122 protein-coding genes, 1 tRNA gene, 1 other RNA gene, 2 pseudogenes and 1 riboswitch (2 of these 127 running past the window's edge) are annotated in these 112,994 nt (G+C 49.0%); of the genes and pseudogenes, 23 read left to right on the top strand and 103 right to left on the bottom strand.

Translation table 11 applies throughout. The annotated features are described in order from the left end of the window. Positions 1–194: the end of an ECF transporter S component gene (locus tag MKY22_RS12375; RefSeq protein ID WP_029342415.1), read on the top strand. 373 nt of this gene lie to the left of the window's left edge; only the last 194 of its 567 coding nucleotides appear in the window; the start codon falls outside the window, past its left edge; the stop codon is at positions 192–194. Positions 195–270: 76 nt separating this feature from the next. On the opposite strand, the gene MKY22_RS12380 is transcribed toward MKY22_RS12375, so the two are convergent. Further along, positions 271–504, bottom strand: a complete 234-nt coding sequence (locus tag MKY22_RS12380) for a YuzB family protein (protein ID WP_023469141.1) — start codon at positions 502–504, stop codon at positions 271–273. 92 nt (positions 505–596) lie between these two features. Between MKY22_RS12380 and MKY22_RS12385 the strand changes: the two genes are divergently transcribed. Next, entirely contained in the window at positions 597–1,649 is a 1,053-nt protein-coding gene (locus MKY22_RS12385; protein ID WP_341088974.1) for an NAD(P)/FAD-dependent oxidoreductase, read from the top strand. A gap of 41 nt (positions 1,650–1,690) precedes the next feature. Here the strand turns inward: MKY22_RS12385 and MKY22_RS12390 are convergent, their stop codons facing one another. Continuing rightward, a complete protein-coding gene (locus MKY22_RS12390; RefSeq protein ID WP_290779061.1) occupies positions 1,691–1,987 on the bottom strand; it encodes a DUF1462 family protein in 297 nt (98 codons plus the stop codon). Positions 1,988–2,096: 109 nt separating this feature from the next. On the opposite strand from MKY22_RS12390, the gene MKY22_RS12395 reads away from it, so the two are divergent. After that, a complete protein-coding gene (locus tag MKY22_RS12395) occupies positions 2,097–2,324 on the top strand; it encodes a NifU family protein (protein ID WP_012371190.1) in 228 nt (75 codons plus the stop codon). 42 nt (positions 2,325–2,366) lie between these two features. On the opposite strand, the gene MKY22_RS12400 is transcribed toward MKY22_RS12395, so the two are convergent. After that, a complete protein-coding gene (locus MKY22_RS12400; protein ID WP_023469144.1) occupies positions 2,367–3,131 on the bottom strand; it encodes a TIGR01457 family HAD-type hydrolase in 765 nt (254 codons plus the stop codon). A gap of 6 nt (positions 3,132–3,137) precedes the next feature. Continuing rightward, on the bottom strand, positions 3,138–3,581 hold the full coding sequence (locus MKY22_RS12405; RefSeq protein ID WP_023469145.1) for a DUF86 domain-containing protein: 444 nt from the start codon (positions 3,579–3,581) through the stop codon (positions 3,138–3,140). Positions 3,582–3,732: 151 nt separating this feature from the next. Here MKY22_RS12405 and glpX point away from each other — a divergent pair, with 151 nt between their 5' ends. Then, complete coding sequence (glpX, locus tag MKY22_RS12410) at positions 3,733–4,713, top strand: class II fructose-bisphosphatase (RefSeq protein ID WP_214852626.1); 981 nt, start codon at positions 3,733–3,735, stop codon at positions 4,711–4,713. A 35-nt stretch (positions 4,714–4,748) separates the two neighbouring features. Continuing rightward, positions 4,749–5,024: a DUF3055 domain-containing protein gene (locus tag MKY22_RS12415; RefSeq protein WP_023469147.1), complete on the top strand. Its 276-nt coding sequence runs from the start codon at positions 4,749–4,751 to the stop codon at positions 5,022–5,024. Positions 5,025–5,060: 36 nt separating this feature from the next. On the opposite strand, the gene MKY22_RS12420 is transcribed toward MKY22_RS12415, so the two are convergent. From MKY22_RS12420 to MKY22_RS12545, 26 genes are all read right to left on the bottom strand, one after another. Next, positions 5,061–5,507 (bottom strand): general stress protein, encoded by a 447-nt coding sequence (locus tag MKY22_RS12420; RefSeq protein WP_290779054.1) that lies wholly within the window; start codon positions 5,505–5,507, stop codon positions 5,061–5,063. A gap of 85 nt (positions 5,508–5,592) precedes the next feature. Continuing rightward, positions 5,593–5,970, bottom strand: coding sequence for a YutD family protein (locus MKY22_RS12425; RefSeq protein ID WP_056062847.1), 378 nt, complete (start codon positions 5,968–5,970; stop codon positions 5,593–5,595). Positions 5,971–6,065: 95 nt separating this feature from the next. Further along, a complete protein-coding gene (lipA, locus tag MKY22_RS12430) occupies positions 6,066–6,965 on the bottom strand; it encodes a lipoyl synthase (RefSeq protein WP_035406024.1) in 900 nt (299 codons plus the stop codon). 62 nt (positions 6,966–7,027) lie between these two features. Then, the gene (locus MKY22_RS12435; RefSeq protein WP_290779050.1) at positions 7,028–8,329 is read right to left on the bottom strand and encodes a bifunctional metallophosphatase/5'-nucleotidase; all 1,302 of its coding nucleotides are present in this window, start codon (positions 8,327–8,329) and stop codon (positions 7,028–7,030) included. 21 nt (positions 8,330–8,350) lie between these two features. Further along, positions 8,351–9,193 carry a DUF72 domain-containing protein gene (locus MKY22_RS12440; protein ID WP_341088975.1) on the bottom strand — a complete coding sequence of 281 codons (843 nt, stop codon included), beginning with the start codon at positions 9,191–9,193 and terminating at the stop codon, positions 8,351–8,353. A gap of 77 nt (positions 9,194–9,270) precedes the next feature. Continuing rightward, positions 9,271–9,825 (bottom strand): dihydrofolate reductase family protein, encoded by a 555-nt coding sequence (locus MKY22_RS12445; RefSeq protein WP_214852615.1) that lies wholly within the window; start codon positions 9,823–9,825, stop codon positions 9,271–9,273. Positions 9,826–9,911: 86 nt separating this feature from the next. After that, the gene (gene sufB, locus MKY22_RS12450; RefSeq protein WP_023469154.1) at positions 9,912–11,309 is read right to left on the bottom strand and encodes a Fe-S cluster assembly protein SufB; all 1,398 of its coding nucleotides are present in this window, start codon (positions 11,307–11,309) and stop codon (positions 9,912–9,914) included. Positions 11,310–11,345: 36 nt separating this feature from the next. Further along, complete coding sequence (gene sufU, locus MKY22_RS12455) at positions 11,346–11,780, bottom strand: Fe-S cluster assembly sulfur transfer protein SufU (RefSeq protein ID WP_035406013.1); 435 nt, start codon at positions 11,778–11,780, stop codon at positions 11,346–11,348. Next, on the bottom strand, positions 11,770–12,993 hold the full coding sequence (locus MKY22_RS12460) for a cysteine desulfurase (protein ID WP_313122661.1): 1,224 nt from the start codon (positions 12,991–12,993) through the stop codon (positions 11,770–11,772). The genes sufU and MKY22_RS12460 overlap by 11 nt, the downstream gene beginning before the upstream one ends. Position 12,994: 1 nt before the next feature. Beyond that, positions 12,995–14,272, bottom strand: coding sequence for a Fe-S cluster assembly protein SufD (gene sufD / locus MKY22_RS12465; protein ID WP_214727859.1), 1,278 nt, complete (start codon positions 14,270–14,272; stop codon positions 12,995–12,997). Between the two features lie 18 nt (positions 14,273–14,290). Further along, the gene (gene sufC / locus MKY22_RS12470; protein ID WP_023469158.1) at positions 14,291–15,076 is read right to left on the bottom strand and encodes a Fe-S cluster assembly ATPase SufC; all 786 of its coding nucleotides are present in this window, start codon (positions 15,074–15,076) and stop codon (positions 14,291–14,293) included. Positions 15,077–15,209: 133 nt separating this feature from the next. After that, positions 15,210–16,460 (bottom strand): MDR family MFS transporter, encoded by a 1,251-nt coding sequence (locus MKY22_RS12475; protein WP_223040728.1) that lies wholly within the window; start codon positions 16,458–16,460, stop codon positions 15,210–15,212. 79 nt (positions 16,461–16,539) lie between these two features. After that, positions 16,540–17,373, bottom strand: coding sequence for a MetQ/NlpA family ABC transporter substrate-binding protein (locus MKY22_RS12480; protein WP_341088976.1), 834 nt, complete (start codon positions 17,371–17,373; stop codon positions 16,540–16,542). 32 nt (positions 17,374–17,405) lie between these two features. Then, positions 17,406–18,071: a methionine ABC transporter permease gene (locus tag MKY22_RS12485; protein WP_214727833.1), complete on the bottom strand. Its 666-nt coding sequence runs from the start codon at positions 18,069–18,071 to the stop codon at positions 17,406–17,408. Beyond that, positions 18,068–19,090, bottom strand: coding sequence for a methionine ABC transporter ATP-binding protein (locus tag MKY22_RS12490; protein WP_195864563.1), 1,023 nt, complete (start codon positions 19,088–19,090; stop codon positions 18,068–18,070). Before MKY22_RS12490 ends, MKY22_RS12485 begins: the two co-directional genes overlap by 4 nt. A gap of 78 nt (positions 19,091–19,168) precedes the next feature. Continuing rightward, positions 19,169–19,273: riboswitch (SAM riboswitch) on the bottom strand. A 57-nt stretch (positions 19,274–19,330) separates the two neighbouring features. Next, positions 19,331–20,497, bottom strand: coding sequence for a bifunctional cystathionine gamma-lyase/homocysteine desulfhydrase (locus tag MKY22_RS12495; RefSeq protein WP_214727831.1), 1,167 nt, complete (start codon positions 20,495–20,497; stop codon positions 19,331–19,333). Beyond that, positions 20,490–21,413, bottom strand: coding sequence for a PLP-dependent cysteine synthase family protein (locus MKY22_RS12500; protein WP_214727857.1), 924 nt, complete (start codon positions 21,411–21,413; stop codon positions 20,490–20,492). Before MKY22_RS12500 ends, MKY22_RS12495 begins: the two co-directional genes overlap by 8 nt. After that, positions 21,410–21,874, bottom strand: a complete 465-nt coding sequence (locus MKY22_RS12505; protein WP_023469165.1) for an S-ribosylhomocysteine lyase — start codon at positions 21,872–21,874, stop codon at positions 21,410–21,412. Before MKY22_RS12505 ends, MKY22_RS12500 begins: the two co-directional genes overlap by 4 nt. 3 nt (positions 21,875–21,877) lie before the next feature. Continuing rightward, on the bottom strand, positions 21,878–22,516 hold the full coding sequence (locus MKY22_RS12510) for a class I SAM-dependent methyltransferase (protein WP_341088977.1): 639 nt from the start codon (positions 22,514–22,516) through the stop codon (positions 21,878–21,880). Positions 22,517–23,056: 540 nt separating this feature from the next. After that, positions 23,057–23,338, bottom strand: coding sequence for a thioredoxin family protein (locus tag MKY22_RS12515; protein ID WP_023469167.1), 282 nt, complete (start codon positions 23,336–23,338; stop codon positions 23,057–23,059). 98 nt (positions 23,339–23,436) lie between these two features. Beyond that, positions 23,437–23,820 (bottom strand): glycine cleavage system protein GcvH, encoded by a 384-nt coding sequence (gene gcvH / locus MKY22_RS12520; protein ID WP_290779038.1) that lies wholly within the window; start codon positions 23,818–23,820, stop codon positions 23,437–23,439. Between the two features lie 64 nt (positions 23,821–23,884). Beyond that, complete coding sequence (locus tag MKY22_RS12525) at positions 23,885–24,247, bottom strand: arsenate reductase family protein (RefSeq protein ID WP_341088978.1); 363 nt, start codon at positions 24,245–24,247, stop codon at positions 23,885–23,887. 34 nt (positions 24,248–24,281) lie between these two features. Further along, entirely contained in the window at positions 24,282–24,734 is a 453-nt protein-coding gene (locus MKY22_RS12530; protein WP_341088979.1) for a DinB family protein, read from the bottom strand. Between the two features lie 75 nt (positions 24,735–24,809). Further along, positions 24,810–26,594 (bottom strand): acyl-CoA dehydrogenase family protein, encoded by a 1,785-nt coding sequence (locus MKY22_RS12535; protein WP_023469171.1) that lies wholly within the window; start codon positions 26,592–26,594, stop codon positions 24,810–24,812. Next, entirely contained in the window at positions 26,591–27,781 is a 1,191-nt protein-coding gene (locus MKY22_RS12540; protein WP_341088980.1) for an acetyl-CoA C-acetyltransferase, read from the bottom strand. Before MKY22_RS12540 ends, MKY22_RS12535 begins: the two co-directional genes overlap by 4 nt. Before the next feature lie 17 nt (positions 27,782–27,798). Beyond that, positions 27,799–30,216: a 3-hydroxyacyl-CoA dehydrogenase/enoyl-CoA hydratase family protein gene (locus MKY22_RS12545; protein ID WP_341088981.1), complete on the bottom strand. Its 2,418-nt coding sequence runs from the start codon at positions 30,214–30,216 to the stop codon at positions 27,799–27,801. Positions 30,217–30,399: 183 nt separating this feature from the next. Between MKY22_RS12545 and MKY22_RS12550 the strand changes: the two genes are divergently transcribed. Then, a complete protein-coding gene (locus MKY22_RS12550; RefSeq protein ID WP_341088982.1) occupies positions 30,400–31,047 on the top strand; it encodes a class I SAM-dependent methyltransferase in 648 nt (215 codons plus the stop codon). 731 nt (positions 31,048–31,778) lie between these two features. On the opposite strand, the gene MKY22_RS12555 is transcribed toward MKY22_RS12550, so the two are convergent. The 12 genes and pseudogenes from MKY22_RS12555 to MKY22_RS12610 all read right to left on the bottom strand — a co-directional run bounded on the left by MKY22_RS12555 (position 31,779) and on the right by MKY22_RS12610 (position 41,118). Next, entirely contained in the window at positions 31,779–32,696 is a 918-nt protein-coding gene (locus tag MKY22_RS12555; protein WP_029342446.1) for a proline dehydrogenase family protein, read from the bottom strand. An 84-nt stretch (positions 32,697–32,780) separates the two neighbouring features. Then, positions 32,781–33,455 (bottom strand): TVP38/TMEM64 family protein, encoded by a 675-nt coding sequence (locus MKY22_RS12560; RefSeq protein ID WP_290779020.1) that lies wholly within the window; start codon positions 33,453–33,455, stop codon positions 32,781–32,783. After that, positions 33,452–34,111 carry a PAQR family membrane homeostasis protein TrhA gene (trhA, locus tag MKY22_RS12565; protein WP_035396436.1) on the bottom strand — a complete coding sequence of 220 codons (660 nt, stop codon included), beginning with the start codon at positions 34,109–34,111 and terminating at the stop codon, positions 33,452–33,454. Before trhA ends, MKY22_RS12560 begins: the two co-directional genes overlap by 4 nt. A 218-nt stretch (positions 34,112–34,329) precedes the next feature. Then, a pseudogene (hisIE, locus tag MKY22_RS12570) lies at positions 34,330–34,945 on the bottom strand (bifunctional phosphoribosyl-AMP cyclohydrolase/phosphoribosyl-ATP diphosphatase HisIE). Continuing rightward, entirely contained in the window at positions 34,942–35,691 is a 750-nt protein-coding gene (gene hisF / locus MKY22_RS12575) for an imidazole glycerol phosphate synthase subunit HisF (protein WP_023469183.1), read from the bottom strand. The pseudogene hisIE and the gene hisF overlap by 4 nt, the downstream one beginning before the upstream one ends. Beyond that, positions 35,685–36,389 carry a 1-(5-phosphoribosyl)-5-[(5-phosphoribosylamino)methylideneamino]imidazole-4-carboxamide isomerase gene (gene hisA / locus MKY22_RS12580; RefSeq protein WP_029342450.1) on the bottom strand — a complete coding sequence of 235 codons (705 nt, stop codon included), beginning with the start codon at positions 36,387–36,389 and terminating at the stop codon, positions 35,685–35,687. The genes hisF and hisA overlap by 7 nt, the downstream gene beginning before the upstream one ends. Continuing rightward, the gene (gene hisH / locus MKY22_RS12585) at positions 36,362–36,949 is read right to left on the bottom strand and encodes an imidazole glycerol phosphate synthase subunit HisH (RefSeq protein WP_029342451.1); all 588 of its coding nucleotides are present in this window, start codon (positions 36,947–36,949) and stop codon (positions 36,362–36,364) included. The genes hisA and hisH overlap by 28 nt, the downstream gene beginning before the upstream one ends. Further along, positions 36,946–37,527, bottom strand: a complete 582-nt coding sequence (gene hisB / locus MKY22_RS12590) for an imidazoleglycerol-phosphate dehydratase HisB (RefSeq protein WP_035396348.1) — start codon at positions 37,525–37,527, stop codon at positions 36,946–36,948. The genes hisH and hisB overlap by 4 nt, the downstream gene beginning before the upstream one ends. Beyond that, positions 37,500–38,471: a pyridoxal phosphate-dependent aminotransferase gene (locus tag MKY22_RS12595; RefSeq protein ID WP_341088983.1), complete on the bottom strand. Its 972-nt coding sequence runs from the start codon at positions 38,469–38,471 to the stop codon at positions 37,500–37,502. Before MKY22_RS12595 ends, hisB begins: the two co-directional genes overlap by 28 nt. After that, on the bottom strand, positions 38,471–39,688 hold the full coding sequence (hisD, locus tag MKY22_RS12600; protein ID WP_064299439.1) for a histidinol dehydrogenase: 1,218 nt from the start codon (positions 39,686–39,688) through the stop codon (positions 38,471–38,473). Before hisD ends, MKY22_RS12595 begins: the two co-directional genes overlap by 1 nt. After that, entirely contained in the window at positions 39,685–40,296 is a 612-nt protein-coding gene (gene hisG / locus MKY22_RS12605) for an ATP phosphoribosyltransferase (protein ID WP_023469189.1), read from the bottom strand. Before hisG ends, hisD begins: the two co-directional genes overlap by 4 nt. Next, positions 40,297–41,118, bottom strand: a complete 822-nt coding sequence (locus tag MKY22_RS12610; protein WP_056062903.1) for an ATP phosphoribosyltransferase regulatory subunit — start codon at positions 41,116–41,118, stop codon at positions 40,297–40,299. A 122-nt stretch (positions 41,119–41,240) separates the two neighbouring features. On the opposite strand from MKY22_RS12610, the gene hisJ reads away from it, so the two are divergent. Further along, positions 41,241–42,035, top strand: coding sequence for a histidinol-phosphatase HisJ (gene hisJ / locus MKY22_RS12615; protein ID WP_215147254.1), 795 nt, complete (start codon positions 41,241–41,243; stop codon positions 42,033–42,035). A 39-nt stretch (positions 42,036–42,074) separates the two neighbouring features. Here hisJ and MKY22_RS12620 read toward each other — a convergent pair whose 3' ends face one another. The 3 genes from MKY22_RS12620 to hxlA all read right to left on the bottom strand — a co-directional run bounded on the left by MKY22_RS12620 (position 42,075) and on the right by hxlA (position 44,228). Continuing rightward, complete coding sequence (locus MKY22_RS12620) at positions 42,075–42,848, bottom strand: hypothetical protein (RefSeq protein ID WP_290779006.1); 774 nt, start codon at positions 42,846–42,848, stop codon at positions 42,075–42,077. A gap of 195 nt (positions 42,849–43,043) precedes the next feature. Further along, positions 43,044–43,592, bottom strand: a complete 549-nt coding sequence (hxlB, locus tag MKY22_RS12625) for a 6-phospho-3-hexuloisomerase (protein WP_290779003.1) — start codon at positions 43,590–43,592, stop codon at positions 43,044–43,046. Then, positions 43,593–44,228 (bottom strand): 3-hexulose-6-phosphate synthase, encoded by a 636-nt coding sequence (hxlA, locus tag MKY22_RS12630; RefSeq protein ID WP_290779000.1) that lies wholly within the window; start codon positions 44,226–44,228, stop codon positions 43,593–43,595. A gap of 204 nt (positions 44,229–44,432) precedes the next feature. On the opposite strand from hxlA, the gene MKY22_RS12635 reads away from it, so the two are divergent. Then, positions 44,433–44,798: a winged helix-turn-helix transcriptional regulator gene (locus MKY22_RS12635; protein WP_075643057.1), complete on the top strand. Its 366-nt coding sequence runs from the start codon at positions 44,433–44,435 to the stop codon at positions 44,796–44,798. Positions 44,799–44,854: 56 nt separating this feature from the next. On the opposite strand, the gene MKY22_RS12640 is transcribed toward MKY22_RS12635, so the two are convergent. The 14 genes from MKY22_RS12640 to MKY22_RS12705 form a co-directional block, all read right to left on the bottom strand. After that, on the bottom strand, positions 44,855–45,364 hold the full coding sequence (locus tag MKY22_RS12640; RefSeq protein ID WP_341088984.1) for a GNAT family N-acetyltransferase: 510 nt from the start codon (positions 45,362–45,364) through the stop codon (positions 44,855–44,857). 49 nt (positions 45,365–45,413) lie between these two features. Then, positions 45,414–46,874 carry a reverse transcriptase gene (locus MKY22_RS12645; RefSeq protein WP_341088985.1) on the bottom strand — a complete coding sequence of 487 codons (1,461 nt, stop codon included), beginning with the start codon at positions 46,872–46,874 and terminating at the stop codon, positions 45,414–45,416. Positions 46,875–47,390: 516 nt separating this feature from the next. Further along, positions 47,391–47,749: a transfer-messenger RNA gene (gene ssrA / locus MKY22_RS12650) on the bottom strand. Positions 47,750–47,807: 58 nt separating this feature from the next. Further along, positions 47,808–48,278, bottom strand: coding sequence for an SsrA-binding protein SmpB (gene smpB, locus MKY22_RS12655; RefSeq protein WP_023469198.1), 471 nt, complete (start codon positions 48,276–48,278; stop codon positions 47,808–47,810). Between the two features lie 32 nt (positions 48,279–48,310). Beyond that, positions 48,311–50,665, bottom strand: a complete 2,355-nt coding sequence (gene rnr, locus MKY22_RS12660) for a ribonuclease R (protein WP_341088986.1) — start codon at positions 50,663–50,665, stop codon at positions 48,311–48,313. Positions 50,666–50,679: 14 nt separating this feature from the next. Then, complete coding sequence (locus MKY22_RS12665; protein ID WP_023469200.1) at positions 50,680–51,420, bottom strand: alpha/beta hydrolase; 741 nt, start codon at positions 51,418–51,420, stop codon at positions 50,680–50,682. A 101-nt stretch (positions 51,421–51,521) separates the two neighbouring features. Further along, positions 51,522–51,755, bottom strand: coding sequence for a preprotein translocase subunit SecG (secG, locus tag MKY22_RS12670; RefSeq protein ID WP_023469201.1), 234 nt, complete (start codon positions 51,753–51,755; stop codon positions 51,522–51,524). A gap of 146 nt (positions 51,756–51,901) precedes the next feature. Continuing rightward, positions 51,902–52,819 (bottom strand): ribose ABC transporter substrate-binding protein RbsB, encoded by a 918-nt coding sequence (gene rbsB, locus MKY22_RS12675; RefSeq protein ID WP_035396322.1) that lies wholly within the window; start codon positions 52,817–52,819, stop codon positions 51,902–51,904. 27 nt (positions 52,820–52,846) lie between these two features. Next, the gene (gene rbsC, locus MKY22_RS12680) at positions 52,847–53,815 is read right to left on the bottom strand and encodes a ribose ABC transporter permease (RefSeq protein WP_341088987.1); all 969 of its coding nucleotides are present in this window, start codon (positions 53,813–53,815) and stop codon (positions 52,847–52,849) included. A gap of 1 nt (position 53,816) precedes the next feature. Continuing rightward, positions 53,817–55,295 carry a sugar ABC transporter ATP-binding protein gene (locus MKY22_RS12685; protein ID WP_341088988.1) on the bottom strand — a complete coding sequence of 493 codons (1,479 nt, stop codon included), beginning with the start codon at positions 55,293–55,295 and terminating at the stop codon, positions 53,817–53,819. Between the two features lie 12 nt (positions 55,296–55,307). Next, positions 55,308–55,697: a D-ribose pyranase gene (rbsD, locus tag MKY22_RS12690; RefSeq protein WP_215147243.1), complete on the bottom strand. Its 390-nt coding sequence runs from the start codon at positions 55,695–55,697 to the stop codon at positions 55,308–55,310. Beyond that, the gene (rbsK, locus tag MKY22_RS12695) at positions 55,694–56,572 is read right to left on the bottom strand and encodes a ribokinase (RefSeq protein ID WP_341088989.1); all 879 of its coding nucleotides are present in this window, start codon (positions 56,570–56,572) and stop codon (positions 55,694–55,696) included. Before rbsK ends, rbsD begins: the two co-directional genes overlap by 4 nt. Continuing rightward, on the bottom strand, positions 56,569–57,549 hold the full coding sequence (locus MKY22_RS12700; RefSeq protein WP_312067340.1) for a LacI family DNA-binding transcriptional regulator: 981 nt from the start codon (positions 57,547–57,549) through the stop codon (positions 56,569–56,571). The genes rbsK and MKY22_RS12700 overlap by 4 nt, the downstream gene beginning before the upstream one ends. A 199-nt stretch (positions 57,550–57,748) precedes the next feature. Then, the gene (locus MKY22_RS12705; protein ID WP_341088990.1) at positions 57,749–57,988 is read right to left on the bottom strand and encodes a hypothetical protein; all 240 of its coding nucleotides are present in this window, start codon (positions 57,986–57,988) and stop codon (positions 57,749–57,751) included. 232 nt (positions 57,989–58,220) lie between these two features. Here MKY22_RS12705 and istA point away from each other — a divergent pair, with 232 nt between their 5' ends. Further along, on the top strand, positions 58,221–59,657 hold the full coding sequence (gene istA, locus MKY22_RS12710; protein ID WP_341088991.1) for an IS21 family transposase: 1,437 nt from the start codon (positions 58,221–58,223) through the stop codon (positions 59,655–59,657). An 11-nt stretch (positions 59,658–59,668) separates the two neighbouring features. Beyond that, positions 59,669–60,370: an IS21-like element helper ATPase IstB gene (gene istB / locus MKY22_RS12715; protein WP_341088992.1), complete on the top strand. Its 702-nt coding sequence runs from the start codon at positions 59,669–59,671 to the stop codon at positions 60,368–60,370. 229 nt (positions 60,371–60,599) lie between these two features. Here the strand turns inward: istB and MKY22_RS12720 are convergent, their stop codons facing one another. Next, the gene (locus MKY22_RS12720) at positions 60,600–60,944 is read right to left on the bottom strand and encodes a hypothetical protein (protein WP_341088993.1); all 345 of its coding nucleotides are present in this window, start codon (positions 60,942–60,944) and stop codon (positions 60,600–60,602) included. 135 nt (positions 60,945–61,079) lie between these two features. On the opposite strand from MKY22_RS12720, the gene MKY22_RS12725 reads away from it, so the two are divergent. Then, on the top strand, positions 61,080–61,400 hold the full coding sequence (locus tag MKY22_RS12725; protein ID WP_341088994.1) for a hypothetical protein: 321 nt from the start codon (positions 61,080–61,082) through the stop codon (positions 61,398–61,400). 137 nt (positions 61,401–61,537) lie between these two features. Here the strand turns inward: MKY22_RS12725 and MKY22_RS12730 are convergent, their stop codons facing one another. From MKY22_RS12730 to MKY22_RS12775, 10 genes are all read right to left on the bottom strand, one after another. After that, positions 61,538–61,786 carry a hypothetical protein gene (locus MKY22_RS12730; RefSeq protein WP_294743788.1) on the bottom strand — a complete coding sequence of 83 codons (249 nt, stop codon included), beginning with the start codon at positions 61,784–61,786 and terminating at the stop codon, positions 61,538–61,540. Between the two features lie 12 nt (positions 61,787–61,798). After that, positions 61,799–62,710, bottom strand: a complete 912-nt coding sequence (locus MKY22_RS12735; RefSeq protein WP_195864535.1) for an acyl-ACP desaturase — start codon at positions 62,708–62,710, stop codon at positions 61,799–61,801. Between the two features lie 270 nt (positions 62,711–62,980). After that, on the bottom strand, positions 62,981–64,273 hold the full coding sequence (gene eno, locus MKY22_RS12740; protein WP_087681330.1) for a phosphopyruvate hydratase: 1,293 nt from the start codon (positions 64,271–64,273) through the stop codon (positions 62,981–62,983). 59 nt (positions 64,274–64,332) lie between these two features. After that, the gene (gene gpmI, locus MKY22_RS12745) at positions 64,333–65,880 is read right to left on the bottom strand and encodes a 2,3-bisphosphoglycerate-independent phosphoglycerate mutase (protein WP_075642809.1); all 1,548 of its coding nucleotides are present in this window, start codon (positions 65,878–65,880) and stop codon (positions 64,333–64,335) included. Next, entirely contained in the window at positions 65,881–66,633 is a 753-nt protein-coding gene (gene tpiA / locus MKY22_RS12750; protein WP_023469215.1) for a triose-phosphate isomerase, read from the bottom strand. It abuts the gene before it with no gap. A gap of 27 nt (positions 66,634–66,660) precedes the next feature. After that, positions 66,661–67,845: a phosphoglycerate kinase gene (locus tag MKY22_RS12755; protein WP_035396304.1), complete on the bottom strand. Its 1,185-nt coding sequence runs from the start codon at positions 67,843–67,845 to the stop codon at positions 66,661–66,663. Between the two features lie 121 nt (positions 67,846–67,966). Continuing rightward, positions 67,967–68,974: a type I glyceraldehyde-3-phosphate dehydrogenase gene (gene gap, locus MKY22_RS12760; protein WP_023469217.1), complete on the bottom strand. Its 1,008-nt coding sequence runs from the start codon at positions 68,972–68,974 to the stop codon at positions 67,967–67,969. A 53-nt stretch (positions 68,975–69,027) separates the two neighbouring features. After that, a complete protein-coding gene (locus MKY22_RS12765) occupies positions 69,028–70,056 on the bottom strand; it encodes a sugar-binding transcriptional regulator (RefSeq protein WP_023469218.1) in 1,029 nt (342 codons plus the stop codon). 115 nt (positions 70,057–70,171) lie between these two features. Continuing rightward, positions 70,172–70,432, bottom strand: a complete 261-nt coding sequence (locus tag MKY22_RS12770; RefSeq protein ID WP_023469219.1) for a glutaredoxin family protein — start codon at positions 70,430–70,432, stop codon at positions 70,172–70,174. Then, the gene (locus MKY22_RS12775) at positions 70,423–71,565 is read right to left on the bottom strand and encodes an RNA polymerase factor sigma-54 (protein WP_341088995.1); all 1,143 of its coding nucleotides are present in this window, start codon (positions 71,563–71,565) and stop codon (positions 70,423–70,425) included. Before MKY22_RS12775 ends, MKY22_RS12770 begins: the two co-directional genes overlap by 10 nt. Positions 71,566–71,719: 154 nt before the next feature. Here MKY22_RS12775 and MKY22_RS12780 point away from each other — a divergent pair. Together MKY22_RS12780 and clpP are read left to right on the top strand one after the other, a co-directional pair. Next, positions 71,720–71,795 (top strand) — tRNA-Arg (locus MKY22_RS12780). A 182-nt stretch (positions 71,796–71,977) separates the two neighbouring features. Further along, positions 71,978–72,562, top strand: a pseudogene (gene clpP / locus MKY22_RS12785) (ATP-dependent Clp endopeptidase proteolytic subunit ClpP); the annotation flags it as partial. Positions 72,563–72,682: 120 nt separating this feature from the next. Here clpP and MKY22_RS12790 read toward each other — a convergent pair. The 11 genes from MKY22_RS12790 to hprK form a co-directional block, all read right to left on the bottom strand. Further along, positions 72,683–72,919, bottom strand: coding sequence for a hypothetical protein (locus MKY22_RS12790; RefSeq protein WP_023469221.1), 237 nt, complete (start codon positions 72,917–72,919; stop codon positions 72,683–72,685). A gap of 82 nt (positions 72,920–73,001) precedes the next feature. Further along, entirely contained in the window at positions 73,002–73,958 is a 957-nt protein-coding gene (gene whiA, locus MKY22_RS12795) for a DNA-binding protein WhiA (protein WP_023469222.1), read from the bottom strand. Then, complete coding sequence (locus MKY22_RS12800; protein WP_341088996.1) at positions 73,955–74,953, bottom strand: gluconeogenesis factor YvcK family protein; 999 nt, start codon at positions 74,951–74,953, stop codon at positions 73,955–73,957. Before MKY22_RS12800 ends, whiA begins: the two co-directional genes overlap by 4 nt. Next, the gene (gene rapZ, locus MKY22_RS12805; RefSeq protein WP_035409987.1) at positions 74,953–75,822 is read right to left on the bottom strand and encodes an RNase adapter RapZ; all 870 of its coding nucleotides are present in this window, start codon (positions 75,820–75,822) and stop codon (positions 74,953–74,955) included. Before rapZ ends, MKY22_RS12800 begins: the two co-directional genes overlap by 1 nt. 112 nt (positions 75,823–75,934) lie before the next feature. Further along, positions 75,935–76,897, bottom strand: a complete 963-nt coding sequence (trxB, locus tag MKY22_RS12810) for a thioredoxin-disulfide reductase (RefSeq protein ID WP_023469225.1) — start codon at positions 76,895–76,897, stop codon at positions 75,935–75,937. A 61-nt stretch (positions 76,898–76,958) separates the two neighbouring features. Continuing rightward, positions 76,959–78,443, bottom strand: a complete 1,485-nt coding sequence (locus tag MKY22_RS12815; RefSeq protein WP_341088997.1) for a tetratricopeptide repeat protein — start codon at positions 78,441–78,443, stop codon at positions 76,959–76,961. A 96-nt stretch (positions 78,444–78,539) separates the two neighbouring features. Beyond that, positions 78,540–78,920: a sporulation phosphorelay system protein KapB gene (gene kapB / locus MKY22_RS12820; RefSeq protein WP_023469227.1), complete on the bottom strand. Its 381-nt coding sequence runs from the start codon at positions 78,918–78,920 to the stop codon at positions 78,540–78,542. A 30-nt stretch (positions 78,921–78,950) separates the two neighbouring features. Continuing rightward, positions 78,951–79,433, bottom strand: coding sequence for an acyltransferase (locus tag MKY22_RS12825; RefSeq protein ID WP_341088998.1), 483 nt, complete (start codon positions 79,431–79,433; stop codon positions 78,951–78,953). Next, a complete protein-coding gene (gene ppaX, locus MKY22_RS12830; protein WP_058264666.1) occupies positions 79,417–80,073 on the bottom strand; it encodes a pyrophosphatase PpaX in 657 nt (218 codons plus the stop codon). The genes MKY22_RS12825 and ppaX overlap by 17 nt, the downstream gene beginning before the upstream one ends. Positions 80,074–80,076: 3 nt before the next feature. Further along, positions 80,077–80,910 (bottom strand): prolipoprotein diacylglyceryl transferase, encoded by an 834-nt coding sequence (gene lgt / locus MKY22_RS12835; protein WP_214807646.1) that lies wholly within the window; start codon positions 80,908–80,910, stop codon positions 80,077–80,079. Further along, positions 80,910–81,845, bottom strand: coding sequence for an HPr(Ser) kinase/phosphatase (gene hprK / locus MKY22_RS12840; RefSeq protein ID WP_035396292.1), 936 nt, complete (start codon positions 81,843–81,845; stop codon positions 80,910–80,912). The genes lgt and hprK overlap by 1 nt, the downstream gene beginning before the upstream one ends. Positions 81,846–81,971: 126 nt before the next feature. On the opposite strand from hprK, the gene MKY22_RS12845 reads away from it, so the two are divergent. Beyond that, positions 81,972–82,355, top strand: a complete 384-nt coding sequence (locus tag MKY22_RS12845; RefSeq protein WP_023469232.1) for a hypothetical protein — start codon at positions 81,972–81,974, stop codon at positions 82,353–82,355. A 248-nt stretch (positions 82,356–82,603) separates the two neighbouring features. Here the strand turns inward: MKY22_RS12845 and MKY22_RS12850 are convergent, their stop codons facing one another. The 16 genes from MKY22_RS12850 to MKY22_RS12925 all read right to left on the bottom strand — a co-directional run bounded on the left by MKY22_RS12850 (position 82,604) and on the right by MKY22_RS12925 (position 102,497). Further along, complete coding sequence (locus MKY22_RS12850) at positions 82,604–83,713, bottom strand: DUF4097 family beta strand repeat-containing protein (protein ID WP_341088999.1); 1,110 nt, start codon at positions 83,711–83,713, stop codon at positions 82,604–82,606. Positions 83,714–83,813: 100 nt separating this feature from the next. Further along, positions 83,814–86,669 (bottom strand): excinuclease ABC subunit UvrA, encoded by a 2,856-nt coding sequence (gene uvrA, locus MKY22_RS12855; protein ID WP_290778930.1) that lies wholly within the window; start codon positions 86,667–86,669, stop codon positions 83,814–83,816. A 1-nt stretch (position 86,670) separates the two neighbouring features. Next, positions 86,671–88,638: an excinuclease ABC subunit UvrB gene (uvrB, locus tag MKY22_RS12860; protein ID WP_341089000.1), complete on the bottom strand. Its 1,968-nt coding sequence runs from the start codon at positions 88,636–88,638 to the stop codon at positions 86,671–86,673. 206 nt (positions 88,639–88,844) lie between these two features. Further along, a complete protein-coding gene (locus MKY22_RS12865; RefSeq protein ID WP_341089001.1) occupies positions 88,845–90,008 on the bottom strand; it encodes a PDZ domain-containing protein in 1,164 nt (387 codons plus the stop codon). A 22-nt stretch (positions 90,009–90,030) separates the two neighbouring features. Beyond that, entirely contained in the window at positions 90,031–91,455 is a 1,425-nt protein-coding gene (locus MKY22_RS12870; protein WP_290778921.1) for a S41 family peptidase, read from the bottom strand. 94 nt (positions 91,456–91,549) lie between these two features. Then, positions 91,550–92,953, bottom strand: coding sequence for a M23 family metallopeptidase (locus MKY22_RS12875; RefSeq protein ID WP_290778918.1), 1,404 nt, complete (start codon positions 92,951–92,953; stop codon positions 91,550–91,552). A gap of 40 nt (positions 92,954–92,993) precedes the next feature. Beyond that, entirely contained in the window at positions 92,994–93,893 is a 900-nt protein-coding gene (ftsX, locus tag MKY22_RS12880) for a permease-like cell division protein FtsX (protein WP_064299412.1), read from the bottom strand. Further along, positions 93,883–94,569 (bottom strand): cell division ATP-binding protein FtsE, encoded by a 687-nt coding sequence (ftsE, locus tag MKY22_RS12885; RefSeq protein WP_029342495.1) that lies wholly within the window; start codon positions 94,567–94,569, stop codon positions 93,883–93,885. Before ftsE ends, ftsX begins: the two co-directional genes overlap by 11 nt. Before the next feature lie 194 nt (positions 94,570–94,763). Further along, positions 94,764–95,135 (bottom strand): cytochrome c551, encoded by a 372-nt coding sequence (gene cccB, locus MKY22_RS12890; RefSeq protein ID WP_208796364.1) that lies wholly within the window; start codon positions 95,133–95,135, stop codon positions 94,764–94,766. A gap of 114 nt (positions 95,136–95,249) precedes the next feature. After that, positions 95,250–96,119, bottom strand: coding sequence for a YitT family protein (locus MKY22_RS12895; RefSeq protein ID WP_023469242.1), 870 nt, complete (start codon positions 96,117–96,119; stop codon positions 95,250–95,252). Positions 96,120–96,216: 97 nt separating this feature from the next. Next, on the bottom strand, positions 96,217–96,720 hold the full coding sequence (locus MKY22_RS12900; protein ID WP_341089006.1) for a GNAT family N-acetyltransferase: 504 nt from the start codon (positions 96,718–96,720) through the stop codon (positions 96,217–96,219). Continuing rightward, positions 96,720–97,487 (bottom strand): class I SAM-dependent methyltransferase, encoded by a 768-nt coding sequence (locus tag MKY22_RS12905; protein ID WP_341089009.1) that lies wholly within the window; start codon positions 97,485–97,487, stop codon positions 96,720–96,722. The genes MKY22_RS12900 and MKY22_RS12905 overlap by 1 nt, the downstream gene beginning before the upstream one ends. 60 nt (positions 97,488–97,547) lie before the next feature. Beyond that, on the bottom strand, positions 97,548–98,648 hold the full coding sequence (prfB, locus tag MKY22_RS12910) for a peptide chain release factor 2 (RefSeq protein WP_023469245.1): 1,101 nt from the start codon (positions 98,646–98,648) through the stop codon (positions 97,548–97,550). 68 nt (positions 98,649–98,716) lie between these two features. After that, complete coding sequence (secA, locus tag MKY22_RS12915; protein ID WP_341089012.1) at positions 98,717–101,236, bottom strand: preprotein translocase subunit SecA; 2,520 nt, start codon at positions 101,234–101,236, stop codon at positions 98,717–98,719. Between the two features lie 216 nt (positions 101,237–101,452). Next, entirely contained in the window at positions 101,453–102,016 is a 564-nt protein-coding gene (gene hpf / locus MKY22_RS12920; protein ID WP_341089015.1) for a ribosome hibernation-promoting factor, HPF/YfiA family, read from the bottom strand. Positions 102,017–102,296: 280 nt separating this feature from the next. Next, positions 102,297–102,497 carry a cold shock domain-containing protein gene (locus tag MKY22_RS12925; protein WP_023469248.1) on the bottom strand — a complete coding sequence of 67 codons (201 nt, stop codon included), beginning with the start codon at positions 102,495–102,497 and terminating at the stop codon, positions 102,297–102,299. Positions 102,498–102,748: 251 nt separating this feature from the next. Between MKY22_RS12925 and MKY22_RS12930 the strand changes: the two genes are divergently transcribed. The 8 genes from MKY22_RS12930 (at position 102,749) to MKY22_RS12965 (ending at position 108,223) form a co-directional block, all read left to right on the top strand. After that, the gene (locus MKY22_RS12930; RefSeq protein WP_029342501.1) at positions 102,749–103,255 is read left to right on the top strand and encodes a competence protein ComK; all 507 of its coding nucleotides are present in this window, start codon (positions 102,749–102,751) and stop codon (positions 103,253–103,255) included. Between the two features lie 108 nt (positions 103,256–103,363). Beyond that, entirely contained in the window at positions 103,364–105,217 is a 1,854-nt protein-coding gene (locus tag MKY22_RS12935) for a hypothetical protein (RefSeq protein ID WP_341089018.1), read from the top strand. Between the two features lie 15 nt (positions 105,218–105,232). After that, on the top strand, positions 105,233–105,523 hold the full coding sequence (locus MKY22_RS12940) for an EscU/YscU/HrcU family type III secretion system export apparatus switch protein (protein WP_029342503.1): 291 nt from the start codon (positions 105,233–105,235) through the stop codon (positions 105,521–105,523). Next, entirely contained in the window at positions 105,520–105,912 is a 393-nt protein-coding gene (locus MKY22_RS12945) for a flagellar export chaperone FliS (RefSeq protein ID WP_341089020.1), read from the top strand. Before MKY22_RS12940 ends, MKY22_RS12945 begins: the two co-directional genes overlap by 4 nt. Next, positions 105,909–106,799: a flagellin N-terminal helical domain-containing protein gene (locus tag MKY22_RS12950; RefSeq protein ID WP_341089022.1), complete on the top strand. Its 891-nt coding sequence runs from the start codon at positions 105,909–105,911 to the stop codon at positions 106,797–106,799. The genes MKY22_RS12945 and MKY22_RS12950 overlap by 4 nt, the downstream gene beginning before the upstream one ends. Before the next feature lie 13 nt (positions 106,800–106,812). Next, positions 106,813–107,253, top strand: coding sequence for a YaaR family protein (locus tag MKY22_RS12955; protein WP_035410049.1), 441 nt, complete (start codon positions 106,813–106,815; stop codon positions 107,251–107,253). A 24-nt stretch (positions 107,254–107,277) separates the two neighbouring features. Next, complete coding sequence (locus MKY22_RS12960; protein ID WP_341089026.1) at positions 107,278–107,940, top strand: DUF2225 domain-containing protein; 663 nt, start codon at positions 107,278–107,280, stop codon at positions 107,938–107,940. A gap of 61 nt (positions 107,941–108,001) precedes the next feature. Continuing rightward, positions 108,002–108,223: a diguanylate cyclase domain-containing protein gene (locus tag MKY22_RS12965; RefSeq protein ID WP_341090142.1), complete on the top strand. Its 222-nt coding sequence runs from the start codon at positions 108,002–108,004 to the stop codon at positions 108,221–108,223. Positions 108,224–108,247: 24 nt separating this feature from the next. Here MKY22_RS12965 and MKY22_RS12970 read toward each other — a convergent pair whose 3' ends face one another. From MKY22_RS12970 to MKY22_RS12990, 5 genes are read right to left on the bottom strand one after another with little or no spacing between them, the layout of a single operon-like run. Next, positions 108,248–108,424, bottom strand: a complete 177-nt coding sequence (locus tag MKY22_RS12970) for a hypothetical protein (protein WP_169738097.1) — start codon at positions 108,422–108,424, stop codon at positions 108,248–108,250. A 27-nt stretch (positions 108,425–108,451) separates the two neighbouring features. After that, on the bottom strand, positions 108,452–108,838 hold the full coding sequence (locus MKY22_RS12975; protein WP_244989004.1) for a hypothetical protein: 387 nt from the start codon (positions 108,836–108,838) through the stop codon (positions 108,452–108,454). After that, entirely contained in the window at positions 108,802–109,170 is a 369-nt protein-coding gene (gene fliS, locus MKY22_RS12980; protein WP_050678720.1) for a flagellar export chaperone FliS, read from the bottom strand. Before fliS ends, MKY22_RS12975 begins: the two co-directional genes overlap by 37 nt. Before the next feature lie 15 nt (positions 109,171–109,185). Then, positions 109,186–110,757, bottom strand: coding sequence for a flagellar filament capping protein FliD (gene fliD / locus MKY22_RS12985; RefSeq protein ID WP_341089029.1), 1,572 nt, complete (start codon positions 110,755–110,757; stop codon positions 109,186–109,188). A gap of 17 nt (positions 110,758–110,774) precedes the next feature. Then, on the bottom strand, positions 110,775–111,131 hold the full coding sequence (locus tag MKY22_RS12990; RefSeq protein ID WP_341089030.1) for a flagellar protein FlaG: 357 nt from the start codon (positions 111,129–111,131) through the stop codon (positions 110,775–110,777). Between the two features lie 127 nt (positions 111,132–111,258). Between MKY22_RS12990 and MKY22_RS12995 the strand changes: the two genes are divergently transcribed. Then, positions 111,259–112,092, top strand: coding sequence for an endonuclease (locus MKY22_RS12995; RefSeq protein ID WP_341089031.1), 834 nt, complete (start codon positions 111,259–111,261; stop codon positions 112,090–112,092). A 398-nt stretch (positions 112,093–112,490) separates the two neighbouring features. Here the strand turns inward: MKY22_RS12995 and MKY22_RS13000 are convergent, their stop codons facing one another. Further along, positions 112,491–112,994: the end of a flagellin N-terminal helical domain-containing protein gene (locus tag MKY22_RS13000; protein WP_341089032.1), read on the bottom strand. The gene runs 888 nt beyond the window's last position; 504 of the gene's 1,392 nt are visible here — the last part of the coding sequence; its start codon lies beyond the right edge, outside the window — the gene reads right to left on this strand; it ends in the stop codon at positions 112,491–112,493.

Consider the following 112,994-nt stretch of genomic DNA (forward strand, 5'->3'; position numbering starts at 1 on the left):
ATATCTTGATCCTTCCAGCGTATGCATGGTTCCTCGGTATGGACTACATGGCGGATCCAGCTGTCAAATGGACAGCGATCACAGCCGGTATCTTACCGTTTAACGTCATCAAGGCGTTGTTCATCTCGGCACTCTTCATTCCACTGTTCTTGAAACTACGCCCATGGATGATGCGCCGTCAACAATCTGCCTGATCCGAAAAGCTGCGCCCGCTGACGGACACGAATCCCCTCGTTCAGACGAACGAGGGGATTTTTTGGCTGTCCATGCTCACAGCTCATTCTCTTCGATTTTCAGGTAAATCTTTTCAAGCAACTCTTCCGGCGTCTCGCCTACGACCGTCTCACCATCTACGAGACAAAAATGGTCAAGCGAACAAATCCCGCAATAACCGAGGCAACCGTATTCGACGACGTCAACATTCGGGTCACGTTCAAGTTGCTCCATGACGACCTGTGTACCAGCCGCTAAGTTACTAATACAAAATTCAATAATCGGATTCACTTTTTTTCCTCCTTCAAGCAGGAAACGACCTGCCTCATGTCGTATTATACAAGGTCAGACTGATTTAGGGGAACTAAGGGGGATTTTACGTTATGAAGCAATTGGTCGTACTCGGCGGAGGTTATGGTGGAATGCGGATTTGTGAGCGATTCAAGGACGAGGAAGTTGCCGTCACGCTCGTCGACCGTCTACCGTACCACGCACTCAAAACGGAATACTACGCACTCGCAGCAGGTACATTATCAGATCGGGATGTCCGGATTGAATTTCCGGAGGGGAAACATCTTACCTATAAATATGGACATGTCATCAAAATCTCACCAGAGACGAATACGGTCCATCTGCAGGACGGATCAGAATTATTCTATGATGACTTAATCATCGCCCTCGGTTGCGAGGATAAATACCACAACATTCCGGGTGCTCAAGAATTTACATACAGCATCCAGACACTAGAAGAATCACGGAAGACACAACAAGCGATTTATGGTCTGTCACCGGAATCCGTTGTCTCGATCGTCGGTGCTGGTCTATCTGGTGTCGAACTCGCCAGTGAACTGCATGAGAGCCGGAAGGATTTAACGATTCGTCTGTTCGACCGCGGTCCATCCGTCTTGTCGTTCTTATCCGATAAAGTCTCGTCTTACGTTCAGGAATGGTTCGAGGAACATGACGTTGAAGTCATCAACAACTCGAATGTCACGCTCGTCACAGCGGACGATGTGCGAAACGGCGACGATACGTATCCATCCGACTTAACGATTTGGACAGCTGGTACGCAGCCGGTTAAAGTTGTACGCGATCTCGGCTTTGCTGCGGACAGTGGCGGTCGGATCAAATTGACGGAACATCATCACGTACCGGAATACGATAACGTCTTCGTCATCGGTGATTGTGCAAGTCTACCGTATGCACCAAGTGGTCAACTCGCAGAACATCAGGCAGAACAAGTCGTCGATGTCTTACAAGCCAAGTGGCAAGGAAAGAAATTACCGAAGCTGCCAGAAATTAAACTGCGCGGGATACTCGGTTCACTCGGAAAATCAGATGGTTTCGGAATCGTCATGGGCAAACAAGCACTGACGGGGAAAGTCCCACGTCTCTTGAAGTCCGGTGTCTTATGGAAACACAAAAAGATTAAATGAGCAAAAGAGGTGTCCCAAGCTTTGGGATACCTCTTTTTCGTTCATCCCGTCTGATTCAGCTTCGCATCGATTGCCGCTGTGATCGTCTTGAGTTTGACGTACCCCTCATCAATCATCTCATCATCGAGCACGATCAGTGGATAAAAATAAACATCCTCTTTCAGCGCTTCCGTCCATTGATCTGATGTTGCTGTCTCGAAATCAACATAGCGAAGCGTCATCGCTTGCTCATATTTCCGCCCGAGGACGGCTTGTAGCCAACTGAATGTCTCTTCCGAGCTAGGTGCCCCGACACAACTCGGACAGGTGACCGCTGTTCCGTAAACCGTGATTTCCATCTTGAAGTCCCCCTTTTCAATTCACTCCTCTTTAGTATACAAGTTTTCCAGATTGAGAACATTTTTCAACCCTGTTACAATGAAACTATACGAAAGGATGTGTTTACGCATGGAAATGTTTGATCAAGTGAATGAAGTTCTTGAAAAATTGCGTCCGTTCCTTCTTCGTGATGGAGGAGACGTTGAACTCGTAGATGTAGAAGACGGAATCGTAAAACTCCGTTTGATGGGAGCTTGTGGTAGCTGCCCAAGTTCAACAATCACATTGAAGGCCGGTATCGAACGTGCCCTTCTTGAAGAAGTCGCTGGCGTCGTCGAAGTCGAACAAGTCTTCTAATACATGAAATCCCGAACGAATTCTCGTTCGGGATTTTTTGATTCATAGAATCCATTCAGCTAACGTATCGACCATGTATGTCGGTTGACGATCCTGCCCTTGAATGAAGACTGGTGTATGGACGCCAGAATTGACGTGCATCGTCCGGATACCTCCATTGATCCCGAAAAGAATGTCCGTATGGTAGTTGTCTCCGACCATGATGACGTCTTCTTTTGACAGACCAATCATTTCTGTCGCGATATCGACCATGACTGGTTCTGGTTTACCGATGAAGAACGGTTCCTTCTCCGTCGTCACGCGCAGGACGGACGTCAAGGCACCATTACCTGGCAGAAAACCACGTTCGGTCGGAATCGCGATATCACCGTTCGTTGAAATAAACCGGGCACCGGCGCGAATCGCAAGTGCACCAACAGCGAGTTTTTCGTACGTGATTTGACGATCGAGTCCAATAACGACGTAATCTGCCGCTTCGGTTGCGACGACGTCTAACCCTTCTCGTTCAAGCGCGTCGATCAGTCCTGTTTCTCCGATCGCATAGACGCGCGCTTTTGGTGACAGGTCAGCAATATAACGACCAGTCGCCATCGCACTCGTCAAAACGTGTTTCGCATCGGAATGAACACCCATCCCGCGTAGTTTCTCCGCCACAGCTTCTGCCGTCATCGATGCGTTATTCGTCACGAACAAATACGGAATGCCTTCTGCTTGCAGACGATTGACGAAATCGACCGCTTCTTTTACCGGTTCCGTTCCGTTATACATCGTTCCATCTAAATCAAATAAATAGCCTTTTGCCTTCATCCTGACTCACTCCTCGTTTGGTAAAAATGCAGACACCGGTCCGAGTTCTGTTTCGATATACCGGCGAATCGCTTCCGGGAAACGACGTAGTTCTGCTTCCTCTGTCTCAAGTACCGCCCGAATCTCCGCCATACTCGACTGTGTGAATGACCGGACGATCAACGTACGTAACGCAACGAGCTTCTTCAGACTCGTCGCGAGCGGTCCATCGATGACCTTCTCATCTTCTAAAATGAGAATGATATCTTCATAACTTCCCGGATCCCGCATGATGAATCCATCAATCATACTGTTTCCGATATCGATGACACTTTCGATGACTAAAAAACCGATCCGTTCCATAGCCAGTGCCGTCGTCACCGGATCCCCCGTAACTTCCTTACTTTGTCGAAGTGCCGTCTCATAACAGACGACCGTCTCTTCGATTTTTTGACGATTGACGAAATACATCTTCATTCCCCCTCACATCCTCCATTTTATCGTTATCCGGCAATCCTGAAAAGCAGAAAGGTCATTTGCATCACATTCCCAAATGTGTTATCCTCAATTTAGATTTTTGCTGAAAATAGTATGTCACATTGGTGACGTGGAGGTTATATACATGGAACGGGAACTCGCACTGGAAATCGTACGCGCTACGGAAGCAGCAGCACTAGCTTCTGCTCAATGGATTGGTCGCGGTAAGAAAAATGAAGCGGATGACGCAGCAACGACTGCGATGCGCGAAGTCTTGAACACGGTCAACATGAACGGAACGGTCGTCATCGGTGAAGGCGAGCTCGACGAAGCACCGATGCTCTTCATCGGCGAACGTGTCGGAACAGCGAACGGTCCAATCGTTGATATCGCCGTGGATCCGCTCGAAGGAACGAACATCGTTGCCAAAGGTCTCGGTAATGCGATGGTCGTCATCGCCGTCGCCGATCAAGGCGCCCTGCTCCACGCACCCGATATGTATATGGATAAATTAACAGTCGGACCGAACTTGAAAGGGCACGTCTCACTCGACGACCCGCTTGAAGTCATCATCGAAAAAGCAGCTCAATACAACAATAAACGGATCGAGGACGTCACGGTCATCATGCAGGATCGCCCGCGTCACGATCACTTCCGCGAATCAGCCATGCGGATGGGCGCACGCGTCCGTCTGTTTGAAGACGGTGATGTCTCAGCTGGAATCGCACCACTTTCTCCTGCGACAGGAATCGATATCTTCATCGGAACAGGCGGTGCGCCTGAAGGTGTCATCACGGCTGCTGCCGTCAAAGCGATGGGTGGCGATATGCAGGCACGTTTACATCCGATGAATGAAGAAGAAACAGCTCGCGTCATCCGGATGGGACTTGAAGATCCACTTCAACTCTTAACGCTCGACGACCTGATCAAAAGCGACGACTGCATCTTCGCAGCAACAGGCGTCACGACAGGCGAAATGCTCGATGGCGTGAAGTTCTTGACGGATGATATCGTTGAAACGACATCTCTCGTCATGCGTTCGAAAACACGGACAATCCGAAAAGTGATCGCCGAGCATAGCTTATCGCGTAAACCATACTTGCAAAAAGTCCCCCAAACCCTTTAATCTGAAACAGACGTTAGGGAAATGAGGGAAGCTGAATGATGGAAGAACGTGATTTTTTATACGATGATGTCGAACAAACGAAGACACGCTTCGTCAGTTGGATTGGGGAAGCAAGTCGCTTTGATCTCGCCATCACGCATTCGGAACATTTTTACGGTAAGATTCTCGTCTTGAATCTCTTATCGAATCGGTATGCAATCATCGGCGCTGATGATTTCGATGAACCCGGCTACATCGCAACGGCGTTTGACGTCGAAGACGATGCGGCAACGGAACTCGAAATGTATCTTCGCGCTTATATCGGTCTATGAAAAAAGCCTTCGTCGCGGGACGAAGGCTTTTTTGTCTTATAAGAGACGATCGTTTCGTTCATTTAGTGTGTTCGGTCCGCTGAAGACATTCGTATTATCTGACTCGTCATGAGCGCGGCGCTCTGAATGCTGATCCGCTTCATCACCGACAAGTAACACGAACTGACCACTTTCGACTGCATGATTCGCACGATCGACGTCTTCCTTCGTCAAGCCATTTCCGTGGATGGCATCTCCATGAGAGACCGATTCATCTTTTTTGAAGATACTCTTGATTTCCTGCCATAGATTACGATGATCTTCCTGCGACAGACGCGTGGATGTCTGTTGGTTGTTTAGATCCGCCAATTCCTCGATTTGTTCGAGATCGTATTTGTCGTGCGCTAAGACTTTTAAATCAGTCGAGACGACACCCGCAACACGGAGATCGTGCACGGCACTGACGACTTCTGGTACGGATGAGTAAATTCCAACGATTCGCATGGATAGTTCCCCCTATAGGTACGTGATACTTATAGTAATAGCCGAATTTCTTCCACTAGAAACGCTTTTCTGTATGACAGTTTGATTACTCGCCTTCCGTCTTGTCTGGTGCAGGTGCGAACTTCCGTTTCAACTTCAACGTATTGGATGAAGAACCGTCGAAGCGAGGTGGTGCTTCTTCTCCTTCTACCAATCCGACCTTCTTGACGATGAAATAGGCACATCCGAAGTTACAGTATTCGTAGAGATAATCCGCCACATGCGAAATCTTCGTATCGAATGTCGCTTTCTCGTGTTGATCCTCATAGAAGCCACGTAGTCGTAATTGACCGTGCCCCCAGTCGCCCACGATATAATCATATTTCTCAAGGACATCGCTGAAACGACCGATGAAGGCTTCTTCATTAAAGCCTTCCCGTTTCTCTTCGACGACTTCATAACGTTCCCGATTGACTTGTATCATTATTCCCACCTCCTGCTGTTCTTATCATAGCATATTCCATTTCTCCTGACAGACGAAAAACCGTCCGAGTCAGCTGCTCGAACGGTCGTTGATCGTTAGTCGATCGGAAGTGCTGTTTTATTCTTTTTCGCTGCGTTGACTTGCTCATCTGCATGATACGATGAACGAACGAGTGGACCAGCTTCACAGTGTGAGAAGCCTTTACCAAGCGCAATCTGTTTCAGTTCAGCGAATTCTTGCGGTGTATAGTACTTTATGACGTCGAGGTGCTTTTTCGTCGGTTGGAGATACTGACCGATCGTCATGATGTCGACGTTGTTTGCGCGAAGATCATCCATCGTTTCGAGAATCTCTTCCCATGTCTCACCAAGACCAAGCATCAAGCTCGACTTCGTTGGAATTTCAGGTGCGAGCTCCTTCGAACGACGAAGGAATTCAAGCGTCCGGTCGTATGTGGCTTTTGCACGAACAGTTGGTGTCAGACGGCGAACCGTCTCGATGTTATGGTTCATGATGTCTGGTTGTGCGTCAATCAATGTTTTCAGAGCTTCGAAATTCCCACCCATGTCTGAAGGTAAGACTTCGATTGATGTCTCCGGGTTCATCCGACGAACTTCACGAACCGTCTCAGCGTAAACGCCTGCTCCGAAATCATTCAGATCATCACGAGCGACCGCTGTGATGACCGCGTGCTTCAGGTTCATCAAACGAACGGATTCCGCGACACGTTTTGGTTCTTCGAGATCGAGTTCGTTCGGACGTCCTGTCGTCACGGCGCAAAAACGGCACGCACGTGTACAGATACTTCCGAGAATCATGAACGTCGCCGTCCGGCGTACCGCCCAACACTCGTGGATATTCGGACACTTTGCTTCCTCACAGACAGTATGTAGCTTTTTCTCGCGCATCATACTTTTTAATTCTGTGTAGGTTTCATTCGTATTCAGCTTGATTTTCAACCATTCCGGTTTACGTTGGATTTCTCCGCGTCCCATGGTTTCGCTTCCCCCTTCATCCCCAAAAAGTCAATTAATATCTGCTTTAGTATAACAAACAATCAGGGTTTGCGAACAGGCAATTCATTATATTCCGACTTCTCCGATAAGCGTTCAAACAATAAATCCCGTAACAATTCCGGCATGAAGTATTCTTTTGGCATTTCTTTGATCGCTGGGAAGAGTGGACCGAACGTGAACATATCCGGCAAGACGACCGTATAGTTTCGCGTTGGCTCAAGCGGTTGATGTTCCGCCAAACCAGCATAATGCATCCGCCCCATCAACTTACCACGGAAACCGAGACCACGAACCTTTAGTTGTTCGAACTGATCTGTTTTGACTTCGTCGAGGAAAGTTTGGACTTCCACACCGGTCATCGTCACCTTACAGGGATTGATCGGGTGCGGGCAGAGTCGATGTAAATCAAAGGCAGAGACAGGACCTGGTGGAAGTGACCCAAGCAGAATGCCTGCCGGGACACAAGCGATATCCGCATCACACCAGTCGCGCATCGTCTCGACAAGCAATTGTGAGAATGGCGACTCGCTGAACCAGTCATTGGCTAGACCCGATGTCTCGCCAATCGGCTCCTTCATCTGTTGTTCCGCAAGATACTGTTCCCGGTCGAGCAATTTTGCCGTCGCTTCATCCTCGGCGTAATCGTGCAAGGAGTGAAGGACCGCATCCTTCTCACCCGTATCCGTATTCATGTAGATCTCACCTGCATATTGTCCATGTTTTCCCGCTTGGGTGATCAAGACACCGTTCTTGACGACACCGTCATCAAGGACATGGTGCGTATGCGCACCGATGATCAAATCAAGTTCCGGAAAACGCATTGCGAGTTCTTCGTCTTGATAGAAACCGAGATGACTTAAACAAATCAAGACGTCGACTTCTTGACGCAACCGCTCGATTTCACGCGCTGCGACGTCAAACGGTTCTTCGATCGTCCAACCGAGTAAACCGTATAGTTCAACATACGGTGCCGTCAGACCAAAGACGCCGACTTTGCCGGTCGGTAATTCGTGAATAACCCCTTGTTTGGCAAACGGTGCTTCTAAATTCGAGACGAGGACCGGAAAGTCCGCTTCCGTGTAGAGATTCGCTAACCAGTCATGTGGAAACGTGATGCCTTCATTGTTCCCGATCGTCACGGCGGTTGGCATCAACGCATTCAGTAGATGCGTATTGATCTTTCCTTTTGTTGCTTCCGTCGCTGGATCCACACGGTCCGCATGATCGCCGAGATCAAAAACGAGCGAATCGTACGTCCGGTGTTCCTTGACGAAGGACATGTAGCGAGGCCACATATCGAAGTGTGAGTGCAAATCATTATAGTGAATGATGTGTAACTTCATGCAGAAGCCCCCCTTGATGATTTAGAACAAAGAGATTTGTCGCGGCGCGAGTTCATAGTCGAGATCGAGAATCTCGATTAATCGTTTCGCATTCGGGGCAGCATCTCCTGCTGAGTTGTTATTGAAGAAAACATAGACATCTTTTGCTTCCGCTGCAACGTCGCGGACGTGACTTGCGAGTTCTTGTAGCTCGTCTTCCGAATACCGATAGAGACAGCGGACTTTTCGCCAATCTTCGCTGCTTTGACCGGGTTTCTTTAACCAACCGGCCTTGTTTCGTCCATGTAATCGAATGAATGCCGTCTCCTGCGTCACGACCGGTACGAACGGCACCGAACCATCTTCGGTCTGCGGTTCATCGCAAATCGTATGGATGAACTGATGTTCCTTCAAAAAACGGAGCGTCCGCTCACGATAAGCTTCCGAATACCACGATGGATTTCGGAATTCGATCGCGACTGGCAGTCCAGCAAGCGATTTTCGGATCGTTTGCAAGTATTCCAAATGCAATTTACTGACATCGAACCATGGTGGAAGTTGGACAAGGATTGCCGCAATTTTTCCACTCTTACGCATCGGTTCGATCGACGCGATATATTGTTCAAAAATTGGTCCGAGCGGATTTTTATTTTCCCGGTCGTGCCCACTCATCGCGCGGTGGACCTTAACGATGAAGCGGAACCCGTCCGGTGTCTCAGATGTCCATTTTTCGTAGTTTCGTTCCGGTTGAATCGCATAGAATGTCGAGTCGACCTCAACTGCTGGAAAATGCCCAGCATAGGCAGCTAGTTTTTCTTTTCGATCTTGCGGGGTCAAGTAGAGACTATCATGATCTCCCCAGCCCGTGACACCGATATATATCATGCTCTCTTCCCCCTCGCGTGTTCTATTCTGCCTATTCATCATAGCATAGCAGAATCCGGGATTTCTTCTTCAATGCTTCAATTTAAACGTTCATATTCAAGTATGATACATCCTGATTCGAAGCGTTGTGTTTTGATCATTTTTAAGTGTTGCGGTTGATCAAATACTGGAAACATTCGTTTTCCACCTCCGAGGAGAACCGGGTAAATCACGACATGATAACAGTCGACGAGTCCAAGCTCAATCGCTTCAGCAGCAAGCGTTGCCCCACCGATCGCAATCTGTTTGCCAGGTAAGGCTTTTAGTGCTTGAAGTTCCTCGGCAAGCGACGTGGTCGCTAGACGCGCTTTTCCTTCGACAGCGTCGAGCGTTCGCGAGAATACGATCTTCTCAAGCGCCTGCCACGTTTTCGCATACTCAACGATGATCGGCTCGTCTTCTTGATCCGCTGTCTCCCAGTACTGCATCATTTCATACAAACGACGTCCATAGACATGGGTATCGAACGCTCTCTCATAATCATTAAAGTATTGATGCAGTTCCGCATCCGGTGAAGCGAAATCGATGCTGCCTGACGCATCCTCGATATAACCGTCAAGTGAGACTTGAAAGGAATAAACGATGTCACGCATAGTAACCCCTCCTTTTTCCCTCCTATACCCGTTTTCCTCCAACCATGAAAAAACTCCCTCATCCGCAGATGAGAGAGTAAGACGAATTATCCGATTGAACCTTCCATCTCGAACTTGATGAGACGGTTCATTTCGACCGCATATTCCATTGGAAGTTCTTTTGTGAACGGCTCGATGAAGCCCATGACGATCATTTCCGTTGCTTCCTCTTGTGAGATCCCGCGGCTCATGAGGTAGAACAATTGCTCTTCCGAGACCTTCGAGACTTTCGCTTCGTGCTCGAGCGAAATGTTATCGTTGAGGATTTCGTTGTACGGAATCGTATCCGACGTCGATTGGTTATCCATGATGAGCGTATCACATTCGATGTTCGAACGTGCACCTGTCGCTTTACGTCCGAAGTGAACGATACCGCGGTACGTGACTTTACCACCGTGTTTTGAGATCGACTTCGAGACGATCGTCGACGATGTGTTCGGTGCCAAGTGAATCATTTTCGCACCCGCATCTTGGTGTTGACCTTTACCTGCGATTGCGATTGACAATGTCATACCACGTGAACCTTCACCTTTGAGGATGACGGCTGGGTATTTCATCGTCAGTTTCGAACCGATGTTACCATCGACCCATTCCATCGTTGCGCCAGCTTCACAGATCGCACGCTTCGTAACGAGGTTGTAGACGTTGTTCGCCCAGTTTTGGATCGTTGTATAACGGCAGTAAGCGTTTTTGTTGATGAAGATCTCAACGACCGCTGAGTGAAGCGAGTTCGTCGTGTAGACCGGTGCTGTACATCCTTCGACGTAATGAACCGATGCTTCGTCATCAACGATGATCAACGTCCGCTCGAATTGACCCATGTTTTCCGAGTTGATCCGGAAGTAGGCTTGAAGCGGCGTGTCGACTTTAACGCCTTTTGGTACGTAGATGAACGATCCACCTGACCAGACCGCTGTGTTCAAGGCTGCGAACTTGTTGTCTGTTGGCGGGATTAATTTTCCGAAGTACTCACGGAAGATATCTTCGTTTTCTTTTAAGGCTGTATCTGTATCTTTGAAGACGACACCGATTTCTTCGAGGTCTTCCTTCATGTTGTGGTAGACAACTTCTGACTCGTACTGAGCCGAAACACCTGCCAAGTATTTTTGCTCTGCTTCTGGGATACCGAGCTTATCAAACGTACGTTTGATTTCTTCTGGTACTTCATCCCACGATTTCTCTGCACGTTCAGACGGCTTGACGTAGTACGTGATATCGTCGAAGTTCAATTCTGAGAGATCGCCACCCCACGCTGGCATTGCTTGTTCGTTGAAGATCTTGAGTGATTTCAAACGGAAATCAAGCATCCATTGTGGTTCTTCCTTCATTTTCGAGATCGTTTCGACGACTTCAGTCGTCAAGCCACGTCCAGAACGGAAGATCGAGATATCGCGATCGTGGAAACCATATTTATAATCGCCAATTTCCGGCATGTTCTTTGCCATGTTCATTTCCTCCTCTTACTTGCTTGTGACCGAAGTTTACTTCCCTTCTTCTACGCCGCGTTCGAGCGCCTTCCAGGCAAGTGTCGCACATTTGATGCGTGCCGGGAATTTCGTGACACCCGAGAGTGCCTCGACGTCCCCGAGGTCGAACGATTCGTCGTCATAGTCTTTTCCTTGGACCATGTCCGAAAAGATATCCGCGAGTCGTAAGGCTTCATCGATAGTCTTACCTTTGACGAGTTGCGTCATCATTGAAGCAGACGCCATGCTGATCGAGCAGCCCTCCCCGTCAAATTTCGCATCACGGACGACATCGTCTTCAATCGCGAGCTGGAGACGAATCGTATCGCCGCACGTCGGATTGTTCATGTCGATCGTGACGCCCCCCTCGATCGCACCGCGATTTCGGGGAGTTTTATAATGATCCATGATCACTTGACGATACAAGTGATCGAGATTGTTAAAATCCATGACTGAAATACTCCTTCGTTTGGCGAAGTCCTGTCACGAGTGCGTCAACCTCTTCTTTCGTGTTGTAGAGATAGAAGCTAGCGCGAGCCGTCGAGCTCGCTCCGAGCCAACGCATCAGGGGCTGTGCACAGTGATGACCGGCGCGAACCGCGATTCCCTGCATATCAAGGACGGTTGCGACGTCATGTGCATGGACATCACCGAGATTGAACGTGACGAGTCCAACGCGTTCTTCCGGACCGTAAATCGTTAGTCCGTCGATGTCACGCATTTGTGCCATCGCGTACTGCGCGAGTTCACGTTCGTGTGCTTCGACGTTCTCTAAACCAATCTCTTCTAAGAAATCAATCGCTGCCGATAAACCAACAGCGCCTGCGATGATCGGTGTACCCGCTTCGAAACGATATGGAGACGGTTTGAACGTCGACTCTTCAAGACCGACGTAATCAATCATTTCGCCACCGAACTCAACAGGTTCCATCGCATTGAGTAATGCCTTTTTCCCGTAAAGGACACCGACGCCTGTCGGACCACACATCTTGTGTGCAGAGAAGGCGAGGAAATCACAATCGAGATCCATGACATTAATCCGTTGATGCGGTGCACTTTGCGCGGCATCGACGATCATGACGGCTCCTCGAGCGTGCGCAAGACGAGCGACTTCTTTGATCGGATTGATTGTCCCGAGAACGTTCGAGACGTGTGCCATCGCGACGATTTTCGTCCGGTCAGACAGTTGTGCTTCGACCGCTTCGACCGTCACGCGACCATCCGCTGTCAAATCAACGTATTTCAACTTCGCTTTTTTGCGTTTAGCGACTTGTTGCCACGGAATGAGATTCGCATGGTGTTCGAGGTACGTGACGACGATTTCGTCGCCTTCTTCGACATGCTCCATACCGTAGCTTGACGCGACGATGTTGATCGCCGTCGTCGTGCCGCGGGTAAAGATAATTTCTTCATGGTGTTGCGCCTGGATGAAACGACGAACGTTCTCACGCGCACCTTCGTACGCATCCGTCGCTCGTGTTCCGAGCGTATGGACGCCACGGTGCACATTCGAATGAATCGTCTTATAGTAGTCGTCAATCGCATTGATGACGACGAGCGGCTTCTGCGAAGAGGCCGCACTATCGAGATAGACGAGTTTCCGGTCGTTGACCTGTTGGTCGAGGATCGGAAACTGATTGCGGATGGATGCATCGATTCCCATATTAGTTTACTTTCCCTTCGATGACTTGAACGAGACGTTCTTTCACCGAGTCAATCGCAAGTTCCGAGACGACCGGCTGGAGGAATCCGTGAACGACGAGGCGTTCTGCTTCCTTCCGTGAAAGGCCACGGCTCATCAAGTAGTAGAGTTGTAGTTCATCGACACGACCGACAGATGCCGCGTGTCCTGCCATGACGTCATCCTCATCGATCAAGAGGATTGGGTTCGCATCACCACGTGCCTTTTCAGACAACATGAGGACACGTTCCGTTTGAACGCCGTTTGATTTCGAAGCGCCGTGATGGATCATCGACGTTCCGTTGAAGATCGATGTTGCTGCGTCTTTTTGGACACCGTGGATTAAGATGAAACCTTCTGATCCTTTACCGAAATGGTCCGTACGGACGTTGAAGTTTTGTTTTTGCTCTCCACGACCGACCGTAACGGCTTTCGTATCTGAGAACGAATCGTTTCCGACGAGGTGTGTTTTTGTTTCTGTAACCGTGTGACCGTCATTCATGTGACCGAGTGCCCATTCGAGCTTCGCGCCTTGTTTGACGACACCGCGACGGTTCATATACGTGATGGCACCCTTAGATAGTGTATCTACACCACCAAAGAGAACTTTTGCGTTGTCTTCGACGAATACTTCTGTGACGACGTTGACGTTATGCGCTTCGTCACCGTAAGAGACGAAGTTTTCGATATACGTCAATTCGCTGTCAGCATCTGCGACGATGATTGCGTGATGGTAAAGGGCAGCGCCTGATTGCTCAAGCGTGTAGATTGCTTGCATCGGTACAGACAGCTTGACGCCTTTTGGTACATAAAGGAACGTACCGCTGTTACGAAGTGCTGCGTTTAATGCCGCAAGACGATCTTCGTTGACTTGAACACCTTCAGTCATGAAGTACTTCTCGACGAGTTCCGGGTGTTGTTTTAATGCGTCTTCGAGCGTCGTGAAGATGACGCCGTTCGCCGCTTCACTGTTTTGCGCGTGGACGAGTTGTCCGTTACGCGTGACGAGCATGTGATCACGGTTTTCGCCGATCAATGCTTCGATATCTGAAGAAAGACCAGTGACGGTTTCAAGTTCCGTCGTACCTTCTGTGAAGTTCCAGCCTTCGATCTTGATTTTTTCTACTTTTGGCAATGCGAGCGTTGGGGCAAGATCAAGCGCGTCTTGACGCTTTGCGACCATCCAAGATGGTTCCCCTAAGCGAGTCGCACGTTCTGCCACTGCCTCGCGATTTACTGCAAGATTCAGTTCTACAGTCATCATGCTTCCTCCCTCGTCTTACGCTTTTGTTTCGATTTCGACGTCTTCGATGCCGAGTTCTTTTTTAACCCAGTCATAACCTTCTGCTTCGAGACGGTGTGCGAGTTCTTTACCACCAGACATGACGATTTTTCCGCCCATCATGATGTGGATGAAGTCTGGCTCGATATAGTTCAAGAGACGTTGATAGTGCGTGATGATCAAGCAGCCGAATTCAGGTGAACGCATTTCGTTGACACCTTTTGCGACGACTTTCAATGCATCGATATCAAGACCTGAATCGATTTCATCGAGAATCGCGATTGCTGGTTTAAGCATCATCATCTGAAGAATTTCGTTACGTTTCTTTTCTCCACCAGAGAAACCTTCGTTGAGGTAACGGTGTGCCATTTCTGAAGGCATCTCGAGAAGTCCCATTTGTGAATCAAGTTCACGGATGAATTTCATGAGTGAGATTTCATCGCCTTCTTCACGACGCGAGTTGATCGCTGAACGAAGGAAGTCTGAGTTCGTGACACCACTGATTTCGCTTGGGTACTGCATTGCGAGGAACATACCAGCTTGTGCGCGTTCATCGACTTCCATGTCGAGAACGTCTTCGCCGTCGAGTGTGACTGAACCAGATGTCACTTCGTACGATGGGTGACCCATCAATGCTGATGCGAGTGTTGATTTACCTGTCCCGTTTGGTCCCATGACCGCGTGGATTTCCCCGCCTTTGATTTCCAAGTTGACGCCTTTCAAGATTTCCTTGCCGTCGATCGCGACGTGTAGATCTTCAATCTTCAAGTGTGAAGCCTTCATGTTAGAATCCCTCCATCTATTCATTTCGTGACTGACGATTCAGAACACGAGCGTTACTAATTTAGTATCATTCTAATCTTAAAGAAACATGGCGTATTATTCAAGCGTCATCGCTCGTTGTTTTTTCTCAAAATCACGCGTTTTGTTGAGAATCATTCGAAAGTTTCACCGGTTCCTCGAGTTCCTCGATCGTCGAAGCCCGATGAATCCGTTGTGACAGTAAGAGCAGTGGTATTCCGAATAATGTCAAGCCCGCTAATATCCCGAAAATCGGTAACGGACGGTCCGCTCCATATAAACTTAACAAATGTCCTCCGGCGATCGGACCGATTGATTGTCCGATCGACGTCAAGCCCATCGCTCCGAAATAACTACCCCGTAATTCCGGCTTCGCGAACCGATCGGTCAAGATGTCGGTCATCGTGAACATCATGACTTCCCCGCACGTGAAAATGAACATCGCGACGATCATCAACCAGATCGCGTTCGCATTTCCCATGATGAACAATCCGATCGCAACAGTCGCAATCCCGGTCGTGATCGAGACGAGTGGTGACGTCTTCATACCAAACTTCATGATCGGATATTGGACGATTAAGACGGTGATCGCATTGATCGTGATCAAGATCGCATAGAGTGTCTTACCGCCTTCAAGGAGTGACGTCTCCGTCAAGAACTGTGGCAAGGTCGAGTTGAACTGGCTGTAGCCAAAGACGCCGAAGATGATGCCGGCAAGTGCCAGTGTAAAGGCGATATCCGTCCGCAACAGACGAACCGTTGCTCCAAACGACACCTTTTTCCCACCATGCGTCTCGGTGATCGGATGGCGTTTGAATAAGATACCAATCATCACCCCGTACACGATATAGACGAACGCCGTGATGTAAAACGTCGCGGACGTGTTCCCTGCACTCAGCAGTAAAGCGATTCCCGGTCCGATCGCTGCTGCGATGTTGATCATCGCGTAACGGATATTGAAGACGAACAACCGGTTCGCTTCATCCGTCGTATCACTGATCAAGGCACGAGCAGATGGCTCGAAGATTGAGCGACAGACCCCGTTCAAGGCACTGAGCGTAAAGAATGCCCAGAACGTCTCGACTTGTGCCAGCGCGATGAAGACGATCGCGAATCCGATCGTTCCGGCAAGCATCATCGCCCGGCGACCATACCGATCCGACAAGGTACCACCGATGAAACTCATAATGAGGCTGGCGATCGCTGAGATACTGAGGACCCAGCCGACATCGACCGGATCAAACTTCAAGACGGTCGTCATGTAGATGGCGAAGAACGGCATCGTGATGAACGTTCCGAGACGCGAGAAAAACGTCCCGAACAAGACCCCGAGTGTCAACGGATGCAGTTGACGAATGCGTTGCATATGATTCCCCCTAACCCCTGTTTCAGACAAATGAAAAGCATCCTTCCATTATATAGGAAGGATGCCGGATTCGGTAAACTTATTTGCTGACTGGAACGACTGCACCTTTGTACTTGTCGAGGATCCAATCTTGGTTTTTCTTTTCGTGCAAGACATCGAGAAGTGTCGTGACACGCTTGTCTTTCTCATCGCCGTCACGTGTGACGATGATGTTGACGTATGGTGACGACTCATCTTCCGAAGCGATCGCGTCTTTCAATGGGTTCAGACCGTTATCGATCGCATAGTTCGTGTTGATGAGGACGGCGTCACCTTCATTGTTTTTGTAAGCTTGCGGAAGAAGTGAAGCTTCGATGTTCGTCTTGAACTTGAGTTTCTTCGGGTTCTCTGCGATATCACCGAGTTGTGCATCTGTCGTTTTACCGTCTTTAAGCTTGATCAACCCTTCGTTTTGAAGGAACGTCAAGACACGACCGCGTTCCGCGACGTTTGAGCTCGTTAAGATCGTTGCACCGTTTGGCAACTTATCGAGTGACTTGTATTTCTTCGAGTAGATACCGAGTGGTTCAACGTGGACGCCACCTGCGTTCGCAAACTTATACGATTTGTTTTCTTTCTCTTGTTGCTCAAGATACGGTACGTGCTGGAAGTAGTTCGCATCGATTTCTTTTGAAGCGAGCGCTTTGTTCGGAAGTACGTAATCTTGGAACTTCTTGATTTCAAGCTTGTAACCTTTTGCTTCGTATTCTTTTTTGACGTGCTCAAGAATCTTAGCGTGCGGTACGTTTGAAGCACCGATGACGAGTGTTTTGTCGTCGCTACCTGATCCTGATGATTTTTCGCCACATGCAGCAAGGCTGATTGCTAAAACGGATACAGCGGCAGTACCTACGAATTTTTTCCAAACTTTCATGAATGATTCCTCCAATATGAATAAAATTTGAATTAACGTTTATCGATCGCACGGATCAGCAAATCACCAATGATTTGGATGACGAAGACGATCGCTAAGATTAAGAGTGTCGCAATGACGATGACATCGTTTTGAGAACGCTGGAATCCTTCGATGAAGGCCATGTCCCCAAGTCCACCTCCGCCGACTACTCCGGCCATTGCCGTATAACCGACAAGTGAGACGAGTGTGACCGTGATACCAGAAACGATGGCAGGCAATGCTTCTGGGATTAAGACTTTATAGATGATTTGGAACTTCGTCGCGCCCATCGATTCCGCTGCCTCGATGACACCTTTATCGACTTCGCGTAACGCGAGTTCAACCATCCGACCGTAAAATGGTGCAGCACCGAAAATCAGTGCCGGTAATGCTGCCGTTGGTCCGAGGAACGAACCGACGATCGCTGTCGTAAATGGAATCAATAAGATCAGTAAGATGATGAACGGAATCGAACGGAAGACGTTGACGATCAAGCTCAACACTGAATAGAACGCCCGATTCTTGAACAATAACTCTTCGTTTGTCGCATACAATAGTAAACCAATGATCAAACCGAGAACGAATGTTGAAAACCCAGCGATTGCCGTCATATAGACGGTACTGCCTGTCGCTTCCCACACCATGTCCCAATCTAGGTTGTCAAAGAATGAAATCATCGGTGATCCACCTCCACTTCAACATCACTGGCTTGAAGCTTCGTGATGACCGCTTGTGTTGCTGCTGTTTCCCCGATCAACTGAATGAACAGTGTACCGAGTGCCCCTTCCTGTGATTGACCGACGTTTCCGCCGATGATGTTGAACAGGACCGGTGAATCCTTCATGACTTCCGCGAGGATCGGGCTTTCCGCTGTTGATCCGACGAACGTCAACTGAACGATTTTTCCGGTTGGGTACCGTTCGCGTAGTTTCGCGAACGTCAACTCGTTTTCCGAAGGCGACGTCAATTGTTTGACGAACTCCTTCGTCATCGCTTGCTTCGGATGACGGAAGACCTCTGCGACCGGTCCTTGCTCGACGATTTTACCGGCTTCCATGACGGCGACCCGGTGACAGATTTTTTGAATGACGTGCATCTCGTGTGTGATCAAGACGATCGTCAGTTTCAGTTTTTCATTGATGTCAACGAGTAACTCAAGGATTGAGTCCGTCGTCTTCGGATCGAGTGCACTTGTTGCCTCGTCACATAAGAGAACGTCCGGGTTCGATGCCAGTGCCCGAGCGATACCGACACGTTGTTTTTGACCACCGGATAATTGTGACGGATAGGCTTTTTCGCGTCCGTCCAAACCAACGAGTTGGATCAGTTCCGCTACCCGTTCCTTGCGGTGTGCTTTCGGGAAGCCACCGAGCTCGAGTGGGAACATGATGTTCTCTTCAACTGTTCGTGACCACAATAAGTTGAAATGTTGGAAGACCATCGAGACATTCTTACGGACGCCTCGTAATTCCTTTGGTTTTAGTGATGTCATTTCAACACCATCGATTTGGATCGAACCACTCGTTGGTGCTTCAAGCATATTCAGCAATCGGATCAAGGTCGATTTCCCTGCTCCGGAATAACCGATTATTCCAAAAATTTCACCGCGTTCGATTGTCAGATCGACATTCGCGACAGCTTCGACCGCTCCGCGCTTTGAGCGATAAATCTTTCCTACGTCTTGTAAACGAATCACAACTGTCCCTCCTAAAATAAAAAAAGTGCGCGCGTTTTAGAGCAAACGCGCGCACTTTTCAGTACACAAAACCATTTGCTCTCATCTCCCAGACTTTTGTCTGCTGGAATTAGCACCACTTCGGATTAGATCCGCGGTTGCCGGGTTTCATCGGGCCAGTCCCTCCACCACTCTCGATAAGAGTTTCGGTATTAAGTTTGTAGAATATATTCTGAATATTAGCAGGGGTTATTTTTGTTGTCAAACAGTTTTTTCAGAAACTTTTTCGAGGAACGTGAAAGCACGTGTTAAGTCTTCTTTCAAATCTTCCGCGTCCTCAAGTCCAACTGAAATCCGAACGAGACCGTCTGTGATGCCGAGTTCTGCCCGACGCTCTGCTGGGATCGACGCGTGCGTCATCCGTGCCGGAACGGAAATCAGACTCTCGACGGCACCAAGACTCTCAGCAAGTGTGAAGAAGTGTGTCGCCTCGACGAGTTTTTCTGCATTCGCTGCTGAACCAACATCAAAGCTGATCATCCCACCAAACCCAGTCGCTTGTTTCGCTTGGATGTCGTGACCAGGATGCGATGCAAGTCCCGGGTAGAAGATGTTTGAGACAATATCTTGCGCTTGTAGGAACGCAACGAGATCATGTGCTGTCTCTTCGATCGCATCCATCCGGATACCGAGTGTACGAAGACCACGGACGAGCAAGAAGCTGTCTTGCGGTCCAAGTACGCCGCCTGTCGAGTTTTGGATGAAGTGAAGCTCTTCGCCGAGCGCATCATCTTTGACGACGACAAGTCCAGCGACGACGTCCGAGTGTCCGCCGATGTATTTTGTTGCACTGTGCAAGACGATGTCTGCACCAAGCGCGAGTGGTTGTTGATGATATGGAGTCGCGAACGTGTTGTCGACGACGAGTTTAAGATCGTGACGTTTGGCAATCGTTGCGATGGCTGCGATGTCCGTTACTTTCAACAACGGGTTCGTCGGTGTTTCGACGTAGACGATCTTCGTGTTGTCTTGGATCGCTGCTTCCGTCGCTGCAAGGTCCGTCGTATCGACGAATGTCACTTGGATGTTGAACTTTGGTAAGACGCGTTGCATCAAGCGGAACGTACCACCGTAGACGTCATCCGTCATGACGATGTGGTCGCCAGACTCAAGCAAGTGGAAGACGGCATGGATCGCTGCCATCCCAGAACCGAAGGCAAAACCACGTGCGCCGCCCTCGAGATCCGCAATCAATCGTTCGATGCTCGTCCGTGTTGGGTTCGCTGTCCGTGAGTATTCGTATCCGTCCTTAAGTTGACCGATTTTATCCTGCTTGTATGTGCTTGTTTGATAGATCGGAGGTGTGACGGCTCCTGTTGCCCGGTCGACACCTGTTCCTCCATGAATCAATGCTGTCTTCTTACGCATGAGTTTCGTCCACCTTTTCAAAGATTTGTTGGCTTAAGTAGCGTTCGGCACTGTCTGCGAAGACGGTGACGATCGTACTGCCGGGGTGACGCTTCGCGATATCAAGCGCAGCAACGAGCGCTGCACCTGCTGAACTACCAACGAGTAATCCTTCGCGAGCAGCGAGTGTATGAACCGCGTCAAATGCATCGCGGTCAGAAATCGTATGAATCTCGTCGACGAGTTCACGCGGAACGAGACTTGGCCATTTCGCTGTTCCAATGCCTTCTGTCTTATGCGGACCGGCTGGACCACCATTTAAGACGGAGCCTTCCGGTTCGACGATCGCTGCTTTTGTACCGAGACGTTGTTTTAAGAAGTCCGCTGTTCCGGCGAACGTACCACCTGAACCACAACCGGCAACGAACCAGTCGATGTGCGGCAAGTCCGCAATCAGCTCAGGACCGAGTGTCCGCTGATACGTGACTGGGTTCTCTTCGTTTTCGAATTGTAACGGAACGTAACTGTTCGGAATTTCCTGACCGAGTTCTTTTGCCCGGTCGATAGCCCCTTGCATATCGAGTTCAGTCGGCGTGTTGACGACGGTTGCGCCGAGTGCCCGCATCAACGTCTGTTTTTCCTGACTGAATTTTTCCGGAACGACACAGATGACTTGAAGATTGTATTTTTTAGCGGCGAGCGCCAAGCCGATGCCGGTATTCCCGGCTGTCGGCTCAATGATCGTACCGCCTGGTGTCACATGTCCGTTTTCGATTGCTGCATCAACGAGTTGAATGCCAAGGCGGTCTTTGACGCTGCCCCCAGGGTTCATCCATTCGAGCTTCGCCAAAATGCGCGTACCAGCAGGCAAATCGAATGAAGTGATCTCGTAGAGTGGTGTGTTTCCGACGAGGTCGCGGACGTTGTTCGCGATCATCCGAAGACGATGTCCCATTCATCACGACCGGCAAGCATTTTCTCGGCATAGTGCTTCGCTCCTTTGAGGTCATGTGCGCTCGCAAATCCACATTGGACTTCGTTTTGCGCTGGAATCTCCTCTGCTGCAAGGACGTCTTTCAACGTCTTCTCAACGAGTTCGCTCATTTTTTCGACAGAGTCGAAGTTCATCATCGCCATGTAGAAACCTGTTTGGCATCCCATCGGCGAGACATCGATGACATCATCCGAGTAGTTGCGGATGTTTTCAGCAAGTAAGTGCTCGAGTGTGTGCATCGCACGCATCGGCATTTGCTCAACGTTTGGTTGTGTGAAACGGATATCGTATTTGACGACTTGGTCGACTTTACCTTCTTTATAACCCGCGACACGGATATAAGGTGCTTTGACTTTCGTGTGATCCAGGTTAAAGCTTTCGACGTTCATTTTTTGAAGTGCCATGATTTATTCCCCCATTTTCTCGGCTTCTACGAGCCAGACGAAGTGATTGTATTGTGTGAAGTTAACAGTGAATCCCCGTACTGTAAACAATTCTTCCATGACTGGAATCAACGGGTAAAACTCGCGTTCGAGATCGTCCGCTAACGCATCGAACCCTTGAGCGCGTGCTTCGCGAATCGTTTGCAGGCGTGCCTCTTCTGAGACGAACATCGTATCCGCGTAGACGATTTTTCCGTCTGCCGGTAAATGTGATGCCATCAGTTCGATTGCTTCTCCCTTTTCCTCATCTTTTAGATGATGAAACGCATACGTCGAAACAAAACTGCGTGCTTCCTTCGCCTCGAACGAGAGGAAGTGACCATCCTGTACATCAAGCGACGGAATCTTTTCCGTCAGGATTGCCCGCATCTCCGGACTTGGTTCGACGGCGAGTACGGCGTCGTGACGTGCCAGAAGACGTTGTGTCAGGTTCCCTGTGCCTGCTCCGAATTCAATGACCGGCGACTGCGCTTTATCCGCTACTGTATCCAAAATCTCATCGTATCGACGAAAAACCTCTTTATACTCCGGATCATGTCCGGTTACTGTCTCGTCATACGTTGATGCCCATTCTGTGAAAACATCCATAAAACGTACTGTCATGCCTTGTCGTCCTCCATCTCACCAGTTAATTCCGAGTAATCGGATATGAATTAAAGTAATTTTCCTTATTCGCATTGTAGCAAGGAGATTCTATCCTGGCAAGCGACCGGCTCGAAAAAACTTCCAGAAAACAAAAAAAAGGCGTTGCCGGCGAACCGACAACACGAATAATGTGGTTAGAAATGCTACGAAGGAAAACCCAGCTCCATTCGGAATTGTTCGCTCTTCCGCGTGGAGGACGGCGCCTGTTCGACATGATCGCCAGCTTACGTTCACTTCCTGATCGGTCCTTTCGATCCACCACCCGTTCATTGCACCGCTTCGTCTTTGGGGGACGACTTAAGGGGAAACAATACACCGGCTTAGGATGGGAGAAAGGGTTCAGGACTTGAATCGTATTGAACGATCATCTCTGCTAGACTTCCTATAATGCATTTCTAGAAGTTGTTATGAATATACCATTCATATTTCTGCGTTGTCAACGGATTATTGTAAATATTCCGACAATTTAACAAAAAGAAAAATCCAATCGGACTTTTCTTACCGTTCTTGACAGAAAGCAAAGACGTTTTGGACAGACTGGAAAGCATAAAGTCGCTCTACGACTTGGTTTTCTTCAATTCGCAACAACGCAGGAACACTCATGACACGGGCTTCTTCTAAGAAATCCGGAATGAAATTCCCGTTCGCCTTCTGAATCGATTGACCTGATTCCGTCGCTTCGACGATATCGAGCATACGTTCCGCGATGGCGCATGTCCCGCACATCGGTGCATAGACATACAATAGCCCGTTTTCTGGGACGGTCGTGACTTCTTGCATCGGGGTCGCTCCTTTCTTCGTGGTATCTGTCGTCAGTATACAAAAAAAAGAGAGCGGACGAAACGCAAGCGCCTCGTTCACTCTCTTTTCGTTAAGTATTACTCGTTGATCATCGATTTGTATGCTGCAGCATCCATCAATGCTTCGACTTGTGAAGCATCTTCGATTTCGATGTCGACCATCCAAGCGCCTTCGAATGGTGACTCGTTGACGAGTTCTGGGGAATCCGAAAGGTTTTCGTTGATGGCAACGACTTTACCAGAGATCGGTGCGTATAATTCCGAGACTGTCTTGACCGACTCGACTGAACCGAATGGCTCGTTTGCTGAGATCGTATCCCCGACTTCAGGCAATTCGACGAAGACGATATCCCCGAGTTCGTGTTGCGCGAAATCCGTGATTCCGATACGCGCCTTGTTTCCTGATACTTCGACCCATTCATGTTCTTCCGAATAGCGTAAGTTGTCTTTTACTTTACTCATTTCCGATTCCCCCTGTGGACTAATTTGGACTAACGTGTTCAGTATACCAAAATCGCCTCTGAACTTAATACCATTTTCCTTGATACATTTCTTCTTTAAAGCCAATCGTGACGTCTTTCCCGTCTGTGACAATCGGACGCTTCAACAACATGCCGTCACTTGCGAGCAACTTGTATTGCTCGTCTTCCGATAACGTGGGAAGTTTGTCCTTGATTCCTTGCGAACGATACGATTGACCGCTCGTGTTGAAGAATTTCTTCAGTGGCTCTCCACTCTTTTGATGAAGTTCCTGAATCGTCGTTGCAGATGGTGTCTCCTCGACAATATGTTTGTAATCCACTTCGACACCGTGCTGTTCGAGTGCTTTTTTTGCTTTGACGCACGTACTACATTTCGGATAGCCGTACATCGTGACTGTTTTTGTCATGTTTCTCACCTCACCTTCAAGAGTAGCAGATGGATCACTTCTGCTTCAAGCGTGCGAGCGCCCTGTCAATCTGATCTTGATGATGGGCGTCATGGGCAACGAACGATTCGACGAATTCTTGCGGTCGGAAATTCTCATAGGTCGCCGCAAATTGCTCATCAGACAGACGATTGAGGTGATCGACGATATCACGCCGGACGCTGATCGCTTTTTTTAACAAAGCAAGCGGATCGATATGATGCGCATATTCGACCGCCAGTCGATTGAACTGATCAAAATCCGTCTCGACCAGTGTCAGCGGTTCATCCGGTAACTTCGAGATGGCATGATCGTAATAAAACCGGTCCCATAAATAGAGGTGGCTGACGCACTCAAGGACAGTCCACTTGTTAAGGGCAAGCGGCAGATCCCATTCTTCCGGCGACAAACGTTCAAGGGATTGATAGTAGGCAATCGCAAATTGCAGTTCAACCAATTCTTGGCGCATCTCGTTTTCCTCCTCCAACCAAAAACTTCGCCTTTACAGAGATTTTCCCTGCAAAGGCGAAGCGGTAAACCTGACTTAGACCGTATATTTGTTTGACTCGATGAGGCGTTTTGCGATGTCGCGTTTCGTACCGATGACGTTGATCGGCTGGTAACGGCTGAATTTTTTGAGTGCCGAGAGCAACATCCGGAGTTCGTCGCCGCTTGCTGCCGCGTAGAGTGTCTCTTTCGCATCACGCTCGACAGCTTCGAACGCTTGTTGTGCGAAGACTTCCGTGTAACGGACTTTCAGTTCGCTCTTCTCGATTCCTTTGTCGGCAATCGCTTTGTCCGTCCGGACGATTGCTGACTCCAGCGCATAGATCGCACTCATGATGTCAGCTGTATTCGCTAAAATCTCTTGCTCGCCTTGGAGTTTGTCCTGGTATTTCTGGACCGCTGTTCCGGCAGTCAACAAGAAGATCTTCTTCATCATCGCGAGTAAGTGGCGTTCGCGATCAAGTGGTGCTGTTCCGATTTCTGTCGGCATGAAGCTCATCACTTCTTGTTGCAGACGCTGTGCTTCCGCAAGCAACGGCAACTCGCCTTTCATCGCTTTCTTCAGCAACGTTCCTGGAACGAGAAGACGGTTGATCTCGTTCGTTCCTTCGAAGATCCGGTTGATCCGTGAATCGCGGTACATGTTCTCGACTTCATATTCTGCCATGAAGCCGTAACCACCGTGAATCTGAACCGCTTCATCGATGACATAATCAAATGTTTCCGAAGCAAAGACTTTGTTCATCGAGCATTCAATCGCATACTCCGCGATGGCATCGGCGATTTTCTTACCGTCTTTGCTCTCTTCTTCCGACAGCTGATCAAGGCTATCTTGGAACAAACCACCCGTCCGGTAGACTGAGCTTTCCATCGCATACGTCTGTGCTGCCATCGTCGCGAGTTTTTCTTGAATCAATGGGAACGAGCTGATTGGTGTTTTGAACTGCTTACGTTCATTCGAGTACTGGACTGCGAGATCAATTGCTCGTTTTGAAGAACCGACAGCACCGACAGCGAGTTTGTAACGACCGACGTTCAAGATATTGAAGGCGATGACGTGGCCGCGTCCGATCTCACCGAGGACGTTATCGACTGGTACTTCTGCATCTTGTAAGATCAATGTCCGTGTCGATGACCCTTTGATCCCCATCTTCTGTTCCTCGACGCCTGTCGAGACGCCTGGATACGATCCTTCGACGAGGAAGGCTGTGAACTTGTCACCGTCGATTTTTGCGTAGACGACGAACAAGCTTGCAAAACCAGCGTTCGTGATCCATTGTTTTTCACCGTTCAGGATATAGTGTGTCCCTGCTTCATTCAAGACAGCTGTCGTTTTGGCACCGAGGGCATCCGAACCAGAGCCTGGCTCCGTCAATGCATAAGAAGCGATCCACTCCCCTGAAGCGAGTTTCGGCAAGTATTTATGCTTTTGCTCTTCGTTACCGAAGAAGACGATTGGCAACGAACCGATTCCGACGTGTGCGCCGTAGCTGAGGGCGAATGAACGACCACGTGCGAACTTTTCCGTAATGATTGAAGACGAAATCTTATCCATCTGATAGCCGCCGTATGCTTCCGGAACGTCTGCACCGAGTAGACCTAATTCGCCTGCTTCACGGAGGAGACCGACTGATAATTCGAACTCGTGTTTTTCGATTCGGTCAAGGACAGGAACGACACGATCTTCGACGAACTTCGCTGTCATGTCACCGACCATTTTGTGTTCTTCCGAGAAATCCTCTGGTGTGAAGAGACGTTCTGGTGCTAACTCATCTAATACGAAACTGCCACCTTTGATTAATTCGTTTGTCGTTTGGCTCATTGTCCTGTTCCTCCTTCAACTAGTTCGAATACACCTGCTGCGCCCATTCCGCCACCGATACACATCGAGACGACACCATACTGGACATTCCGGCGTTTCATTTCATGCAAGAGTGTCAATGTGAGTTTTGTTCCTGTACAACCGAGGGGGTGACCGAGGGCGATCGCTCCACCGTTGACGTTGACGATGTCTTCGTTTAATCCAAGCTCGCGGATGACACCGAGTGACTGCGAAGCGAACGCTTCGTTCAACTCGATCAATCCGACGTCCTCAAGCGTGATGCCTGCGAGGTCCAGTGCCTTCGGAATCGCGACGACTGGTCCGATCCCCATCACTTCCGGACGGACACCACCGACCGCGAACGATTTGAACTTACCGAGAATCGGTAACCCTTGGCGTTCTGCTTCTTCTCGTTCCATGACGAGGACAGCTGCGGCACCGTCTGACGTCTGCGAAGAGTTCCCTGCTGTGACGCTGCCGCCGAGGCTGAACGCTGGGCGAAGTTTTGCAAGACCTTCCGGTGACGAATCCGGGCGAACGCCTTCATCGTGTTCGACGACGAATGTCTTCTCTTCGATTTTCAGTTCATCATTGACGAATTGTTCCGTCACCGTTACCGGGATGATCTCGTCTGCGAACTTACCGGCTGCGATTGCGGCCGCTGCTTTTTGGTGACTCTTCAACGCAAACGCATCTTGATCTTCCCGTGAGACATTGTAGGTCGCAGCGACTTGCTCCGCTGTATGCCCCATGCTCATGTAGTACTCTGGTGCCGTGTCGACGATCGACGGATTAGGTCGGACGACGTGACCTGGCATCGGGACTTGACTCATCGATTCGAGTCCACCGGCGACGACAGCGGTTGCTTGCCCCGTCATGATCTTCATTGCCGCGTCAGCGATCGATTGTAATCCACTTGAGCAATACCGGTTGATCGTGATCGCCGGTACCTCATGGGATAATCCACCGAGGACTGAAGCATAGCGAGCGATGTTCATCCCCTGCTCTGCTTCAGGTAAGGCACATCCGAGGATGACGTCATCGACCGCTCCCGTGTAGCCGGACCGTTTCAACGTTTCCTGGATGGCGATGCCTGCTAATTCATCTGAGCGCATTGACTTGAATGCGCCCTTTTTTGCTTTTCCGACCGGTGTTCGTGCACCGGCGACGATTACTGCTTCCTTCATCCGAATCCCCCCAGTCCTCAGTTACGAAGCGGCTTGCCTTTGACGAGCATGTGCTGCATCCGTTGTTGTGTCTTCATCTCACCGATCAGGCTCAAGAAGGCTTCCCGTTCGATGTCGAGCATATATTGTTCATCGACGTGGCTACCGAAGGCGACGTTTCCACCGGCGATGACGTGTGCGAGTTTACTGGCGATTTTTAAGTCATGCTCCGAGATATACCCGCCGTAGAACATTTCGCGTGTTGCGAGTTCAAGCGTCGCTTTCCCCGCACGACCGACGACTGGAATCTTCGCTTTCGCGGGTGCCGTATAGCCAGTCCGGTCGAGTTCGAGGACGAGTTGTTTCGCATCATACGTCAAGTGATCGCGGTTCATCGAGATCTGATCAACGGAGCGGACATATCCGAGTTCCCGCGCTTCAAAGGCTGATTTTGAGACTTTTGCCATCGCGACGTTCTCGAACGTTTTTTGCGCTGCTTTCTCGATGTTGACGAGTCCGTCCGGTGTGTTTTCTAGCAGTCGACGGTACGTGTTGACGTTTCCGCCACCTCCCGGAATCAGACCGACACCGACTTCGACGAGACCCATGTACGTTTCAAGACCAGCTTGCAGACGAGCTGCCGGAAGCGAGATCTCTGTACCGCCACCAAGCGTCATTCCTTGTGGGGCAGCGACGATCGGACGCGATGCGTAGCGAATCTTTTGAATCGATTGTTGGAACTTGTTGATGATCCAGTCGAGCTCGAACCAGTTCTCATCTTCCGCTTCCATCAGCATCATCGCTAGGTTCGCACCGACACAGAAGTTCTTGCCATCGTTTGCGATGACGAGACCGCGGTGATTTTTCTCGACGAGATCGACCGACTGTTCAATCATCTGCATGATGTCGACACCGATTGCATTGCTCTTCGATGTGAACTCGAGGACTGCGATGTCGTCGCCGATATCAAGCAAGCGTGCTCCGTTGTTCTCAAGTAAAACACCGTTTGACTTCCGGACGTCGCGGAGTCGGATCTCCTTCGGATTGACCGTTGCTCCGACGTAGTCTTTCGTTGCAACGTCATAATGACGACCGGACGCATCATAGAAGCTCGTTTTTCCTGCTGCGAGCATCTCATCGACCCATGCCGGTACTGCGTAACCGTCTTGTTTCATCTTTGCGACCGTCTTCTCGACACCGAGTGCGTCCCATGTCTCGAACGGTCCCATCTTCCAACCGAAGCCCCATTTCATTGCTTCGTCGATCGCTTTGATGTCGTCTGCGATTTCTCCCGTCAGCTGAGCCGAGTAGAGCAATGTTTTCGCATGGATCGGCCAGAGTAAGGCACCGACACGATCTTGTGCGAAGACGACGGCTTTCAGTTTGTTTTTTGCGCCCGGAAGTGCTTTGGCTTGTCCGATCGACGGTTCAGTAAGCGCTTTCTTTTCGACGTACTCAAATGTCTCGAGATCAAGTTCAAGGATCTGTTTTCCGACTTTCTTATAGAAGCCTTGACCTGTCTTCGCACCAAGTGCTCCTTGTTCGACAAGGTGACGCATTTCAGCCGGAACCGCGAACGTCTCCTTCTCTTCGCCTTCTGGCAACAAGTCATAGACGTTGTTTGCAACATGAACGAACGTGTCGATGCCGACGACGTCGAGTGTCCGGAACGTCGCTGACCCTGGGCGACCAAGGAGTGGGCCTGTGACCGAATCGACCTCCCCGATCGAATAGCCACCTTTTTTCATCTCATCCATTGTCACGAGGAGACCGTATGTCCCGATCCGGTTGCCGATGAAGTTCGGTGTGTCCTTCGCGATGACGACGCCTTTTCCGAGTCGTTCCTCAGCGAATTGTTTCATGAAGTCGACGACACGTGGATCCGTGTCTGACGTCGGAATCAACTCAAGCAACTTCAGATAACGTGGTGGGTTAAAGAAGTGTGTCCCAAGGAAACGACGGTTGAACGATTCCGAGCGTCCTTCACGCATCGCTTCGATCGAGATGCCCGATGTATTCGAGCTGACGATCGCGTCTTCCCGAATGAACGGTTCGATCGTTTTAAACAATTGCTGTTTGACATCGAGTCGTTCGACGACGACTTCAACGATCCAGTCTGCTTCTTTTAGACGCTCTAAATCGTCTTCTAAGTTTCCGACCTCGATGAAGTCGATCAATTTTTTCGATGCGAGTGGTGCTGGATTTTGTTTCAAGAGTTTTTCGCGATTATCGCGTGCGATGCGGGAGCGGACGCGCGGATCACTCAGCGTCAAGCCCTGCTTCTCTTCTTGTGCTGTAAGTTCTTTTGGTACGATATCAAGCATCAATGTCCGTATGCCAGCATTCGCAAGATGTGCTGCGATGCCCGCACCCATCACCCCTGAACCGATGATGACGGCGAATTGGATGTGTTTCGTCAACTGGATTGTGGTCGGCTGACCGATTTGACTCGCCATGATATACCCCCTGATTTTAAATTGAATGAACAACCATTCATTATACTGACAAAAAAAGAAGCCGAACGACTTTGGTGTGCTTCTTCTACATCTTCATCATAAATGAATAATGATTCAGTAGCAATAAAAAATCAGTCAATGGACAAATTTTCCTGTTAGACTGAATAAAAGGAGTGGTTGAAAATGAGTCAAACCGAGCATGTATGGAATCAAAAAGCCGCTGACTGGGCGGATCGTGCTGACGATATGTGGACGAACGGCAGTCGGAAAACCGTTTTGCCGTTCTTACGAAAAACGATCACCGGTGGTCGTTTGCTTGATCTCGGTTGCGGTGATGGGGCAGCCTGTCGCTTACTGACACCCGACTTTCAGACAGTCGGACTCGATGTCTCAGATGAAATGATCCGGATTGCCCGTGAGAAGTCACCCGAGCAGACGTTCATCGTTGGAACGGGTGAAGCATTGCCATTCGCCGATCATGCGTTTGATGTCGTCCTCGCCGTCAACTCGCTCGAATGGTCGACACATCCCGTAAAGGTTTTAGAAGAAATAGAACGCGTCGCCCCGCTTGTCGTCATCAGTCTACTTGGTCCGACAGCCGCACCACGGCAACTTGCTTATCGTCGTCTCTACGGTGAGGAAGTCGCGATGGGAAATACGATGATGCCGTGGGAACTGTTGCAGCTGGCGAAAGAACGGGGCTGGACGTTACTCGATGAAGCGGTCATCCAAAAGGAAGGAGCCGTCATAACGGGGCATCGGTTACTGGATCAAGCCCATGCTTTCTCGTGTTTATTTGCTTTTCAGACGACAGCTGTGAGGGAAAGATAGGATGTCGTATACAACTTTTTATACGTTCATATTAGTAGCGTTAGGTATCAATCTGTTGTTTTATATCGATTCACTTGATGTTTTAGAGCGGTGGCAATATTTCTTATTGTACATGGTCTTTCTAATGGGTATACCTGAACTCGGAAGACGCATTTTTCGACGATATCAAGAAAAGCGATTCCACCCGCAGACTTCTATCTTTCTTGTCATTCTTGTATTTGCAGGCATGTTGTTTTTAGGAAATGTCATTTTGCCGTAATGATCGATGAAACTCCATCATCAGTAACCTCACTGTCTTCTCACCCGCTTTCCTCAGGCGAGACACAAGCCAGTCTTCCTCATCCCTCGGATGACGAATCCGGGTCTTGTTTGTCTCTGACAGCGCGAGATGAAGCGTCGCGCTTTTTCCTGTAGGAGTCGGGTGAAGACATGTGAGGAGAATGCACTCATTTGTTATCCAAAGAACTCAAAAGCGATCGATTTCCGTCAATAGAATCGATCGCTTTTTGATATAAGTTCATCTAAGACGAACCGGGCATCTTCGACTCCTACAGGAAAAGGAAGCATGAGCCATGCTTCCGTCAGGGAAGAGGAAGACCCGGCAAATCGCATGAAATGCGAGATGCCGCGGCTTACTTCCCGCCTGAGGAAAGCGAAGATGCTGAGGACGTCCGGTGTACTATGCATTTTTCATACAAAAAGACGATGCAGCGTTGCATCGCCTTCTCTTCTTATCCTTTGACCATTCCTTTGAGAACGAAGGCAACGTTTGCCGGTCGTTCTGCTAAACGGCGCATAAAGTAACCATACCAGTCACGTCCATAAGGGACATAGACACGGACTTTATAGCCTTGTTTGACGAGTTCGAGTTGACGCTCAACCCGGATGCCGAACAACATCTGGAATTCGAACTGGTCTTTTTCAATCCCGTTTTCTTTAGCGTAACGGATAACTTGCTCGATCATCGCATCGTCATGTGTTGCGACGGCAGCATAGTTTCCGAGTGATAATTGTAACTTCACGAGCTTGATGTAGTTATGATCGACATCTTCCTTCTCTGGAAATGCCACCGTTGCCGGCTCTTTGTATGCCCCTTTGACGATCCGGAGATTCGTCTCGAAGCGTCCGACACGTTTGATGTCATCTTCCGACCGGTAGAGGTATGACTGGATGACTGTTCCGATGTTATCGAAAGATTGGCGCAATTCTTCAAACAATTGAATCGTCTTTTCACAACGTGGCTCATCTTCCATATCGATCGTGACGAAGACACCGAGTTCTTTCGCCCGTGTTAAGATCCGTTCCATGTTCGAGCGAATCAAGTCGTCCGAGATATCGAGTCCGAGTGATGTCAGTTTCAACGAGAGTTGCGAGTCTAATTTTTCTTCCGCAATCATCTCAACCGCACGAATACATTCTTGTGTCATCATCTCTGCTTCCGCTACCGTCGAGATGAACTCCCCTAAATGGTCCATCGTGACGCATAACCCTTTTGCGTTCAATTCCTGGATCGCCCGTTTTGATGCTTCCAATGAATCCCCTGCCACGAAGCGACTTGCTCCGAATTTAAGCCCGTATCGCTTGGCGAGACCGTTCAATGTCTTGTTTTGCGATAAGAAGATAAAACCATCCCGTAGTACTTTTTCCATCACTCATGATTCCCCCTAAATAAATGCTAGGCTGTTTTACCGTATCGGTTCACATCTCTGCCTTTATATTATGACATAAAGCGCTTACATACGCTCTTTCTTTTGTTTATTTTTGAGAATCTGTTGTGCGACAAGTCCCACGGCAAAGAATAAGACATACAGACCGATCGCGAGGAAGAACTGCCACGAGAACGGATCACGAAGGCTTGAGCCGATATTGTTGTAAACGAATGCACCGGGAATGATCCCGATATAGTTCGCGATGGCGAACTGTTTAAAGCGGATTTTTGATAATCCGGACGCGTAGCTGATCGCGTCAAACGGAAATAGCGGAATCAACCGGACGATCAAGACGACGAGAAAGCCGTTCGTTGCAATCCGTTCGTCGAGTACGTTCAGCTTCCCTTTCCCGATCAACTTCTCAACTCCACGGCGACCGAGCAACCGGGCGATCCAAAAGCTGAGTAATCCACCCGTACCGGCACCAATAACATCAAGTAATGTCCCGAGCCACGGACCGTACGTATAGCCGCCAAAGACGGTCAAAAGACTCGCCGGAAAAAAGACGAGTGGTCGGACGGTATAAGCGAGCACATAGAGCAACATCCCTGTCAGACCTTGATTCCGTACCCAATCCGATAATGCTTGAATGTCGAATTGCTCCAACATTCCCGACATCCGGAAATACAGGAGCAATCCAAGTCCAAACATAAAATACAGCGTGATCGGGAGCCAGTCCCGGAGCCGTAGTTTCTTCATGACATCGTCGCTGGAGCAACGTAATAGAAAATCGACAGGAAGATCAACACACTACCAGCAAGGACGAACAGATGCCAAATCGCGTGGTTATACGGCAAGCGTGCCCAGACGTAAAAGATGACGCCGAGCGAGTACGCAAGTCCACCACCGAGGAGCAGTAAGAATCCTTGTAATCCAAGTGCTTCATAGATCGGCTTGATCGCAAACAGACAACACCAGCCGAGGATCAGATAAGACGCATTCGAGATCCAGACATATTTACCGGTCGAATAAAGCTTCCAGATGATGCCGAGCGTTCCGACACCCCAGACGATTCCGAGCAATGTCCAGCCGAGCGGACCACGGAGTGTGATCAAAGCGAACGGTGTATAACTACCGGCAATCAACAAATAGATGCCAGCATGATCTAAAATTTGTAGAACCTTGTTTGCTTTCGTATGCATCAGCGAATGCATCAAGGTCGAGAACAGATAAAGGAGAATCATCGTTGCCCCGAAGATACTGACAGCAGTGACGTTCCAAGCGCTGCCGGATTTCGTCGCCTGCAGGATCAACATCACGAGCGCGACGATACTGAAAATGACACCCAATCCGTGTGTAATGGCACTGGCGATCTCCTCTTTCAAGGAGTCACCTTTTGCGAGTAGCTCTTCGATCGTTTCTTTCGATTGTTGCTTGATCGTTTGCTTAAGTTCTTTTTTGGTAACCAACCGAACACCTACTTTCTAATGACACAAGACTAACACTTTGATTATACGCTCTGAAGCGACAGCGTGCCTATCGAAAAATTCTGTCGATTTGATGACAACCGTCATCTGTTTGTCTTTTCCCGCTTATACAAAAATCCACACCGCCTTTGCGATGTGGATGTCGTTTACCATTGTTCAATATCCGGGCGATCCTTGAACGTCGATTTTGTACCGTGACGTTCGTTAAGGACGGCTTCGACTTCTTTGAATGAGACACCGCGCTCAGCGAGCAAGACCGTTAAGTGATACAACAAGTCTGCTGTCTCTTCTGCTAACGTATCGTTACCAGCGAGAACGACTTCAAATGCCTCTTCGCCGAACTTCTTCGCGATCTTCTCATATCCAGAAGCAATCAAATAGTTCGTATAGGATTCTGCTTCTTTCGCGTCAATCTTCGCTTTGACCGTCTGTTCCAGTTCGTATAACATCGGGCACCTCCACTTCCGTATAGAAACAACTACGATTTCCTGTATGGCATGTCGGACCATTCGCTTTGACCGTGATCAAGAGACTATCTTGATCACAGTCAATCCACATCCGTTTGAGTTCAAGCGTGTTCCCGCTCGTTTCCCCTTTCGTCCAGAGACGATTCTTCGTCCGCGAGAAGAAGGTGACAAGACCGGTCGCAAGCGTCTTATCATAAGCGGCTTGGTCCATGAAGCCGACCATCAAGACATCGTTCGTCTGCTCGTCGACGACGACGGCAGCGACGAGTCCTTTTGAAAAATTCAATGTCGTCATCGGACTTCGACTCCCCGTTCTTTGAGGTAAGCTTTCGTTTCCGGCATCGTGTATGTCGCTTCATGGAAGATTGAAGCAGCAAGAGCCGCGTCAGCGCCTGCCTCTAGTCCTTCCGCTAAGTGATCGAGCGTTCCGACCCCACCGGAAGCAATGATCGGCACGTTGACGACTTCACGCAGACGACGGATTAAGGCGAGATCATAGCCGTCTTTTGTTCCGTCAGCGTCCATTGAAGTGACGAGTAATTCACCGGCACCCAGGGCAACGGCTTCCTGCGCCCACTCGATCGCGTCACGTCCGACGGGTTGTGTTCCCCCGTGTGAGAAGACACCCCATGAGTCGCCGGTCTGTTTCGCATCGATTGCGACGACTGTCGCTTGGACACCGAACAGGCGGCTGACTTCTTGAATCAGTTGTGGATTTTGAAGCGCTGATGAGTTGAGTGAGACTTTGTCAGCACCGGCACGAATCAAGCGTTTCGCGTCTTCGATCGTCTTGATTCCGCCACCGACCGTAAACGGCATGTAGATGACTTCTGCGACGCGTTCGACGATATCAAGCATCGTCTCGCGCCCTTCTTGTGTTGCTGAGATATCAAGCAGAACGAGTTCGTCCGCCCCTTGCTCGTAATAGTATTTCGCGACGGCGACCGGGTCACCAAGATCACGTAAGTTCTGGAATTTGACCCCTTTGACGACACGTCCTTCCTTGACGTCAAGACAGGGAATGATCCGCTTCATCAACATACGCGTAACACCTCTTTTAAGGCGAGTGATCCGTCGAGTAACGCCCGACCGACGACCGCTCCGTCCATCCCGATCTCTTTGAGGCGCGCGACGTCATCGACTGTCGTCACACCACCAGAAGCAATCAATTCGACCCCTTCCCGTTTCAAGCGATCGAGTCCATCAACGTCCGGTCCCATCATCATTCCGTCACGCGAAATGTCTGTATACAGGAACGTCTTGATGCCTTTGCCGATCAGGTGTGTCATTGCCTCTTCAAGCGTCCAACCGCTTGCTTCGAGCCAGCCGCGTGTTTGAACGATACCTTCTTTTGCATCTAACGCAACAGCCAGTTTATCACCAGCGAGAGCAATCATCTGCTCGAGTAACGCTTCGTCTTCTAGGGCAACCGTGCCGACGAGAATCCGGTCGATTCCGGCACCGACGTACGCTTCGACGGTCTCGATGTTACGGACACCACCACCAGCTTCGACGAACAAACCGGTCTCCTTTTTGATGTCGGCGATCAAGTTCAAGTGCAACGGTTCGCCGGCTTTCGCGCCATCAAGATCGATCAAGTGGATCGCTGTCGCCCCATCTTCCTTGAAGCGCTTCGCAATCGTCAACGCATCACCGAAGAATGTCTGTTGGTCAAAATCTCCTTGCTTCAGGCGTACGGCCTGTCCGCTCATTAAATCGATTGCTGGGTAGAGTTGCATGTCGTCTCTCTCCATTCCTTCAGTAGTTTCAGTCCGACTTCGCCACTCTTCTCTGGGTGGAACTGCATCCCGGTGACTTGTCCTTTTTGAACGATCGCTGGGACGAGACGTCCGTATTCGACCGCGTCGACGATCCATTCTGGGTCACAGACAGCGCCGTACGAGTGGACGAAATAGACCGCTTCGCCGTGGTTCGTCAGCTGGTGCCAACCCATGTGCGGCAAGCGGACGTCGCTCGGTAGTTTTTCGATCGTTCCCGGTAAGATCCCGAGACCTTCCGTCAAGCCATCTTCGTCACTCGATTCAAAGAGCAGTTGCATCCCGAGGCAAATCCCAAGAAACGGTTTCTTTTCCGCTTGTTCTTTTAAGAAGTCGACGAGTCCCGTTTCCTTCAGGCGCTCCATTGCCGGTGCATAAGCACCGACACCCGGTAAGACGAGTGCTTCTGCTTGGTCAAGCAACTCCGTGTCACTCGTAACGATGACTGCTTCGCCGAGCTCCTTTAACGCCCGCTCGACATTCGCGATATTCCCGACGCCATAATCGACGATTGCTATCATTGATCAATCAACCCTTTCGTAGACGGTACGCCTTCGCTCGTCACGGCGACTGCCTGACGGACGGCTCGACCGAGTGCTTTGAACAACCCTTCGATCATGTGGTGGGTGTTCGAGCCATATAAGACTTCGGCATGGATCGTCATTCGAGCACTCCGTGATAAGCCTTGGAAGAACTCTTCTGCGAGTTCCGTATCAAAGTCACCGAGCTTCGGATTTTTGAAACTAGCACGGAAGACCGTGAACGGACGACCGCTGAAATCGAGTACGACCGACGCGAGTGTCTCATCCATCGGTACACGCGATTCACCGTAGCGTTCAATCCCGGCTTTATCGCCGAGCGCTTCCGTCAACGCTGCCCCGAGAACGATCGCTGTATCTTCGACCGTATGGTGCGCATCGATCCACGTATCACCTTTTGCTGTCACCTTCAGACCGATCCGGGCCTGAAAGGCGAATAACGTCAACATATGATCAAAGAAGCCGACACCGGTCTTGATTTCAACCGGACCTCCTGCGAGATCGACCTCGACCTTGATGTCTGACTCTGCACTTACTCGTTCGCTTGCGCCACGCCGCATCGTAATTCCTCCTCTACACACGTTTCTAATACTTGCATCGCTTCTGGTGATCCACAGCTGACACGGAAGGCTTGGTCAAACAAACGAATCCGTAATCCGGCGTCAGCACAACGCTGCGTAAAGCGTTCAGCTTCCGGATACTCGACATAGACGAAGTTCGCTGCACTCGGATACGTCTTGCCGATTGGCGCGAGAATCCGTTCGATTGCTTCACAGCTCGCATACGTTTCCTCTAAGACCCGATCGAGTTCCGGTTCTGCCATGATGGCGATACCGACAGCTGCTGATAGACCAGAGACGTTGTACGGTGATTTAATCTGTTCGATTTCTTGGATGATTTGTTCGCTCGCGATGACAAAACCAAGTCGGAGCGATGCGAGTCCGAACGCTTTCGAGAGCGTCCGTAAGATGATCGCTTTCGGATATTCCTCGAGTAAGTGAAGCATCGATTGTTCGAGCGCGAAGTCGATGTACGCCTCATCGATGACGACGTATTTGCCACTGTCGAGCAAACGACGGATGTCCGCTTCCTTGCGGAGGACACCGGACGGATTATGCGGGTGACTCAAGAAGATGATCTCACCAGGAGCTGCGATCAATCCCTCAACGTCAAGCGCCATCTCGTCGAGTAACGGCACGCGTTCAAACGGTGCCCGTGCGCGGTCAGCATAGAACTGATACATGACGAAATCCGGTTCTGAGGCGATGACCGGCATGCCGGGTCCGCCGTAGCGGGCACATAAGTAGCCGATCAACTCGTCCGAGCCGTTTCCGGCGACGAGTTGCGTCGGACGGACACCAGCGTACGTCGCGTACGATGCCTTGACTTGATCGATGATTTCGACAGGATATTCGTTTAATGGGAACGTTGCGATCAATTCCTGGATCGCTTCGATCCCGACTGGACTGTGGGTCGTGAATCGTTCGTTTTGGTGTAATCGCATTAGTCTTCCCTCACTTCGATGGCTTGTGCGTGTGCTTCGAGTCCTTCGACCCGGGCAACGGTTTTCGCTGCGTTCGCGAGACGTTGTACGCCTGCGCGAGTGGCTTCGAGCATCGTCTGGTGACGCAAAAACGTCCGCGCTGATAATCCAGACGCAAAACGGGCTGTCCCGGATGTCGGTAAGACGTGGTTGGTTCCAGCGACGTAATCGCCAAGCGTTTCCGGTGTTTCGTGACCGAGGAAAATCATCCCGGCGTGACGGATTGATTTGACGACCTCTTGCGGATTGGCAACGGCAAGTTCCAAGTGTTCCGCTGCGAGGCGATTCGCTTCTTCGATTGCTGTTTCGAGTGGAGCGACGAAGACGCCACCGTTTTCCATCGCGCGACGGGCAATCTCTTGACGCGGCAATTGCTGTAAGCGTCGCTCGATCTCCGTATCCACCGCTTGTTTCATCTCTTCCGTTGGCACGAAGGCGATCGCGACAGCGTCACGGTCGTGTTCAGCTTGCGCAAGTAAGTCGGCTGCGATCCGGTCCGGATGCGCCGTTTCGTCCGCGATGACGACGACTTCCGATGGACCGGCGACCGAGTCGATACCAACGATGCCGTAGACTTGGCGTTTTGCTTCAGCGACGAAGCGGTTCCCGGGTCCGACGATCAAATCGACGGCTTGGATGCTTTCTGTTCCGAATGTCAGCGCAGCGACAGCTTGTGCTCCACCGATCGTATAGATTTCTGTCACACCAGCGATCCGTGCTGCAACGAGGACCTCATCACTTAAGTTCGTCATCGGTGTCACCATGACGACGCGTTCAACCCCAGCAACTTTCGCTGGAATGGCGTTCATCAAGACGGTCGATGGATAACTGGCTGCACCACCCGGTACGTAGATCCCGACTGAATCAACGGGAACGAAGCGTTGACGTCGTGTCACGTCTGCTTCGACGAGTTCGATGTCGGACGGCAGTTCCTGTTCGTGCCATTCGACGAGTCGTGTCGCCATCAACTTCAACGAGTCGATCAAGTTGGCGTCTGCCTGTTCGAACGCTTGTGTGATCCGTGTTTCACTGAGGCGGAAATCCTCGAGATCGACCTGATCGAATTGGTTCGTATAATCGCGGACAGCAGCGTCACCGTCTGTTGCGACGCGTTCGAGAATCGCGCGGACCGCGAGTTCTGTGTCGCGATCGATGCTGAAAGGTTTTGTCGGTGTCATGATCGTGTCACTCCTTCTGTCAATTGCTCCAGCAAGCGGATGACTTCAACCCGCTTCCGTTTTAACGTCCATTCGCTCGTAAAGAATCGAGCGCTGATATCGATGATTTTTTCGTATTCATTTAGTCCGTTTGCCCGTAACGTCTCACCTGTCTCGACGATATCGACGATTGCATCAGCAAGTCCGAGTAACGGTGCTAACTCGACCGAACCGTTCAACGGTACGATGTCGACGTCGACACCGAGTTCGCTGAAGTAGCGTTTTGCGATGACCGGATACTTCGTCGCAATCCGGACGCGGCGTCCACCTTCGAATTGTAGCGGTTCTTTCGCACAGACGGACATCCGGCAGACACCAAACGGTAATTCTGCGAGTTCCGATAGTTCTTGATCCGATTCGAGTAAGATGTCACTGCCGGTGATTGCAACATCGAGAACTCCTTGAGCGACGTACGGGATCAGGTCCGATCCTTTCATGAAGACGAATTCGTGCTCGCCCCGTTTGACGATTAGTTCGCGTTCAATGGCTCCCCATGTCTCGACGCCAGCTTCTTTTAGATAACGTTCTGTCGCTTTCGACAGCCGTCCTTTCGTAATTCCGATTCGCATTTAGAGCACCTCCGCCAACCGTTCGACCGAGAATCCGATGCCGAACGCCTGTTGTTCTTGTCCGAATTGTTCATAAAGCCGGTCGTAGCGTCCACCGACGAGGATGGGTTCCGTCACACCTTCGATGAAACCGTGGATCGTGATCCCGTCGTAATACGTCTGTAAGCCCATTTGACCGAAGTCGAGATCGGCATTGACGGCTTCCGCGAGATCAAGCACGGCATTGAGTCGTGTCTCGTCGACGTACGGTAGGATCGTCTCTGCCCCTTCACGTCCGAATAATAAAGGAAGTTTCGCAAGTAAGGCATCATCGAGTTGACCCGCGATTCGCTTCAGTTCGATGACGTTACGTAAACGGAGCATCTGTGTCACTTGGTCGCGTAAGTGGTGATCACCGACACGCGTCTCGATCAAATGCTCGATCAGACCGGCATCACCGATCGAGAGTGTGACTTCTTTTCCTGTCAGTTCTTCGACGAGTCGGACCGCGAGTTGAATCGCTTCGACTTCTGCAATTTGTCCCCGTTCCTCGAATCCGACCTGGAACTTCTCTTCCGGTTGAAAGACCGAGCCACTGTAGAAGACACGTTTATATTGTTCGCGACCCCGTTCGCTAAGTGCACGCGCGACACTAGTCGTAAAATCCATTCGAATCTGTTCCCGTCCACCGATTTCCTCAATTAAGGGGGTGATTAATCGGGTATAGTTAGATTGTTCGAGTCCATCTTCGAGCTGACGGATGACCTGCTGGAGCCGCGTTGCCGAGGCACCGACATAGTCCGTCGCTCCATCCTTGAGTCGAATCGTAGAAAATGATTGCATACTCCCGCTCCTTTATCTTGTTATCACTGTACCAAGCTAAATTATTTAACGATAAGATACCGCGTTTTGGGCACATTGTCAATCGCTTTGCTTGCCAATTCTAAAAAATCGGAGGGTTTATCATGCAATTATTGAAATGGGACGGTCACGTCCACAGTCCATATTGTCCACACGGTACGAAGGATCCACTTGAAGCCTACATCGAGCGTGCGTTAGAGCAAGGCTTAGAACGGATCAGCTTCACGGAACATGCCCCTTTACCTGAAGGTGTGGCGGATCCTGCGCCAGATAACGATTCCGGAATGTCGTTCGCGACAGCCGATGCCTACCTGAAGGAATTAACGCAACTCCGCGAGACATACAAAAATCAGATCGACATCCGGATCGGGATGGAGTTCGACTACTGGGAAGGACATGTCGACGGGACGCGTGATATCATCGCTCGCTACGCTGACGTCTTGACCGACGGCATCCTCTCACTGCATTACTTATACATCGATGAGCAGTATTACGGCGTCGACTTCAGCAAGGAAAGCTTCGGTGAGATCGTCACGAAACTCGGAAGCGTCACGGCGGTCCACGAACGCTATTATGAAGGCATCCAAGCCCTCGTCATGACGGATCTCGGTGCACACCAACCGAAGCGACTCGGTCACTTGACGTTACCGACGAAGTTCATCCAAGCCTATCCGCTTGAGTCGAACCCAACGAACCTCGACGACACGTTACGGAAGATCCGTCAGGCAAACTTCACACTCGACGTCAACACGGCAGGACTCCGTAAGCCGTTATGCGGTCTTTCCTATCCTTACCCGGAACTCTTGCAAGTCACGCAGTCGTTATCGATTCCGCTCGTCTATGGATCAGATGCCCATCTCGCAAAAGATGTCGGTGCTGATTTCGATTTCAAATGGTAAAACAAAAATCCGGATGCCGCAGCGTCCGGATTTTTTTGTTTAGGAATATGGAAAATCAGCAGCTTCGACAGGAGCAATCGATCGTGCTAATTTTTTTAATTGTGCTAGCGACACGTTACCGGACAGGAGGACGATTTGGTTGTCCTCGACGTAATAGAGGTTCGCTCTCCCTTGTTTCTGCTCGAAATAAGCCGTCTGTCCGTTCGCAAGTGTCGTTTCCTTCCAGTCCTCGCCTTGAACGTCTTGCTTCGGAACAACGGTTAGAAGAATCGTTTGGGACTTCGTGTGGAAGAACCAAACACTATCGTCCCCATTAGGAGTCGAACTACTCATAATCGCTTGGAATGTTGAGAACGGTAAATTCAAACCGCGAGTCGAATCATCATCTTTTTTAATATTTTGAACGTCGTCATGTAAACCGCCTTTTAAAATCCAGTTCTTCTCTTGCTTGGTATACTCTAATACAGCAATACGATCTGCTCCTTTTGGATAATGAAGCGTCACGTAAGCATGATTCCCGAGGGCGACACTACTCCAGATATCGCCTTCAGTCGGATGCGCTTTTGTTCCATCCTTAAAGTAAAACGTCACGTGACGACGGAAATCCGCTTCAAACGAATCCTGTTCTGAAAAGTCTTCTGCTTTAATACGTTGTACGATGGCATCCGGCTCAGCACCATCCTCAGCAGTGATATCATCAATCCATCGCGTGTGAAGCTGATTCAAAGGCGGAACTTGGTCTGGTTCTGCACAACCGGTCAAAATACTTGCAGCGAGTAATGCACTGATTACAACAATCCGTTGAAATCGCATGACAATCTCCTTTTCCTCTTTTTTCCTTTCTTTGAGTATCGCATGCTTCGAGACTACGTCTTCAAGAAAATTACGAAAAGAGGGTAAGAAGAATTTCTGATTAATACGCATTCATACGTGGAAGATATATAGACAAAAACAGGTCAGCCCCCTTCTATTGAAGAGAACTAATCTGTTTCATCTGTTTCATATGTTTCACTCTAAGTTGGCATGTTTCCCGTACATCGTTTGCGAATCAAGCTGCTTCTCTTCCATGATCTGCAGAATCAAGGCATCATAGAACAACAACATCGTCTGTTCGAACAACGAGCCCATCGGTTGCACCGTCTCGTCCGCTGATGCCGTTTGTTCTTTCGGAACTCCGGGCAGTTGGACGACTAAGTCTGCTAATCGTGCTAACGTCGACGTCGGATTGATCGTGACGACGGCCACCGTTCCACCGAGTTGCTGTGCTTTCTCGACGATCGGAATCAAGGTTTTCGTCTCACCTGATCCGGAACCGACGATTAACAAGTCACCCTCGCGTAAATTCGCCGTGACCGTCTCGCCGACGACATAAGCATCGAGTCCCATGTGCATCAGCCGCATGACGAACGCTTTCCCCATCAAGCCGGAGCGACCGGCTCCTGCGAGAAAGATTCGGTTCGCTTGAAGCACAGAGTCTGCCAGTTCTTTCGTCTCCGTCGCATCGATCGCTTCGACCGTCGATGTCAGTTCTTTGATAATCGTTTGGATATGTGTCATTTACGCCTCTTGCAGCATCCGGTGCATCGTTGACGCTGTCTTTTGTTTATCATCTTGTCCCGTGATCCCGCCACCGACGATGATCAGATCAGGACGTGCAGCGATGACTTCCGGTAACGTCTCCATCTTGATGCCACCCGCAACAGCTGTTTTTGCATTTGTCACAACTGACTTGATTGTCGCAAGATCTTCAAATGAGTTTTGACCGACTGCTTGGAGATCGTAACCTGTGTGGACACAGATGTAGTCGACGCCTAACGCATCAAGTTCTTTCGCCCGTGTTGCGATATCTTTCACAGCAATCATGTCGACGAGAATCTGTTTGCCTGATTTTTTCGCTTCTTCGACTGCCCCTTTGATTGACATGTCTTCCGCCGCACCAAGGATCGTCACGATGTCGGCACCATGTGCGACAGCTTGGCTGACTTCGTAACCGGCAGCGTCCATGATCTTCAAGTCAGCGAGGACCGTTAAGTTCGGGAACGCGGCTTTCATTTCTTTGACGGCGCGGAGCCCTTCGTTGATGACGACCGGTGTTCCGATTTCGACGATATCTAAATTGTCTTCCCCGATTTCTTTGACTAAAGCAATCGCACCTGCTGTATCGACTAAATCAATTGCGAGTTGTAATTTCATTTTGTATCTCTCCCATTCTTCTCTATATTGTCGTACCTGACACTTCCTTCGGACGTTCATGAAGGAACAAGACTAAATATAATCCGCAGGAGCATTCTTGAGAAGTACGCACTTTTAATTTACATAGTGCGGTTTTTCATACATAGTGCAAAAAAGTATACTGTCGATTGGAAGAAAGACTATACTGGAGCAGGAGGTGGAACGATGCCACATTTTGAAGACCGTCAGTTTAACTGTGAGAAGGAATTGACACTCTCGATCATCGGGGGAAAATGGAAGATGCTCATTCTTTGGCACTTAGGCAAGGAAGGAACGAAACGCTTCGGGGAACTGAAAAGTCTGATGCCTGGGATCACGCAACGGATGCTCGTCAATCAACTGCGCGAACTCGAGGACCACCATATCATTCACCGGGAAGTCTATCCGGTCGTACCACCGAAGGTCGAGTACTCGTTGACGCCACACGGTCATAGCTTAATGCCGATTTTAGATGCGATGTATGATTGGGGTAAGGATTATGCGAAAAACGTTCTGGAGATTGATTTCGAACAACAAAAGGTATCGCCATAAAAAAGATGCTCGCGGTCTCGTCTCTTTTTAGAGGTAAGTCCACGGAGCATCTTTTTTTAGGATTCTTCGGTTGTATAAATCTTCGACATTGCCAGTTCATCAACGTATTCGCCATCGATGAAGAGTGATGCAATCCGTGTTCCTTCGATGTTGAAGCCAAACTTATGATAGAGCTCGATTGCCCGCAAGTTATCCTTGCGAACCGTCAACTCGAGTCGGATGAGTCCAGCTTCAATCGCAAACGCATCCACCGCTTCAAGTAGTCCCGCACCGAGCCCACGGCCCGTGTAGGCATCGAGCAAGCCGATGACGAGGTTCGCCCGGTGACGAATCCGACTCGGTTCACCACCGACGACGAGCACATAGCCGACGAGTTGCTCATCGACGTCCACGACGAAGATGTCCGAGTTCGCAGCCTGACCGAACTTCTCGATGAACCCCTCCGCCTGTTCTGTTGACAGGACGCGTTCCTCCGGCTCATACAACATATATTTCGTTTCCCGATCAATGCGTCGCATCAAGTCCGATAAGGCTTTTCCGTCCATCAACGTGGCACGTCGTATCATGTTTTACACCTCATTAATCTAAAATTATAATTAGTATTAAAATATACGACTAGTTTTTTAAATTTTGTCCATACATTTCTTTGTTATCTTTAAGCCTTTTATTTACTTTATACCAATGTCTTTTTACTTGTTGCCTAATTTGAACATCTACAGGAAGTGCCTTCATTATTTTTTCTGCTTTATAAGAATATGAAATAAAATTTCCATAGCCTTTATAATTCATCCCTAAATGAGTATATAGACCATAAAGACTTTTCATATAAGCATTTCTGTTGTAAACATGGTGTTTCTTAGCTAAAACCCTAGTTTTTCTGTAGGCACGATTATAATATTTAAACAAACTTTTCTCCCTAATCTTTATTGAATTACCATCGAATACAAATCCTAAGTAATCTAACTTAGATGATTGCCCCTCGAGAGTAGTCATTTTTTTATCAGAGTAATTAAGCAATATAGTTTTTTCTTTTTGTAATTTTAAGTCTTTATATCTAGAAATTTTTTCATAAATTTCATTTTTTATTTGATCCATCTGGTGTTCGTCGACATCAGGAATTATCCAAATTAAGTCGTCGCAATATCTTCTATACAAACCCTTTAATTTTTTAGTCCATTCATTCATTTCTATATCAAATTGTATCAGTCTAATATTAGAACAAACGGAACTTACTCCAGAACCCTGAGGAATACCAAACGTTTTTATGGTTTCAGGATAAACTTTTAGTTGATTAGATTTAATTAAATTTCTAAAAGTATGCATACTCATATAGTTTTTTATTTGTTTCTCATTTATTAAATTATCTATATCTATGTCTTTTTCATTTTTTAAAGATAGCAAATATCTATCAAGGTCTTCTTTTTCTAAATACCTAAATTTTGTAATTGATTTGAATACATTATAGATATCTGCAGGTAACTCTCCGACATTCAATAATTGTTTTAAAGATTTTTTTAATTCGTCATGAGATATATTGTCGAAAAAAGAAGAAAAATCTAAAGCAATAATCAATGCATTTTTTTGTTTTAAAATAAACTCAAAAACTTCTTTAGAGAAATGTATATTGTTTTTTCCTTTTTTATTATCTCTATAAGCAATCGAGCATTCATCAATATTATATTTTATAGCAAAATCGTTATAATACGTATTCAAAAGTTCACCATAGTATTTATATATATAACTATCAAAATGTGATGCATAATAAATCTCTCTTTTTTTGGGCTTTATATATTTATATTGTCCTTGATTAAATTCATTACTACTTGTTTTAAGTACTTTTAAAGTTTTATTATTATGACCTTCTATAAATGTATATTTTTTCAAATCTATACTGTAATGTATAAATGGTAAAAAAGCATGCTTTTGAACATATTCTTTATCTTGAATCAGTTCAAAAGCACGCCTTCTTATTGTTTTATTATGAGTCGGAGTGTACATGTTTCCAATAAAAATTTTTCTATCAATATGTAAATAATTTTTTGGATGATAATTTTTAAATCTTTCTAAAGTTTCCATGACTACAGGCTCCTTTAATTTAGAGCTAAGAAGGCATTAACCGGGTCTATTAAAAATCGCCTTCTCAGCATAAATAAAAATCAATCACTATTCTAATCATTAGGATGAAAACAGCAATCGGACCCAAATAAACAATTATTGTGTAATCATCATGTGATACTTGTGATGAATATAGGAGATGATTCAGAAATGACGAACAGAATCTTCTACTGGGTCGCCGCCGTGTTGCTTGACGTCTCAGGAGACTATCTGGTTGACAAGTTGAAACAATTCCTTTGCGTTTCTAATCAATACGCAACACTATTATTTTACTTTATATCCATAAAAATCACAAACTGTGAATAAAGATTTTATATTTTTAATTTAGGTACTTAATTTAATAAATGTATTTGTATTTAATCATATGTATTAATAACTTGTATTTTTATGATAAATCTAAAGATACTTTAATTTTCAAGTAAAAAGTGCCACACCTAAATTGGTGTGACACTTTTCTTGAAATCCGCTGATTTCGTCGTATGGAGACGGTGGGAGTCGAACCCACGTCCGAAGGCATCGTATACTTAAGCTTCTACGTGTGTAGTCAATTTATTGGGATCTCGTCGTCAGGCTGCCAATTGACAGGCGTCCGTCCGACCAGTCTGATTCTATCTCTTCTCTTTCCCTCCAGACGGAAGGGTCCAAGCGTAGCCTGTTTAAAGTGAGACCCTAGAAATCAGCCGACCAGGCGACAGCTGCTAGGATCCGCAGTTGCTATTACGCTGCTGCGAGTTGTGTGTTAGTTTTGCCAGTTATGGCTGGTGCGTTTTAACGAGGCCGACCCCTCGACACGCCACAGAAGACCGAACTACCCCCGTCGAATCCGTAACGTCCCCAAGATATAAAATTGGGGCTTTCCGAATACTAATATTCTAGCAGAAAAGTGTTACGGGTTCAATACTTTTGCTTATCGCGTAGTGCTCGCTCGATATCACGCTTCGCATCCTTCTTCTTCAGGTCGTCACGTTTATCGAATTTCTTCTTCCCGCGTCCGAGTCCGATCAAGCATTTCGCGTAACCGTTCTTGATGTAGACCTTCAGCGGTACGATCGTATAACCGTCCCGTGAGACTGCCCCGATCAAGTTCGCGATCTGTTTCTTGTGCAGCAACAGTTTCCGCGGACGGAGCTGTTCATGGTTATAGCGGTTCCCCTGTTCGAAGTGGGCGATGTTCGAGTTCCAGAGAATCGCTTCTCCCCCGTCGAACCGGACGAACGCGTCCCCGATGCTGATTTTTCCTTTACGGACTGATTTGATTTCCGTTCCCGTCAAGACGAGACCGGCTTCAATCGTATCCTCGATCGCATAATCGAACGAGGCCCGTTTGTTGTTCGCTAAGACTTTCGAATCTGTTCCCTTTGGCATGTTCGTTCACCACATTTCCGATGCGGAAGCGCTTATTTGCGCTTCCGTTTCTTATTCGAGACCGCCTTATGGAACGGCGGTTTATCTTTCTTATTCTTTAACGAGAATCCTTTTCCTTTGCTTTGGTCGCTCTTACCTGACCGTTTCTTGCCACGACGATCGTCCTTCTTCTTGTCGTCACGTTTTTGTCCCGGACGTCCACCGCTTGAGCGGATCGTCTTCGACTCGAACCGTTTCTTCGGCTGCCGCTCTGGCATTCCGACGACGCTGAAGTCGATCGTCCGTTCATCGATGTTGACGTTCGTGACCTTGATCTCAACGACGTCCCCAATCCGGAACTGTTGCTTCGTCCGCTCACCGATCAGCTGATAGTTAGCTTCATCGTAACGGTAGAAGTCATCCGTCATCGCTTGGATGTGAACGAGTCCTTCGATCGTGTTCGGCAATTCGACGAACATCCCGAAGTTCGTCACACCACTGACGACACCTTCAAATGTCTCACCGATGTGTTGCTCCATATACTCGGCTTTCTTCAAGGCGTTCGTTTCCCGCTCCGCATCAACGGCGCGACGCTCGCGTTTTGACGAGTGATCAGCGATCTCAGGTAAGATTTCCGAGTAACGGTCTTGCGTCTTCTGTGACTTATCGTTGTAGATGACGTACTCACGGAGCAGACGGTGAACCATCAAGTCCGGATAACGACGGATCGGTGACGTGAAGTGCGTGTAGTAGTCCGTCGACAGACCGAAGTGACCGATCGGTTCGATGTCGTATTTCGCTTGTTGGAGCGAACGGAGCATGACCGTACTGACGACGGCTTCTTCCGGCTCGCCTTCGACGGCGTTGAGGATCGATTGCAACGTTTTCGGTGCGACTGACTCGCCCTTGCGTTCGACATTGATGCCGAAGTTACCGATGAACTTGAAGAACGTATCGAGACGTTCAGCTTTTGGCTCATCGTGGATCCGGTACATGAACGGCAGTTTTTGACGCTGGATGTGCTCCGCGACCGTTTCGTTCGCTGCGAGCATGAACTCTTCGATCAACTTCTCAGCGACCGACCGTTCCCGGAGGATGATCTCACTCGTCTTGCCTTCTTCGTTGACGAGGACCTTCGCTTCCGGGAAGTCGAAGTTGATCGCCCCACGACGCGAGCGACGTTCGCGCAGGATTGCTGCGAGTTCTGCCATCTTGTCGAAGTACTCGACGAGATCTTGGTACTTCGCGATTACTTCTTCGTCTTCACGTTCGATGATTTTTCGGACGTCCGTGTACGTCATTCGTTCCGTTGTCTTGATGACACTCTGGAAGATCTCATGGTTGACGACAGCACCGTTCGCATCGATTTCCATGATACAGCTGAGCGTCAGACGATCAACGTGCGGATTGAGCGAGCAGATCCCGTTCGATAGACGGTGCGGAATCATCGGGATGACGCGGTCGACGAGATAAACACTCGTTCCGCGCTCACGCGCTTCTTCGTCGAGTGCTGAATCTTCTTTGACGTAATGCGAGACGTCGGCGATGTGGACACCAAGCTCGAAGTTACCGTTCGCTAACTTTTTGACGTGAACCGCATCATCGAGGTCTTTTGCGTCTGCCCCGTCAATCGTCACCGTCAATTCGTTCCGTAGATCAACGCGTCCGACTAAGTCTTTCTCATCGATCTGATCCGGTACAGCGTTCGCTTCAGCGATTGCTTCCGATGAGAAATCGACGTTGATGCCGTGCTTATGGACGATCGACAAGATGTCGACGCCTGGGTCATTCTTGTGACCGATGATTTTTAAGACTTTTGCCGTTCCGGCGTAGCGACCGTCTGGATACTTCGTGATCCGGGCGAGGACTTTATGGCCATCGACGGCACCGAGTGTATCGTCGTTCGCGACGACCGGTAAGAACGTCAGCTTCGTATCATCCGGTTCAATGTAAGCAATCGATTCAATTCGTCCTTTTGGACTGACGAACGTTCCCACGAAATCAGCTGGTCCGCGTGAGAGAATCTTGAGCAGTTTCCCTTCGCGACGATCGCCGCCGTTTGACTCGGCAAACACTTTGACGAGGACACGGTCGCCGTTATAGACGTTCTTCAGTTCCGGTGCCGGTAAGAAGATATCGCCTTCTGAGCCGTCTTCCGGTGAGACGAAACCGAACCCGCGTTGGTGGACGGAAATCTTCCCAGCGACTTGACCGATTTGCGCGAGCGTTCCGTACTTGTTCGAGCGTGTCCGGGCGATCAATGCTTCGTCTTCCATTGCGTTTAGCGTCCGGATCAATTCCTTGAATGTTTCCGTATCCGCTAGTTCTAGTTTTTTCGTTAATTGATCAATCGACAACGGACGTTCTTCCGTCGTGATGACCGTTAGTATTCGTTCACGTAATTCCAACGTGACACCTCCAGTTACTTGCTCCAGTTCAATGACTCCAGGAAGTCCAAGATGTCAGAGTGGAGCTGGTCTTTTTCTTTGTCGAGCGTAATGACGTGACCTGAGTTCTCATACCAGATCAGCTCTTTTTGGAAGGCACTGACTCCATCATGGATGATGTTCGCGGAGTCGGTGTTGATCATGTGGTCGTTGCGCGCTTGGACGACGAGCGTCGGTGCGTAGACGTCCTCGAGCGAATCGCGTGTCTCGCGCAGCAGTTCCTGTAAGTCCTTCAAGGTCGGCATCGGTTCGAAGGACGCCATCTCGTGGTCGATCTCTTCTTGTGATTTGCCTTCTCGCTTCTTGAATTCTCGTGCGTACTCGGTGACTCCTGCATACATGACTTCTTCACTTTTGATGTAGGCGGGTGCACACATCGGGATGACCGCTTTGACCGGACGGTTCATCGATAACTTCAGTGACATGACACCACCGAGCGATAGTCCGCAAACAGCGATTTCGTCATAACCTTTATCGACGAGTTCCTGATATCCGGCAAGGACATCCTGCCACCAGTCGGCTGGCCCGGTCTTCGTCAGCTCTTCGGGTGGGGCAGCGTGCCCTTTATATTGTGGTGCTAGGGACGTATAGCCTTGTTTTTGCAAGTAGCGACCGAGGATGCGGACATCCGCGCTCGATCCCGTGAATCCGTGTAATAGTAAAACGGCACGTGGGCCGGCTTCGAAAAAGAATGGTTTCGGTAAAGTGATTTTCATAAAATGATTCCCCCTCTAACTCTATACCCCATATCCGGAAAAATTGAATATCGAGAAATACAAAAAACGACAGCGCGATCATACGGCTGTCGTTTCAATGCTCACTTATAAAAAGCGACGAGTAACGCCAAGATGAAGAGTAATGCTCCTAAGATAGACGCCACACGATTTAGGACCGCATCCAAGCCACGAGCTTTTTGGCGACCAAATAATTGTTCTGCTCCACCCGTCAATGCTCCGAGTCCGGTCGTACGACCCGACATCAATAGAACGACGATGATGAGAAGAACGGAAACGACGATGAGGCCGACAAGAGCCACGTTATGAATGATCATCGATGATCCTCCTTCAGTAATATACGCTTCTTTCATTATAGAGAAAAACAAGTACGGGAACAAGGAATAGATTTAGGAACTTTTTCCTGCCTACTCTACCTGACGAAAAGAGACACCTGAATCGTCGACTCAGGTGTCTCATCTCCTTATTGTTTGATCAATTCGAGATCAACTGGGATGTTCTTCTCGACTGTTTCACCTTTTAAGTGCTTAATCGCTGTTTCGACACCCATCTTCCCGATCTCAGTCGGTTTTTGAGCGATTGTTCCTGCCATTTTTCCGTCTTTGACAGCTTTGACGGCATCATCCGTCGCATCGAAGCCGATGACTTTAACATCATTCAGACCCGCTGCTTTTAATGCTTCAACCGCACCAAGTGCCATCTCATCATTGTGTGCGAAGACTGCTTTGATGTCTTTGTTGTTCTGAAGGATGTTCTCCATGACCGACAACCCTTTTGCCCGATCGAAGTTGGCTGCTTGTTTTGCGACGACGTCAAGTTTACCGTCGACTGCTTCATGGAACCCTTTACCGCGATCGCGTGTTGCGGATGCTCCTGGAATCCCTTCGAGCTCAACGACTTTTGCTTTATCACCGACGAGTTCGATCATGTACTCACCTGCTTGTTTCCCACCAGCGACGTTATCCGACGCGATATGTGCAACGACGTCGCCTGCTTCTGCATTGCGGTCAACCGTGATGACGGGGATGTTCGCATCGTTCGCTGTTTGGACGGCTGCACCGACTGCTGCTGAATCCGTTGGGTTGATCAAAATGAGATCGACTTTCTTTTGAACCATGTCTTCGATATCGCTTGCTTGTTTTGCTGCATCATCTTGTGCATCTGCGACTTGAAGTGTTGCGCCTTGTGCTTTTGCTTCTTGTTCTGCCCCTTCTTTTAACGAGACGAAGAATGGGTTATTGAGGGTTGAAATCGAAAGACCGATCTTGAAGTCCTTCGTCTTCTTCTTCGTATCACCGTTGCTGCTGCCTGGCTGTTCCGTCGAACAGGCGGCTGCGAAGACCATTAATGCCATCATGACGACTGCAAGTAGTTTTTTCATCTGTAGATCCTCCTTTTAGAGTGTGGGTTACGCTGCTTGTTTCCGGTCCGCGAGTACCGCGAACAAAATGACTAAACCTTTGACGACGAGTTGGAAGAACGAGGAGACACCAAGCAAGTTGAGACCGTTGTTCAGTGTTCCGATGATCAAGGCACCAATCAAGGTACCGACAATCCAGCCACGACCACCTGACAGGCTCGTCCCACCAAGGACGACCGCTGCGATGGCGTCGAGTTCGTATGATGTCCCCGCCGTCGGCTGCGCCGAGTTCAGACGGGACGTCAGGATGATGCCGGCAAGTGCTGCCATCAAGCCTGAGAGTGAGTAGATCATGATTTTGACTTTATTGACTTGAATCCCCATCAACTTCGCTGCTTCTTCGTTCCCACCGATCGCATACGTATAACGACCGAACGTCGTCTTCTTCAAGATGAAGTAGAGGACCGCGAAGGCGATCAACATCGTTAGAACCGGTACAGGGAAGATCCAGAAGTAACCGCGTCCGAACAATTCGAACCAGCCACCTTGGCTCAGACCAGTGATCGGCTTCCCATCCGTATAGACGAGCGTCAAGCCGCGGAAGATCGTCATCGTCGCAAGTGTCGCGATGAACGGTGCAACTTTCCCGAGTGAGATGACCATCCCGTTCAAGGCACCCATGACGGCTCCGACGATCAATCCAGCCAGAACGGCGATCAACGCTGACGTTCCGTCCGTCATCAGACCCGCGACGAAGGCTGACGAGAGGGCGAGAATCGAGCCGACCGATAAATCAATCCCACCTGTCAGAATGACGAACGTCATTCCGAAGGCAATCAAGGCATTGATTGAGACTTGTCGTAAGATGTTAAATAGATTGTTTAATGTTAAAAAGTCCGGTTCCATGACCGAGACGACGAGGACGATCGCGAACAACCCTGCGAGTGGTCCAAGCTTTTGTCCGATCCCAAGACGTCTCGGTTTTGCTTCTGTTACCTTGCCTTGCATCAATTCCATATCATTGTCCTCCTGTCGCAAGTGTCATGATGCTTTCTTGCGTCGCTTCCTGTCGTGTCAACATGCCGCTCATCTTGCCTTCGCGCATGATGTAGACCCGGTCGCTCATTCCGAGAATCTCCGGGAGATCCGAGCTGACCATGATGATCGCGACACCCGCCGCAGCGAGTTCGTTCATGATGAGGTAAATCTCTTTCTTCGCCCCGACGTCGACACCACGTGTCGGTTCGTCGAGGATCAAGACTTTCGGTTGTGTCCCGAGCCATTTCGCGAGGACGACCTTCTGTTGGTTCCCACCGGACAGTGACTTCGCCGGCTGGTCCATCGAGCTGTGGCGGACCGAGAGTGACTTCAAGTATCCTTCCGCGAAATCGCGTTCTGCCTGATCCTTGATGACACCGGATTTTGATAACGAACGAATCGTCGGCAGTGAGATGTTCTCGCGCAGTGAAAAGTCGAGGAACAAGCCTTCGCCTTTGCGGTCCTCGGTCAAAAAGCCGATGCCCTGGCGAATTGCGTCGTAAGGTGTCTTAATCTTCAGCGACTGTCCGTTCAGTTCGATCGTCCCATCTTTCAGGCGATCGACACCGAACAATCCGCGCATGACTTCTGTCCGCCCGGCACCCATCAAACCAGAGAAGCCGATGATTTCGCCCGCCTTGACGGAGAACGAAACATCGTCGAACCGTTTCCCGCTCGCCTGTTTGACCTCAAGGACGGTCGCACCAATCGAAACATCACGATCCGGATACCGTTCACCCATCTCACGACCGACCATCTCCCGGACGATCTGTTCGAACGATGTCTCGGGAATCGCATGCGTCGAGACGGAGATCCCGTCCCGTAAGACCGTGATCCGGTCGCAGAGCTCAAAGATTTCCTCCATCCGGTGCGAGATATAGACAATCGAGACACCTTGGTTGCGCAGTGCCGTCGCGACGCTGAACAAGGCACGAATTTCCCGCTCCGTCAGTGCCGCTGTAGGTTCATCCATGATGATGACCTTCGCGTCCGTCATCAAAGCTTTTGCGATCTCAATCATCTGTTGCTGACCGACCGATAACGTCCGGGCAAGTTGATCAACGTCCATGAAGACGTTCAATTCGGCGAGTTCACGTTCTGCCTGCCGCTTCATCTCGCCTTGCTTGAGAATCCCGAAGCGTGACTTCAACTCCCGTCCGAGGAACAAGTTCTCCGTCACCGTCAAATCCGGGAGGATGTTCAGTTCCTGGTGGATGAAGGCAATTCCCGCTTCCTCGGCAAGCTTCGGATTCTTATATTCGACGTCCTGTCCATCGACGCGGATCGTACCTGCGTCCGCTTTATGGACACCGGTCAAAATCTTCATCAGCGTCGATTTCCCGGCACCGTTCTCTCCCATCAAGGCGTGGATCTCACCCGCAGCGAGTTCGAAATCAACACCTTTCAGGACGGGAACAGGACCGAATGCTTTTTTGATACCTGTCATCTCGATACGCATCGCATGACCCCCTTAAAAGATTACGCCGGAATGGAAGATGACATTTGCGTACGGTGTCGCTTCTCCGGTCCGGATGATGACCTTCGCCTGCTGTGTCTGTTTCTTGAACTCTTCATGCGAGACGAACGTCGTTTCGATCTGCATGGCTTCTAGTTGCTCGAGGACGTCCGGATTCGCTTCCTTGATCTCTGTTGCCAGTGTCAGCTGTTCAATCGCCATGTCACTGGCGACGACACGGACGACGTCGAGAAATGATGGTGTGCCGAGTTCCAGTGCTAAATCGATTCGTGCGACCCCGTCTGGAATCGGTAAGCCACAATCAGCGATGACGATCGTATCGGTATGACCAAGATCAGTCAGGACTTTGCTGATATGACTGTTTAAGATACCATGCTTCTTCATGCGTCTCCCTCCATCTGTTCCCGTGTCGGCATGCCGCCTTGTGCGCCAAGCGCACGGATGGATAAGCCAGCTGCCCGGTTCGCGAAACGAATCGCTTCAACGAGCGGTTGTCCTTCCGTTAACGCAACGGCTAAGGCACCGTTGAACGTATCCCCTGCTCCTGTCGTATCAACGACCGTCGTCTCGATCGCTGGAATCGTCACGATCGACTCACCGTCGTAGAAGCGTGCCCCGCGACTACCTTCCGTCACGATCAATTTATTCGGGTATTCCATGAGCCAATGTTCGATTGGTTGGTCTTGTCCGAAGATCAAGCCACATTCATGTTCGTTTGGCGTTAAGTATGTGACGTGTTCAATCAATTCCCGACTGAGTGACATCGCCGGTGCTGGATTCAAGACGACTGGAATGCCGGCTGCATATGCTTCGCGAGCAACGGTCTCGACCGTTTCGATTGGAATCTCGAGCTGGAGTAAGATGATTTTACTCTCCGAGAGAATTGGTGTAAGTGCATCACTCGTAAATTGCACATGTTGATTAGCAGACTGAACGACGACGATCGAGTTATCGCCTTCAGCGAGCGTGATATGTGCCGTTCCCGTCCGTTCACCTTCAATCGTTTGCAAATGTGTCGTCTGCACCCCTTGTGTTTTAAAGTTTTCGCGGATCGCGTCTCCGTTTGCATCACTGCCGACACAACCGATCATTTCGACGGTACTGCCGAGACGCGCGATTGCCACCGCTTGGTTCGCCCCTTTTCCGCCCGGTATGGTATGAAAGGCATCCCCGATGACCGTTTCGCCTGCGCCTGGACGGCGTTTGCTTTCGACGACGAGATCCATCGAGATACTGCCGATGACACTGATTTGTTTCATGCTTCCTCATCCTTCCGTTTCGTCGTTTCCCGTTCGATGATCTCAACTGTCAACTCATGATGAACGGCGGCAATCGGTGTGCCTTCAATCCGCTGAATCAAAAGTTTCGCCGCCAGTTCTCCCATTTGATAGATCGGCTGCGCAATCGTCGTCAACGGTGGTGAAATCATTTGTCCGAGTTCGATGCCGTCATAGCCGATCACTTGTAGCTCGTCCGGAATCGTGATCCCGCGTTCCGCAGCGACTTGCACCGTTGCTGCGGCAATGACATCGCTCGCAGCAAAGATTCCGTTGCAGTGATAGTGATCAAAGAGATAGTTCGCGGCATCGAGCGCTCCTTGAAAGTGGAACGGTGACTCGATGCTTGCGACGAGATGGGTTCCGGTGACTTCCTCAAAGCCGTCCCGGCGTTTCTTGATCGTCGGGAGTTTCGAAGGACCGCTGATGACTGCGAGCTCCGTCGCACCAGAAGCAAGTAAGAACGAAGCTGCCTTTTTCCCACCTTCGTATCCGTTTGAGGTCACCGTCGGAATCGCTCCTTGTAACACGCGGTCTAACGCTACGACCGGCACTTCGAGTTCTTCATAGTTCGGATTGTTTGAGTAGTTCGTTGTGATGATCAATCCGTCGACATGCATCGCCTCGAGTGACTTGATATATTCGCGTTCTTTCTGAAACTGTTCGTCTGTGTTACACAAAATGACTTGAAAACCATGTTGATGTGCCATATCTTCCACAGCTCGTGCGAGTTGTGGGAAAAACGGGTTCGTGATGTCTGGAACGATCAATCCGATCAGTCCGGACCGTTTTTGGAACAACGATCGCGCGACCCGGTTCGGTCGATAATCCAATTGTTTGATTGCCTGAAGCACCGCCTTACGCGATTTCTCACTGACATAACCCTTTTCGTTCATGACGCGTGAGACCGTCGCGACAGAGACATGGGCCGCTTTCGCTACTTCCCGGATGGTCGACATGTTTCGCCACCTCTTTCTTTTGATAACGCTTACAAGAATCATCATATTGTGTAACCGGTTACACATCAATCTTTTTTATATAAAATATATTTTATTTTTTTTCGAGTTCTTGGATTGGACCATAAAAAAGAAGCCTGACGCGGCGTCAGACTTACGATCACTCCATATGATCATGCACTTGAACACTCTGAATCATGTCTTAAATAAAAACAATCAGTGAAAGACCAATCAAAATATTAATGAATCCTAGCCCATCCGTCGCTTTCGTGTACAATGACGGTTTATCTTTTTTGACACTGTCATTCAGAAACATTAATGTCAAGGCAATGACTGTCGTTACGCCGAGTGGCGCATTGAGAAAACTATCGGAGTACGTAAATAAGTTATTCATAATGTAGACACTGTTCAAAATGGACAAACCAAACAACACTTTATGCATGAAACTCACCCCTATAATCACCAGGATCTTACGAAACCGACTACTATCTAATTTAGCTTCTCCTTCATTATAGAATATTCTTGTGTAATGCAGAATAGGAGTGCAGACTTGTGCGACGGAAACGTACACAGTTCTGCACTCCTTTTGCGAAAAAAGAAAAGGACTTGCCAGCACCCACAACTTCATCCTAACGTTTAAGTTGCGAAACAAGAACGTTAAGGAGATGAAAGGAATGCTAACAATGTCCGAAATCAATTGTATCAAATTTTTAAGGAACCATAAATCCTATTCCATCAATAAAATCGCGAAAGATCTTAACCTGAACTGGCGAACTGCTAAAAAATATGCCGATGAGTCTTTTCTACCAAAAGAAAGTTCTTCTTCCAAGCGAGGCATGATGTATGGCACCCGTTGGGGCGAGATGATTGAGGACTGGCTACAGGAAGATGCGATGATGAAAAAGAAACAACGGCGAACCAATAAAAAACTATATGAGACCTTATGTACATATGGATTTGAAGGGTCCTACCGGACCGTCTGTCAATTTATAAAAGAATGGCGACTAGGTCGCGATGTAGAAAACGATAGTCGATTCGAACGATTGGCCCACCCTCCCGGAGAAGCACAAGTAGATTTTGGTGTCATGGAAGTCGTGAAGGATAGTCATGCGGTCGATGTGCATTGCTTGATCCTATCCATGCCATATAGCAATCGAACAGCTGCGGTTGCATTACCAGCAGAGAACCAGGAATGTTTCCTGACCGGATTGAAGAGACTGTTCGAAGAAATCGGAGGCGTGCCGCAACAATTACGAATCGACAATCTCCCGGCAGCTGTCGCTAAAGTACGGACAACAAAAGAAGAAGCCGTTTATACGGATGCCTTTCAGCAATTCGTGGCGCACTATGGTTTCCAGGTTCAAAGCTGTAATCCGTACAGTGGGAATGAGAAAGGAAGCGTCGAAAACAAGGTCGGCTATGTCCGTTACAACTTCCTAGTTCCTTCTCCTATCATGAATGACTTCGAGTCGTTGAATCGGCGCCTCGCATCATCCCTCAGGGATGACATGGAACGTATCCATTACGAAAAGAAAGTACGGATCAAAGATCTCGTTGTGGAAGAGCAGAAGCACCTCCTTCGACTGCCGGAAGAAGATTTTCCAGTGTTTAGAGAGGAACTCTTGAAGGTGAACAAATATGGAGAAGTGACCATCGATCAAACAAAGATTCTCGTTCCATCGGGTTCCCGACATGGACAAGTGAGAGCAATCCTAAAATGGGACGATATGAAAATCATTTCTCGTCATGGAGAAATCCTGTACGAAGAAAAACGACCTTATATGATGACGAAACGGGCGTTACCTTGGGAAAGCATTCTCAACGAATGGTACAAAAAGCCACGTAGTTATGGTCATTCACGTCACGCGGAGTACCTCCCTGGACGAATTCGAGAGTATCTGAACATCCAAAATCTGATGATACGTAGAGAAAGACTGGGATGGCTACGGTCTAGATTAGTCCTGCATTCAATCACTGAAATCGATGAACGATTGTATGAGCTACTGAGCCAAAGCGATGCCTATTCTGACATCGAAGAGCACCCCTACGATGTCGACTGGAGCAAGTATGACAGTTTGAATCGACCGTGGCAGAGTGAGGTGCAGTCGTGAATCTAAAAGAGATGTGCAAATCCCTTCGGCTCGCTTACGTCGCTGAAATTTACGAAACGATTCCGATGGAATCGTCCGAGACGTTTCTCCTGACACTTTTTGAAATGGAGATGAGGCTTCGTGAAGAAGCGAAGGCAGAGCGACTTATAAAAAAAGCAAAGTTCATCAATAACAAATCGCTCGAAGACTATCGTTGGCATGACAACATTTACTTTCCCCGTCATCTCAAGAAAGAAGAATTAATGTCGCTCTCTTTCATCGATCATCAACAAAACGTGGTGCTCACAGGTGCCCCTGGCACTGGGAAGACACATCTTGCGATTGGTTTAGGACGGGAAGCCTGTCGTAAAGGAAAGGAGGTGCGGTTTTTTCGTGTTTCGGAGCTCGTAGAGCAACTCACCAAAGCATGGCGTGATGGAAAGCTGAGTAGCTTCCACGCACGTCTCGATTCTGCGGACCTGATCGTCTTAGATGAAATGGGCTATCTTCCATTATCCAAAGAGTCAGCAGAGCTCCTTTTCCATCTCATAACAGACTGGTACGAAAAGAAAAGCATCATCATCACTTCAAATCTAGAATTCAGTCAATGGAATCGTGTTTTCGCAGATCCAAGATTGACGTCAGCACTCGTCGATCGCGTGATCCATCATGCGCACATTTTAACCTTCACGGGTGACAGTTATCGTGTCACTCACGCATTATCAAGAAATTGAATGCCTGGCAAAGTTCTGTACTTTTTTCTGCAATTCACTGCACAAACCTATTGCAAAATACAATTCTTCCAGTTACTCTTCCTTACACTATTGAAAGAAAGTAATTGGATGCATACGCAAATACACCGCAAGACAGCGTCACGCCATCTTACAGTGTATTGATTGTCAGATTAGATAGCACTAGACGATTGATTTTCAGAAAAGACGGAGACTCCTGCGGGAAAGCTCTTCATCTTTTCGCTTTCTCGCCTCTTTTTCGCTCCAAGAACAAACGTCGAATCAAAGCAACAACGAACGCAAAGATTGCCAGCGGCTCAAACAAATAAATCAATAGGAACGTGACATCGATGACGGCATCCTCCGGATTATAACGGATGATATAGAGCGCACCAGGTAAGATGGCAATCAGTCCGCCAATTCCGAGTGCCGTTCCAAAAATCAGACTCTGACGTGAAAACCGGCTCGTGATTTGATACAAACCGATGAATAGTATGAGTTCCGTAAAATAGATGAGGCGCAACGGGATGTCACCAATCGACGTATCAAGCCCTAAAAACAAAAACCGAAATAGCATGTCGATTCCCCCTTCCCTCTAGTTCTACCCCGAACAGCGTCCTCGTAATGCTTGATTTCCAGTTTCCCTGCATATCCTCGCTTCAATTAGGGAATAGCTAGAGAGTTACAGTCACATACAGAGAGTTGGGATCGGATGAAAGAAGAACACTCGATGAAGGTCGTCAGTTGTCTGAATGATTATTTCGAACGTCATCAGCAGCCCCTTCAGGTCGATCTCTTACGAGGTCTACCACCTATTGTGCTATTGTTGCGCGATGACGCGAAACGTGCCTTTCCGAAGGAAGCGAACTTGCACGATGAACTGTTACAAGACATCAAACGTTTGATTCAGGAATGTTTGGATCCGGATACACTGCGCGAATTGGGAATCGATGTCGATCTCCCGGACTTTTTCATGACCCATGCACCGCTTCATTCTGCCCATCATTATCTCGTTACATTCATCGAAGACTGACTTCATGTTAAAAGCAGCTATTTCTTCTTTCACAAAACATGTGAAGCAAGAGATAACTGCTTTTTTAGTGATAATAAAAAACCGATAGCGCCAAAGCACTACCGGTTTTACTTCCCTTCGCGTATGGTAAAGACGACTTAATTCTCAACCTCAAGAATCGCTTCGATTTCAGCTTCTACTTCTTTGTTGACCATTTGCGAACGTTTTTTACGTAATTCGAGATCCATCTCTTGATCGATGAACTGGTTCGTATGCTTATCGAAGCAATCAAAACAGATCGGATAAAAATCTTTTACTTCTTTGTTCAATGAGTTGAATTCCCACGTGTCGAGTTCCAAGTAACTGACTTGGTTGTTCGTTTCAGTTCCACAGATTTCACACTTCATCTTCATTCCCCCTTACGCGTCAATCTTCGCTTTTTCGAGTTGGCGCTCTTGACGTTCCTTGATACGCTTCAAACGTCCATGATACTTCATGATGTTCGCTTGAGATTGTTTCGCTTCTTCGCTTGTCGGTTCTAAATCAGCGATGCCCCAGAATTTGACGACGACGTCTAATACTTGGTCGAAGTATTGGAGTGGTCCATAGTTCGTATCAACAGCAATCGTCTTCATCCGTTCCGTGAAGTCCGGCATGACAGCACCTGGCATCGAGAAGTTGATGATGACGTCTTCGAAGAAGACGATGAAGTTCGGATCGAGCTCTAGGTGTGCTTTGACCGTGTCACGATAGAACGCGTAATGCAGTGCTTCGTCCTTCGCTAGACGACGGAGTAGCGTTGCTAAGTCTTTATCGTGTGCCCCTGCGATTTTCGCGACGTTGTTATAGAAGACGAGTGTCGCTAACTCTTGCAGTGACGTATATGCCATTGTCGCTAACGGGTTCGTGAAGTCCGGGAACCAGCCGTTTTCAACGACGCGTCTTCTTAATTGATGAAGTCGCGTTGGATTGACGTTTCGCGTGACGAGTAAATACGTCTCGAGTAAGTTCGAGTGCTGATCTTCTTCTGCTGTCCATGTCCGGACGAAGTCATTGATGACTTCCATCGAGTTCTTGAACGTATAGTCTAAGTGCGACGTATACCACGGTAAGTTGACCTCTGTCAGTAAGGCCGTCTCGATTGCAACGATGACACCTTCCGGAAGCGTGACTTGGCTTTCATCCCAAGGAACGCGTTTGAACGACATCGCCTTATCCCACGGAATGAATTCGTGGTAGCTCCAGTCGATGTTGGCTGAACGCTCCTTGTGTAGTCGATATAACTCTTGAATGCGTGGTTCTAAACGGATATCTAAATCTGAATTTAGCATGATCGTATCTCCTTTAGACGTATTTGTCATCTTCATCGAGCAAGATGTAATTAATGCCTATAACTATTTAATTTGCACTTATTTATGAGTATAACATTTTAGTCATCTACTAGGATGAATCAATTTTTTGACAGTTCAGTATAGTTTTAATGACAAAAGTGCTTTTCATGTTTGACATCGCTTGATACACAAAAAAACCTCCTATCCGTGTGTACGTATCACACGAATAGGAGGTTTTCCTTATGCTTAGTTTAAACCATCAACCTGAAATTACTTCTTGAGGTTGTAGAATGATTTGATTCCGTCGTAGACAGCAACGTCTGAAAGCATGTCTTCGATGCGGAGAAGTTGGTTGTATTTCGCGATACGGTCTGTACGTGAAAGTGAACCCGTTTTGATTTGACCAGCGTTTGTCGCAACAGCGATGTCAGCGATCGTTGAATCTTCAGTTTCACCAGAACGGTGAGAAACGACAGCTGTGTAACCAGCTTTTTTAGCCATTTCGATTGCGTCGAATGTTTCAGTCAACGTACCGATTTGGTTAACTTTGATGAGGATCGAGTTAGCGATGCCTTTTTCGATACCTTCAGCCAATTTCTCAGTGTTCGTTACGAACAAGTCATCCCCAACGAGTTGAACTTTGTGTCCGATACGATCTGTAAGAAGTTTGTGACCATCCCAGTCGTTTTCGTCACAGCCATCTTCGATTGAGATGATTGGGTATTTGTCGACGAGTTGTGCGTAGAATTCAACAAGCTCTTCTGTTGAGAGAACTTTGCCTTCGCCAGCGAGGTTGTATTTTCCAGCTGCTTTATCGTAGAACTCAGAAGAAGCGACGTCCATTGCAAGGTAAACATCTTCGCCTGCTTTGTAGCCAGCTTTTTCGATTGCTTCAAGGATAACTGTGATTGCTTCTTCGTTTGATTTCAAGTTTGGAGCGAATCCACCCTCGTCACCAACTGCTGTGTTAAGACCCATTCCGCTAAGAACTGATTTCAACGCGTGGAAGATTTCAGCACCCATACGAAGTGCTTCTTTGAATGTTGGAGCACCGACAGGCATGATCATGAACTCTTGGAAGTCCACGTTGTTGTCTGCGTGTGATCCACCGTTGATGATGTTCATCATTGGCGTTGGTAATGTTTTCGCGTTGAATCCACCGAGGTATGTGTAAAGTGGAAGACCAAGCTCATCAGCAGCAGCACGTGCAGCAGCCATAGAAACACCAAGGATTGCGTTAGCGCCGAAGTTACCTTTGTTTTTCGTACCGTCGAGATCGATCATCTTTTTGTCGATTCCAGCTTGGTCGAAGACATCGTAACCGATGATTTCTGGTGCGATTTTTTCGTTGACGTTGTCAACAGCTTTCAAAACACCTTTTCCGAGGTAACGTGCTTTGTCGCCATCACGGAGTTCGACTGCTTCGTGCTCACCAGTTGATGCACCTGATGGTACGAGTGCGCGACCGAAACCGCCATCTTCTGTATAAACTTCTACTTCTACTGTTGGGTTACCGCGTGAATCAAGAATCTCGCGTGCGTAAATCTCTGTAATCATTGACATTTAAATTCGCTCCTTTTGTGTGTAAGAAATATGTGCTGTAGCTACTTCGATCGACGGGATTATTTCTTCAATACGATCGATTTACCAGTCATCTCTGCTGGTTGGTCCGCTCCGAGAAGATCAAGGACCGTTGGTGCGAGGTCAGCAAGTGCACCTGTGAGTGGTTCAAGGAGTTCAACGTCCTCGACCGTCACGATACATGGAACGGGTTCTGTCGTATGCGCCGTCATCTTACTGCCGTCCGCATTGAGGACTTTATCCGCGTTCCCGTGGTCAGCCGTGATGACTGCCGCGCCGCCTTTGCTGAGAATCAAGTCAACGACTTTCCCAAGACACTCATCGACAGCTTCGATCGCCTTTTTCGTCGGCTCGAGCATACCCGAGTGACCGACCATATCCGGGTTAGCGAAGTTGAGGATGATCGCGTCGTGTTTGTCCGAGTTGATTGCGTCGACGAGCGCATCTGTGACTTCATAGACGCTCATCTCCGGTTTCAAGTCGTATGTCGCGACTTTTGGTGAAGGGATCAAGATCCGATCTTCCCCTTCGTATGGTTCTTCACGTTGTCCGTTGAAGAAGAACGTGACGTGCGGATACTTTTCCGTTTCCGCGATGCGTAGCTGTTTGAGACCTTGTTTTGACAATGTCTCACCAAGCGTGTTCTTGATGTCTTCAGGCGGGAAGACGATGTCCGTATCGATCGCATCCGAGTACTTCGTCATCGAGACGAGCAGCAGGTTCTTCGGTGCGTTGTCTGGAAGTTCGAATCCGTCGAAGCCACCTTTTTCTTTGTAGACTTTCGAAAGCTGAATCGCACGGTCAGGACGATAGTTGAAGAACACGATCGCATCGTTATCGTGGATCGGTGCGACTGGCGTACCGTCTTCCTGCACGACAACAGTTGGTTCGATGAACTCATCCGTTACGTCTTGTTTGTACGAAGCTTCAACCATGCCGATTGGATCCTTCGTCGTTGGACCTTCACCGAACGTGATGGCGTCATAGACTTTCTTGACGCGTTCCCAACGGTTATCGCGATCCATCGCATAGTAGCGACCAGAGATACTCGCGAATTGTCCAACATTCAATTCATCCATCTTCGCTTGCGCGTCACGGAGGAAACCAGCGCCCGATTGTGGGTCGCAGTCACGACCGTCCGTGAAAGCATGGAGGTAGACTTTTTCGATTTCGTGAAGTTTCGCGAATTCGAGCACCGCATATAAGTGGTTGATGTGACTGTGGATTCCACCGTCAGAGACCAAACCGAAGATATGAAGCGCTGAACCGTATTTCTTCACGTGACCTGCCGCATCGTTCATCGCTTGACGCGAGAAGAACGAGCGATCCTTGACCGCGTTGTTGATTCGGGATAGCGATTGATAGACGACGCGACCTGCACCGATGTTGAGGTGACCCACTTCTGAGTTCCCCATTTGACCTTCAGGCAAACCGACGTATTCGCCTTTCGCATTCAACAACGTATGCGGGTATTGACCCCAGTAACGATCGAAGTTCGGTTTGTTCGCCGCCGTAACGGCATTTCCGAACTCCTCGTCACGCATACCAAAACCATCAAGGATGATCAGTGCGACTGGACGTTTTTTCATTTAAATCGCCTCCAACAGTTTGAGGAACGATCCTGTCTCAAGACTTGCACCGCCGACGAGCGCGCCGTCGATGTCTGGTTGAGCCATATATTCTTTGATGTTTTCCGGTTTGACGCTACCACCGTATTGGATGCGGACAGCTTCTGCTGCTTCAGCACCGAATTCAGCTGCAACGACGTCACGGACGAATTTACAAGAATCTTGTGCATCTTGTTCTGTCGCTGATTTACCTGTTCCGATTGCCCAGACAGGCTCGTATGCGACGACGAGATTTTTCACTTGGTCGACAGTAAGACCTTTAAGGCTGTTTGCTGTCTGTTCACGGATGACGTCTTCGAACTTGCCGCCTTCACGCTCTTCCAGTGTTTCACCTACACAAACGATTGGAACGAGACCGTGCTCGAACGCTTTTTTCGCTTTGCTGTTGATGAACGCATCTGTTTCGCCGAAGTACTCACGACGCTCAGAGTGACCGAGGATGACGTATGTCACGTCGAGTTCTTTGAGCATGAGCGGGCTGATTTCACCAGTGAACGCACCGCTCTCTTTGTCGTACATGTTTTGAGCACCGATCTTAAGATCCGTACCAGCTGCTGCTTCTGTCAAGTGTGCCAAGAATACTGCTGGCGCACAGACGGCTGCGTCGACTGTCGTCGAAGCAGGTACAGCTCCTTTGACTTCCTCAACGAATGCGACTGCATCCTTGAGCGTCAGATTCATCTTCCAGTTACCTGCGATAATTGGTTTACGCATTGAGAAACACTCCCTTGTGAACTTAGATTACTTGTCGTTTAGCGCTTCGACACCAGGAAGAGCTTTCCCTTCCATGAATTCGAGACTTGCTCCACCACCTGTAGAAATATGGCTCATTTTGTCAGCAAGACCGAATTTCTCTGCCGCAGCAGCTGAGTCGCCACCGCCGATGATTGAGTACGCATCGCTGTCCGCAAGAGCTTGCGCGACACCTTTTGTACCGTTTGCGTATTTATCGAGTTCGAATACGCCCATCGGTCCGTTCCAGACGACGAGTTTCGAGTTCTTGATTGCCTCTGCATAGAGTTCAACCGTTTTTGGACCGATATCAAGTGACATGTGATCTGCTGGGATCTCTGTGATGTCACGTGGTCCGACATATGTTTCTTCTCCGAATTCCTTCGTGATGACACAGTCGATTGGCATGAGGAACTTAACGCCTTTTTCTTCTGCTTTTTTCATGAATTCCTTCGCTTGGTCGATTTTATCGACCTCAAGAAGTGAAGTACCGACTTCGATACCACGAGCTGTGAGGAACGTGTACGATAAGCCGCCACCGATGATCAACGTATCGACGATGTCGAGTAAGTGATCGATGACACCGATTTTATCCGCTACTTTCGAACCACCGATGATTGCCGTGAACGGGCGATCTGGGTTAGAAAGAGCTTTACCGAGAACTTGAAGTTCTTTTTCGATGAGAAGACCGGCAACTGCAGTGTCGACATGGTGTGCGATACCTTCTGTCGATGCGTGTGCACGGTGTGCTGCGCCGAACGCGTCGTTGACGAAGACGTCAGCGAGTTTCGCGAATCCTTTAGCGAGCTCTTCGTCGTTTTTCGTTTCACCAGGGTAGAAGCGGACGTTCTCTAAGACGACGACATCGCCGTTTTCGAGTTTGCTGACTGCTTCTTCTGCAACTGGACCGTATGCTTCTTCAACGAGCTTGATGTCTTTACCAAGCAATTCGCTGAGGCGTGCTACGACTGGTGCAAGTGAGAACTCAGGGTTCTTTTCGCCTTTTGGACGACCCATGTGGCTAGCGAGAATGACTTTTGCTCCGCCGTCGATCAAGTGTTTGATCGTTGGGAGTGCAGCACGGATCCGTGTGTCATCCGTGATTTTACCGTCTTCCAACGGTACGTTGAAATCCACGCGTGTAAATACGCGTTTTCCTTGTACATCGATGTCGCGAATCGATTTCTTATTCATACATTCGTCCTCCGTCTCTTACGTATAGTGAGGGGCGAATGCCCCTCCCGCTTTTTTCCGCAATAAGAGCGGAGACTGATATCGTTTCCGCTCTTATTCAATTGCTATTTAATTGCTCGAATTACTTAGCGATTTCTGCGAAGTGTTTGAGTGTACGAACGAGTTGGCTAGTGTAAGACATTTCGTTGTCATACCAAGCAACTGTTTTAACGAGTTGTTTGTCGCCGACTGTCATGACTTTAGTTTGTGTTGCATCGAAGAGTGATCCGTAAGAGATACCAACGATGTCAGAAGAAACGATTTCGTCTTCAGTGTAACCGTAAGACTCGTTAGCAGCTGCTTTCATTGCTGCGTTAACTTCTTCTACAGAAACTTTTTTGTCGAGTACAGTTACGAGCTCAGTGAGTGAACCTGTAGCGACTGGTACACGTTGTGCAGATCCATCAAGTTTACCTTGAAGTTCTGGAAGAACGAGACCGATTGCTTTTGCAGCACCAGTTGAGTTTGGAACGATGTTTGCTGCTGCCGCACGTGCACGACGGAAGTCACCTTTAGGGTGTGGAGCGTCGAGTGTGTTTTGGTCACCAGTGTAAGCGTGGATCGTAGTCATGAGACCTTCAACGATTCCGAACTGATCTTGGAGAACTTTAGCCATTGGCGCGAGACAGTTTGTAGTACAAGAAGCACCAGAGATAACTGTTTCAGTTCCGTCAAGGATTTCGTGGTTCGTGTTGAAGACGACTGTTTTCATGTCGCCAGTTGCAGGTGCAGAGATAACGACTTTTTTAGCGCCAGCTTTCAAGTGAAGCTCAGCTTTTTCTTTGTCTGTGAAGAAACCAGTACATTCGAGAACGATGTCAACACCGAGCTCGCCCCATGGGAGTTCTTCTGGGTTGCGGTTAGCAAGTGTTTTGATTTCTTTACCGTTGACGAGGAAGTAACCGTCGTGTACTTCAACTTCGCCGTCGAAACGACCTTGAGTCGTATCATATTTGAGAAGGTGTGCAAGCATTTTAGTGTCTGTAAGGTCGTTGATCGCGACTACTTCGATTCCATCGAATTGAAGAATTTGACGAAGTGCCAAACGTCCGATACGTCCAAATCCGTTAATACCAACTTTTACTGCCATGATAATTTTCCTCCTTTTAATGTAAAGCGAGTTATCTATTATTCAAAAGGGGGTTACCCTTTCAAAATCGAAGCTGCTGCGCCTTCATCCGTGATCAGGATGATGTCTGGCGACTGTTTGACATAGGCGTTGATCGCTTCTGCCTTCGAATGACCACCTGCGACGACGATGACGTGTTCGACTTGCTTCAAGTCAGCCAGTTGGAGACCAACCGTCTTGACCCGGTGCACGATGTTCCCGTCTCGGTCGAAGTAATATCCGAATGCTTCCGCTACTGCCTGTTCATGTTCCAGTCGGGTCAGGAGATCCTCAGACGCGCGACGACGTTTTGCCATCGTTTTCGCCTCACCAATTCCATGTACCACGATTGAAGCACCTTTAATCATTTGAAGCACATTTTTTATGCTCGGCTCTTCAATCATCTTGACGAACGTCTCTGTGCTGACCATGTCCGGGATGTGAAGCAGATGATAATCACTTTGAGCGCGTGATGCCATCCGTGAGCATACTGTGTTCGCTTGTAATTCGAGCGTTTCTCCCAGTCCTCCGCGTGCCGGAACGAACGTCATCGGACGGTGTTCCTTGTCTGGCGACATCATCGCCGCGACGGAAGCCATCGTCGTACCGCCTGTGACAGCGATCGTATTGTGATGGTCTGAAGAAAGCTCTCGTTTGAGTCGTGCGACGGTCGCCCGCCCCATGTCTCGTTGTACCCAGAAGGTCTCATCGGAATCACCCGGTACGATGACGACGTCCCGTACTCCGAGTCTCTCTTTCAAGGCTTTCGCCATGTCTGAGATCCCTGCGAGTTCTCCCATGATGCTGTGCATGCTGCGAAGAACGTTTCGTCCTTCATCCGTCAAGGACATCCCTTGCGTCGCGACCTCTAGGAGGTCTTGCTGCTTCAAGAAGTCGACTTCCCGCCGTAAGACGCGTTCCGTCAAGCCAAGGCTTGTCGCAAGCGTACGTCGTCCGATCGGTTGCATCAGTCGTACGTAATGAAGGATGTCGTAGCGTGTCTGCATTTCTTCGATCAGATCAGGCACGATTCGTTTTTGGATCTGGACTAACTGCCGAATCATGTATTTCCCTCTCCTCTCAAGTAGCTGGACGCTTTCTGTCCCGCATGTCATAACGTGTCCCACTTGGTACACCGTTATCATAACAGTCCATTTCTCGCCTTGCAAGTCTCGTTTCTCAAGTTTTTTGAAGTAAGCGGTTTCTTATCGTTTCCGTCTCGAATTTGCCATAACTCCAGATTTCCTCGTCATGCATGACGACCGGAATCTCGTATAAGAACCGTAGACTGAGCGCTTCATCCTGATCAATGTTGACTTCCTCGAACGTCCATTCCGGAAACTCATCGAGTACGAAGTCGAGTAAGATGGCGGCCTCTTCACATAGCGTACATCCCGGACGTGAATAGAGTGTTAAGTGTCTGTGTCGTTTTAATCCCATTCTGATTGCGCCTTCCTTTGCTGCATCGTTTTTTTCGTTAAACCAAGTGCTGCCCGGTACTTCGCGACCGTCCGTCGCGCGACTGTCAGACCGTCTGCTTGCAGACGATCCGTCAATTGCTGATCACTTAACGGACGATCGCTGTGTTGAATGTATTCGGCGATCCGCCGTTTAATCAAAAAACTCGAATCTCCGGTTGTCGTCCGTGAGACGAACAAGTCTTCTAAAGCAACGAGACCATGGACCGTCTCGACATACTTCTCAGCAATCGCTCGACCAATCGTTGACGGATGATGTCCCGTTGCTTCTGCGACTTGTTTTTTCGTCAATGGCTCAAGATGCAGTTCTCCCTTAAACCAGCGTTCTTGTCGCTCAAGCAAGACCGAGAGGATGGCATGCATCGTAACACGACGTCGTTCGTACGCGCGCAAAAAAGGCGTTGCCTCTTTTAATCCGAGCCACGTCTGATCCGTGTCGAGTGTCATCCAGTCGATCTGAAGTTTTCCATCTAACAGGTGAATCCGCGCTTCTGCCATGACCGATTGTTCCTCTTTAGGAAGATCCGGTGTCCGGCTCAGCCGCGTCAATCGTTTTCGCAATCGCGCTCGATCCTGTTCACTGTACTGAGCGAATACCTGACTCGCCGGAGCATGCCGCAACCGATCCGTCAGTCCGATCAATTCCGTGTCGTCTAGCTCGATCGCCTGTAACCATTGGCACTCGCGTTCCGAGCGGGCAGCAATGCCGACTGGTTCACATTGTTGTAAGAGTGTCCGTGCTTCTGTAATCGTTGCGATATCGGTCGAGAAGGATGCAGCGAGCTGCTCGTCCGATGTCCGCAATAAACCGTCCGCTTCTAAATACACGATGAGTTGTTCCGCCATATATCCTATTTCCTGTCTGACTGATTCTAAACGTATTTGCGCAAGAAGCTCGTCTTCATAGGATGCCAAATGTCCTGCCATCTGCTCGACCTCTAGCGAAACCTGATTCGGGTAATGACGATACAATCGTCGTTTCAACCGTCGCCACTCCTCCTCAAGCTCAGCTGCTGGTTGCTCAAGCACATGTAATTGATACTGTTGTGACGCCGATAACGTCATCTGTTGCGTCTGTTCCTGGCGTTGATCCATCGATTCCCCCTCCTCCACTTCTTATTATAGAAGAAACGTTTTAAAAAACATGCTCTGAACCTTTCTCCAACCGCTCAGGAAAAGAAAAGTCATCCTTCCCTATTGCTTTTCTGAAAAAATGTCGCTATACTATTAATTGTTCAGTACATCAGATGCACCCGTAGCTCAGGGGATAGAGCACTGGTTTCCGGTACCAGGTGTCGGGAGTTCGAATCTCTCCGGGTGTACCATTTATTCAACCACAAGGCAATGCCAACAATGGCGTTGCCTTTTTTCTATATTGATATGTTTCATTTGCCCTTGTAATGGAAAAATACCTAAAAGTCGCATCGTATCTTTTGACCAATATTGACCAAAGGATTATGATAAGGATAAGTCGAATAGGAAGCTACATACCAACTATAAGGAGGCAAAGACTATGTTAATTCCAACAGTCATCGAACAAACAAACCGCGGGGAACGTGCTTACGATATCTACTCACGTTTGCTAAAAGACCGCATCATTCTTCTCGGGAGCGCGATTGACGACAACGTCGCCAACTCAGTCGTTGCCCAACTTCTGTTCTTAGCAGCAGAAGATCCAGATAAAGAAATCTCGCTTTACATCAACAGCCCAGGTGGTTCGATCACTGCCGGTATGGCGATTTACGATACAATGAACTTCATCAAGCCACAAGTCTCAACGATTTGTATCGGTATGGCAGCATCGATGGGTGCGTTCTTGCTCCAAGCAGGCGCAAAAGGAAAACGTTTCGCGTTACCAAACGCTGAAATCATGATCCACCAACCACTCGGTGGTACACAAGGTCAAGCATCGGATATCAAAATCCATGCGGAGCGTATCATCAAAATGCGTGAGCACCTCAACAAAATCATGGCTGAAAACACAGGACAACCACTTGAAGTCATCGAACGCGATACAGAGCGTGACAACTTCATGTCAGCACAAGCTGCTGCTGATTACGGTCTCATCGACCGCGTCATGGAACGTGCATAAGTCATCCAGAGTGTCTCCTACGGGAGGCACTTTTTTTGTATTCATAGAAAAGCAAAGCTCTGTCGGTTATCGTTACATACAAAAAAACCTCCCGTTCCTTATAGAACGAGAGGTCGATGATCAGTCGATCAAGTCTGTGATGTCTGAAACGATGTCGTGGTTTTCACGAATCAGCGAGTAGATCGCGTTCGCATGTGGCGAAAGCTCTTCTTCTGCTTGTAATTGTTTCAGGAATAAAGATGTTGCGAACGCAACGAGTGTGCTTTTCGGTACACCGATTGATTTCGCTTTTTTTGTTAACACTTCATCAAACTTCGCATCGACTGTCAGCGAAATACGTTTCTTTTCGTTAGCCATTTCAAAAACTCCTTAATTCGAACATTTAGTTGCATCGACTATATATTATAGTAGACTATGGTTCATCCCGCAAGCGACCCTCTTATAAGGCCCCTGTCATCGACTCTCCATTTCGTACTTTTTCAGCGATTTGATCAATCTTCCGTAACCGGTGATTGATCCCTGATTTTGAGATGGAGCCGCTTTCGACCATCTCGCCGAGCTCTTGTAACGTGACGTCTTGATGTGTCACGCGCAAGATCGCGATCTCCTTCAACTTATCCGGTAAGACATCGAGCCCGACCGTCCGCTCGAGGAACTTGATGTTTTCGACTTGGCGTAATGCCGCACCGACCGTCTTGTTGAGGTTCGCTGTCTCACAGTTGACGAGACGGTTGACCGAGTTACGCATATCTTTTAAGATCCGGACGTCCTCGAACCGCAGCATCGATTGTGTCGCATCAACGAGCTTGAGGAAATCGGAGATCTTCTCGCTCTCCTTGATGTAGAGGATGTGTCCCTTTTTCCGTTCGATCGCTTTCGCGTTCAAATCAAAGACGTTCGATAGACCACGGAGCGCTGCATTATGTTCTTCATATAAGCTGAAGATTTCTAAGTGATACGACGACGTCGCCGGATTGTTGAGCGAACCCCCGGCGAGGAACGCCCCTCGTAAATACGCCCGTGCTTTTCGTTCATCGTTGAGGATCGTGTCACTGATTGAACGAATCATCGTGAACCCCTCTCCGAGGATTCCGAGGTCTTGCAAAATCTTATCCGCCTGTTGTTTAACGCGGACGATGTAGACGTTATTCTTTTTCAGACGCATTTTCTTCCGCACGAGCAGATCGAGATGGACTCCGTATGCTTTTTTCAGCAATGAGTAGATTCGACGGGCAATCGAGGCATTCTCGGTCGAGATATCGAGTGTCAGACCACGTCCGAGACCGAACGAGATCGCACCGTTCATCCGAGCGAGTGCCGCGAGTTCCGCCTTCATCTCGTGATCGGTGATCGGAATCTGCGTTAATTCTTTTTTGACTTCTGAGGCAAAGCTCATGTCAGCTCCTCCTTTCCTTCGAGTTGACGCATCCGTCGAATCGACAACACTTTTCGCATGACGAGGCTTGCGACGGCATCTGAGTCATGACGGATGAAGTGATGATTGTAATCGACGATATCGTCTGCTAGCACTTCAACGCCAGCGAGCTCGAATTGTTTTTCATTATAGGTGACGATGTCAGCGTGATCCTTCTGGTATTTCTTCAGGTAACTCGCATCGATCGATTCGTTGTTGACGATGATCGTATCAACGACGCCTTGTCCGAGGAAGCGTTCCAGTGCCGCTAAATGTTCATTCGCTGTGAACGCCGTCGTCTCGCCGGGTTGCGTCATGACGTTACAAATATAGACGACCGGAGCCAGTGATTGTTGGATCGCTTCCCGGATCTCATCGATCAGGACGTTCGGGATGATACTCGTATAGAGGCTACCCGGACCAAGGACGATGACATCGGCGTCAAGAATCGCCTGAATCGCTTCCGGTACCGGACGGACGTCTTGTTCGTCAAGGAAGATCCGTTCGATTTTCTTGCCGACCTTCGGAATCAACGACTCGCCTTTGACGATCGTCCCGTCCTCAAACTCGGCACAAAGCGTGATCGTCCGTTCCGTCGCCGGATAGACTTTTCCTTCCGCGTTCAACAGTTGCCCCATGACACCGATTGCTTCAACGAACGAACCATTACAAAGCTGGGTTGCTGCCGTCAACATCAGATTTCCGAGTGAATGACCATGCAGTCCTTCCCCGGTCTCGAACCGGTACTGCATGATCCGGTCCATCAATGTCTCTGACTTCGATAAGGAGACGATGACATTGCGAATATCGCCAGGCGGCAACATGTTGAATTCCGTCCGCAAACGACCAGAACTGCCCCCGTCATCAGCAACGGTGACGATGGCTGTGATGTCAAGCGGGTAATGTTTCAGTCCACGAAGAAGCGTCGAGAGTCCTGTTCCACCACCGATAGCGACGACTTTACGTTCCCATTTCATCACTTCTCCCCCTTCGCATACACATAATCCCGGTGATTCGTCTCAATATGATACTGCGTCGCAAATTCTTTACTGATCGCTTCTGCAAACGTGATCGAGCGATGTTTCCCACCTGTACAACCGAGGGCGATGACGAGTTGCGACTTCCCTTCCCGCTCGTATTGCGGAATCAGGAATTCGAGCAGGTCGACGAGTTTTTTATAGAACAGCTTTGCTTCCGGCCATTGCATGACGTACGATGCCACTTCCTCGTCAAGTCCAGTTTTTGGACGCAACTCTGGAATGTAGAACGGGTTCGGTAAGAAGCGCAGGTCAAAGACAAGATCCGCATCAAGCGGTAAGCCATGTTTAAAGCCGAACGACATGACGTTGACCGTGAACGGAATCCGTGTGCCTTCCGTGAACTCCTTTAAGAGACGTTCTTTCAGTGCAAGCGGCTTGATGTCACTCGTATCAATCAGCATCTGTGCCTTATCACGGAATCCTTCGAGCAACGTCCGTTCACGTTCGATTCCAATCAATGGTGAATCCGTCGGTGCAAGTGGATGCGAACGACGCGATTCCTTGTAACGGCGGACAAGGACATCGTTTCGTGCATCAAGGTACAGCATCCGGATTTGTAAGTCCGTTTTCTTTAAATCCTCATAGACGACAAAAAAGCTGTCGATGAAATCACGCGCGCGGGTATCGATGGCAACGGCGATTTTAGGACGCACTTGTCCGATGACTTCGATGAGATGCGGCAGTAACGTCGGGGGTAGATTGTCGACACAAAAATAGCCTAAGTCCTCAAAACTGTTCATTGCGACAGTCTTCCCAGCCCCACTCATACCCGTGATGATGACAAGTTGCGGTTGATTCTGTTCCATCTTTTCGCCCTCCAGACAACAGTTCCGTGTGTATTTTTTCGCTTCTTTTTCAGTATATCATAAAAAAAGAGCCAGCTTCACTGAAGTCTCCTTCAATGAAACTGGTTCGATATTATGCGTGTGAGGATTCTTGTAATTCTTCAAGCAACGCTTCAATGAAATGCTGTGCATTTTGTGCTGCGATCGAACCATCGTTCGTTGCTGTAACGACTTGGCGCAATGTTTTTTCACGCACGTCACCAGCAGCAAAGATTCCTTTGATGTTCGTTTCCATCGCTTCGTTCGTCACGACGTAGCCTTGGTCGTTCAAGATGCCGAGATCTTGGACGTAACCAGTGATCGGGTTCATCCCAATGTAGATGAAGACACCATCGATTGGATGTGTCGTTACGTCAGCTGTTTTTGTATTGATCAGCTCAATGCCGCCGACTTTCCCGTCTTGTTCGTTGATCTGTTTAACCGTATGGTTCCAGATGAAGTCGATTTTCGGGTTGTCAAACGCACGTTTTTGAAGAATCTTTTGAGCGCGGAGCTCGTCACGACGGTGTACGATCGTGACTTTTTTCGCGAACCGTGTCAAGTAGACGCCTTCTTCCACCGCAGAGTCGCCTCCACCGATGACGAAGAGTTCTTTTTCTTTAAAGAACGCGCCATCACAGACAGCACAGTACGAGACACCGCGACCGCCGAGCTCTTCTTCACCCGGTACGCCGATTTTTTTATATTGTGCACCAGACGCGATGATGATCGCCCGTGCGTAGTAATCTTTGTTGTGTGCATGAATCGTTTTGTATGCTTTACCGTCTTCGATGCTTCGAACGTCTCCGTACGCATATTCTGCGCCGAATGCTTTCGAGTGGTCGAACATTTTTTGCGAGAGATCTGGTCCGAGGATGCTATCGTATCCTGGGTAGTTCTCGATATCTTCTGTGTTCGCCATCTGACCGCCCGGAATCCCGCGTTCGATCATCAATGTCGAAAGGTTCGCACGTGATGCATAAAGTGCGGCTGTCATCCCAGCAGGTCCTGCCCCGATGATGATGACGTCATAAATTTTTTGTTCTGTTTCCGCCATGATTCCACCCCATTTTTAAATTTCATTGTAGTTTGAGTATAGGTGAGAATCCCCTAAACGTCTAACACTTTGCTTGTAGCGGTGCCAGCATCCGTTCATGTGTCCGAATCATCGATGCGACGTAATCGAACGAACAATCGACGAGTGATGCACATTCCTCGATCAACATCCCGTCCCGTAAATCATGGAACAGATAAAGCAGTGATGCAGCGGATGCTTCAATCGAATCGAACGACTCCCCACTTAAGACGAGCTGTGCGAAGCGTTCATAAAAATCACCTTCGAGACTCATCCGTTCTTCATCTGAAACGAATCGTTCCGCAAGACGGATCGTCTGCAATGCCCGGTGAATGCGTTCATCCACGACATCAGTCCGTCCTTCCATCTCGATGACAATCTGTTCCGTCAATAACAGGACGTCTTCCTGATCTGTCACTTCTGGCATCATCGACAATGCAAGCCGTGCTTCAGCATCGTTTAGTTTACCAAGAAGAAGTGCCGTGAAGATCCGTGAGACATCGTCTTCCGTCTTCAATGCTTGGATGAGTGCCGAGCGAAACTGCAGGTTGTGGCGGATGTCATACGTATCCGTCTCTTCCTTTAACGCTTGTGCTTCGTCCGACTTCAAGAAAGCCGCTGCTTCTTCGACGTGTCCCGTCTTATAGGCAGAGATCGATAACCAGTGACCAAAGAGTGGGTCTCCCCGGTATCCACGACGCTCGAGCAACTTCAACTCTTCATAGGCGATATCGTATCGACCGATGATCGCTAACGTCGACGCGACCTTATAACGTGTCTCAAGGTGCACGGAACGGACGTGTTCGAGCTGACGAGAGAGACGATGTGCCTCTTCGTCCTGTCCCATCTCGTGTAGCAAGACGAGCGTGTTACAGAGGGCATGCAAATTCCCCGGATTCCCTTCAAGGACCCGTTCGAGGGAAGCGAATGCCTGATCGTTCTCTCCTAAATAGAACTCGACGATCGCAAGGTTGTTGTAGGCAGGCCAGAACGTCGGGTACTGGGCAATCAGTCCAGTCAGCGTCTCCTGTGCCGCGAACAGCATTCCTTTATCGATCTGGCGTTGTGCCTGACCGTGCAGACGAATCAATTCATCCTCTTCGTCGTCTTCCATCTCTTGTTCGAGATCAATCAGTTCCACGAGTGCGGCCGATGCCTCCGCGTGTTTGCCGTTTGGTGCTTGCTCTAAATATTCCATCGCATGTTGTCGCGCTTCTTCATAAAGTGAGACGTGTGCGTAGTTATTCGCTAAATAAAAGAGTGCTTCCGTATTTGATGCGTCGAGTGCGCGTACTTGTTTCAAGACATCATTCGCATGATTGATTTCTCCTGTCTCGAATAAGACACGGGCATAACGGAGCAAATAACGGATGTCCGCTGGCTGAAGCGTCGTCGCCTCATCTAAATGATAGACGGCTTCGTCCAGTCGCCCTTCCCGGTGCGCCTTCCGTCCGCGGAAATAAAAAAGTTCCGCTTGGCGCGCTGTTATCGCAAAGGGGTCTGCTTTGTATTTGGTTAATTCCATCATGATTCAAGCCCCCATAAATAGTAAACTGGTTTCGTAGTTGCAGACACAAGAATACCCTATCTCTAGGAGGCATGCAACAGAAAAAAACGCCGGAGTTCATCCCCAGCGTTTTGCATAAATCGATTCCAGTTCTTTGTAATTCTCTAAGCATTTTCGTACAAAAGCATCCGTCTCTGGATTCAGTCCTTCAAGACGTGCCACGTCTTTGTCATATGCCTGCCGTAAGCTCGTCGCATAATCCGGAATCTCTCCGTCATACGCATAAACGACTGCGGGCGAAACCGTGATCTTTTCGTGCTTATGCAAGGCGGTCCGGATATGGAAGAGTGGAACATCGACTTGGTTCGGTTGGTGAAGATCTCCTTGAACGGGATGCTTCTCAACAGCCAACACCTCAACGACGAGACCTTGTGGACGTTCGGCGAATAATCTTCCGAAATACTTTCCTGTCTTATACGTAAAGCGGATGTGCGTCATCTTTTTTCCTTCTTCCTTCTCACAGTTTTGTCACATTTCGTGCCGGCGAAGCGGCTGACTCGAGACCCGTTCGTTCGGTGCAATGTCTCGGTGAACGATTGATCCGGCACCAACGACGGCACCATCTCCGATCGTTACGCCCGGTAGGATCGTCACGTTCGCACCGATCAAAACATTACTTCCGATGACGACGTCACCTAAACGATACTCCGTCGTCAAATATTCATGACAGAGAATCGTCGTATTGAAGCCGATGATCGTATTGTCACCAATCGTGATTCGCTCCGGGAACATCGTGTCTGGCATCACCATCAAGGCAAGTGCCGTCTTCTCCCCGATCTTCATCCGAAGACATGTCCGGTAGAGTGCGTTCTTAAAACGTAGCGACGGAGCGAACCGCCCGATCGCGATGATCGTAAAGCACCACATCACTTTAAAGAACGACACCGTACGGTACATGTGCCAGAGTGGATTCGTCGTGCCGACCTGAAACCTATCAGTTCGCCGTGCCATTTTGTTCCTCCAGCCAAGCCGCAAGATGATCCATCGAATCAATGATGACGTCCGGCTCGAGGGCTTCTAAGTACGCGCGACCTTTGATCGCCCAACCGACCGCGACCGTCTTCAGTCCCGCGTTTTTGCCACCAAGAATATCCGTATCATTGTCACCGACCATGATCGTTTCGTCTGCTGTTGATCCAAGCAACTGCATCGCTTTTTCGAACGGCTCGACGGCTGGTTTTTCTTCCGTTACGTCGTCGGCTGCGATGACCGCGTCAAAGAGTGACGTCAATCCGAACAACTCGATACCGCGGAGGGCGACACGACGACTCTTCGACGTCACGACCGCCATCTTGTAGCCTGCTTCATGCAGACGACGTAATCCGTCAAGCACACCTGGATACTCGAGCACGAGCGCGTCATGCATCGCGATGTTGTAGCTACGGTAAAAAGCGACCATCTCTTTCCACTGTTCCGCATTCATCGCTGAAAATGATTTTTCTAGCGTCGGACCGATGAACGGAAGCAGTTCCGCTTCCGTGAACGTCCGATCCGGATAATAGTAACTGAGCGTATGCTCGAAGCTTTTTAAGATCAACGGATTCGTGTCGATCAACGTTCCATCTAAATCAAATAGTAGCGTGCGAATCATCGATTACTTCGCCTCCTTTTTCGAACCGTCCAAGTAACGAACGGCGTTGCGGCGAACGACCATCATGATCACACCGAAGATGATCAAACAGATTGAGACGATTTGCGCCGTCCGGAGTCCATCTCCCATCAATAGACTGTCCGTCCGGAGTCCTTCGATATAGTAGCGTCCGATCGAGTACCACACGAGGTAACCGAGGAAGACATACCCACGGCGTGGATTGAACTTCATCCGCCAGACGATCAACAGAATGACACCGATGATGTTCCAGATGCTTTCATAGAGGAACGTCGGTAAATAGTATGTTCCATCAATGTACATCTGATTAACGATCCAGTTCGGTAAGTGCAGCGTATCTTGTAAGTACGACCATGTCGTCTCGCCACCGTGTGCTTCTTGGTTGAAGAAGTTACCCCAACGTCCGACGGCTTGTCCGAACAAGAGCGACGGTGCCAAGATATCGGCGATTTGCCAGAAAGAGATCTTTTTCTTACGCGTATAGATGATGACCGTCAAAATCGCCCCGATGATCGCACCGTGAATCGCGATTCCACCTTGGCGGATGTTGATGATTTGGTCAAGATGTTGACTATAGTAGTTCCACTCGAACGCGACGTAGTAAATCCGGGCACAGATGATACTGATCGGAATCGACCAGATGACGACATCGACCGCGTACTCTTCGTTGAAGCCGATCCGCTTCGACTCGAAGATCGCAATCAGGAGACCAACGACCGCACCGAGTGCGATGACGATGCCGTACCAGTAAATCGGTACAGGACCGAGTTCAATCGCCACGCGGTCAAACGTCGGTTGTACAGAGGCTAAAGTTCCCATCAAAGACCACCATTCCCATCTTCAATTGCTTGCGCGAGACGTCCCGCGAATTCTTCTGCTGTGTTGATGCCCATGTTCTTCAGACGATAGTTCATCGCTGCGACTTCGATGATGACAGCAAGGTTTCGTCCGGGACGAACAGGAATCGTCAGGAACGGAATTTCCGTATCGATGATTTGGAGTGTCTCTTGATCCAGACCGACGCGGTCATAGACTTTCGATTGATCCCAAATCTCGAGGTTACAGACGAGGCTGATCTTCTTATGCGAGCGAACCGCACCTGCACCGAACAACGTCATCACATCGATGATCCCGATTCCACGAATCTCAAGCAGATGTTGAATCAACTTCGGTGCTGTCCCAACGAGAATCCCGTCACCAGTTTGACGAATCTCAACTGAGTCATCTGCCACTAGGCGGTGACCTCGCTTAACGAGTTCGAGTGCCGTTTCCGATTTACCGACACCACTTGCCCCTTTGATGAAGACACCGACACCATAGATATCGACGAGGACACCATGCATCGCTGTCGTTGGCGCAAGTTCCGCTTCGAGGAAGTTCGTGATCTGTGACTCGACCGATGTCGTATGCCCTTTTGTCGTCAACAGTGGCACGTTCGTCTCGTCTGCGGCTTGGATGATCGCTTCCGGTACTTCAAATCCACGTGTGATCAAGATACCAGGTGTTTCATCCGTACAGAGGACATTCGCTCGTTCGCGTTGTTCCTCGTACGTTAAATTATTGAAGAACGTCAATTCTGTTTTTCCGAGAATCTGGAGACGTTCTGCCGGGTAATAGGCATAATAACCGGCAAGCACAAGGCCAGGTCGGCACAAATCAGCCGTCAGAATCGGACGATGTAAGCCCTCTTCTCCCGTGACGATGTGGAGATTGAATTGTTTTACGATTTCAGCTGTTCGCACTTTTGGTTGCACGCTTCGTCAGCCCCTTTCACTTGAAGTATTGTACCATATTTTTATTCGATTCATGGAATTGGATTAGAAGCATGATTTCTTGGGAATGGAATAAAGAGTTAATATTTTGAAGGAGGTTTTGCCGTGATGTCAGGCGGTGGTATCGGATTGATTTTAGTCATTATCTTATTTGCGGTTCTAGCGATTGCTGGTTTCGTCTATCTCATTATCTCACTGATTGATATGTGGAAAGCGTATTCGCGTAACCAAGATCAAACTGCCCTCTTATTCTTCATCATCTCGATCATCGGAATCTTCATCAGTGGTTCATTCATTTCCTACGTCCTCGCGATCATCTTCTATTGGAATCGCGCACGCGGAAAGAGTTGGCTCGGAATCGGTCTGATTCTCGTTTCGATCGTTCTTGCAATCATCGGTGTCATTGCCTTACTCTCGTTCGGTTACGATATGAATAATATCGAGAACATGAACTTCGACGAGCCGATGATGGATCAGGATTACGATTATTGATGTAGGCTACACCCATCCTTTTCAGTGAGGATGGGTGTTTTTGTCTATGCAGCTGACGAAGCCCCGCTCGCGTGACTCCTACAGGAAAAAGCGCGGACATCCGCGCTGTCAGAGACAAACGAGACCCGGCTACTCGTTCCTAGAACGACGTAGCCGCGGCTTGTGTCTCGCCTGAGGAAAGCACGCAAAGCGGATGCGACGTCATAAGAAAAGCGCAACCTCTTTTTCAAGAAGTTGCGCTCGTATGCTTATAACGCTTGTGGGCTGAGGTGAACACCATGCGTGACCGAAATTGTACCTGTCTTCGTATCGGCTTCAACCTCGATTTTTGGTGAGCGACCGCGACCTGATATGAAATGGAGCTTCCGGTTGACGATCTCTTTTTGATCCCGGATTAATTCCATGTCATCGAGGTTGCAGTTGAGACCACCGAAGTTCGTCTCAAGCTCCCCGTACACTTCAGCACCATGCGGCAACATCAAGGCGATGCTTCCAGCAAGCGATGACGCTTTGACCTTCGCGTTTTGCACGGTCTTCAGCTCGCAACGGACGTTTCCGTTCGCCGTTTTCAGTTCTGAACGTTCGAAGACACCTGTCGTGATGATTTGTCCGTTGGCTGTCTTCGCTTTCAAGACTTTCAACTCCGACTCTTCGATTTCGATCGAACCGTTCGCTGTCGATACTTTGACATCCTCACTGAACAGATCACGGACGTTGACTCGACCGTTTGCTGTCATCAGTTGAGCGGATGTCGTATCGAGCGACGTCAACGAAATTTCCCCGTTCAACGTCTGTAAGACGAATGATTCGTAATGACGGCGTGGTACTTTCAGATGGACTGTCGCACGGACACTCTTATCCTTCAAGCGGATTGAGAGTGTGTTCGCTGAGACCGCGTGTTGGACGGCAGCTTGGAGTTGCTCAAGTGCCTGTTCTTCCGTCACCTGTTGGCGGCGGAGTGGACGTCCTGTCACCGTCAATTCGCATTCTTCAAGATCACTCGGTTCGACGACCAAGTTCGCATTGAACAGATCGACGTGAACCGTCTCACCGCTGAACGGGAATTGTTTGACGTAGGTGACGTTCGGACCGGACGCCTGATTAAGCGAAAGATCACTGTCCTTGATCCGGCTGACGAGATTATCGAACGCTGACATGACTTTCGTCGTCAGCGAATCGACGGAATACTGGTCGACCCGATCATATTGTTCTGGTTCATCGACGTACTTATGTTCACTGGCAGAAGTTGCACGTTCGTCGATCGCTTCGAGCCGCTCGAGTTTATCGAGTGCCTCATCAATCGTTAACTTTCCTTCTTTGACTTGCTCCAATATCAATTGACGCATATCTTGCTTCATGAACCGTTCCCTCCTATTCTTGAACCTCAAACGTGTGTTACATGATACTTTCGTTTAAGTTCCCTTAGTTCCTTCCTACGAATCCTCATCCACAAAAGTTTCACGATTCAATTCGTGCCGCATCGCGTTCAAGGACCGGAGCGAGGTATCGTCCCGTGTAGGATGCTTTAACTTCAGCGATCTGTTCCGGTGTCCCGGCAGCAACGATCGTTCCGCCACCGTCACCCCCTTCTGGTCCGAGATCAATCAAGTAGTCTGCCGTCTTGATGACATCTAAATTGTGTTCGATGACGAGAACTGTATCACCATTGTCGACGAGACGTTGTAAGACTTTCAGGAGACGCGCGATATCGTGGACGTGGAGTCCTGTCGTCGGCTCATCGAGAATGTAGATCGTCTTCCCAGTCGAGCGCTTATGCAACTCGGACGCGAGTTTAACACGTTGCGCTTCCCCGCCGGACAGTTCCGTCGCGGGTTGACCGAGACGCATGTACGTCAGACCGACGTCAGCGATCGTCTGTAATTTACGCGTGATCTTCGGAATGTTCTCGAAGAAAGCAAGGGCATCTTCAACCGTCATCTCAAGCACGTCGGCAATCGTTTTGCCTTTATATTTCACTTCGAGTGTTTCGCGGTTGTAGCGTTTCCCGTGACAGACTTCACACGGAACATAGACGTCCGGTAAGAAGTGCATCTCGATTTTGATGATTCCGTCACCGCGACACGCTTCACAACGTCCACCCTTGATGTTGAAACTGAAGCGTCCTTTTTTGTAACCACGGAGTTTCGCTTCGTTCGTCGAAGCAAAGACGTCACGGATGTCATCGAAGACACCGGTATACGTTGCTGGGTTCGAACGTGGTGTCCGACCGATCGGCGATTGGTCGATGTCGATGACCTTGTCGATTTGATCCAGACCGGTGATCCCTTTATGAGCACCCGGTTTTTCTTTCGCCCGGTTCATCTCGTGCGCGATCGTCTTATAGAGAATTTCATTGATCAACGTCGATTTCCCGGAGCCCGAGACACCGGTGACGGCGACGAACAGACCAAGCGGAATATCGACATCGACATTCTTCAAGTTGTTTTCCGATGCTTTGTGGATATGGAGCATCCGACCGTCTGGCTCTTTGCGTGTTGATGGAACAGGAATGAACTTCTTCCCGGACAAGTATTGACCAGTCAACGAGTTCGCATCCTGCATCAACTCTTCCGGTTTCCCGGCTGCCGTGACGAATCCACCGTGATCGCCGGCACCAGGTCCGATATCGATCAAGTAGTCGGCTGCCATCATCGTGTCTTCATCGTGTTCGACGACGATCAACGTGTTGCCGAGATCACGCATCGCCTTCAGCGTATTGATCAGACGATCATTATCACGTTGGTGTAACCCGATCGATGGTTCATCGAGAACGTAGAGGACGCCCGTTAGACGCGAACCGATTTGTGTCGCAAGACGAATCCGTTGCGCTTCCCCACCGGACAATGTCCCCGCTGCGCGTGAGATCGTCAGGTAATCGAGACCGACGTTCTCAAGGAACGACGCCCGTTCGTGAATCTCACGGACGATCATCCGCGAAATCGTCTTATCCTTCTCACTTAATTTCTCCGGTAGTTCGTCGAAGAACATGACCGCTTGTTTGACAGACATCTTCGTCACTTCACCGATATGGTGGTCAGATACTTTGACGGCGAGCGATTCCCGTTTCAAGCGGTGTCCTTTACACGTCGGACATGCTTTCTTCGCCATGTAGCCTTCCATCTGTTCCCGAATATAATCAGACGACGTCTCCTTGAAACGACGTTGTAAGTTATTGAGGACCCCTTCGAAGTAGAGGTTCGTATTTCGGACCATCCCAAAGTCATTCTCATAACGGAAGTGGATCTCTTCCTTCGTGTTTCCGTTCAAGATCGTTTCGCGATGTTCTTCTGACAATTGTTCGAACGGTGTATCCATATCGATCTTGAAGTGGTCACAGACCGCTTTGAGTAATTGTGGATAATACTGCGAGCTCGTTGGTTCCCACGCCACGATTGCGCCTTCGTTCAATGACTTATCAGGATGCGGCACGACGAGATCAACATCGACCTCAAGCTTCGTTCCGAGACCATCACATGATGTACAAGCACCAAACGGTGAGTTGAACGAGAACATCCGTGGTTCGAGTTCGCCGATTGAGAAGCCACAAATTGGACAAGCATGATGTTCACTGAACAACAATTCGTTGCCGTCCATCGTATCGACGATGACCCGACCATCCGCGAGGCGAAGTGCAGTCTCAAGTGAGTCCGCAAGACGGGCTTCGACATCTGGTCGCACGACGACACGGTCGACGACGACTTCGATCGAGTGTTTCTTGTTTTTCTCAAGCGTGATCTCTTCGGCGAGATCCATCGTCTCTCCGTTGACACGGACGCGGACGAAGCCTTCCTTCTTCAAATCGTCGAGCACCTTGACGTGCGTTCCTTTTCGTCCGGAAACGATTGGCGCGAGGATTTGCAGACGAGTCCGCTCCGGTAACTCCATCACTTGGTCGACCATCTGACTGATTGTCTGGCTCGAAATCTCGATTCCGTGATTCGGACAAATCGGTTTACCAATTCGTGCGTACAATAGACGCAGATAATCATAGATTTCTGTGACCGTTCCGACCGTCGAACGTGGGTTTTTACTAGTCGTCTTCTGGTCGATTGAAATTGCTGGACTCAGCCCTTCGATCGTGTCGACATCCGGTTTATCCATCTGTCCGAGGAACTGACGGGCATAGGCAGATAAACTTTCGACATAACGTCGTTGTCCTTCCGCGTAAATCGTGTCGAAGGCAAGCGATGATTTCCCTGACCCGGACAAGCCCGTCAAGACGACGAGCTGATCGCGAGGGATTTCGACATCGATGTTTTGTAGATTATTGACGCGAGCGCCTTTGATGATAATCTGATTCTTCTTTTCTCCCAACTTAGGCACCTGCTTTCAATTCTAATATGAGGTCGCGGAGCTCAGCAGCTCTTTCGAACTGCATGTCTTTCGCCGCTTGACGCATCTCCTGGTCGAGCTGCTCAAGCAACGTTTCGCGCTCCGGTTTTTTGAGTTTGTTGAACTTCTCGAGTTTTTCGACGGTGTCGTCGCTCTCGATCGTCGTACTGATGACACCACGAACGTCTTTTTTGATCGTCTGCGGTGTGATGCCATGTTCTTCGTTGAACGCCATCTGGATCGCGCGACGACGTTCCGTCTCATCGATCGCCCGTTGCATCGAATCGGTGACTTTATCGGCAAACAAGATGACGTGTCCTTCCGAGTTTCGCGCCGCCCGACCAATCGTTTGAATCAGCGAACGGTCCGACCGGAGGAACCCTTCCTTATCGGCATCAAGAATCGTCACGAGTGAGACTTCCGGAATATCCAGTCCTTCTCGTAACAAGTTGATCCCGACGAGGACATCGTATTTCCCGAGTCGTAAGTCACGGATGATTTCAATCCGTTCCAGCGTCTTGATCTCCGAGTGCATGTAGTTGACCTTGACACCATTCTCTTTCAAGTAATCGGTCAAATCTTCTGCCATCTTCTTCGTCAGTGTCGTCACGAGAACACGTTCGTTCTTCGCGACCCGGTCACGGATGTTATCCATCAAGTAATCGATTTGTCCTGTGATCGGATGGATCTCGATCGTTGGATCAACAAGACCGGTCGGACGGATGATTTGCTCGACCATCTCTTTTGAATGTTCGAGTTCATACGGTCCTGGTGTCGCCGAGATATAAATCGCCTGACTGACTTTTTCCTCAAACTCCTCGAACCGTAACGGACGGTTGTCTTTTGCCGACGGAAGACGGAAACCGTGATCGACGAGGACTTGTTTCCGTGCCTGGTCCCCGTTATACATCCCGCGAATTTGTGGCAATGTGACGTGTGACTCATCGGCAACGAGTAAAAAGTCCTTCGGGAAGTAATCGAGCAATGTATACGGTGTTGCCCCTTCCGGCATCAAGTTCAAGTGACGCGAGTAGTTCTCGATTCCGGAACAATAGCCCATCTCCCGCATCATCTCAAGATCGTAGTTCGTCCGTTGTTCGAGCCGTTGCGCTTCAAGCAACTGATTGTCTTCACGTAACTTCGCAAGCTGCTCTTCCAGTTCCTTCTCGATGTTCGCGATCGCTTTCTGTAGACGGGTATCCCCCGTCACGAAGTGGGACGCCGGGAAGATCGAGATGTGCTCGCGGTCCGCGACGATCTCACCTGTCAGCGGATCCATGTCACGGATCCGTTCAATCTCGTCACCGAAGAACTCGACCCGGACACACTGTTCGTCGCGTGACGCCGGGAAGATTTCGACGACGTCTCCGCGGACGCGGAACCGTCCGCGCTGGAAGTCGATGTCGTTACGCTCATACTGAATGTCGATTAGACGACGAAGCATCTCGTTTCGCCCCATCTCATTGCCGACACGCAGTGACAAAACGTGGTTGTTGTACTCTTCCGGGTTACCGAGACCATAGATACACGAAACGGACGCGACGATCAAGACGTCTTCCCGTTCGAACAAGGCGGACGTTGCCGAGTGACGCAACTTATCGATCTCATCGTTGATCGAAGAGTCCTTCTCAATGAACGTATCCGTCGATGGGACGTACGCTTCCGGTTGATAATAATCATAAAAACTAACGAAGTATTCGACCGCATTGTTCGGGAAGAATTCCTTGAACTCCGAGTAGAGTTGTCCCGCTAGTGTTTTGTTGTGGGCAAGGACGAGCGTCGGTTTCTTGATTTCCTTGATGACGTTCGAGACCGTGAACGTCTTCCCGGTACCGGTCGCCCCAAGCAACGTCTGATGTCGTTCGCCTTGTTTTAGCCCAGTCACCAATTTTTCGATTGCCGTCGGTTGATCACCGCCTGGTTCAAATGGTGAAACGAGTTCAAAATCCATCGTTTGCTTCCCCCTCATCACGTTAAAAAATCTATTTCTATTGTATCACTTTACGAACAAACATTCGATTATGAAGTGCTCCTTTTAGGAAGTTACCCTTTTTTCGAAAATGCAAAAGTTTCTTTTTGCTTCGAGTGCTGATCTTCGATTTTTCTGCCGACAAAAAAATCCCCGTCACGGCTGTTCCGTGACAGGGATGTACTAGTTTAATGCAAAGAGCGTACCTTCGTCCGACCGTGGACCGGTTCGTTGACGAAGAGGATACCGAGCTCATGATGATCTTGTTCATAAAAGGCACGTTGCGCAAACCGGATGTCACCGTTATGGTTCATGACTTCAAGACGCAGATACGGTTTGTGTTTTTGGATGGCTTCGTAGAACGATGCTTCCGAATCGACCTTCTCACCATTGACCTTATAGATCGCTTCACCTGGAATCAAGCCCATCTCAGCAGCCGGTTTATCGGGTAGCGTTCCAAGGATAACGGCACCACGCGTTCCATTGAGGAACAACGGCGTTTGCGCCCGGTTCAAGCGTTTGACCCGCTGGTGCAACAAAATGTGCAGGACGAGCAACAAGACGATTCCGTAGAGCCATTCAGCTTGACCGGTGACGTACGCAAGAACCGTCAATAAAACTGCAACAAGACTCGTGATCAAACGTCCTTGAACGAGCGGACGCATCAATTCTTTCGGCAGCTTACCCGTGAAGAGGAAACTGAAACCGATCGGTAACCAGAGAACGACCGGAACGAGTTCCGGGAAGCTGTAACGTGGCCACCACGTCTCGAGCACGTCGCCCGGAACAAAGACGAGCAAAGGCAATAGCCAAAGTTTATTCGCTGACAGCCCACCGATGAAGCGACCACGCTTCGAAACGACGAGTGACGGTGACAGGCGTCGCTTTCCGCGCCACCAGACGAGGAGACATTCCGCGACGAGCGTTAACGTCGCAAGCAATAAAATCATTTTCGGCTCAACCGTTCGAACCGGATCAAGACGTGAATCCATTAGGAACCAGCCGGCAAGTCCAAGCAAGACGATCGGCCAGAGTGGCAGGTTCAAACGAACGACACCAATCAACAGCAAGACGCTCGAAAGTCCAAGCAACAGTAGAGAGTACTGCGGTGTCACTGTCAATCCGAGCCATCCGCTGACGATGGACAAGACGAGACCGACGAGTAGACCAGGTAAAAGTGTTTCGAGGACATCGCTTCGTTTACCGTGTGTCCGGGAGCGAAACAGTCCGCGTTCCCGTTTGACACGCCGGATGCCGATGACCCAACTGACAAGGAGTGCTAACCACAAGGTCGGACTGGCGATGAGACTAATCGCGGTCCAACCAATTTCATCGAGTAATTCCACGCGCATTCAGACCTCTTTCCATTCCTTATTATTGTGCAGCGACCTCGAGTGCTTTTTTCCGCTGGACGTCATTTTTGTCGTCTTGGAGTTTCTTCAGGAGACGCGTCTCCATCTCACCCGCTGTCTGCTGATCGATTTTTCCAGTGACGTCAAGTTTCGCGTCCTTTTGCAAAGCCTCGACAGCTTGTTTCATCGTGTCACCGAAATAGCCGTCCTGTCCTTTTGGCTCATAACCGATCGCTTCGAGGACAAGGTGGGCGTTCTCGACTGATTTTCCATAATCACCGACTGCAAGTGACTTCTGATCAGTCAGGATCTTCGTAACGTTGAAGTACGCCGGTTGTTTGACTTCGATCGTTGGCTCGACCCCTTTTTTGTGGATCCAGTTGCCGTCCGGCGTCAGCCATTTGTTCGTCGTCAACTTCAAATCACTACCGTCCTTTAAATCATACGCACTTTGGACGATGCCTTTACCGAACGACTTCGTACCGACGACTTCGGCGCCAGCTCCTTCCTTCAGTCCGGCTGCAAGGATCTCGGACGCAGAAGCGGATCCGCCGTCTTCGAGCACGACGATGTTATATGGTTTCTTCTCGTCTGCCTTCCCGAATTCCTGCTGGCGCTCGCCTTTATTGTTCTCGACTTGATAAATCGGCACGTCTTTCGGAATGAACGGAGCGATCATTTTCGAGACAGCCGTCAAAAGACCACCCGGATTTCCGCGCACATCGATGACGAGTCCATCAATGTTCTGACTCTCGAGTTTCGTCAACCCCTTCTCGAACTCTTCTGCTGTCGGTTCCGAGAACTGTGTTACTTGTAAGACACCAATCTTCTTGCCGTTGACATTCTCCGTTGACGTATAGACCGTCTCGATTGGAATCGTATCGCGTTTAATCGTGATCTCCATCGCGTCTTGTCCGCTACGCTGAATCGTCAGGACGACATTCGTTCCTTTTTCACCACGAATTTTTTTAACGGCTTGATCCGTCTTTTGACCTTTTGTCGACTTACCATCGATTTCTAGGATGACGTCGCCTGGTTTGATACCAGCTTTTTCAGCAGGTGATCCTTTGATCGGCGAGACGATGACGATCGACTCACCTTTTTGTTCAAGCGTCGCACCGATCCCTTCAAACGAAGACGACAGATTCGTATTAAACGATGCCGTTTCCGACTCATCCATATAAACGGAATATGGATCGTTAAGCACTTCTGTCATGCCAGATAACGCACCATCGAGTAACTCTTTATCTGTCACGTCTTTTAGATAATTTTGTTCGATCATCTGCCGGACCTGGTCGATTTTTTTCCAATCACCCGTCGCATTCGCCGACGACGATGACGTCGAGACAGAATCCGTTCCGCCAGCCGCTAGCATCCCGACGGCGCCTGCCCCTAAACCAAGCCCGAAGGTACTGACCGCGATGACTGCTGTTGTAGATTTTTTCACGCTTGATTCCCCACTTCCGTTAAAAAACGCAGTATTTTTTTCAGTATAGCAAAAAAAGATAGGTTACCCTATCTTTTCGGTATTCTATGGGATGTCAAAAGATGTACGGTGCCGGGTCTACTGCATTCGGTTGTCCGACCGCCCACTCTCCCTTATGCAATTCGAAATGCAGATGCGGTCCTGTCGACCAGCCGGTTGAACCAAGCGTCCCGACCGTTTGACCGGGCATGACCGTTTGCCCCGCCGACACACTAATTGAGTCAAGATGCGCATAGACGGTCGTATAGACCTGTCCATCGATCAAATGCGTCACCATGACGACATTCCCGTAACCTGTTGCACTACCAGCACGGAGGACGATCCCACCAGCTGCCGCATGAATCGGGGTTCCTTTCGCATTGACGAGATCGATGCCCGTATGCAACTCCGGTTTCCCTGTCAATGGATTGTTCCGCGGACCAAATGGTGACGACACATAACCTTTGACTGGTAAATGGAATGGTCGACTGACGTCGACATCAACACTCGTATCCGGTGTTGCACTTGGCGTCTCAGTCTCAGGAACCGACGTCTCTGTTTTGGGTGTCTCTGCTTTCGGTGCTTCTCCTTGTTTCTTTTCCTGCGCCGCTTCCTCTCGTGCAGCTTCAGCAGCTTCTGCCGCTTCCGCTTGACGTTTTGCTTCTGCTGCCCGCGCCACTTCTTCCGCTTTCCGTTTCGCTTCTTCTTTTGCTTTCCGTTCGGCTTCTTGCAGGGCAATCAATTCGTTTTGAATCAGACGGCGCTGATCCGCGAGAATTTCTGCTTCCTCGGCTTTAGAGAACTGCTCTTGTTGCAGTTCCTTGACCTTCGTGTTCAACTGGACGACGAGCTTTCGCTTGAGCTCAGATTCCGCAATGATTCGTGTCTGGAGCACGAGCAACTTCCGTTGTTCCCGTTTCATGCTTTCAAGCAATAGTGCTTGTTCCGACCGTTGTTCGCTCAGTTGTTTGACGTTCCCCTTGTAAGCTTGTAAGACATGATCATCTTGTTTGATGATCTCACTGACCGTACTGAAGCGCGAAATCAAATCACCAAAGTCTTTTGCGTCGAGCAAGACCTCGATGTATTTGACGTCTCCTTTTTGTTGGACGGCACGCAATCGGCTTCCAAGCAACTCTTCTTGTTGATGCAGTTCCTTGAGCGTCTCGGAAATCGCTGCTTCCGTCAGACGCAATTGTTCTTTAGATGCAGCAACAGCCGCTTGTTGATCGGCTATCTTAAGCGCTAAATCATCCAAACGGCTGTTGACTTCATTCAGTTGCGCACGGGCTTCCTTACGCTCCTGTTTCGTCAAGATCAACTTCTCTGATGTCTGATTCTGTGATCGTTCCGTCTCTTTCAGACGGCTTTCGACCTCCTGTTGTTCCTTCAGCAAATCTTCTTTCGACGTGGCATCAACGGACACACTAGTTCCAATCAAAGCTAAGCTCAGGACGGCAGAATAGAATCGGACTTTCATGAGAAGCATCTCTCCTCTATTTTATTTTTGGGTAACTGATTTAAATCTTCAAGAAACGACCGAGTGATGTCGTTGATCCCCATACACCGATGAATGCACCGAGTCCGAGCAGGATCAAGACGACTTGTGCCGACAGTTCACCTGGCGGAATCAGCGAGAAGATTCCCGCATTCACAGTGGTCAGTTGAGGTTGGATCGCATTGTAGGAGACTTCGTAACCGAAGTAGACGACGACGATCGGGATGATGGCACCTAATATGCCCATCAATAATCCTTCGACGAAGAACGGTGCACGGATGAATCCGTTTTTCGCTCCGACGAGGCGCATGATCTCGATTTCCCGGCGACGGGAGAAGATCGTGACTTTGATTGTGTTCGAAATGAGGAACATTGCCATGAATGTCAAGCCGACGATCAGGATGATTCCACCGATCCGAACTCCTTCAAGGAAGTTAAACATCTTTTTAACATAGTCCTTACCATATTCGACACTATCTACATTTTCCATTTTTTTGATGGAATTTGCAAGTGTTTCTGTCTCTTTTGGTGAGGTAGCTTTGACGATATATCGGTCGTGAAGTGGATTATCCTTTTCAACCGACTGATAGGCTTGTGAGCCTTCGCCAAGTTGCTCCTTGAAGCGGTCCAGTTCTTCTTCTTTCGAACTATAACGAACAGAGTTGACACCCGGCATCTGCTTGAGGGAGTCACCCACTGCATCAATCTTCGACTGGTCTGCTTCTCGTTCGACGAACACTTGAATTTCAACGTCTTTTTCGACGTTATCGGAAATCTTGTTGACGTTGAACATGAGCATTGCGAATATTCCTACGAGAAGTAAAGTGACGGTAACAGCACTGACAGAAGCGAATGTCATCCAGCCGTTCCGGACGAGACCTTTTGCCCCTTCCCGTAAATGACGGAATCCATTAAACTTCATAGCCGTACATTCCTTTCTCTTCGTCTCGGACGATTTTTCCTCCGTCGATCGCTAAGACACGATGACGCATCTTGTTAACGATGTCTCGGTTGTGTGTCGCCATTACGACCGTTGTCCCACGGCGATAAATTTCTTCGAATACTTCCATGATCTCCCATGCTGTATCCGGGTCCAGGTTCCCAGTCGGCTCATCGGCGATGACGAGTGACGGACGATTGACGATGGCTCTCGCGATCGAGATCCGTTGTTGTTCGCCCCCAGATAATTCGTCCGGATAGTTACGCTCTTTATGTTTGAGCTTTACGAGATCGAGGACCTCGAGGACTTTCTTCCGAATTTGTGATTTGTCTTCTCCTACGACTTCTAGCGCGAAGGCGACATTTTCATAAACCGTCAATGACGGGAGTAGTTTGAAATCTTGGAAGATGACGCCGATTTGGCGACGAAGTTCGGGGATTTGACGATTCTTCAGCTTACCGACTTCGATTCCTTTAAATAAAAATGAACCGCTCGTTGGTTTCTCTTCGCGGTACATCATTTTCATGAATGTTGATTTACCCGCACCCGACGGACCGACGATATAGACGAATTCGCCTTGATTGATCGTCAAATCGACCTCACGGAGTGCCGTGACGCCGTTCGGATAAATCTTACTGATTCGTTGCATCTTGATCACGTACTTCACATCCTTACTTATTTACTGATGCTGAATGGATAGGTCCAAAAACCTACCGACCACCATTATAACAGGGACAAAATTGAACGCACATTACAATCAAATGTCATTTCAGGCGATTATACCACAAAAAAGAGGCACGAATGACGAACACATGTCGTGTGTGTCATCTCGTACCCCATCATATCCCATAATTACTTTTTCTCCGCGAGCCAGTCAGCAACGGCAACGATTTCTTCATCCTCTTTGAGGATTCCAGCAGGCATTTGCCCTTTCCCGTTTTTGATGATTTCCTGGATTTCTTCTGAAGAATACTTCGAGCCGACCTTCGTCAGGTTCGGTCCGACATTTCCTTCAAGGTTGTTCCCGTGACACGATGCACAGTTGTTCGCGAAAATTTTTTCCGCATCAACAGCTGTTTCCGTCTTCGACGAATCATCGTTCATCGTCGACTCTTCCTTCGTGCTTGACGAATCGCTAGAGCTTGAATCGTCACTACCACCACATGCTGCGAGCGCAAGTGTCGTCCCTAATCCTAACGCGAGTAACAAGTTTTTCAGCTTCATCCGGATATCCCCCTCTGTAAGTATCTAAGTAAACGCTTCTGACCTAGTTAGAGTATAACCGTTATCCGGAAGAGTTAAGCGTGATTTCACAAAAACTTCACGAGTACGGAACAATTACGGCACATTCCGGTAGCGTTTGTCGTCCGTAAAACCAAGTCCCAGTACTTCATGGGCTTCACTGACGACGAGAAACGCTGACGGGTCGATGTGTTTGACGATCTCTTTGAGCGTCGTGATCTCCCCTTGACGGACGACGACCATCAGCATCGGTTTCCGTGTTCGTGTGAACGCACCTGCTGCCTCGATCTCCGTCGCCCCACGATCGAGCGTCTCGAAGATTTCCTTCACTAACGCCTCCCGCTGATCAGAGATGATATAGGCGAGCTTGTCGTTCGTGATCCCGAGCTGGACGACGTCGATCATCTTGATCGTGATGAACAAGGCGACGAGCGCATACAATCCGATCTCGAGCGAGAAGATCGTCGCCGCACTGATGACGATCGTTCCGTCGAGCAAGGCAATACAGAGATGGAGCGGCAACTTCGTGAAGCGATGCAAGATTTGCGCAATCAAATCCATTCCCCCGGTCGACGCTCGTCCCCTGAAGATCAGACCGAGTCCGATTCCGACCCCGGCACCACCGAAGATTGCAGCAAGCATCGGATTCATCGTCGCAGCCGGAACATCGAACCGCTCATATACGAGGATGACGACCGGTAAGAAGATCGACCCGACGAGTGATTTGACCCCAAAGCCCATCCCGAGGATCATCCAACCGATCGCAAGCAAGACGACGTTCGCGACGAGTTGGAACAATCCTGGCGAGATTCCGAACAAATCGTTCAAGACGATCGATAAGCCACTGACCCCTCCCGAGGCGAGTTGGTTCGGTGCTAAAAATAAACTAAAGGCACTTGCGACGAACAAGGACCCGATTAACAAATACGCATAATCGCGCACGACTTCCTGACGTGTCGATGTCATGACATTCCATTTCCCCTTATCAATTGATTCTCGTGTTTCATTTTAGCGGAAAAGTCAGACAACGACTAGACAGGCGGAACAACTCACAGTGTTCCCTTTATACCGCACTAAAGGCTGGACTGTAGCGAACGATACCGCTAACGCCACGTAATCCATTCCGTTCGAGTGCAAGAACGAGAAAGACCTCCGGCGGAACGGGGAACGGCGGCTTGATACCGTAGTCAATCGCCCGTCCAAAGCCGAACTGTGGATAATAGCTGTCGTGACCGAGGACGACGATGTGTGATTCCCCGGCGTCACGCGCATCCTCGATCACTTGACGGATTAATTCAGAGCCGATACCCTTTCGCTGCCAAGCGGGCAGGACACCGACCGGCGCTAAGGCAAGCGATGGGATGTCATCGATATGGATCCGGCTCAACAGGACATGACCAACGATTTCTCCTTTATCAGTCACGGCGACGCGACCGAAGACTGGTTGCGCGGCTTCCTCCTCGCGTAACGCATCAACGAGATTCGCTTCGTTTGGTTGTTCGAATGCCGCTTCATGGACGAGCCGGATTCCCGTTGCGTCCTTGAAGCCTTCTTTACGAATAATCATTAGCTGTTGCTCCCTTCGAGTGGTTTCGTTGCGAAAAGCGTGAACTCGGACGGGATATTCTCACCGTTCCAGCCACGATGCTCGTCGAACCGTTCTAATGTGAAACGTGTCGCGATGACGCCGTTTAAGATCTCGCTCAGCGTAAAATAACGGACGGAGACGTCCGGAAAATCGGTTTGTTCCGAGTCCGTAAAGTGCGTCTTGTACGCCAAATCACCCGCTTGTAACGCTTGATCGAAATAACACGGTCGATACGTCAAATCCGCATCAATCCAGCGTCCGACCGGGTGAAAATCACTGAGGATCAACTGTCCACCGGGTCGCAAGATTGTAAACAGAATCTGCAGAAAACGCTCGAGATCAGCAAAATAATGCAAAATGCCACCTTCTAAGTAAAGGAGATCAAACGTATCACGATATCGTTCAAGATCGATCGCATAAAGATCGCCGACGACATAGTGGATTGATGTCTCAGCATGGTGCGCCAGTTCAAGCGCATACTTGGCATTCTCCTCTGAGATATCAAACACCGTGACGTCCGCCCCGAGTAACGCTAACGGCACCGCCTTGCGTCCGTTCGAACCACAGATGTTCGCGATCGTCTTCCCGGCGACTTCTTCGAAATGATGACGATGTTTCTTCAAACATGCGGCGGGATCTTGTTTGATGATCGCAGCATATTCCGCCGGTGTTCCGTCGCGTTTCTCCCAAAATTCATACGCCCGGTACTCCCACGCTTGTTTGTTGATCCGACTTTGCTCCTGCATGACTGTTCCCCCTTTGACGGTCAAAAAACCAGTCGAACATCGTCCGACTGGTTGGTTGTCTTACATATTCATGAGACGGAGGTACGCATCGATGAAGCCCATGATGTCACCATCCATTGCTCCTTGCGTATTCCCGACTTCATAGTTCGTCCGGTGATCCTTGACCATGCTGTATGGGTGGAAGACGTACGAACGGATTTGGCTACCCCATGCGATATCCGATTTTTCACCACGGATCTCGTCGAGTTTCTTTTGTTGCTCTTCGATTTCGCGTTGGTAGAGTTTCGCTTTCAACATCTTCATCGCCGCTTCACGGTTTTTGATCTGCGACCGTTCTTGTTGACAGGAGACGACGACGCCTGTCGGAACGTGGGTGATCCGGACAGCGGAGTCCGTCGTATTGATGTGCTGACCACCGGCACCAGAAGCACGGTACGTATCGATCCGCAAGTCTTCCGTGCGGACTTCGATGTCGATGTCATCGTTGAATTCTGGCATGACGTCACACGAGACGAATGATGTATGACGACGGCCTGACGAGTCAAACGGTGAAATCCGGACAAGACGATGGATCCCTTTTTCGGCTTTTAAGTATCCATAGGCATTGTGCCCTTGAATACGGAGCGTGACCGATTTGACACCTGCTTCATCACCCGGTTGGTAGTCCATCGTTTCGACTTTCCAACCCTGCTTGTCGCAGAAACGTTGGTACATACGCAGTAACATTGATGCCCAGTCTTGTGACTCGGTACCACCCGCACCTGGGTGTAACTCGAGGATTGCGTTGTTTGCGTCATACTCGCCGTTCAAGAGGATTTGTAGTTCGAAGTCTTCGAACTTCTTCTTAAGGTCGCCAAGTTCTGACTCGAGCTCTTCTTGAAGATCCGCATCCGGCTCTTCCTTGATCAATTCGTACGTCAAAGCAACGTTTTCGTGACCTGCTTCGAGTTCTTTGTATTTGTCGACCATCGCTTTTAAGCCGTTCGACTCATCGATGACTTTTTGTGCCGATTCCTGGTTGTTCCAGAAGTCTGGGTACGTCATCTCGTTTTCAAGTTCTTCGATCCGGGCAATCTTCGACTCGAGGTCGAGTGATGCCTTATATTCGTCGAGTTTCTTTTCCATCCACTCGGCGGTGTTGCGAATTTCTGCTAATTCCATGTGTTCCACCTTCTCTTTCCGTGAAAAGAGGCAGGAATCTCCTGCCTCTCTTTCAGTCGATTCATCACTTATGCCTGACGGCCGTGACAGTTCTTATATTTCTTACCAGATCCACACCAGCACGGATCATTGCGTCCGATTTGGTCGTTTGGATTTTTCCGGACCGGTTTTTTCTTGACCGCTTTGTCTTCCTTACCCGAAACGGCGACTTCGTCTTGAACGACTTTTTCGCGTTTGAGGTTCGGGTCGAGATCCGCCCGAAGGACGAATTGTGTCACTTCTTCAGCGATCGCAGCGTTCATCGCATCAAACATCATCGAACCTTCCGATTGGTATTCACGGAGCGGGTCGTTTTGACCGTATGCCCGAAGGTGAATCCCTTCACGGAGTTGATCCATTTGATCGATGTGGTTCATCCAGTGTTGGTCAACGGCACGCAGGACGATGACTTTTTCGAACTCATCGAATGCTTCTGCTGGGACTTCTGACCGTTTGTGCTCGTAGTGCGCGAATGTGCGCTCTTTGAGCAACTCGATGATCTCTTCGCGTTCTTTTCCGAAGAGGTCGCTTTCCGTGACCTTCTCTTCGATTGCAAGTGTCTGGTTTGCCCACTCCGCAAGTGCACCGATGCTCCATTCTTCCGGTACGAACTCGACCGGCGTGTACTGATGGACGCCTGCTTCGATCGTCTGCTCGATCATCGGACGGACGATATCTGAAACGGAACCGGCATCGAGAATCGCTGCCCGGTCCGCGTACATGACTTTCCGTTGATCTGCCATGACGTTATCGTAGCCGAGGACTTGTTTCCGCGCATCAAAGTTATTTCCTTCGACGCGTTTTTGAGCCGATTCAACGGCACGAGACACCATCCGGCTCTCGATCGGTTGCGAATCATCCATTCCGAGACGATCCATCATCGACTGCAGCGAATCAGAACCAAAGCGACGCATCAATTCATCTTCAAGTGAGAGATAGAATTGTGATGCACCTGGATCCCCTTGACGACCGGCACGACCACGGAGCTGGTTATCGATACGGCGTGATTCGTGACGTTCTGTCCCAAGGATGTAGAGACCACCTTTTTCTAAGACACCTTGACCGAGCTTGATGTCGGTACCACGACCAGCCATGTTCGTTGCGATCGTGACCGAGTTCGCTTGACCCGCATTCTCGATGATTTCCGCTTCACGTGCGTGGTTCTTCGCGTTCAAGACTTCGTGACGGATGCCACGTTTTTTGAGGATGTTACTGAGCAACTCCGACGTCTCGACAGCAACCGTACCGACGAGGACTGGTTGTCCTTCACGGTGGGCACGTTCGATTTCGTCTGCGACAGCAGCAAACTTCCCGTTCATCGTCTTGAAGATCAAGTCCGGCATATCGTTTCGGACGACCGGCTTGTTCGTCGGAACCGGTACGACGTGCATGTTGTAGATGTTACGGAACTCTTCTTCCTCCGTCTTCGCTGTACCGGTCATTCCGGCAAGCTTCGTATACATCCGGAAGAAGTTTTGGTACGTGATCGTCGCAAGGGTCATGGATTCGCGTTGAATCTCGACGCCTTCCTTCGCTTCGATCGCTTGGTGCAGACCTTCCGAATAACGACGACCTTCCATGACACGACCTGTGAATTGGTCGATGATCATGACTTCGTCTTCGCGAACCATATAGTCGACGTCGCGATGCATGACGGCGTTCGCCCGCAGTGCGAGGCTTAAGTGATGGTTGAGCGCGACGTGTTCGAGACCAAACAAGTTATCAATACCGAAGTATTTTTCAGCACGGTCGATTCCTTGCTCCGTCAACAGAACACTCTTCGTCTTGATGTCGACCGTGTAGTCTTCATCTGCCTTCATGATTTTCGCGAACGCATCGGCTTGCGAATAGAGCGCTGTCGATTTCTCGGCCGATCCTGAGATGATGAGCGGTGTCCGCGCTTCATCGACGAGAATCGAGTCGACTTCATCGACGACAGCGTAATGGAGCGGTCGTTGAACACGGTCTTCTTTATAAAGGACCATGTTGTCACGCAAGTAGTCGAAACCGAACTCGTTGTTCGTTCCGTACGTGATGTCACAGCTGTATGCTGCTTGTTTTTCCTGACGCGACATGCTAGAGAGGTTCAAGCCGACCGAGAGACCAAGTGCTGCATAAAGCGGCTCCATGATGTCACGGTCACGTTTTGCGAGATATTCGTTGACGGTAACGACGTGGACGCCGTTGCCAGCGAGAGCATTCAAATAGACAGGGAGTGTTGCAACAAGCGTCTTACCTTCCCCGGTCTTCATTTCGGCGATGTCCCCATTGTGCAGGACATATCCACCAATCAACTGAACGCGGTAGTGGCGCATGCCGAGAACGCGTGTTGACACTTCGCGACAGACCGCGAAGGCTTCCGGTAAAATATCATCTAAGTCTTCTCCGTTAGCGAGACGCTCACGGAATTCAACGACTTTTCCTTCCAGTTCTTGATCCGATAACGCACCGATTTGTGTCTCGAGCGCTTCTACAGCGTCTGCTGCTTTTTCGGCTTTCTTCAGGACACGTTTCGTTGGTGCAAATAATTCTTTTAGAAAATTAGCCATGCCTTACAGTCCCCTTACTTCGAACGATTCTTTGAACGAACAGAATTCCGAGATTTTTCCTTTATTCAGTGTACCGAATACGACGTCAAATTTCAACAAGCGGACCAAGTAGCGGTCTCGGTCTTTTGTCGTAGAGCAAACGTACCTTGTTTAGAAATAGTTTTCCATCATATCAAAAAGGGACTCGCCCGTAAGAGCGAGTCCCTGTTGCATTCATTATTCTGGTTCAATCAAACCGTAACGACCATCCTTACGACGGTAGACGACGTTCGTGTTGCCCGTTTCTGCGTCTGAGAAGACGAAGAATGCGTGTCCGAGCATGTCCATCTGAAGAATCGCTTCTTCCGTGTCCATTGGTTTGAGTGTGAAACGCTTCGTCCGAACGACTTCGAGTTCTGCCTCGTCCTCTTCATAGACTGGCGCTTCCGCTTCCGGTCCTTCGAGCGTTTTGAAGTACTCTCCGATGCCGCCTTCTTTAGCGCGCCCTCTCCGGTTCAATTTCGTTTTGTGTTTCCGGATCTGACGTTCGAGCTTATCGACGACGAGGTCGATTGCTGCATACATATCGCCATTGACATCCTCAGCACGGAGCAAGAGGTTTGGCATTGGAATCGTTACTTCGACTTTTTGTTTCTCATTATTGACTTTGAGATTGACATAAGCCGTTTGCGCTTCCGTAGGAGTTGTAAAATAACGAGTTAACTTTTCAAGCTTTTTCTCGACGTAATCCTTGAGAGCATCTGTGACGTCCAAGTTTTCACCGCGAATGTTGTAGATCATGTAAACTCCTCCTTAAGTAACCGGTTGAACCTATGAATTCGAGATGCTCCAGTCGTTTCCTTCTGAATATTCGAAATTCTTTGGTTCGTTTTTATTATAGCACGATAAGTGAAGGAAGACCATGAGAACAATGACATTCTCATGAACGTTCGCTACTGTTCTTAGCGTACGATAATATTGAAGCATGTTGATGTTAACGTATATACCCGTTTTGATCGAACTCAAAACAAAAAACCGCTTTTAGGCGAATAGCCTAAAAACGGTGGCGGCTGCTATTGGATTAGATCTTTGAAACGTTCGCAGCTTGTGGACCACGATCGCCTTCAACGATTTCAAATTCCACTTCTTCGCCTTCTTCAAGTGATTTATAACCATCGACTTGAATCGCTGAGAAGTGTACGAATACGTCTTTCGCGTCAGACGTTTCGATGAATCCATAACCTTTTTCAGCATTAAACCATTTTACTTTACCTTGTTCCATTCGAATTCACGTTCCCTTCGCAAACCAGAGTTCGAGAGCAAGCTCTCTACGGCTTAGTCTATCAAAAGAAGGAATTATTGACAATTAAAAATTCTGATTACTTTGAATTCATTCTAAAAAATGAATAATATTCCCTACTTATTGCTCTATATTTTAAAAAATTACATTGTCATTACAGTTGTATTATTGTATTATATCGTTAGTAATTACCTATTTTATCCATTGTCCTATCTTAAGGAGGATGTAGTCGAATGCGACCATTCCATAATGACGAAAAGTATCGAATCACGAAACGGACGGTGGCGATTCTCCCGTGCTACGATATGATGAAGCAATCCATCATCGTACTCGAGGATGGCTCGACCATCATGACCCCGCTTCGACCGTATCAACTACTGCAGCTTTCCTGCAGGCAATACAACAGTTCCATTGAGGAACGCATCGTGACAGCAAAACGTGTCGCATCTGTAAAAGGAAAAGTCCCAGTCGTCATTGAACCGACACTTGGCCTCGTGTTTTTCCCAACGAAATCACCGAAACGTGATGATTGCGAGTGGTATGCTTGGAGCCACATGTCTGAAGTCATCGAGGAAGACGGACAGACGAAGCTCAAGACTCGTAATGGCATGATCCTTCCCGTAAACGCCTCTCCTTACATCGTCCGCAACCAAATGAAAGCAACTGGCGAGCTGATGGCTCGTTATCAACAATTGAACGCGATGACATTAGAGGAACGCTTTAATGCAATCAAATCTTAAAGAGTAACCGTAAAAAAATCAGGGTTGGGCGATGAATTCGCTCAATCCTTTTTGGTTTCTGCCGATATATAATGAGATGACAGTTTTAAAAAACAAGGAGGCTTCTCGATGAACATCCAATTGAATCCGGCACGTCCGGCACAATCCCCTGGTCAGACGCCGCTTTTGGACACAAAGACCTATAAAGGAACGGTCCTTGAGCAGACTGGTCCGCATACGGCTCTCGTCCAGGTCGGTCGGGATAAGATCGAGATGACCTTCACAGGCGACGTTCCGACAGGTGATTTCCAGTTCAAGGTCAAAGGACAGACAGCAGAAGGTTACCTGATTGAACAACTAACACCAGCGACACCAGATGCGGAAACGCCACCTGTCCTGTCTGTTCCATCAAATGTCAATCCCGCTTTGCTTGAAGGTGTACCGGCTGAACTGAAGCAAGCCGTCGCGAAGTTACTCGCAAGCGGTCAATTGCCGCAGACACCGGAAATCGTCGCCCAGCTTGTGACGGCACTGCAAGGAACGTACAAGGACTTAGCACTCGAACTCGTATCGCGACCGGATACAGCACTGCCCGTTGACGCCGACGTCTTGATCGCAAGTCTCCTTGCGACGACGGAAGACTATCGAGACGTCCTACCGGAACGCGACGCCTTAACGGAGCAACCGACGTTCGAAAAAGCCGTCGCCCTTGACGTCGCCCGTGTGACGCTACCGACGCAACGCGATATCGAGACAGCGTCACCCCTACATATCCGGCAATACATTGAACACATACCAGCAGAGAAACGCCCGGTACTCGTCGCAACGCTCGAACAAGGCGAGATCGAGACGGTCCGTAAACAACTGGCGCCCTATTTCCCGCAAACACCGCTTGAACCGAAGACGAGTGTCCGTGAGCAATTGATCGGTCTGACGGCACGGGCAAGTCAATCGGAACCAGTAACAGGGCAACCGGCACCGGTCCGCTCTGCCTTGACGCTCGTCCGCGAAGTGACGCCACGGCTTGCTGAGATCACGAATGATTTCAAGAGCCAACAGCGAACGATCGTCTCCCAACTTCGCCAGATCGAACCGCTCGTCGAGACACGTCCGGCCCAGATGGTCGCTGTCATCGAGAGTACGGCGCAACGCTTAAAACAAGTCTTCCAGCAAACGGATGCTTTGTTACATACCTCGATGAAGGATGAAAAACAGCTAGTCCACTTTTTATCGAAACTCGAACGGGGTGCGGAACTGGCGTTACTCGGGCGTGGAACGGAAGCAAAAGCCGTCTTACAAGAAGTCCGGGTTGCGTTCGAAGCCTTCCGCTATGCGCCAGCAAACGTTCGTCCGACTTACTTACCGGAGATGCAGGGACTGCCGCCGCAAGCACCAACAATACCAGCGCAAGTCACAACAAAAGCCGTGCCATATGAGCCGCAACAGAACAGCCCCCGTCTTTTGCAAGAGACCGTCCAAAAGACGCTTCAGCTTCAGACGGCGGAACTGAAACTGAGTACGCTGGCAGCAAATCCGGAAGCTGCCAAATTGCAAACATTCCTTGCAGCACAACAGCAAGTTAATAAACCGGACAGTCAGCAACAGTTGAACCAAATTCTGCTCGCACTACCGGTCCAACTTATTGAAGCGACGGCAGGACTCCACGTTCACTTGCAAAATAAACGTCCGGACGAAGTAATCGACTGGGAAAACAACACATTGTACGTTCAGCTCAATACTCCACGCCTCGGTGAAATCGGTGTCCGCGTTGAGACCGTCAACCGAAAGATGCAAATTACGATTGAAAATGATTTCCCAGTTCTTGAACAACTGGCGACCCCGTTCCTCGACCGAACGACGGACGCCTTACAAGCGACTGGTTACCAAGACGTCCGGATCCAGTTCCGTCCTTTCACGCGCGAGCAAGTGACGGAGACCGTCAAGCAAGACGAGACGCCACGTGGCTACGACTACCGTATCTAAAAAGGAGAGACCGTTATGTATCAGAAAATCGATTTAACCGGACGCAAGACCGCTGCCGTCCTCCGCTATGATGAAGCATCCGGTCAAGCACCGGTCGTCGTCGCTCGTGCCAGCGGTCAAGCCGCTGATCGAATCTTACAAGAAGCACGAGCAAACGGTGTCGCGATCGAACACGATACGTCTCTGCTCGGTCATTTACTTGATCTCGATCTCGGGACAGCGATTCCCCCGCAACTGTACGACGTGATGGCAGAATTGCTCTTACTGATCGAAGAACTCGACAACGCGAAAGGACGACAAACATGACAGAACAAGAACTTTACGCGATGACCCCACAACAGCTGACGGAAGTCATGTTGACGGGACTCGTCCTGCAATACGATCGCGCCATTCTCGCGCGAGACGCGAACCGCTTTGACGAAGTCAACGAACGCTTACAAAAAGCCTATCAGTTACTCGACAAACTGCAGGCAGGACTGCATGACGACGGTGGCATCATCACCGCACAGCTCGATGCGCTCTACCACTACCTCGCCGAGCAGACGTTGCAGGTCTACAAAACACCAAAGGTCTTAGACGAACTGCTCGAACTGGCAGAAGACTTACGCGTCACTTGGCAAGCGGCACAGACCGTCGATCGGCCACTCGTGCTCGCCGCACATCATCAACGATACGAAGGGATGGAATACGAATGAGAATCACGAATAACGTCCAAGCGTTAAAGGCTTATCGCAATCTCAGCATTAATCAGACGAACGTCAAGACGACGATGGATAAACTGTCGAGCGGTCAAAAAATCAATCGAGGTGCGGATGATGCCGCCGGTCTCGCGATCTCGGAGAAGATGCGTAATCGCTTGAAGGCACTTGATAAAGCAGAACAGAACGTCCTTGACGGTGTCTCGATGATTCAAACGGCTGAAGGTGGTTTGAGTGAGACGCATAACCTGTTGCAACGGATGCGCGAACTCGCCGTCCAAGCTGGGAACGGAACACTCGCGACGGAAGACCGGACAGCGATTCAAGAAGAAATCAACCAGCTGACGAACGAGGTCTCACGGATCGCGAAGACGACCCAGTTCAACGGCAAAGAATTGTTGAGCGGCAAGTTCAACGATGCCGACAGTGCGCTGTTCATCCAAACGAATGCTGGGGCAAACGAAGGGATTTCGATCACGATTAACGACATGCAAGCTCTTGCGATTGGTGTCAGTTCAACGACACAAACCGATTCCTTGATTCGTCCGCTTGATTTTCCGAGCGGTGACGCACCCGAATATGCTCTTAGCGTCATGACGGCAACGGACGCAAATGATGCGATCAGCCATTATACAAAAGCAATTGATACGATCTCTCAGCAACGGGCACAACTCGGGGCGATCCAGAACCGGTTCGAAGCGACGTCTTCCGTCCTCAGCGTCAGCGTCGAGAACTTGACGGCGTCGGAATCACGGATTCGCGACACCGATATGGCACGTGAGATGATGGAATATGCGAAATATAATATCCTCAACCAATCGGGGATGGCGATGATCGCTCAAGCGAACGCCTTGCCGCAAGGCGTCTTACAACTACTCAATTAAGGAGGCAGACCCGATGGATATCCGCCGCATCCAAGAAACGCAACGACTCCAGTCCTTAAAGGGCAGTCCGCGTGAAGTCGAGGCGTCGACGACCTTCTCTGCCTTGATGCAAGAGAAACGCGACCATAAAGGCTATGAGCGCTTGCAACAAAAGCTCGCGCTCGTCGAAGAACACGGGCAACTGCTCGCTGAAAGTCAGACGATCGAGCACCTCGAAAGCTATAAAGAAAAGATCAAGGACTTCCTAAAAGATGCCCTCGACCAATCACAACAACTCGAAGAGAAGCGCGGCTTCAACCGCCGTGGTCGGACGAAGATCTATAAAGTCGTCGAGCAAGTCGATGCGAAGCTCCTTCAGTTGACGAATACGGTCATCTCTGGCGAATCGCGCCGGCTTGATATCCTCGATCAAGTTGGCGAGATCAAGGGAATGCTCGTCAACGTCTTCGTGTAATCTAGATTAGAGGAGTTCCCCCACATGCCAGACTTATATCTTAAAAAATGCACCTGCCCCTACTGCTTGAAGACGACGGAGACGAAACGTGTCCTGTCGCGACATATCCGTGTCGCCTCGACTGACTTTGATGGCTTCATCCGCCATCAAGGCGTCAACGTCTACCTCTATGAACCGGTTCAGTGCAGCCATTGTCGGTTCTTCTTCCACGAGTCGTTCGGAAAGTTGTCGTCGGACGTTCGGGCGACCTTGCAAAATCACATCCTGTCGACGCTTCCCGTATTGCCGTTCGCTAGCACGGAGCGGACGATCGAGCAGGCAATTCAGCTTTATAAGCTTTGTCTCTACACGGCTCAAGTGACGGAGCAGAAGCCAGCGATCCAAGCAATGCTCGGCGTTCGTCTGTCCTGGTTGCATCGCTTAACTGGTCAACAGAACGAAGAACAACTCTGGGCGAGTCGAGCGATTGAAAAATATGTACTCTTATACGACAACTACACGTCCGTCAAGGAGAGTGGGATTCCGGAAGACGTCCTTCTATTGCGGATCGCAGACCTATATGCTGTGACGAAAGAGAAAGATACGGCTCGCCTCTGGTACAGTCGTTTGTCCCAAAGTAAGACAGCGACCGATAAAATCAAAAAAGACGCACGGACCCACTGGGAATGGGTGCAAGAGCAGGACTGATCCTTGTTCGTCATCAGACGGAACAAGGATTTTTTTCACTGCTCGCAGTCGCGCGGAGACGATTACCTACGCCGAGAACGTCCTCCTTCGCTTAAACGATCCGTTTTTCTTTGACTCGACCGCGATGCAGGTCACACCGTCGCTTGGCATCGCTCGTTACCCGGAGGATGGTCGAACGACGAGTCTATTATTGATTCGCGCCGATGAAGCGATGTATACCGTTAAACAGGAAGAGAGAACGCCTACCGCTTTAAATGAACGGCAAAATGCCCCGTCCAAATAAGTGGACAGGGCATTTTTCATGAGCTTACGACTCACGACGATATTTTTCTTCTTCATAGGCATCCGGTGCATCGGAGACAGGGCGTTCGAACTCTTCCCATGATTCCGATTCGACGTCCGGTTCAATGAACTGATCGTACGAGCCGTCCGATTGGAAATACGGCTGTGGTACAGGACGCTTCTTGTCTTCCCGCTTGGTCACGAAAGATCCCTCCCTCACACAAGAAAGTTACTGACGAGAATCAAAATACGGTGAAAAACTATGATCGACTTCTTCGTACGGATCAACGTACGATTTACGACTCGTTTGCGTCTGACGCAACTGACTGATTTGTACCCCTAATTTAGCCGTTTCTGCTGATAATTTCAAGTCGATTTTCCGACTATCAGCGACGAGTTCCTGGATGACGGCTTGATTGGCACCAGCTAGCAAATTCGAGTGTGCCGCGATGAACGCTTCCCGTTCGTTCAGCAGACCTTGAATCTTCTCAATCCATTCGTCATACGTCTCTTCATTCGGCGTTTGATTAAGCAGTTCAATCAATCGTTTCGTTTTCAGGCGAAGCGGATCGAGCGGACTCATCGTTGCCGTGCGAGTTTCATCGCTTCTTTCCATGTCTCGCGGAATTCTTCCGCGAAACCGATCACTTCTTCAATTGCAACCAAATCATTTTTTACGTTGGCATCAATCAGCCGTGTTTGCATGTAGTCATACAGACTGTTCAAATCCTTTGATAAGGCGATCGATTGATTCAACGTCAATTGCAATTCGGTAATGATCGCTTGTGCTTTTTGAATGTTCGTATTTTTTTGTTCAATCATCTTCTGTTCGATCGCTCGTTTCGCAAGCATCGAGAATTTGATCAAACCTTCGTATAGCATCAGTGTTAAATCTTGAGGTAACGCTGTCGTTACCGAGTTCGTTTGATACGTCGCATAAGGGTTCATCGCGTTTCCTCCTTTTTATTGTCCTTGTCCGAGATAGCCGGCGAGAGTCGAAGACTGACTATTTGCTTGGTTCATCGCTTGTTCCATCGCCGCGAATCGGCGATAGTAACTGTCTTCTTTTCGTTTCAACTTGTCTTCCCATGACAGCATGCTCTTATCGAGATCAGCGAGTGATTTCCCGAGTCGATACGTCGTCGCAACCGCTCCATCCCGTCCGGCAACACCGGAAATCTTATCACGGAGTGTCGTCGCAAATCCTTGAATCTGACGGACAAAACCATCAAGTCCATTCGGATTTGGAATCGTGTTCCCTTGCGCATCCTTCGCCGGTTCAGGGGCATCAGCTGTAAACAGTTTATAGACACCTTCCGGTTGTTCTTCGAGCATCTTCTTCAATTTCGTTTCATCGATTTTCAGCTTCCCACCATCCCGGAAGTCACTCGTTGAAGTGATCCCGATTTGCGACATGTACTGGAGTTGAATCGTATCTGTTCCTGACGTGTACGAATAACCGGTATCGATTTTCGACGAGATCGCACTCCGGAACTGATTCAGCCCGTCCTGTAAGTAGCTATCGTTCTTCAGCACACCACTCATTGCTTTTTCTTCCCACTTCTTGACTTCATCCTCGCTCAGTTCCTTACGTTGAGCATCCGTCAATGGTTGGTAGTCACGATATTTTTCTTCACGAACCTTTTTGTTCATTTTATCGATGACTTCATTGTATTTATCGACGAAGTTCTTGATCGAATCAAAGTTTTTCTGTGTATCGAGCGTCGTATTAATCGTCATCGCTGTCGTTGAGACGTTGTTCAACGTGATCGTCAAACCGTTCTGCGTAAACGTATTCGTCGTCTGTTCGAGTTGTTGTCCACCAATCGTATACTTGGCGTTCTGTCCTTCCCGACCGAATGTTAAGTCCTGCGAACTGACCTTTGCGGTGTTATTCGAAGCATCAACGATGGAAATGTCTGCTCCTGCGGGATTTAAATTCCCGGTACTTGTTTTCGTTAAGACGAGTTTTCCTGTTAAATCGTTGAAGACCGCGTTCATACCAAGACTAGTTTTACCGTTGATCGCCGCTGTCAAATCTGAGATTTTTTGTGTTGCATCCAGCTGCAAAGTTTCCGTCACTGCAACACCTGTTGCATCGAATGTATTGATTTGGACGTTAATTTTGCCATTCGCATCCTTCGTGAACAATCCACTCTCTTCAAGTGTGGCGTCACTCTTTTTCCCACTTGCTGCGACCATGGTTACCGAAGCGGTACTCGCGAGCTGATCGATACTATCAATCGTCACACTGCCAGCTGACGCCCCCGGACTTGCTGTTACCGTCAACGCCGTTGGATTGGAACTGGTGACAGTTTTTGATTGATAGTTCTTCGATAACAACATATCGCTTGCCGCTGTCCGGAAGTCAAGTAACGCCCGGTTCATCTCCCGGTAAGCATCGCGTTGCCATGTCAGCGTCTGTTTCTTTTGTGATAAACGATCGACCGGTGCCCGTTCCGCCTGCATCAATTGTTTAATCATCGTTTCTGTATCAATTCCACTTGCTAAACCGCTCAGTCGAATACCTGCCATCCAATCAGTCCTTTCTGTTAAATCCGTTTATCGATTAATTGATTAAATTCCATGAATGCCGCAAAGAAATCGAGTTCTTTTTTACTCGGAATTTCCTGGACGACGTTATTATTCGTATCAACAACTTGAATGTAATATTCGTTTAATTTTTCATGCTTGACGAATTTAAGTCCTGTCCGTTGCAGTTCTAGCTTGATATTCGCTTGTTCCATCGCTGTCTCAAGTTTCGTAATGTGTTGCGGTGTCGGTAGGACAACGACTCCTTCTTCTGCTAGCGCTTCCTGATTCGCTTCCACAAACACATTCCGTGTCGCTTCGTACGGTAGGACGTTCGAAGGTAGATGAAGGCGAATTTCCGTATTGATGGAATTCATAGTCGGTCACTCCTTTTTCTTCTCTATGTAGTATATCGGCTAAATCAGCTATTTTATAAGTATTAATTTAAGGAACTTGATTTTCGGGTATAAGGAACATATGTTTCTATAAAAAGGAGGAACATTAATGCTATTGCTAAACAAGCTATCAGCTTCACAACAAGCTATTTTATTAGCTAGTATTCTCGGAGATGGAGAAATAACAAAGTGTTATCCAGGTTCTAGGCGAAAGAACAACAGCTATCGTGAACACTTTGGAGAGTCACAGCGTTTTTATCGGGAATGGAAGAGACAGCAACTTCCTGGTTTGTTATATATTCGTCAAAACAACTTAGTGTCACGCTCACTTCCTTTATTTACGGAACTTTATCCTTACTTTTATCCATTTGATCAAAAAGATGTTCCTATCGCCTTACTTCCCTCGTGTAATCACCCACTTTTCTTATTGACTCTCTATCTTGACGACGGTTCACTTATTGTCTCAAAGCGCTTTACATCCAAACAACAACTGATCGTTTCTCCTACAATCGCACTTTATCTTCAGTCCTTCTCGAAACAGTCACTAACACTTTTTTGTGAATGGTTAAATCATAATTTCCGACTCCATTTTAGAGTAGCGAAAACGTCGAATGGTTCCGGATATTTCTTGCGAACAACCCTTTTTGAAGATACGATGCAGTTTCTTGATTATTTGACACCCTATATAAATGAGTTACCTGACTTTTCGTATAAACTCAATTGGGATATTCGAATGAAGCAAATACAACAGAATTACCCACATGTCCATGTCTTAAGTACAAAGCCGAATCGGTACTTCAGTGCATCAGAAATGGAACAATTGATGAATGATGTATCTAATCAAGTTCCTGTATCAGAAATCGCAAAACGCTTAAATCGGTCGACGTGGTCAATTTACGCCAAACTTAATGCCATCAAAAAAGGTCACGGAACGAGTCCGTGACCTGAACAATCGATATGTGCCAATTACGATTAACGGAGTAATTGGAGAACGCCTTGCGGCTGTTGGTTCGCTTGCTACGCGCATTAGCTTTCGCTAATGATAAGACTATATCTTCATCCTAGATTTACTAGGAGCTGGGCACTTCCCCCGCCGTTTACGGAGTACGGATTTCATAACCATCGGACAAGTCCATTAGGTCGTCTATCCTAGTCGTTGAACCTTCACCAAGGTTTCCCTACAGGTGCTTGGCTGCTGATTGTCCAATCCTTAATGTTTTTCAGAACGATCACGCTCACCGTTTCCAGCCACGTTGTCGTACATCAAGGCTCTCAGGAGTTCCAGCAATTCACCCAGTCATGATCTAATCCGTTACCAGATTAGACGCCCGGTAGTATCAATCATCGGAGGAGTTGAAGAACGCCCTGCGGTGTTTGATTCGATTGAGCCAACATTGCTTGTGCAGCTTGTGCAAGAATCGAGTTCTTTGTTTGGTTCATCATTTCTTTTGCCATATCAACGTCACGAACGCGAGATTCAGCCGCTGTTAGGTTTTCAGAAGATGTTTTGAGGTTGTTGATTGTATGCTCTAGACGGTTTTGGAATCCACCTAGTTTTGAACGTTCTGCTGAAACGTTTTTAATAGCATTATCAATAACTTCGATTGCTTTCGTTGCTTTATCGTGAGTAGATACATCTAGTGCCGCCTCACTTAACGAATCTGTAGTACCGTTCGAAACACTATTAGCTGTTGTAAAGCTAGCACCGACTGTTGCATTTGTGCTGTTCTCCACATCGCTAACACCGTTTGCAACTGCACCAGCAGTACCTGATAATCCTAATGAAGCTGCTCGCATATCATTAACTGAAATAACAAATGCTTGTCCATTATTAGCTCCAATTTG

Source organism: Exiguobacterium sp. FSL W8-0210 (assembly GCF_038006045.1).
GTDB lineage: Bacteria > Bacillota > Bacilli > Exiguobacteriales > Exiguobacteriaceae > Exiguobacterium_A.

What these genes read in the sequence shown, in the direction of transcription:
- rbsK (WP_341088989.1), bottom strand. Translation starts at nt 56,572, where the DNA reads ATGAAACAAATCAGTGTCATCGGCAGTATCTCGATGGATCTCGTCGTC.
- MKY22_RS12515 (WP_023469167.1), bottom strand. Translation starts at nt 23,338, where the DNA reads ATGCAAGAAGTCACGACCGTCCCAGAAAACGGGCTATTGTATGTCTAT.
- MKY22_RS12420 (WP_290779054.1), bottom strand. Translation starts at nt 5,507, where the DNA reads ATGCGAATCGTTGGAATTTACTCATCCGTACCAGAAGTCGTCAGTGCC.
- MKY22_RS12905 (WP_341089009.1), bottom strand. Translation starts at nt 97,487, where the DNA reads ATGCAGGAGCAAAGTCGGATCAACAAACAAGCGTGGGAGTACCGGGCG.
- MKY22_RS12525 (WP_341088978.1), bottom strand. Translation starts at nt 24,247, where the DNA reads ATGACAAAAACAGTCACGATGTACGGCTATCCGAAATGTAGTACGTGC.
- MKY22_RS12815 (WP_341088997.1), bottom strand. Translation starts at nt 78,443, where the DNA reads ATGATGGAATTAACCAAATACAAAGCAGACCCCTTTGCGATAACAGCG.
- MKY22_RS12425 (WP_056062847.1), bottom strand. Translation starts at nt 5,970, where the DNA reads ATGATACAAGTCAATCGGGAACGTTATGAAGTCGTCGAAGAGAAACGG.
- sufU (WP_035406013.1), bottom strand. Translation starts at nt 11,780, where the DNA reads ATGGATTTTAACAATCTCGATCACTTGTATCGTCAAGTGATCATGGAT.
- hisD (WP_064299439.1), bottom strand. Translation starts at nt 39,688, where the DNA reads ATGACACCGACAAAACCTTTCAGCATCGATCGCGACACAGAACTCGCG.
- tpiA (WP_023469215.1), bottom strand. Translation starts at nt 66,633, where the DNA reads ATGCGTAAACCAATTATCGCAGGTAACTGGAAGATGAATCTGACGCTC.
- MKY22_RS12770 (WP_023469219.1), bottom strand. Translation starts at nt 70,432, where the DNA reads ATGGGATTAAAACGACACAGACACTTAACACTCTATTCACGTCCGGGA.
- ppaX (WP_058264666.1), bottom strand. Translation starts at nt 80,073, where the DNA reads ATGATTCGCACGCTACTATTTGATTTAGATGGAACGTTGATCGACACG.
- MKY22_RS12950 (WP_341089022.1), top strand. Translation starts at nt 105,909, where the DNA reads ATGAGAATCACGAATAACGTCCAAGCGTTAAAGGCTTATCGCAATCTC.
- trxB (WP_023469225.1), bottom strand. Translation starts at nt 76,897, where the DNA reads ATGGCGGAAACAGAACAAAAAATTTATGACGTCATCATCATCGGGGCA.
- prfB (WP_023469245.1), bottom strand. Translation starts at nt 98,648, where the DNA reads ATGGAATTAGCAGAAATTCGCAACACCGCCGAGTGGATGGAAAAGAAA.
- MKY22_RS12415 (WP_023469147.1), top strand. Translation starts at nt 4,749, where the DNA reads ATGATGGAAGAACGTGATTTTTTATACGATGATGTCGAACAAACGAAG.
- hxlA (WP_290779000.1), bottom strand. Translation starts at nt 44,228, where the DNA reads ATGAAATTACAACTCGCAATTGATTTAGTCGATACAGCAGGTGCGATT.
- MKY22_RS12930 (WP_029342501.1), top strand. Translation starts at nt 102,749, where the DNA reads ATGCGACCATTCCATAATGACGAAAAGTATCGAATCACGAAACGGACG.
- MKY22_RS12460 (WP_313122661.1), bottom strand. Translation starts at nt 12,993, where the DNA reads ATGGGAATCGATGCATCCATCCGCAATCAGTTTCCGATCCTCGACCAA.
- MKY22_RS12865 (WP_341089001.1), bottom strand. Translation starts at nt 90,008, where the DNA reads ATGCGCGTGGAATTACTCGATGAAATTGGTTGGACCGCGATTAGTCTC.
- MKY22_RS12825 (WP_341088998.1), bottom strand. Translation starts at nt 79,433, where the DNA reads ATGGCACGGCGAACTGATAGGTTTCAGGTCGGCACGACGAATCCACTC.
- cccB (WP_208796364.1), bottom strand. Translation starts at nt 95,135, where the DNA reads ATGAAGCTGAAAAACTTGTTACTCGCGTTAGGATTAGGGACGACACTT.
- MKY22_RS12975 (WP_244989004.1), bottom strand. Translation starts at nt 108,838, where the DNA reads ATGGAAAGAAGCGATGAAACTCGCACGGCAACGATGAGTCCGCTCGAT.
- MKY22_RS12790 (WP_023469221.1), bottom strand. Translation starts at nt 72,919, where the DNA reads ATGGCTAACGAAAAGAAACGTATTTCGCTGACAGTCGATGCGAAGTTT.
- MKY22_RS12730 (WP_294743788.1), bottom strand. Translation starts at nt 61,786, where the DNA reads ATGAAGTGTGAAATCTGTGGAACTGAAACGAACAACCAAGTCAGTTAC.
- MKY22_RS12875 (WP_290778918.1), bottom strand. Translation starts at nt 92,953, where the DNA reads ATGAAAGTCCGATTCTATTCTGCCGTCCTGAGCTTAGCTTTGATTGGA.
- MKY22_RS12845 (WP_023469232.1), top strand. Translation starts at nt 81,972, where the DNA reads ATGTCAGGCGGTGGTATCGGATTGATTTTAGTCATTATCTTATTTGCG.
- ftsX (WP_064299412.1), bottom strand. Translation starts at nt 93,893, where the DNA reads ATGAAGTTTAATGGATTCCGTCATTTACGGGAAGGGGCAAAAGGTCTC.
- MKY22_RS12640 (WP_341088984.1), bottom strand. Translation starts at nt 45,364, where the DNA reads ATGATACGACGTGCCACGTTGATGGACGGAAAAGCCTTATCGGACTTG.
- MKY22_RS12900 (WP_341089006.1), bottom strand. Translation starts at nt 96,720, where the DNA reads ATGATTATTCGTAAAGAAGGCTTCAAGGACGCAACGGGAATCCGGCTC.
- MKY22_RS12755 (WP_035396304.1), bottom strand. Translation starts at nt 67,845, where the DNA reads ATGAATAAGAAATCGATTCGCGACATCGATGTACAAGGAAAACGCGTA.
- secG (WP_023469201.1), bottom strand. Translation starts at nt 51,755, where the DNA reads ATGATCATTCATAACGTGGCTCTTGTCGGCCTCATCGTCGTTTCCGTT.
- MKY22_RS12545 (WP_341088981.1), bottom strand. Translation starts at nt 30,216, where the DNA reads ATGGCGAGTCAAATCGGTCAGCCGACCACAATCCAGTTGACGAAACAC.
- MKY22_RS12385 (WP_341088974.1), top strand. Translation starts at nt 597, where the DNA reads ATGAAGCAATTGGTCGTACTCGGCGGAGGTTATGGTGGAATGCGGATT.
- istA (WP_341088991.1), top strand. Translation starts at nt 58,221, where the DNA reads ATGCTAACAATGTCCGAAATCAATTGTATCAAATTTTTAAGGAACCAT.
- MKY22_RS12705 (WP_341088990.1), bottom strand. Translation starts at nt 57,988, where the DNA reads ATGCATAAAGTGTTGTTTGGTTTGTCCATTTTGAACAGTGTCTACATT.
- eno (WP_087681330.1), bottom strand. Translation starts at nt 64,273, where the DNA reads ATGTCAATGATTACAGAGATTTACGCACGCGAGATTCTTGATTCACGC.
- MKY22_RS12530 (WP_341088979.1), bottom strand. Translation starts at nt 24,734, where the DNA reads ATGCGCCAAGAATTGGTTGAACTGCAATTTGCGATTGCCTACTATCAA.
- lipA (WP_035406024.1), bottom strand. Translation starts at nt 6,965, where the DNA reads ATGGGACGCGGAGAAATCCAACGTAAACCGGAATGGTTGAAAATCAAG.
- MKY22_RS12495 (WP_214727831.1), bottom strand. Translation starts at nt 20,497, where the DNA reads ATGCGTAAGAAGACAGCATTGATTCATGGAGGAACAGGTGTCGACCGG.
- hisJ (WP_215147254.1), top strand. Translation starts at nt 41,241, where the DNA reads ATGCAATTATTGAAATGGGACGGTCACGTCCACAGTCCATATTGTCCA.
- hisB (WP_035396348.1), bottom strand. Translation starts at nt 37,527, where the DNA reads ATGCGGCGTGGCGCAAGCGAACGAGTAAGTGCAGAGTCAGACATCAAG.
- hpf (WP_341089015.1), bottom strand. Translation starts at nt 102,016, where the DNA reads ATGATCTACAACATTCGCGGTGAAAACTTGGACGTCACAGATGCTCTC.
- MKY22_RS12500 (WP_214727857.1), bottom strand. Translation starts at nt 21,413, where the DNA reads ATGATCGCGAACAACGTCCGCGACCTCGTCGGAAACACACCACTCTAC.
- sufC (WP_023469158.1), bottom strand. Translation starts at nt 15,076, where the DNA reads ATGAAGGCTTCACACTTGAAGATTGAAGATCTACACGTCGCGATCGAC.
- MKY22_RS12480 (WP_341088976.1), bottom strand. Translation starts at nt 17,373, where the DNA reads ATGAAAGTTTGGAAAAAATTCGTAGGTACTGCCGCTGTATCCGTTTTA.
- hisG (WP_023469189.1), bottom strand. Translation starts at nt 40,296, where the DNA reads ATGCGAATCGGAATTACGAAAGGACGGCTGTCGAAAGCGACAGAACGT.
- MKY22_RS12955 (WP_035410049.1), top strand. Translation starts at nt 106,813, where the DNA reads ATGGATATCCGCCGCATCCAAGAAACGCAACGACTCCAGTCCTTAAAG.
- glpX (WP_214852626.1), top strand. Translation starts at nt 3,733, where the DNA reads ATGGAACGGGAACTCGCACTGGAAATCGTACGCGCTACGGAAGCAGCA.
- MKY22_RS12995 (WP_341089031.1), top strand. Translation starts at nt 111,259, where the DNA reads ATGCTATTGCTAAACAAGCTATCAGCTTCACAACAAGCTATTTTATTA.
- MKY22_RS12800 (WP_341088996.1), bottom strand. Translation starts at nt 74,953, where the DNA reads ATGAAATGGGAACGTAAAGTCGTCGCTATCGGTGGTGGAACAGGACTC.
- MKY22_RS12440 (WP_341088975.1), bottom strand. Translation starts at nt 9,193, where the DNA reads ATGATATATATCGGTGTCACGGGCTGGGGAGATCATGATAGTCTCTAC.
- MKY22_RS12720 (WP_341088993.1), bottom strand. Translation starts at nt 60,944, where the DNA reads ATGCTATTTCGGTTTTTGTTTTTAGGGCTTGATACGTCGATTGGTGAC.
- hisF (WP_023469183.1), bottom strand. Translation starts at nt 35,691, where the DNA reads ATGTTGATGAAGCGGATCATTCCCTGTCTTGACGTCAAGGAAGGACGT.
- MKY22_RS12445 (WP_214852615.1), bottom strand. Translation starts at nt 9,825, where the DNA reads ATGCGTGACATCGTTTATTCCTTTCAAGTCTCACTTGACGGTTATATC.
- MKY22_RS12775 (WP_341088995.1), bottom strand. Translation starts at nt 71,565, where the DNA reads ATGGATCAACGCCAGGAACAGACGCAACAGATGACGTTATCGGCGTCA.
- smpB (WP_023469198.1), bottom strand. Translation starts at nt 48,278, where the DNA reads ATGCCAAAGGGAACAGATTCGAAAGTCTTAGCGAACAACAAACGGGCC.
- MKY22_RS12635 (WP_075643057.1), top strand. Translation starts at nt 44,433, where the DNA reads ATGCCACATTTTGAAGACCGTCAGTTTAACTGTGAGAAGGAATTGACA.
- MKY22_RS12735 (WP_195864535.1), bottom strand. Translation starts at nt 62,710, where the DNA reads ATGCTAAATTCAGATTTAGATATCCGTTTAGAACCACGCATTCAAGAG.
- MKY22_RS12960 (WP_341089026.1), top strand. Translation starts at nt 107,278, where the DNA reads ATGCCAGACTTATATCTTAAAAAATGCACCTGCCCCTACTGCTTGAAG.
- MKY22_RS12485 (WP_214727833.1), bottom strand. Translation starts at nt 18,071, where the DNA reads ATGATTTCATTCTTTGACAACCTAGATTGGGACATGGTGTGGGAAGCG.
- MKY22_RS12390 (WP_290779061.1), bottom strand. Translation starts at nt 1,987, where the DNA reads ATGGAAATCACGGTTTACGGAACAGCGGTCACCTGTCCGAGTTGTGTC.
- secA (WP_341089012.1), bottom strand. Translation starts at nt 101,236, where the DNA reads ATGGCTAATTTTCTAAAAGAATTATTTGCACCAACGAAACGTGTCCTG.
- hxlB (WP_290779003.1), bottom strand. Translation starts at nt 43,592, where the DNA reads ATGACACATATCCAAACGATTATCAAAGAACTGACATCGACGGTCGAA.
- hisH (WP_029342451.1), bottom strand. Translation starts at nt 36,949, where the DNA reads ATGATAGCAATCGTCGATTATGGCGTCGGGAATATCGCGAATGTCGAG.
- MKY22_RS12935 (WP_341089018.1), top strand. Translation starts at nt 103,364, where the DNA reads ATGAACATCCAATTGAATCCGGCACGTCCGGCACAATCCCCTGGTCAG.
- istB (WP_341088992.1), top strand. Translation starts at nt 59,669, where the DNA reads ATGTGCAAATCCCTTCGGCTCGCTTACGTCGCTGAAATTTACGAAACG.
- MKY22_RS12400 (WP_023469144.1), bottom strand. Translation starts at nt 3,131, where the DNA reads ATGAAGGCAAAAGGCTATTTATTTGATTTAGATGGAACGATGTATAAC.
- MKY22_RS12850 (WP_341088999.1), bottom strand. Translation starts at nt 83,713, where the DNA reads ATGAAGCAAGATATGCGTCAATTGATATTGGAGCAAGTCAAAGAAGGA.
- MKY22_RS12435 (WP_290779050.1), bottom strand. Translation starts at nt 8,329, where the DNA reads ATGAAGTTACACATCATTCACTATAATGATTTGCACTCACACTTCGAT.
- MKY22_RS12645 (WP_341088985.1), bottom strand. Translation starts at nt 46,874, where the DNA reads ATGGAAACTTTAGAAAGATTTAAAAATTATCATCCAAAAAATTATTTA.
- fliS (WP_050678720.1), bottom strand. Translation starts at nt 109,170, where the DNA reads ATGAACCCTTATGCGACGTATCAAACGAACTCGGTAACGACAGCGTTA.
- MKY22_RS12610 (WP_056062903.1), bottom strand. Translation starts at nt 41,118, where the DNA reads ATGCAATCATTTTCTACGATTCGACTCAAGGATGGAGCGACGGACTAT.
- MKY22_RS12725 (WP_341088994.1), top strand. Translation starts at nt 61,080, where the DNA reads ATGAAAGAAGAACACTCGATGAAGGTCGTCAGTTGTCTGAATGATTAT.
- MKY22_RS12395 (WP_012371190.1), top strand. Translation starts at nt 2,097, where the DNA reads ATGGAAATGTTTGATCAAGTGAATGAAGTTCTTGAAAAATTGCGTCCG.
- sufD (WP_214727859.1), bottom strand. Translation starts at nt 14,272, where the DNA reads ATGACTGTAGAACTGAATCTTGCAGTAAATCGCGAGGCAGTGGCAGAA.
- MKY22_RS12990 (WP_341089030.1), bottom strand. Translation starts at nt 111,131, where the DNA reads ATGAATTCCATCAATACGGAAATTCGCCTTCATCTACCTTCGAACGTC.
- MKY22_RS12505 (WP_023469165.1), bottom strand. Translation starts at nt 21,874, where the DNA reads ATGGCACTTCAAAAAATGAACGTCGAAAGCTTTAACCTGGATCACACG.
- whiA (WP_023469222.1), bottom strand. Translation starts at nt 73,958, where the DNA reads ATGAGCTTTGCCTCAGAAGTCAAAAAAGAATTAACGCAGATTCCGATC.
- MKY22_RS12405 (WP_023469145.1), bottom strand. Translation starts at nt 3,581, where the DNA reads ATGTATTTCGTCAATCGTCAAAAAATCGAAGAGACGGTCGTCTGTTAT.
- fliD (WP_341089029.1), bottom strand. Translation starts at nt 110,757, where the DNA reads ATGGCAGGTATTCGACTGAGCGGTTTAGCAAGTGGAATTGATACAGAA.
- MKY22_RS12685 (WP_341088988.1), bottom strand. Translation starts at nt 55,295, where the DNA reads ATGCGTATCGAGATGACAGGTATCAAAAAAGCATTCGGTCCTGTTCCC.
- MKY22_RS12945 (WP_341089020.1), top strand. Translation starts at nt 105,520, where the DNA reads ATGACAGAACAAGAACTTTACGCGATGACCCCACAACAGCTGACGGAA.
- MKY22_RS12620 (WP_290779006.1), bottom strand. Translation starts at nt 42,848, where the DNA reads ATGCGATTTCAACGGATTGTTGTAATCAGTGCATTACTCGCTGCAAGT.
- sufB (WP_023469154.1), bottom strand. Translation starts at nt 11,309, where the DNA reads ATGGCAAAGAACATGCCGGAAATTGGCGATTATAAATATGGTTTCCAC.
- rbsB (WP_035396322.1), bottom strand. Translation starts at nt 52,819, where the DNA reads ATGAAAAAACTACTTGCAGTCGTCATGATGGCATTAATGGTCTTCGCA.
- rbsD (WP_215147243.1), bottom strand. Translation starts at nt 55,697, where the DNA reads ATGAAGAAGCATGGTATCTTAAACAGTCATATCAGCAAAGTCCTGACT.
- MKY22_RS12595 (WP_341088983.1), bottom strand. Translation starts at nt 38,471, where the DNA reads ATGCGATTACACCAAAACGAACGATTCACGACCCACAGTCCAGTCGGG.
- MKY22_RS12895 (WP_023469242.1), bottom strand. Translation starts at nt 96,119, where the DNA reads ATGACATCGACACGTCAGGAAGTCGTGCGCGATTATGCGTATTTGTTA.
- MKY22_RS12555 (WP_029342446.1), bottom strand. Translation starts at nt 32,696, where the DNA reads ATGGAAAAAGTACTACGGGATGGTTTTATCTTCTTATCGCAAAACAAG.
- MKY22_RS12765 (WP_023469218.1), bottom strand. Translation starts at nt 70,056, where the DNA reads ATGATTCGGCAGTTAGTCCAGATCCAAAAACGAATCGTGCCTGATCTG.
- MKY22_RS12700 (WP_312067340.1), bottom strand. Translation starts at nt 57,549, where the DNA reads ATGTCGACCATCCGGGAAGTAGCGAAAGCGGCCCATGTCTCTGTCGCG.
- MKY22_RS12475 (WP_223040728.1), bottom strand. Translation starts at nt 16,460, where the DNA reads ATGCAACGCATTCGTCAACTGCATCCGTTGACACTCGGGGTCTTGTTC.
- lgt (WP_214807646.1), bottom strand. Translation starts at nt 80,910, where the DNA reads ATGGGAACTTTAGCCTCTGTACAACCGACGTTTGACCGCGTGGCGATT.
- MKY22_RS12665 (WP_023469200.1), bottom strand. Translation starts at nt 51,420, where the DNA reads ATGAAAATCACTTTACCGAAACCATTCTTTTTCGAAGCCGGCCCACGT.
- MKY22_RS12550 (WP_341088982.1), top strand. Translation starts at nt 30,400, where the DNA reads ATGAGTCAAACCGAGCATGTATGGAATCAAAAAGCCGCTGACTGGGCG.
- gpmI (WP_075642809.1), bottom strand. Translation starts at nt 65,880, where the DNA reads ATGAAAAAACGTCCAGTCGCACTGATCATCCTTGATGGTTTTGGTATG.
- gcvH (WP_290779038.1), bottom strand. Translation starts at nt 23,820, where the DNA reads ATGAGTAAAGTAAAAGACAACTTACGCTATTCGGAAGAACATGAATGG.
- MKY22_RS12535 (WP_023469171.1), bottom strand. Translation starts at nt 26,594, where the DNA reads ATGAGCCAAACGACAAACGAATTAATCAAAGGTGGCAGTTTCGTATTA.
- rapZ (WP_035409987.1), bottom strand. Translation starts at nt 75,822, where the DNA reads ATGGAACAGAATCAACCGCAACTTGTCATCATCACGGGTATGAGTGGG.
- MKY22_RS12510 (WP_341088977.1), bottom strand. Translation starts at nt 22,516, where the DNA reads ATGACAGTACGTTTTATGGATGTTTTCACAGAATGGGCATCAACGTAT.
- MKY22_RS12540 (WP_341088980.1), bottom strand. Translation starts at nt 27,781, where the DNA reads ATGAAGGAAGCAGTAATCGTCGCCGGTGCACGAACACCGGTCGGAAAA.
- MKY22_RS12560 (WP_290779020.1), bottom strand. Translation starts at nt 33,455, where the DNA reads ATGAAGAAACTACGGCTCCGGGACTGGCTCCCGATCACGCTGTATTTT.
- uvrB (WP_341089000.1), bottom strand. Translation starts at nt 88,638, where the DNA reads ATGGATTTTGAACTCGTTTCACCATTTGAACCAGGCGGTGATCAACCG.
- hisA (WP_029342450.1), bottom strand. Translation starts at nt 36,389, where the DNA reads ATGCAACTCTACCCAGCAATCGATTTAATGAGCGGACAGGCCGTACGC.
- MKY22_RS12925 (WP_023469248.1), bottom strand. Translation starts at nt 102,497, where the DNA reads ATGGAACAAGGTAAAGTAAAATGGTTTAATGCTGAAAAAGGTTATGGA.
- rbsC (WP_341088987.1), bottom strand. Translation starts at nt 53,815, where the DNA reads ATGGAATTGATGCAAGGCAAGGTAACAGAAGCAAAACCGAGACGTCTT.
- kapB (WP_023469227.1), bottom strand. Translation starts at nt 78,920, where the DNA reads ATGACGCACATCCGCTTTACGTATAAGACAGGAAAGTATTTCGGAAGA.
- gap (WP_023469217.1), bottom strand. Translation starts at nt 68,974, where the DNA reads ATGGCAGTAAAAGTTGGTATTAACGGATTTGGACGTATCGGACGTTTG.
- MKY22_RS12940 (WP_029342503.1), top strand. Translation starts at nt 105,233, where the DNA reads ATGTATCAGAAAATCGATTTAACCGGACGCAAGACCGCTGCCGTCCTC.